111 protein-coding genes, 1 tRNA gene, 1 other RNA gene and 1 pseudogene (2 of these 114 cut by a window edge) are annotated in these 112548 nt (G+C 64.8%); 61 read left to right on the top strand and 53 right to left on the bottom strand.

The annotated features are described in order from the left end of the window. Both argS and FNJ84_RS11420 read right to left on the bottom strand, forming a co-directional pair. Positions 1 to 451, bottom strand: the start of a protein-coding gene (argS, locus tag FNJ84_RS11425) for an arginine--tRNA ligase (protein ID WP_143793502.1). Its footprint begins 1292 nt before the window's first position; 451 of the gene's 1743 nt are visible here — the first part of the coding sequence; it begins with the start codon at positions 449 to 451; its stop codon lies off the left edge, out of view. A 113-nt stretch (positions 452 to 564) separates the two neighbouring features. After that, positions 565 to 2553, bottom strand: a complete 1989-nt coding sequence (locus tag FNJ84_RS11420; protein WP_143793255.1) for a sodium:proton antiporter — start codon at positions 2551 to 2553, stop codon at positions 565 to 567. A 264-nt stretch (positions 2554 to 2817) separates the two neighbouring features. Between FNJ84_RS11420 and FNJ84_RS11415 the strand changes: the two are divergent. The 3 genes and pseudogenes from FNJ84_RS11415 to guaA form a co-directional block, all read left to right on the top strand. After that, positions 2818 to 4449 (top strand): annotated as a pseudogene (locus FNJ84_RS11415) (DEAD/DEAH box helicase); the annotation flags it as partial. Positions 4450 to 4920: 471 nt separating this feature from the next. Next, positions 4921 to 6447, top strand: a complete 1527-nt coding sequence (gene lnt, locus FNJ84_RS11410; protein WP_143793253.1) for an apolipoprotein N-acyltransferase — start codon at positions 4921 to 4923, stop codon at positions 6445 to 6447. Positions 6448 to 6497: 50 nt separating this feature from the next. Then, the gene (gene guaA / locus FNJ84_RS11405) at positions 6498 to 8054 is read left to right on the top strand and encodes a glutamine-hydrolyzing GMP synthase (protein ID WP_143793252.1); all 1557 of its coding nucleotides are present in this window, start codon (positions 6498 to 6500) and stop codon (positions 8052 to 8054) included. Between the two features lie 190 nt (positions 8055 to 8244). On the opposite strand, the gene FNJ84_RS11400 is transcribed toward guaA, so the two are convergent. Beyond that, complete coding sequence (locus tag FNJ84_RS11400) at positions 8245 to 9288, bottom strand: hypothetical protein (protein WP_143793251.1); 1044 nt, start codon at positions 9286 to 9288, stop codon at positions 8245 to 8247. Positions 9289 to 9547: 259 nt separating this feature from the next. On the opposite strand from FNJ84_RS11400, the gene FNJ84_RS11395 reads away from it, so the two are divergent. Both FNJ84_RS11395 and FNJ84_RS11390 read left to right on the top strand, forming a co-directional pair. Continuing rightward, positions 9548 to 10279 (top strand): DUF72 domain-containing protein, encoded by a 732-nt coding sequence (locus tag FNJ84_RS11395; RefSeq protein ID WP_143793250.1) that lies wholly within the window; start codon positions 9548 to 9550, stop codon positions 10277 to 10279. Further along, entirely contained in the window at positions 10276 to 11082 is an 807-nt protein-coding gene (locus FNJ84_RS11390; RefSeq protein ID WP_143793249.1) for a GNAT family N-acetyltransferase, read from the top strand. The genes FNJ84_RS11395 and FNJ84_RS11390 overlap by 4 nt, the downstream gene beginning before the upstream one ends. 51 nt (positions 11083 to 11133) lie before the next feature. Here the strand turns inward: FNJ84_RS11390 and FNJ84_RS11385 are convergent, their stop codons facing one another. From FNJ84_RS11385 to FNJ84_RS11355, 7 genes are all read right to left on the bottom strand, one after another. Beyond that, the gene (locus FNJ84_RS11385) at positions 11134 to 11991 is read right to left on the bottom strand and encodes a transporter associated domain-containing protein (protein ID WP_143793501.1); all 858 of its coding nucleotides are present in this window, start codon (positions 11989 to 11991) and stop codon (positions 11134 to 11136) included. 50 nt (positions 11992 to 12041) lie between these two features. Further along, positions 12042 to 12551, bottom strand: a complete 510-nt coding sequence (gene ybeY / locus FNJ84_RS11380) for an rRNA maturation RNase YbeY (RefSeq protein WP_143793248.1) — start codon at positions 12549 to 12551, stop codon at positions 12042 to 12044. Next, a complete protein-coding gene (locus FNJ84_RS11375) occupies positions 12544 to 13617 on the bottom strand; it encodes a PhoH family protein (RefSeq protein WP_143793247.1) in 1074 nt (357 codons plus the stop codon). Before FNJ84_RS11375 ends, ybeY begins: the two co-directional genes overlap by 8 nt. Positions 13618 to 13795: 178 nt before the next feature. Continuing rightward, complete coding sequence (locus FNJ84_RS11370; protein ID WP_143793246.1) at positions 13796 to 14509, bottom strand: ABC transporter ATP-binding protein; 714 nt, start codon at positions 14507 to 14509, stop codon at positions 13796 to 13798. Further along, entirely contained in the window at positions 14506 to 15270 is a 765-nt protein-coding gene (locus tag FNJ84_RS11365) for an ABC transporter permease (protein ID WP_143793245.1), read from the bottom strand. Before FNJ84_RS11365 ends, FNJ84_RS11370 begins: the two co-directional genes overlap by 4 nt. Further along, on the bottom strand, positions 15267 to 16283 hold the full coding sequence (gene alr, locus FNJ84_RS11360; protein ID WP_143793244.1) for an alanine racemase: 1017 nt from the start codon (positions 16281 to 16283) through the stop codon (positions 15267 to 15269). The genes FNJ84_RS11365 and alr overlap by 4 nt, the downstream gene beginning before the upstream one ends. Positions 16284 to 16360: 77 nt before the next feature. Beyond that, a complete protein-coding gene (locus FNJ84_RS11355; RefSeq protein ID WP_143793243.1) occupies positions 16361 to 16765 on the bottom strand; it encodes a hypothetical protein in 405 nt (134 codons plus the stop codon). A gap of 220 nt (positions 16766 to 16985) precedes the next feature. Here FNJ84_RS11355 and FNJ84_RS11350 point away from each other — a divergent pair, with 220 nt between their 5' ends. From FNJ84_RS11350 to FNJ84_RS11325, 7 genes are all read left to right on the top strand, one after another. After that, complete coding sequence (locus FNJ84_RS11350; protein WP_143793242.1) at positions 16986 to 18518, top strand: acyl-CoA carboxylase subunit beta; 1533 nt, start codon at positions 16986 to 16988, stop codon at positions 18516 to 18518. Positions 18519 to 18719: 201 nt separating this feature from the next. Continuing rightward, the gene (locus FNJ84_RS21980) at positions 18720 to 18863 is read left to right on the top strand and encodes a hypothetical protein (RefSeq protein ID WP_185968498.1); all 144 of its coding nucleotides are present in this window, start codon (positions 18720 to 18722) and stop codon (positions 18861 to 18863) included. 78 nt (positions 18864 to 18941) lie between these two features. Beyond that, complete coding sequence (locus FNJ84_RS11345; RefSeq protein ID WP_143793241.1) at positions 18942 to 19349, top strand: hypothetical protein; 408 nt, start codon at positions 18942 to 18944, stop codon at positions 19347 to 19349. A 127-nt stretch (positions 19350 to 19476) separates the two neighbouring features. Beyond that, positions 19477 to 19716, top strand: a complete 240-nt coding sequence (locus FNJ84_RS11340; protein WP_143793240.1) for a hypothetical protein — start codon at positions 19477 to 19479, stop codon at positions 19714 to 19716. 111 nt (positions 19717 to 19827) lie between these two features. Further along, on the top strand, positions 19828 to 20052 hold the full coding sequence (locus tag FNJ84_RS11335; protein ID WP_143793239.1) for a hypothetical protein: 225 nt from the start codon (positions 19828 to 19830) through the stop codon (positions 20050 to 20052). 108 nt (positions 20053 to 20160) lie between these two features. Then, positions 20161 to 22209, top strand: coding sequence for an acetyl/propionyl/methylcrotonyl-CoA carboxylase subunit alpha (locus tag FNJ84_RS11330; protein WP_143793238.1), 2049 nt, complete (start codon positions 20161 to 20163; stop codon positions 22207 to 22209). 5 nt (positions 22210 to 22214) lie between these two features. Continuing rightward, positions 22215 to 22853, top strand: coding sequence for a hypothetical protein (locus FNJ84_RS11325; protein ID WP_143793237.1), 639 nt, complete (start codon positions 22215 to 22217; stop codon positions 22851 to 22853). Here FNJ84_RS11325 and FNJ84_RS11320 read toward each other — a convergent pair. After that, positions 22819 to 23019 (bottom strand): hypothetical protein, encoded by a 201-nt coding sequence (locus FNJ84_RS11320; protein ID WP_143793236.1) that lies wholly within the window; start codon positions 23017 to 23019, stop codon positions 22819 to 22821. The genes FNJ84_RS11325 and FNJ84_RS11320 overlap by 35 nt on opposite strands. Positions 23020 to 23140: 121 nt before the next feature. Continuing rightward, the gene (locus FNJ84_RS11315) at positions 23141 to 23659 is read right to left on the bottom strand and encodes a DUF4174 domain-containing protein (RefSeq protein ID WP_143793235.1); all 519 of its coding nucleotides are present in this window, start codon (positions 23657 to 23659) and stop codon (positions 23141 to 23143) included. A gap of 62 nt (positions 23660 to 23721) precedes the next feature. Between FNJ84_RS11315 and scpA the strand changes: the two genes are divergently transcribed. The 5 genes from scpA to FNJ84_RS11290 all read left to right on the top strand — a co-directional run bounded on the left by scpA (position 23722) and on the right by FNJ84_RS11290 (position 28860). Further along, a complete protein-coding gene (scpA, locus tag FNJ84_RS11310) occupies positions 23722 to 25866 on the top strand; it encodes a methylmalonyl-CoA mutase (RefSeq protein ID WP_143793234.1) in 2145 nt (714 codons plus the stop codon). Between the two features lie 175 nt (positions 25867 to 26041). Then, positions 26042 to 26587 (top strand): hypothetical protein, encoded by a 546-nt coding sequence (locus FNJ84_RS11305; protein ID WP_143793233.1) that lies wholly within the window; start codon positions 26042 to 26044, stop codon positions 26585 to 26587. Further along, complete coding sequence (locus FNJ84_RS11300; protein WP_185968497.1) at positions 26584 to 27033, top strand: isoprenylcysteine carboxylmethyltransferase family protein; 450 nt, start codon at positions 26584 to 26586, stop codon at positions 27031 to 27033. Before FNJ84_RS11305 ends, FNJ84_RS11300 begins: the two co-directional genes overlap by 4 nt. Positions 27034 to 27105: 72 nt before the next feature. Then, positions 27106 to 28395, top strand: coding sequence for a homoserine dehydrogenase (locus FNJ84_RS11295; RefSeq protein WP_143793231.1), 1290 nt, complete (start codon positions 27106 to 27108; stop codon positions 28393 to 28395). 111 nt (positions 28396 to 28506) lie between these two features. Continuing rightward, positions 28507 to 28860, top strand: coding sequence for a DUF6665 family protein (locus FNJ84_RS11290; RefSeq protein ID WP_143793230.1), 354 nt, complete (start codon positions 28507 to 28509; stop codon positions 28858 to 28860). On the opposite strand, the gene FNJ84_RS11285 is transcribed toward FNJ84_RS11290, so the two are convergent. Both FNJ84_RS11285 and FNJ84_RS11280 read right to left on the bottom strand, forming a co-directional pair. Beyond that, positions 28857 to 29120: a YjhX family toxin gene (locus tag FNJ84_RS11285; protein ID WP_143793229.1), complete on the bottom strand. Its 264-nt coding sequence runs from the start codon at positions 29118 to 29120 to the stop codon at positions 28857 to 28859. The two genes, FNJ84_RS11290 and FNJ84_RS11285, sit on opposite strands and share 4 nt — an antisense overlap. Before the next feature lie 234 nt (positions 29121 to 29354). Beyond that, a complete protein-coding gene (locus FNJ84_RS11280) occupies positions 29355 to 29939 on the bottom strand; it encodes a lytic transglycosylase domain-containing protein (protein WP_370454599.1) in 585 nt (194 codons plus the stop codon). A 241-nt stretch (positions 29940 to 30180) separates the two neighbouring features. On the opposite strand from FNJ84_RS11280, the gene ssb reads away from it, so the two are divergent. Next, positions 30181 to 30702 (top strand): single-stranded DNA-binding protein, encoded by a 522-nt coding sequence (gene ssb, locus FNJ84_RS11275; protein ID WP_143793227.1) that lies wholly within the window; start codon positions 30181 to 30183, stop codon positions 30700 to 30702. Positions 30703 to 30996: 294 nt separating this feature from the next. Continuing rightward, positions 30997 to 32049 carry a Glu/Leu/Phe/Val dehydrogenase gene (locus FNJ84_RS11270; protein WP_143793226.1) on the top strand — a complete coding sequence of 351 codons (1053 nt, stop codon included), beginning with the start codon at positions 30997 to 30999 and terminating at the stop codon, positions 32047 to 32049. A 52-nt stretch (positions 32050 to 32101) separates the two neighbouring features. Here the strand turns inward: FNJ84_RS11270 and aroB are convergent, their stop codons facing one another. Together aroB and FNJ84_RS11260 are read right to left on the bottom strand one after the other, a co-directional pair. Continuing rightward, complete coding sequence (gene aroB / locus FNJ84_RS11265; protein WP_370454594.1) at positions 32102 to 33214, bottom strand: 3-dehydroquinate synthase; 1113 nt, start codon at positions 33212 to 33214, stop codon at positions 32102 to 32104. After that, entirely contained in the window at positions 33211 to 33747 is a 537-nt protein-coding gene (locus FNJ84_RS11260) for a shikimate kinase (protein ID WP_143793225.1), read from the bottom strand. Before FNJ84_RS11260 ends, aroB begins: the two co-directional genes overlap by 4 nt. A 118-nt stretch (positions 33748 to 33865) precedes the next feature. On the opposite strand from FNJ84_RS11260, the gene FNJ84_RS11255 reads away from it, so the two are divergent. From FNJ84_RS11255 to FNJ84_RS11220, 8 genes are all read left to right on the top strand, one after another. After that, a complete protein-coding gene (locus FNJ84_RS11255; protein ID WP_143793224.1) occupies positions 33866 to 34165 on the top strand; it encodes a hypothetical protein in 300 nt (99 codons plus the stop codon). Continuing rightward, entirely contained in the window at positions 34158 to 35648 is a 1491-nt protein-coding gene (locus FNJ84_RS11250) for a hypothetical protein (RefSeq protein ID WP_143793223.1), read from the top strand. Before FNJ84_RS11255 ends, FNJ84_RS11250 begins: the two co-directional genes overlap by 8 nt. Beyond that, entirely contained in the window at positions 35645 to 36604 is a 960-nt protein-coding gene (locus FNJ84_RS11245; protein WP_143793222.1) for a site-specific tyrosine recombinase XerD, read from the top strand. Before FNJ84_RS11250 ends, FNJ84_RS11245 begins: the two co-directional genes overlap by 4 nt. Positions 36605 to 36608: 4 nt before the next feature. Continuing rightward, positions 36609 to 37940, top strand: coding sequence for an HlyC/CorC family transporter (locus tag FNJ84_RS11240; RefSeq protein WP_143793221.1), 1332 nt, complete (start codon positions 36609 to 36611; stop codon positions 37938 to 37940). Positions 37941 to 38084: 144 nt separating this feature from the next. Next, the gene (gene tkt, locus FNJ84_RS11235) at positions 38085 to 40109 is read left to right on the top strand and encodes a transketolase (protein WP_143793220.1); all 2025 of its coding nucleotides are present in this window, start codon (positions 38085 to 38087) and stop codon (positions 40107 to 40109) included. A gap of 85 nt (positions 40110 to 40194) precedes the next feature. After that, positions 40195 to 41076 carry a DMT family transporter gene (locus tag FNJ84_RS11230; protein ID WP_143793219.1) on the top strand — a complete coding sequence of 294 codons (882 nt, stop codon included), beginning with the start codon at positions 40195 to 40197 and terminating at the stop codon, positions 41074 to 41076. Beyond that, complete coding sequence (locus tag FNJ84_RS11225) at positions 41073 to 41951, top strand: lysophospholipid acyltransferase family protein (protein ID WP_143793218.1); 879 nt, start codon at positions 41073 to 41075, stop codon at positions 41949 to 41951. Before FNJ84_RS11230 ends, FNJ84_RS11225 begins: the two co-directional genes overlap by 4 nt. A gap of 119 nt (positions 41952 to 42070) precedes the next feature. Further along, on the top strand, positions 42071 to 43090 hold the full coding sequence (locus FNJ84_RS11220; protein ID WP_143793217.1) for an LLM class flavin-dependent oxidoreductase: 1020 nt from the start codon (positions 42071 to 42073) through the stop codon (positions 43088 to 43090). Between the two features lie 171 nt (positions 43091 to 43261). Here FNJ84_RS11220 and FNJ84_RS11215 read toward each other — a convergent pair whose 3' ends face one another. The 5 genes from FNJ84_RS11215 to FNJ84_RS11195 form a co-directional block, all read right to left on the bottom strand. Next, positions 43262 to 46906 carry a vitamin B12-dependent ribonucleotide reductase gene (locus FNJ84_RS11215; protein WP_143793216.1) on the bottom strand — a complete coding sequence of 1215 codons (3645 nt, stop codon included), beginning with the start codon at positions 46904 to 46906 and terminating at the stop codon, positions 43262 to 43264. 507 nt (positions 46907 to 47413) lie between these two features. Further along, positions 47414 to 47956: a 5-formyltetrahydrofolate cyclo-ligase gene (locus FNJ84_RS11210; protein WP_221931969.1), complete on the bottom strand. Its 543-nt coding sequence runs from the start codon at positions 47954 to 47956 to the stop codon at positions 47414 to 47416. Then, positions 47953 to 49344 (bottom strand): magnesium transporter, encoded by a 1392-nt coding sequence (mgtE, locus tag FNJ84_RS11205; protein WP_143793215.1) that lies wholly within the window; start codon positions 49342 to 49344, stop codon positions 47953 to 47955. Before mgtE ends, FNJ84_RS11210 begins: the two co-directional genes overlap by 4 nt. 40 nt (positions 49345 to 49384) lie before the next feature. Continuing rightward, the gene (locus FNJ84_RS11200; RefSeq protein ID WP_143793214.1) at positions 49385 to 50173 is read right to left on the bottom strand and encodes an inositol monophosphatase family protein; all 789 of its coding nucleotides are present in this window, start codon (positions 50171 to 50173) and stop codon (positions 49385 to 49387) included. Between the two features lie 108 nt (positions 50174 to 50281). Then, positions 50282 to 50641, bottom strand: coding sequence for a helix-turn-helix domain-containing protein (locus FNJ84_RS11195; protein ID WP_143793213.1), 360 nt, complete (start codon positions 50639 to 50641; stop codon positions 50282 to 50284). 177 nt (positions 50642 to 50818) lie between these two features. On the opposite strand from FNJ84_RS11195, the gene FNJ84_RS11190 reads away from it, so the two are divergent. From FNJ84_RS11190 to FNJ84_RS11175, 3 genes are all read left to right on the top strand, one after another. After that, the gene (locus FNJ84_RS11190; RefSeq protein WP_255471173.1) at positions 50819 to 51787 is read left to right on the top strand and encodes an NADPH:quinone oxidoreductase family protein; all 969 of its coding nucleotides are present in this window, start codon (positions 50819 to 50821) and stop codon (positions 51785 to 51787) included. Between the two features lie 133 nt (positions 51788 to 51920). Further along, positions 51921 to 52670, top strand: a complete 750-nt coding sequence (locus FNJ84_RS11185) for a Bax inhibitor-1/YccA family protein (protein ID WP_143793211.1) — start codon at positions 51921 to 51923, stop codon at positions 52668 to 52670. Between the two features lie 411 nt (positions 52671 to 53081). Beyond that, positions 53082 to 54347, top strand: coding sequence for a Hint domain-containing protein (locus tag FNJ84_RS11175; protein ID WP_255471172.1), 1266 nt, complete (start codon positions 53082 to 53084; stop codon positions 54345 to 54347). 157 nt (positions 54348 to 54504) lie between these two features. Here the strand turns inward: FNJ84_RS11175 and rpmG are convergent, their stop codons facing one another. The 8 genes from rpmG to gatC all read right to left on the bottom strand — a co-directional run bounded on the left by rpmG (position 54505) and on the right by gatC (position 59569). Further along, entirely contained in the window at positions 54505 to 54672 is a 168-nt protein-coding gene (gene rpmG / locus FNJ84_RS11170; RefSeq protein ID WP_011750518.1) for a 50S ribosomal protein L33, read from the bottom strand. Positions 54673 to 54800: 128 nt separating this feature from the next. After that, positions 54801 to 55271 carry a PAS domain-containing protein gene (locus FNJ84_RS11165; protein ID WP_185968496.1) on the bottom strand — a complete coding sequence of 157 codons (471 nt, stop codon included), beginning with the start codon at positions 55269 to 55271 and terminating at the stop codon, positions 54801 to 54803. A gap of 102 nt (positions 55272 to 55373) precedes the next feature. Beyond that, positions 55374 to 55751: RNase P RNA component class A (gene rnpB, locus FNJ84_RS11160), an RNA gene on the bottom strand. Between the two features lie 313 nt (positions 55752 to 56064). Continuing rightward, positions 56065 to 56754 carry an N-acetylmuramoyl-L-alanine amidase gene (locus FNJ84_RS11155; protein WP_143793208.1) on the bottom strand — a complete coding sequence of 230 codons (690 nt, stop codon included), beginning with the start codon at positions 56752 to 56754 and terminating at the stop codon, positions 56065 to 56067. Beyond that, positions 56751 to 57197, bottom strand: a complete 447-nt coding sequence (locus FNJ84_RS11150) for a cupin domain-containing protein (protein ID WP_143793207.1) — start codon at positions 57195 to 57197, stop codon at positions 56751 to 56753. The genes FNJ84_RS11155 and FNJ84_RS11150 overlap by 4 nt, the downstream gene beginning before the upstream one ends. Further along, positions 57194 to 57754 (bottom strand): hypothetical protein, encoded by a 561-nt coding sequence (locus tag FNJ84_RS11145; RefSeq protein WP_143793206.1) that lies wholly within the window; start codon positions 57752 to 57754, stop codon positions 57194 to 57196. Before FNJ84_RS11145 ends, FNJ84_RS11150 begins: the two co-directional genes overlap by 4 nt. Before the next feature lie 46 nt (positions 57755 to 57800). Next, complete coding sequence (gene gatA, locus FNJ84_RS11140) at positions 57801 to 59285, bottom strand: Asp-tRNA(Asn)/Glu-tRNA(Gln) amidotransferase subunit GatA (protein ID WP_143793205.1); 1485 nt, start codon at positions 59283 to 59285, stop codon at positions 57801 to 57803. Beyond that, positions 59282 to 59569, bottom strand: a complete 288-nt coding sequence (gene gatC / locus FNJ84_RS11135; protein WP_143793204.1) for an Asp-tRNA(Asn)/Glu-tRNA(Gln) amidotransferase subunit GatC — start codon at positions 59567 to 59569, stop codon at positions 59282 to 59284. The genes gatA and gatC overlap by 4 nt, the downstream gene beginning before the upstream one ends. Positions 59570 to 59651: 82 nt before the next feature. Between gatC and FNJ84_RS11130 the strand changes: the two genes are divergently transcribed. Next, positions 59652 to 60599 (top strand): AEC family transporter, encoded by a 948-nt coding sequence (locus FNJ84_RS11130; protein ID WP_221931968.1) that lies wholly within the window; start codon positions 59652 to 59654, stop codon positions 60597 to 60599. 114 nt (positions 60600 to 60713) lie between these two features. Further along, positions 60714 to 60788 (top strand) — tRNA-Glu (locus FNJ84_RS11125). Between the two features lie 253 nt (positions 60789 to 61041). Here the strand turns inward: FNJ84_RS11125 and FNJ84_RS11120 are convergent. Further along, positions 61042 to 61443, bottom strand: coding sequence for a hypothetical protein (locus FNJ84_RS11120; protein ID WP_143793202.1), 402 nt, complete (start codon positions 61441 to 61443; stop codon positions 61042 to 61044). 332 nt (positions 61444 to 61775) lie between these two features. Further along, entirely contained in the window at positions 61776 to 64223 is a 2448-nt protein-coding gene (locus tag FNJ84_RS11115) for an FAD-dependent oxidoreductase (protein WP_143793201.1), read from the bottom strand. 117 nt (positions 64224 to 64340) lie between these two features. On the opposite strand from FNJ84_RS11115, the gene FNJ84_RS11110 reads away from it, so the two are divergent. The 6 genes from FNJ84_RS11110 to FNJ84_RS11085 all read left to right on the top strand — a co-directional run bounded on the left by FNJ84_RS11110 (position 64341) and on the right by FNJ84_RS11085 (position 69149). Further along, a complete protein-coding gene (locus FNJ84_RS11110; RefSeq protein WP_143793200.1) occupies positions 64341 to 64892 on the top strand; it encodes a helix-turn-helix domain-containing protein in 552 nt (183 codons plus the stop codon). Positions 64893 to 65258: 366 nt separating this feature from the next. Further along, positions 65259 to 65498 carry a hypothetical protein gene (locus tag FNJ84_RS11105; protein WP_143793199.1) on the top strand — a complete coding sequence of 80 codons (240 nt, stop codon included), beginning with the start codon at positions 65259 to 65261 and terminating at the stop codon, positions 65496 to 65498. Positions 65499 to 65718: 220 nt separating this feature from the next. Further along, complete coding sequence (locus tag FNJ84_RS11100; RefSeq protein WP_143793498.1) at positions 65719 to 66687, top strand: sulfate ABC transporter substrate-binding protein; 969 nt, start codon at positions 65719 to 65721, stop codon at positions 66685 to 66687. Between the two features lie 5 nt (positions 66688 to 66692). Then, on the top strand, positions 66693 to 67532 hold the full coding sequence (gene cysT, locus FNJ84_RS11095; protein WP_143793198.1) for a sulfate ABC transporter permease subunit CysT: 840 nt from the start codon (positions 66693 to 66695) through the stop codon (positions 67530 to 67532). Continuing rightward, complete coding sequence (gene cysW / locus FNJ84_RS11090) at positions 67525 to 68418, top strand: sulfate ABC transporter permease subunit CysW (protein ID WP_143793197.1); 894 nt, start codon at positions 67525 to 67527, stop codon at positions 68416 to 68418. Before cysT ends, cysW begins: the two co-directional genes overlap by 8 nt. 11 nt (positions 68419 to 68429) lie before the next feature. After that, complete coding sequence (locus tag FNJ84_RS11085) at positions 68430 to 69149, top strand: sulfate/molybdate ABC transporter ATP-binding protein (RefSeq protein WP_143793196.1); 720 nt, start codon at positions 68430 to 68432, stop codon at positions 69147 to 69149. A 77-nt stretch (positions 69150 to 69226) separates the two neighbouring features. Here the strand turns inward: FNJ84_RS11085 and FNJ84_RS11080 are convergent, their stop codons facing one another. Next, positions 69227 to 70066, bottom strand: a complete 840-nt coding sequence (locus tag FNJ84_RS11080) for a thioesterase family protein (RefSeq protein WP_143793195.1) — start codon at positions 70064 to 70066, stop codon at positions 69227 to 69229. Positions 70067 to 70152: 86 nt separating this feature from the next. Next, a complete protein-coding gene (locus tag FNJ84_RS11075; protein WP_143793194.1) occupies positions 70153 to 71091 on the bottom strand; it encodes a Dyp-type peroxidase in 939 nt (312 codons plus the stop codon). A gap of 187 nt (positions 71092 to 71278) precedes the next feature. Between FNJ84_RS11075 and FNJ84_RS11070 the strand changes: the two genes are divergently transcribed. Then, a complete protein-coding gene (locus FNJ84_RS11070) occupies positions 71279 to 73261 on the top strand; it encodes an OmpA family protein (protein WP_143793193.1) in 1983 nt (660 codons plus the stop codon). Between the two features lie 88 nt (positions 73262 to 73349). On the opposite strand, the gene FNJ84_RS11065 is transcribed toward FNJ84_RS11070, so the two are convergent. The 8 genes from FNJ84_RS11065 to FNJ84_RS11030 all read right to left on the bottom strand — a co-directional run bounded on the left by FNJ84_RS11065 (position 73350) and on the right by FNJ84_RS11030 (position 81466). Beyond that, positions 73350 to 73799 carry a hypothetical protein gene (locus FNJ84_RS11065; protein ID WP_143793192.1) on the bottom strand — a complete coding sequence of 150 codons (450 nt, stop codon included), beginning with the start codon at positions 73797 to 73799 and terminating at the stop codon, positions 73350 to 73352. After that, a complete protein-coding gene (locus tag FNJ84_RS11060; protein ID WP_143793191.1) occupies positions 73796 to 74821 on the bottom strand; it encodes an agmatine/peptidylarginine deiminase in 1026 nt (341 codons plus the stop codon). Before FNJ84_RS11060 ends, FNJ84_RS11065 begins: the two co-directional genes overlap by 4 nt. Before the next feature lie 115 nt (positions 74822 to 74936). Beyond that, positions 74937 to 75710, bottom strand: coding sequence for an SDR family oxidoreductase (locus FNJ84_RS11055; RefSeq protein WP_143793190.1), 774 nt, complete (start codon positions 75708 to 75710; stop codon positions 74937 to 74939). 37 nt (positions 75711 to 75747) lie between these two features. Then, complete coding sequence (locus FNJ84_RS11050) at positions 75748 to 77019, bottom strand: L-fuconate dehydratase (protein ID WP_143793189.1); 1272 nt, start codon at positions 77017 to 77019, stop codon at positions 75748 to 75750. A 140-nt stretch (positions 77020 to 77159) separates the two neighbouring features. Next, on the bottom strand, positions 77160 to 78104 hold the full coding sequence (locus tag FNJ84_RS11045) for an ABC transporter substrate-binding protein (RefSeq protein WP_143793188.1): 945 nt from the start codon (positions 78102 to 78104) through the stop codon (positions 77160 to 77162). 67 nt (positions 78105 to 78171) lie between these two features. Beyond that, on the bottom strand, positions 78172 to 79149 hold the full coding sequence (locus FNJ84_RS11040; RefSeq protein WP_143793187.1) for an ABC transporter permease: 978 nt from the start codon (positions 79147 to 79149) through the stop codon (positions 78172 to 78174). Beyond that, entirely contained in the window at positions 79146 to 80660 is a 1515-nt protein-coding gene (locus tag FNJ84_RS11035; protein ID WP_143793186.1) for a sugar ABC transporter ATP-binding protein, read from the bottom strand. Before FNJ84_RS11035 ends, FNJ84_RS11040 begins: the two co-directional genes overlap by 4 nt. Further along, complete coding sequence (locus tag FNJ84_RS11030; RefSeq protein WP_143793185.1) at positions 80657 to 81466, bottom strand: amidohydrolase; 810 nt, start codon at positions 81464 to 81466, stop codon at positions 80657 to 80659. Before FNJ84_RS11030 ends, FNJ84_RS11035 begins: the two co-directional genes overlap by 4 nt. A gap of 168 nt (positions 81467 to 81634) precedes the next feature. On the opposite strand from FNJ84_RS11030, the gene FNJ84_RS11025 reads away from it, so the two are divergent. Then, positions 81635 to 82426, top strand: a complete 792-nt coding sequence (locus FNJ84_RS11025; RefSeq protein WP_143793184.1) for an IclR family transcriptional regulator — start codon at positions 81635 to 81637, stop codon at positions 82424 to 82426. On the opposite strand, the gene FNJ84_RS11020 is transcribed toward FNJ84_RS11025, so the two are convergent. After that, positions 82413 to 82847 (bottom strand): RbsD/FucU family protein, encoded by a 435-nt coding sequence (locus FNJ84_RS11020; protein ID WP_143793183.1) that lies wholly within the window; start codon positions 82845 to 82847, stop codon positions 82413 to 82415. The genes FNJ84_RS11025 and FNJ84_RS11020 overlap by 14 nt on opposite strands. A 168-nt stretch (positions 82848 to 83015) precedes the next feature. Between FNJ84_RS11020 and chrA the strand changes: the two genes are divergently transcribed. Then, the gene (chrA, locus tag FNJ84_RS11015) at positions 83016 to 84407 is read left to right on the top strand and encodes a chromate efflux transporter (protein ID WP_143793182.1); all 1392 of its coding nucleotides are present in this window, start codon (positions 83016 to 83018) and stop codon (positions 84405 to 84407) included. 4 nt (positions 84408 to 84411) lie between these two features. Here the strand turns inward: chrA and FNJ84_RS11010 are convergent, their stop codons facing one another. The 5 genes from FNJ84_RS11010 to FNJ84_RS10990 form a co-directional block, all read right to left on the bottom strand. After that, positions 84412 to 85530: an ABC transporter permease gene (locus FNJ84_RS11010; RefSeq protein WP_143793181.1), complete on the bottom strand. Its 1119-nt coding sequence runs from the start codon at positions 85528 to 85530 to the stop codon at positions 84412 to 84414. Further along, positions 85527 to 86435: an ABC transporter ATP-binding protein gene (locus tag FNJ84_RS11005; protein WP_143793180.1), complete on the bottom strand. Its 909-nt coding sequence runs from the start codon at positions 86433 to 86435 to the stop codon at positions 85527 to 85529. Before FNJ84_RS11005 ends, FNJ84_RS11010 begins: the two co-directional genes overlap by 4 nt. After that, entirely contained in the window at positions 86432 to 87376 is a 945-nt protein-coding gene (locus tag FNJ84_RS11000) for an HlyD family secretion protein (protein WP_143793179.1), read from the bottom strand. Before FNJ84_RS11000 ends, FNJ84_RS11005 begins: the two co-directional genes overlap by 4 nt. After that, positions 87373 to 88017 (bottom strand): DUF1956 domain-containing protein, encoded by a 645-nt coding sequence (locus FNJ84_RS10995; protein WP_143793178.1) that lies wholly within the window; start codon positions 88015 to 88017, stop codon positions 87373 to 87375. The genes FNJ84_RS11000 and FNJ84_RS10995 overlap by 4 nt, the downstream gene beginning before the upstream one ends. 142 nt (positions 88018 to 88159) lie before the next feature. Then, the gene (locus FNJ84_RS10990) at positions 88160 to 89224 is read right to left on the bottom strand and encodes a LacI family DNA-binding transcriptional regulator (protein ID WP_143793177.1); all 1065 of its coding nucleotides are present in this window, start codon (positions 89222 to 89224) and stop codon (positions 88160 to 88162) included. Between the two features lie 330 nt (positions 89225 to 89554). Here FNJ84_RS10990 and FNJ84_RS10985 point away from each other — a divergent pair, with 330 nt between their 5' ends. From FNJ84_RS10985 to FNJ84_RS10890, 20 genes are all read left to right on the top strand, one after another. After that, a complete protein-coding gene (locus tag FNJ84_RS10985; RefSeq protein WP_143793176.1) occupies positions 89555 to 90841 on the top strand; it encodes an amino acid ABC transporter substrate-binding protein in 1287 nt (428 codons plus the stop codon). An 88-nt stretch (positions 90842 to 90929) separates the two neighbouring features. Next, positions 90930 to 91676: an ABC transporter ATP-binding protein gene (locus FNJ84_RS10980; protein ID WP_143793175.1), complete on the top strand. Its 747-nt coding sequence runs from the start codon at positions 90930 to 90932 to the stop codon at positions 91674 to 91676. Position 91677: 1 nt separating this feature from the next. Beyond that, a complete protein-coding gene (locus tag FNJ84_RS10975) occupies positions 91678 to 92406 on the top strand; it encodes an ABC transporter ATP-binding protein (RefSeq protein ID WP_143793174.1) in 729 nt (242 codons plus the stop codon). A gap of 11 nt (positions 92407 to 92417) precedes the next feature. Beyond that, positions 92418 to 93296 (top strand): branched-chain amino acid ABC transporter permease, encoded by an 879-nt coding sequence (locus tag FNJ84_RS10970; protein ID WP_143793173.1) that lies wholly within the window; start codon positions 92418 to 92420, stop codon positions 93294 to 93296. 11 nt (positions 93297 to 93307) lie between these two features. Continuing rightward, positions 93308 to 94339: a branched-chain amino acid ABC transporter permease gene (locus tag FNJ84_RS10965; RefSeq protein WP_143793172.1), complete on the top strand. Its 1032-nt coding sequence runs from the start codon at positions 93308 to 93310 to the stop codon at positions 94337 to 94339. 5 nt (positions 94340 to 94344) lie between these two features. Beyond that, a complete protein-coding gene (locus FNJ84_RS10960) occupies positions 94345 to 95202 on the top strand; it encodes a glutathione S-transferase family protein (RefSeq protein WP_255471170.1) in 858 nt (285 codons plus the stop codon). A 26-nt stretch (positions 95203 to 95228) separates the two neighbouring features. Then, a complete protein-coding gene (locus FNJ84_RS10955; protein WP_143793171.1) occupies positions 95229 to 96155 on the top strand; it encodes a dioxygenase in 927 nt (308 codons plus the stop codon). 9 nt (positions 96156 to 96164) lie between these two features. Continuing rightward, entirely contained in the window at positions 96165 to 96917 is a 753-nt protein-coding gene (locus tag FNJ84_RS10950) for an SDR family NAD(P)-dependent oxidoreductase (RefSeq protein WP_143793170.1), read from the top strand. Next, positions 96917 to 97795, top strand: coding sequence for a 3-keto-5-aminohexanoate cleavage protein (locus tag FNJ84_RS10945; RefSeq protein WP_143793169.1), 879 nt, complete (start codon positions 96917 to 96919; stop codon positions 97793 to 97795). Before FNJ84_RS10950 ends, FNJ84_RS10945 begins: the two co-directional genes overlap by 1 nt. Positions 97796 to 97824: 29 nt before the next feature. Beyond that, positions 97825 to 98829, top strand: coding sequence for a zinc-binding alcohol dehydrogenase family protein (locus tag FNJ84_RS10940; protein ID WP_143793168.1), 1005 nt, complete (start codon positions 97825 to 97827; stop codon positions 98827 to 98829). A gap of 13 nt (positions 98830 to 98842) precedes the next feature. Beyond that, positions 98843 to 99175, top strand: coding sequence for a cupin domain-containing protein (locus tag FNJ84_RS10935; protein ID WP_143793167.1), 333 nt, complete (start codon positions 98843 to 98845; stop codon positions 99173 to 99175). A gap of 35 nt (positions 99176 to 99210) precedes the next feature. Next, positions 99211 to 100269 (top strand): S9 family peptidase, encoded by a 1059-nt coding sequence (locus FNJ84_RS10930; protein WP_143793166.1) that lies wholly within the window; start codon positions 99211 to 99213, stop codon positions 100267 to 100269. Positions 100270 to 100596: 327 nt separating this feature from the next. Then, a complete protein-coding gene (locus tag FNJ84_RS10925; protein ID WP_143793165.1) occupies positions 100597 to 101841 on the top strand; it encodes an acyl-CoA dehydrogenase family protein in 1245 nt (414 codons plus the stop codon). Positions 101842 to 101894: 53 nt separating this feature from the next. Beyond that, positions 101895 to 102644 carry an electron transfer flavoprotein subunit beta/FixA family protein gene (locus FNJ84_RS10920; protein ID WP_143793164.1) on the top strand — a complete coding sequence of 250 codons (750 nt, stop codon included), beginning with the start codon at positions 101895 to 101897 and terminating at the stop codon, positions 102642 to 102644. After that, complete coding sequence (locus tag FNJ84_RS10915) at positions 102644 to 103591, top strand: electron transfer flavoprotein subunit alpha/FixB family protein (protein ID WP_143793163.1); 948 nt, start codon at positions 102644 to 102646, stop codon at positions 103589 to 103591. Before FNJ84_RS10920 ends, FNJ84_RS10915 begins: the two co-directional genes overlap by 1 nt. 63 nt (positions 103592 to 103654) lie before the next feature. Further along, complete coding sequence (locus FNJ84_RS10910; RefSeq protein WP_185968493.1) at positions 103655 to 104644, top strand: AraC family transcriptional regulator; 990 nt, start codon at positions 103655 to 103657, stop codon at positions 104642 to 104644. Continuing rightward, positions 104641 to 105120: a (2Fe-2S)-binding protein gene (locus tag FNJ84_RS10905; RefSeq protein WP_221931967.1), complete on the top strand. Its 480-nt coding sequence runs from the start codon at positions 104641 to 104643 to the stop codon at positions 105118 to 105120. The genes FNJ84_RS10910 and FNJ84_RS10905 overlap by 4 nt, the downstream gene beginning before the upstream one ends. Then, the gene (locus tag FNJ84_RS10900) at positions 105117 to 107222 is read left to right on the top strand and encodes a molybdopterin cofactor-binding domain-containing protein (RefSeq protein WP_143793161.1); all 2106 of its coding nucleotides are present in this window, start codon (positions 105117 to 105119) and stop codon (positions 107220 to 107222) included. Before FNJ84_RS10905 ends, FNJ84_RS10900 begins: the two co-directional genes overlap by 4 nt. A gap of 84 nt (positions 107223 to 107306) precedes the next feature. After that, the gene (locus FNJ84_RS10895; protein ID WP_143793160.1) at positions 107307 to 109145 is read left to right on the top strand and encodes a phosphoenolpyruvate carboxykinase (GTP); all 1839 of its coding nucleotides are present in this window, start codon (positions 107307 to 107309) and stop codon (positions 109143 to 109145) included. 130 nt (positions 109146 to 109275) lie between these two features. Continuing rightward, positions 109276 to 109677 (top strand): group III truncated hemoglobin, encoded by a 402-nt coding sequence (locus FNJ84_RS10890; protein WP_143793159.1) that lies wholly within the window; start codon positions 109276 to 109278, stop codon positions 109675 to 109677. Positions 109678 to 109683: 6 nt separating this feature from the next. Here the strand turns inward: FNJ84_RS10890 and FNJ84_RS10885 are convergent, their stop codons facing one another. The 6 genes from FNJ84_RS10885 to ispH all read right to left on the bottom strand — a co-directional run. Continuing rightward, the gene (locus FNJ84_RS10885) at positions 109684 to 110151 is read right to left on the bottom strand and encodes a GNAT family N-acetyltransferase (RefSeq protein ID WP_143793158.1); all 468 of its coding nucleotides are present in this window, start codon (positions 110149 to 110151) and stop codon (positions 109684 to 109686) included. 3 nt (positions 110152 to 110154) lie between these two features. After that, a complete protein-coding gene (locus FNJ84_RS10880; RefSeq protein ID WP_143793157.1) occupies positions 110155 to 110805 on the bottom strand; it encodes a trimeric intracellular cation channel family protein in 651 nt (216 codons plus the stop codon). Further along, positions 110802 to 111251 (bottom strand): ribonuclease HI, encoded by a 450-nt coding sequence (rnhA, locus tag FNJ84_RS10875; protein ID WP_143793156.1) that lies wholly within the window; start codon positions 111249 to 111251, stop codon positions 110802 to 110804. Before rnhA ends, FNJ84_RS10880 begins: the two co-directional genes overlap by 4 nt. Then, on the bottom strand, positions 111248 to 111850 hold the full coding sequence (locus FNJ84_RS10870; protein ID WP_143793155.1) for a LysE family translocator: 603 nt from the start codon (positions 111848 to 111850) through the stop codon (positions 111248 to 111250). Before FNJ84_RS10870 ends, rnhA begins: the two co-directional genes overlap by 4 nt. Then, positions 111847 to 112452 carry a glutathione S-transferase family protein gene (locus FNJ84_RS10865; RefSeq protein ID WP_143793154.1) on the bottom strand — a complete coding sequence of 202 codons (606 nt, stop codon included), beginning with the start codon at positions 112450 to 112452 and terminating at the stop codon, positions 111847 to 111849. The genes FNJ84_RS10870 and FNJ84_RS10865 overlap by 4 nt, the downstream gene beginning before the upstream one ends. A gap of 62 nt (positions 112453 to 112514) precedes the next feature. Continuing rightward, positions 112515 to 112548, bottom strand: partial view of a 4-hydroxy-3-methylbut-2-enyl diphosphate reductase gene (gene ispH / locus FNJ84_RS10860; protein WP_143793153.1) — the 3' portion only. It continues 923 nt past the right edge of the window; 34 of the gene's 957 nt are visible here — the last part of the coding sequence; its start codon lies beyond the right edge, outside the window; the stop codon is at positions 112515 to 112517.

The following is a 112548-nucleotide window of genomic DNA, read 5'->3' as shown; positions in this document are numbered from 1 at the left end:
CCAGCGCGTCGCCAAACACCGCGCCGCGCACATGGCCCACATGCATCGGGCCCGTCGGGTTGGCGCTGACAAACTCGACATTCACCTTCTCGCGCGCGCCCGCGTCCGAGCGCCCGAAATCCGCGCCCGATTGCAGGGCCGAGGCCACGACCTGATGCCAGACCGCCGGTGCCAGCCGCAGGTTCAGGAATCCCGGCCCCGCCACCTCGGCGCTGGTAATCCGATCATCGGTCAGCCGCGCGGCCAGTTTTTCGGCAATGTCGCGCGGCTTCATGCCAGCAGGCTTGGCCAGAACCATCGCGGCATTCGTGGCCATGTCGCCATGGGCCGCATCGCGCGGCGGCTCGACCGTGACATTGCCAAAATCAAGGCCCGAAGGCAGCTCGCCCGCCGCCACCATCTGCGTCAACCCATCAAGCACGCGGGCACGGATATCGGAGAAAAGGTTCATCATGCGCTTCCTGAAATCTGACTGCGGGTTAACGCCGCCCACCCCCAAAGGTCAACAGGGGCCGCAATTCGACCTGACCCGGTTATCCCGCCAAGGCGAACGCCAGCGGTTCGCTAGGCCTCGCCGGTGTTCCGCACCAGATCGGGATCGTCCCGCCCATCGCCCGGTGCGCCGCCGCCCTGGCCGCCGCCGGTCTCGGCCTCTTGTGCCTCGCGGGCCGCCTCGGCCTCTTCGCGGGCGATCTGGCGGGCCTTGTCCTTCATCTCGGTCTGGGCCTCGTTTTCCTGGCGGATTTTCTCGGCCACCTCGGGCGGCATCAGCGAGACGATGCGCATCCCGGCCTTTCCGTCCAGCTTTTCGGCATCATCGACAAAGCGCAACTGCCCGTCCTGCACCACCACCAGCGGGATCGCACCTTCACGCGCGGCACGCCAGTCCTGCAAGGTATATTCCTCGGTCAGGCGCGTGGTGCGGAAGATCCAGCCGCCCGCCAGCAGTTCCAGATATTGCGCCAGCGTGCGGTTGCCGGTGATTGGCTGGCCGCCCAACTGGCTGGGCAGGGCATAGCGGGCGCGGTCCTCTTTGTGGCGCGCGACCTGCCAGATGGAATCGCGGCCGAATTCCGGGCCAAGATCGGTCGCCACCAGCGTGTTATAGGCATCATTGTCCGAGGCGGCGAGGATGGCTGAAAAGGCGATGAACTCGACATTATGCTCGGCCGCCTCGCCGAGGATGTCGCCGTCAAAGACCGGCACCCCCGCAGCCCGCGCGGTGCGCAGCCGGTCGCGGTTGGCATCGGTGACCAGCACGTTCACATCGGCATTTTCCAGCGCCTTGGCCAGCCCGGTGGCAAACAGCGATCCGCCCACGATCAGCAGCCCCGGCTTCTCGCCCGAGGTCAGCCCAAGCCGCCGCGCCACCGGCGCCAGGGTGAAGCCGTGCAGCACCACCGTGGCCAGCACCAGCACGAAGGCCAGCGGCGCGATCAGCCCGCCATCCTCGATGCCGATGGCCACCAGCCGCTCGGCAAAGACGCCGGACACGGCGACCAGCACCACACCACGCGGGCCGGTCATGGCGATCAGCAGCTTTTCATTCCATGTCAGGTTGGTCCCGATCAGCGAGATCAGCACCGTCAGCGGACGCGCCACGCCGATGACCAGCACGACAAACAGCCCCGCGCGCCACCAGTTCAACTGGGCCAGGGTCTCGAACTTGACGCTGGCCGCCAGCAGGATGAACACGCCCGAGACCAGCAGGATCGTGGCATGTTCCTTGAAGCGGTGCAGCTCGTGATAGCTGGGCAGATCGGCATTGGCGATGAACAGGCCCATCACCGTCACGGCCAGCAAGCCGCTTTCATGCAGGATCGAATCCGACACGGCAAAGACGGCCAGCACGCTGACGAACAGCAGCGGCACCTTCATGTATTCGGGCACCCAGCCCCGGCGGAAGGCCGAGACGATCATCCAGCCACCCGCAAGCCCGCAGGCAAAGGCAAAGCCGATCCCCAGCCCGAAATGCCCAAGAGCCGAGGAAACCGGCAGATCGCTATAGGCGACCGTCACCAGCCCCACTGCCAGAACCGCCGCCAGCGCGCCGATCGGGTCGTTGACGATCGCCTCCCATTGCAGGATTTGCGCGGGCCTCGTGTGCAGCCTGGCCTGGCGCAGCAACGGCGCGATCACGGTCGGGCCTGTCACGATCATGATGCCGCCAAAGACGATCGAGGATTCCCAGCTGAGCCCGGCGCCATAGGCCAGCGCCAGCGTCGAGAACAGCCAGCCCAAGGGGGCGCCGACATAGACCAGCCGCCTGACTGCCGGGCGCGCATCGGCCAGTTTCTTGAAACTCAGCGTCAGCCCACCCTCGAACAGGATCACCGCAACCGCGAGCGAGATCATCGGCTGCACCAGACTGCCGATATCGCGCGATGGCACGAAAATTCCGGTGACCGGGCCCAGTATCAGCCCCGCCGCCAGCATCAGCACGATGGCGGGCAACCGAAACCGCCAGGCCAGCCATTGCGCGGCGACCCCGGCCACGCCGACCATCGCAAATGCCTCGACGGGGTTCAGCCCGCCCGTTGCCTCTGTCGCCATCTGCTTTCCTGTCCGCCCGTGCCTGTGGTTTCAACCAAACCGCCACGGCATCGGGCGGTTCCGCCGCTGTGACGTAATTTCCCCCTGAAATCCATGCAATATTGACGCATGGCTCAGTTTGGTCTAGGCCAGCGCTGCCCGCATCCGGCGGGCAACAGGCGGGGCGTGTGACATGCGTCCCAGTTTTGCCGACAAGATCCCATGGCGGGATCACGGCATGGAACGCATCGCGCCTAAGGGCGCCTTACATCAAGAAAGCCCCGAATGACCAAATTCTCTGATCTGAAGCTGGACCCCAAGGTCCTGAAAGCCATTGTCGAGGCGGGTTACGAAACCCCCACGCCCATTCAGGCCGGCGCCATCCCGCCCGCGCTGGAAGGCCGCGACGTGCTGGGCATCGCCCAGACCGGCACCGGCAAGACCGCCAGCTTCACCCTGCCGATGATCACCCTTCTGGGCCGTGGCCGCGCCCGCGCCCGGATGCCGCGCAGTCTGGTGTTGTGCCCGACGCGCGAACTTGCCGCCCAGGTGGCCGAGAATTTCGACATCTATGCCAAGCATACCAAGCTGACCAAGGCGCTGCTGATCGGCGGTGTGTCCTTTGCCGAACAGGACAAGCTGATCGACCGTGGCGTCGACGTGCTGATCGCCACGCCGGGCCGCCTGCTCGACCATTTCGAACGCGGCAAGCTTTTGCTGACCGGCGTGCAGATCATGGTCGTGGACGAGGCCGACCGGATGCTGGACATGGGCTTCATCCCCGATATCGAGCGTATTTTCCAGCTGACCCCCTTTACCCGGCAGACGCTGTTCTTCAGCGCCACCATGGCGCCTGAAATCGAGCGTATCACCAACACCTTCCTGCACAGCCCCGAACGCATCGAGGTCGCCCGTCAGGCCACCACCAGCGAGAACATCACGCAGCGGCTGATCGAGATCACGCCTTCGCGCCGGGACCAGACGGCCAAGCACAAGCGTGATCTGTTGCGCGCGCTAATCGACGCCGAAGGCGAAGACCTGAAAAACGCGATCATCTTCTGCAACCGCAAGACGGATGTGGATATCGTCGCCAAATCGCTGAAAAAGCACGGCTATGATGCCGCCCCCATCCATGGCGATCTTGATCAAAGCCAGCGGATGCGCACGCTGGACGATTTCCGCGAGGGCAAGCTGCGCTTTCTCGTGGCCTCGGACGTGGCGGCGCGCGGTCTGGACATCCCGGCCGTCAGCCATGTGATCAACTTTGACCTGCCCAGCCATGCCGAGGATTATGTCCACCGCATCGGCAGGACCGGCCGCGCCGGGCGCAAGGGCACCGCAATCAGCCTGGGGACCCCCTCGGACGAGAAATACCTGACCGCCATCGAACACCTGATCAAAAGCAGCCTGCCCCGTGGCGAGGTTCCTGCCGGCTTTACCCCCGGCGAGGCCCGCGAACCGCGCGAAAACGGCCGGGGTGGCCGTGGTGATCGCCGCGATGGACGCCGCGACCGGGGTGATCGCGGGGAACGGGGCGACCGAGGTGACCGGGGCGGGCGTGACCGCCGCCGCGATCAGCCGCGCGATGGCGGCCGTGACCAGGAAACCGCCGATCAGGTGCAGGAACAGCGCAACAGCGCGCCGGCCCCGGTTGCGGAAAGGCCGCAGCGCGAGGATCGCCGCGATGATGACCGGCGCAGTGATGGCCGCCGCGACCGGAATGATCGCGGTGACCGCAATGACCGCAATGACCGGGGCGGGCGTGATCGTCGCCGTGATGGCGACCGGGGCGAACAGGTGCTGGGCATGGGCAACCACATGCCCGAGTTCCTGACCCAAAGCTTCCGGCCCGAGGACCTGCCGCAGCCTCCGGCGCGGCCCGAGACCGAAACCGAAGCCGAAGCCGACCGTGACATCGAAGCCGATGCCACCGAGGTCGCCGTGGCCGAGGTCAGGACCCAATCCGCCGAAAAGCCCAAGCGCACCCGCAACCGCAAGAAGGCAGCGCCGAAGCCCACCGAGACCACCGATGATGCGCCCATCGTCGACGCCGTTGCCCAGAACGACGCCGCCCCCACGACCGAGCCGGCCCTGCCGCAATCGGAACCGGACGAGGCGCCCAAACCCAAACGGACGCGCAGCCGCAAAAAGGCCGAGCCCGCCACCGAATCGGCGTCGGAACCGGTTGCCGAGACGGCAGTGGCGGCCGAACCTGCCGAGAAACCCAAGCGCACCCGCCGCAAGAAGGCCGAGGCAGAGCCGGCAGCCGAGCCCGCCACAGAGGCCGCTGCCGCTGCCGAGGACAAGCCCAAGCCGCGCCGCACCCGCCGCAAGAAGGCTGACGAAGCGGCGCCGGAAAGCGCCTGATCCGCGCCCATGCGCGACAGCATGTCCCCCCCGATGGTGCAGCCTTCCCCTTCTCGTCGGTGGCCGCATCTGGCCGGCGCGTTGGTCCTTGGGGCCGTGGCGGCAACCGGGCTGGCGCCTCTTGGCCTATGGGGCCTGACGGTGCCGGCGCTGGCGGCGCTGATCTGGCTTCTTGCACGGGCCTCTGATCCGGCGCGGGCCTTCCGACTGACCCTTGCCGCAGGTCTGGGCTGGTTCGGCCTGTCATTAAGCTGGATCGTCGAACCGTTTCTGGTCCAGCCCGAGATTTATGGCTGGATGGCCCCCTTTGCACTGTTGCTGATGGCGCTTGGCGGGGCCTTGTTCTGGGCCGTGCCGGTCTGGCTGGCCTTTCGCATCGGCACCGGCTGGCATGGCCGCAGCATCGGCATCGTCGCCGCGCTGGTCCTGTCGGACTGGCTGCGGGGCTGGATCTTTACCGGCTTTCCCTGGGCGCTGATCGGCCATGTCTGGATCGACAGCCCGGTTGCGCAATTGGCGGCCTGGCTTGGCGCGCCGGGCCTGTCGGCGTTGACCCTGCTGGCGGCGGCGCTGCCGGCGCGGCTGTGGCGCCCAACCGAGGCGCGGGCGGCGGGCTTCGCGCCCGGCGCCCTGATCGCAGCCTTGCTGATCGGCGCCGCATGGGCCGGTGGGCTGGCGCGACTGGCCCAGCCCCTTCCGGCTGATCGCGACATCGCGCTGCGTCTGGTGCAGCCAAATGCCGAACAGCGGCTGAAATGGGATCCCGAATGGGCGCGCGTCTTTTACCAGCGCCTGCTGGACCTGTCCGCGACACCCGGCCCGCGTGATCTGGTGATCTGGCCGGAAACGGCGGTGAATTTCCTGCTGAACGATGCCGCCCCGGTCCTGCCCGACATGGCCCGTGCCGCGGATGCCCCGCTGATCCTCGGCATCCAGCGGGCCGAGGGCGGACGCTATTACAACAGCCTCGTTGCGCTTGACCAGGCCGGTCAGGTCACGGCGCTTTACGACAAGTTCCACCTTGTGCCCTTTGGCGAATATATCCCCTGGGGCAATCAGATGGCGCAGATCGGCATCTCGGCCTTTGCGGCGCAGCAGGGTAACGGCTATTCGCCCGGCCCCGGTCCGCAGGTGCTGACCCTGCCCGGCATTGCCCCTTTCCAGCCGCTGATCTGTTACGAGGCGATCTTTCCCCAGCACCTTCGCGGCCTGGACAGCCGCCCCGGCTGGCTTTTGCAGATCACCAATGACAGCTGGTTCGGCCAGGTCTCGGGCCCCTATCAGCATCTGGCACAGGCGCAACTGCGTGCCCTGCAATCTGGCCTGCCGCTGATCCGCGTGGCCAATACCGGCGTCTCGGCGGTCATCGACGCGCGGGGCCAGCTGCGCCAGACGCTGGGGCTGGGTGAAATGGGCATCATCGACAGCGCCCTGCCCGGCGCGATGCCTGAAACATTCTGGATGCGGTGGGGTGACTGGCCGGTTGTCCTGCTGATGGTGCTGCTGCTGGCGGGCACCGCCTTTGGTAGATGGCGCCCGGCGCAATAGCCCGCGCCCTGCCTCTTGCACCGCGCCCGGCGCCCGCTTAAAGCGCATTCATGACCCAGCATCAGCGCCTTCTTATCATCGACTTCGGCTCTCAGGTGACGCAACTGATCGCGCGCCGCCTGCGCGAGTTGAACGTCTATTGCGAAATCCACCCCTATCAGAACGTCACCGATGCGTTCCTGAAGGATTTCAACCCGCAAGCCATCATCTTCTCGGGCGGTCCCGACAGCGTGACCCGCCCCGGATCGCCGCGTCCCCCGGCCTTGGCCTTTGACATGGGCGTGCCGATCCTGGGCATCTGCTATGGTCAGCAGGTGATGATGCAGGAACTGGGCGGTCTGGTCGAATCCGGCCACGGCACAGCCGAATTCGGCCGCGCCTTCGTGACGCCTTCGGACGCGCAACTGTCCTTGCTGGACGGCTGGTTCGCCGAGGGCCGCGAGCAGGTCTGGATGAGCCACGGCGACCATGTGTCAAAAATCGCCCCCGGCTTTCATGTCTATGGCACCTCGCCCGGCGCGCCCTTCGCGATCACCGCCGATCCCGCGCGCCGCTTCTATGCCGTGCAGTTCCACCCCGAGGTGCACCACACCCCGCGCGGCGCCAAACTGTATGAAAACTTCGTCCGCGAGGCCGGCTTCACCGGCGACTGGACGATGGCCAGCTATCGCGAAGAAGCCATCCGCAAGATCCGCGAGCAGGTCGGCGACAAGAAGGTGATCTGCGGTCTTTCGGGCGGCGTCGACAGTTCCGTCGCGGCCGTGCTGATCCACGAGGCCATCGGCGACAACCTGACCTGCGTCTTCGTCGATCACGGCCTTCTGCGCCTGAACGAGGCCGAAGAGGTCGTCACCATGTTTCGGGACAATTACAACATCCCGCTGATCCATGCCGACGAATCCGACCTGTTCATCGGCGCGCTTGAGGGCGTCAGCGACCCCGAGGTCAAGCGCAAGACCATCGGCAAGCTGTTCATCGACGTCTTCCAGAAATACGCCAATCAGATCGAGGGCGCCGAGTTCCTGGCGCAAGGCACGCTCTATCCCGACGTGATCGAAAGCGTCAGCTTCTCGGGCGGACCATCGGTCACGATCAAGTCGCACCACAACGTGGGCGGCCTGCCCGAAAAGATGGGCCTGAAGCTGGTCGAGCCGCTGCGCGAGCTGTTCAAGGACGAGGTCCGCGCCCTTGGCCGCGAGCTTGGCCTGCCCGCGAAATTCATCGGCCGCCACCCCTTCCCCGGCCCTGGCCTCGCCATCCGCTGCCCCGGAGAGATCACCCGCGAAAAGCTGGAAATCCTGCGCCGCGCCGACGCTGTATTCATCGACCAGATCCGCAAGCACGGGCTTTACGACGAGATATGGCAAGCCTTCGTGGCGATCCTGCCGGTCCGCACGGTCGGCGTGATGGGCGACGGCCGCACCTATGACTTCGCCTGCGCCTTGCGGGCGGTGACGTCTGTTGATGGCATGACGGCAGATTACTATCCCTTCACGCATGAGTTCCTGGGTGAGACCGCCACGCGGATCATCAATGAGGTGAAGGGGATCAACCGGTGTACGTATGATATTACATCGAAGCCGCCGGGGACGATTGAGTGGGAATAAACGGGGCTGCCGGACCTATTTGCGCCGGGGCCAGAATAACGGGGCCAGAGTGTGGGGGTTGTCCCGCGATCCAAATGTGATCGCAGGAAACCTCTGGACGCTGTAATCGTATTTCGGACCAGATCCCGCACCGCTCACCGTGACTTTGGCAAAGCGGGCCCGCGATGGTGATCAGACCCTGCCGCTTGCTTCAGTTGTAGAACGCGCTCCAAGCCCGGAAATAGCCCGCTCCGCCGCCGGTCCAGACGCGGATCTTGCGCCGCCGTTTTTTGCTGCCGACATGCTTCCAGTATTTCACATCGCCATAGCCCAATGTCTGCATCCATGCCGCGGGTGGCAGCGGATATTTGATCGCGGTCCATTTCCACTTCCAATAGGTCCACGACCAATATCGGAATTGATGTTCGGCATAGGCTCCCGTTGGCGCACAGCAGGCAATTCGTGAATGCGAGACATAGCGCTTCTTGTTCCCGCTGCTGCGCGTCAAGTCGGCCCAGGCACCATTGTCGCAATACGCGATTTCCTTGTTTTCGCAGTAACTATCTGCAAAGGGAACCAGCCCGCCCACAAAGCAGGTATGCACATTTCCCGGCTCAACCGCTGTTTGGGGCGGCGCCGGCGTTTCCGTCAGCTGCCGGCCGAAATCGTCCAGCATGTCGACCAGTTCCCGCCCGGCCAGCAGGCGCTCGACCTCGGGATCGTCACTGCGATCATCGAATTCGCTCAACATCAGCGGCACCGGAACCGACTTGTCGGTCAGTTGCAGAAACCGAACCAGCGGAGAGGGCGTGGCCTCATCCGCTACCTCGGGCGAATTGGGCGTGCCGGATTGAAATTGGGTGATTTCGGAATAACCGACTTCGCCCAGTTCCGGTATCGCCTCGAACGACACGACACGGTTTTCGTCCAGTCGAAACTCACCCAAAGAGTAACGTCGCAGGTCCGGAAGATAACCCAGCTTTTCATATGCGCAGCGCGATTCCTCATCCAGCATTGCCAGTCTCGCTGCAGAGGATGCATCAATCGGGCTCCATGTATAGTTGGATTGGTCGGCGCAGCAAAACGCGGGAATTTCCGGCGGTGGATCGCGCAAAGGCGCAACGGCAAGATCAGCCGGTCGACATTCTGCATCAATACCCGCGACGCCCTCTTGCTGGCCGTCGCCACCCTGTTTCTCTTTGTTTCCAACCATTTCTAATTCTCCAAATTCAAAGGAATCGGCGCCAAGACGCATCGTGCATCTTTCCCGAAAATCTGGATCAAGAAAAAGAAATACAAATTCGCGTCAAAAGCGCCATGTGAATATTAATATCATTATTTATTTATAAAATCAATTAATGGCACTTGAATAAAGTTGATCTGACCTGTCATTCGGAAGCAGAAGACATGCCTCCGACCCAGCCAGCATAAGGTGCGTACGCGCACGCACCGCTCCCCATTGCACCCCCAGCCCCACCCGCCTACCCTCCCCCAAACCCACAGGAGGACCCCTCATGATCCGCATCGGCATCGGCGGCTGGAACTTCCCCGAATGGCGCGGCGGCGCCTTTTACCCCGAGGGCCTGCCGCAGAAACGCGAACTCGAATACGCCTCCCGCGCGCTCTCCAGCATCGAAATAAACGCCACCTATTACGGCAGCCAGAAGCCCGAGAGCTTCCAGAAATGGCATGACGAAACCCCCGAGGATTTCGCCTTCGCCGTCAAGGCCAGCCGCTTCGCCACCAACCGCCGCATCCTTGCCGAGGCCGGCGACAGCGTGAGCCGTTTCCTCAATTCCGGCATCACCCGCCTCGGCCCCAAGCTCGGGCCGATCAACTGGCAATTCGCCGAAACCAAGCAATTCGACCCGACCGATTTCGCCGCCTTCCTCGCCCTTCTGCCCGACGAACAGGACGGCCAGCCCCTGCGCCACGCGATCGAGGCCCGCCACGACAGTTTCGCTGATCCCGCCGCCGCCAGCCTCTGCCGCGACCGCAATATCGCGCTGATCCGCAGCGGCGACAGCAAATTCCCCGATATCGACGCTGAAACCGCCGATTTCGCCTATCTCCGGATCATGGGCACGCAGGATATCGTCGGCGGATACGCCCCCGCCGATCTGGACCGATGGGCGACCGAGGCCCGCCGAATGGCCGATGGCCGCGACCTCTATCTCTATGTTATCTCTGGCACCAAGCACCGGAATCCGGCCGCCGCCATGGCCCTGATCGAAAGACTGAGATGAGCTGCACCTGCGAACACCATCATGCCACCACCTGCGACAGCAGCGGCACCCCGATCACGCTTCAGCCCCCGATGGTGGCGCTGACCGGCCGCTTGATCTGCGCCGATGCGGCGCAGATGCTGACGGCCCTGTCGCTCTTGCCAGAACATACCCGCCTCAGCCGGGCCGAGCCGGGCAACCTGCGCTTTGATCCGACCCAAGACGAGAACCCGCTGATCTGGCATTTGTCAGAGCTTTTCACCGACGCCGAGGCTTTCGCCGCCCACCACACCCGCACCAAGGACAGCGAATGGGGCCGGTCATCGACCGCGATCACCCGCGACTTCCAGCGCATTGATGCCCATCCCCTGATCCGTCAGGAAATCCCCAGCGACGGCGACGCCATCGGCGCCCTGAACCGCAGGGCCTTCGGCGGCGATGACGAGGCGAAACTGGTCGATGCCCTGCGCCGCGACGGCGACCTGAACCTGTCACTGGTCGCGCATCACGATGGCACGATCCTTGGCCACATCGCCCTGTCCCCGCTCCTGGCGCCCTTCCCGGCCCTGGCGCTCGCCCCGGTCGCCGTCCACCCGGCGATGCAAAAGCGCGGCCTTGGCAAGGCGCTGATCCGCGCGGCCATCGAGGCCCGCCCCGATCACGCTATCATCCTGCTCGGCGACCCGGCCTATTACAGCCGCATGGGCTTTCAGCCGGTCGACCTGCAATCGCCCTATGCTGGCCCCTTTCTGCAAGGCACAGGCCCCGGCATCCAGCCCGGCGCGCAGATCACCCACGCCCCGGCATTTGCTGCCCTGGGCTAGCCGCCTTCTTCTTCACGAAAATATCCCCGCCGGAGGCACCCGGCGGCGCCATCACTCCGCCGGCACCTCGGGCGCGCGCAACCGCACCCGCTTGATCCGGCGCGGATCGGCATCGACCACCTCGAACTCGGCCCCGGACGGATGGCCGATCACCTCGCCGCGCAGCGGAATGCGGCCGGTCATCATGAAGATCAGCCCGCCAAGCGTGTCGATTTCCTCGTCCTGATCCTCGCTGCCAAGGCGCAGCCCGGTCTCGGCCTCGACCTCGGCCAGGGGCGCGCGGGCCTGGATCAGCCACTGACCCGGCTTTTCGGCCTGCCACAACCCGCCCTCGTCCTCGTCATGCTCGTCCTCGATCTCGCCAATGACCTGTTCGATCAGATCCTCGATCGTGACCAGCCCGTCCACCCCGCCATATTCGTCGATGACCAGCGCCATATGCATCCGCTTCTGCTGCATCTGCTGCAACAGCACCCCGATGGGCATGGATGGCGGCACGTAAAGCAAGGGTCGCAGCATCGGCCGCAAGGTAAAGCGCCCGCCCTTGCCAAACCCGTGTTTCAACGCCAGATCCTTCAGATGGATCAGCCCAAGCGGGCTGTCCAGCGTGCCGCGAAAGACCGGAATGCGGGAAAAACCGTGTTCGCGGAACATGTCGACCAGATCATCCAGCGACACATTGATCGGCGCGGCCACGATCTCGACCTTGGGGATGGCGACGTCATCGACGCGCATGCGCCGCAGATTGACCATGCCCGGCGCCGGATGAGCAGCGGGGCGGCTGTCGTCCTCGTCGTCCTTCAGGGCGGCGGAATCATCCTCGCTGCCGAAGATTTCGCCGAAGAAACGGCCCAGAAAACCGCGCTGGCTAGGCAGATCACGCCCATCCCCCCCTACGCCATCGGCCATTCCGGCCGGTTCATCGCCAAGGGGGGGGCTGCTAGGTCGGGGTTCGGAACTCATTTCACTTTCTCTACATAGGGGTCGGGTATGGCCAGGCCCGACAGGATCGAACGCTCGGCCGCTTCCATGGTTTCGGCATCGGCATCGTTTTCGTGATCATAGCCCGCCAGATGCAGGATCGCATGGACCAGCAGATGCGTCACATGGTCGGCAAAAGGCTTGCCCTGCGCCTCGGCCTCGGCCGTGCATGTCTCGAATGCGATGGCGATATCGCCCAGTTCATCCGTATCGGGCAATTGCGGGCGCGCACCTGGCGCATGGGGCAGGTGCTCGACCGCTGGCCAGCTTAGCACATTGGTGGCGCGGGGCTTGCCGCGAAAATCGGCGTTCAGCCCGGCGATCCGGGCGTCATCGCAGCCCATGACCACGATCTCGGCCGGGGCCATGCCAAGCCAGTTCAGCGTCGCAGCCGCCGCCCGGTCGGCCAGATCCTCAAGCCCGGCGGTTTCCCATCGCTCGTCCTCGATGACGGTGTCGGCGGATGCCGGCGCGGCTGGCTCAGGCATCGGTCCGCCCCCGGCGCGGGATATAGCCGCCGCGCGTGTCAACGGGTTCGCCACGGGCCAGTGCCGCCTCGGCCTCGGCGTCATAGGCCATGATGATGCGCGCCACCAGCGGGTGCCGCACGACATCATTGGCGGTGAAATAGCTGAAGCTGATCCCCTTGATATCCTTCAGGATATTTTCCGCATCGTTCAGACCAGACTGGACCCCGCGCGGCAGGTCGATCTGGGTGCGGTCGCCGGTGATCACCATGCGGCTGCCTTCGCCAAGACGGGTCAGGAACATCTTCATCTGCATACTGGTCGCGTTCTGCGCCTCGTCCAGCACGACAAAGGCGCTGGACAGGGTGCGCCCGCGCATGAAGGCCAGCGGCGCGATCTCGATGCGCTTTTCTTCCATCAGCTTCTGCAATTGCTTGCCGGGAAGGAAATCGTTCAGCGCGTCATAAAGCGGCTGCATATAGGGATCGACCTTTTCCTTCATGTCGCCGGGCAGAAAGCCCAGACGCTCGCCCGCCTCGACGGCCGGGCGCGACAGGATGATGCGGTCGACCTGGCCGCTGATCAGCATGGTGACGCCCACGGCCACCGCCAGATAGGTCTTGCCGGTGCCGGCCGGGCCGATGCCGAAGGCCAGTTCATTTTCGAACAGCGCCCGGACATAGGCTTTTTGCGCGTCGGTCCGGGGTTCAACCGACTTCTTGCGAGTGCGCAGTTCGTAATTGCCGGCGGCGAACATCTCCAGCTGCTCGGTCGGGGTCGTCTCGGGTCCGGTGTCGGCCCCCATGCGCAAGGCGGCCTCGACCTCGGCCATCTCGACGCTGCGGCCCTGCTCCAGCCGGGCATACAGCGCGCGCAAGACCTGTGCGGCCTCGGCCTGTGCCTCGGCCGGGCCGACGACGGCCAGAAGATTGCCACGGCGCAGGATATGGACGCCCAACGCCTCTTCGATCCGGGCAAGGTGGCGGTCATTCGCACCGCACAGGTCGATCAACAGGCGATTGTCGGGAAATTCCAGCAAGGTTTCGCTGGCGGCGGGTGCGACGGGGGGCGTGGGGTTCAGACCCAAAAGCGACTCCTGAAACGGGCTATGGGATCATGGTGACAATCCCGGCGCGATTTCGCAAGGGATCGCCGTGGATTTGAACCGAGATTGTGGCCCCCAGGACAGCACCCTGCGGGATTTTGCCGGGGCTGCCGGGCAAAGCGGCGGCAATGGACCGTCAGCCAGCCGTCCCGCACCCCGATCACGGCTGTTCGGTCAGGCCCAGAAACCCGCGCAGCGGTTCGGCCTCGGCCATGGCCGCGACGGGGCCATCCCAGGCAATGCGGCCATCCTGCAACAGCGCGACCCGGTCGCCGATGGCGCGAACGGACCCCATGTCATGCGTGATGGTGATGGCGGTCGCGCCGGTTTCGGTCACGATGCCCCGGATCAGCTGGTTGATGCGGCGGGCGCGGATCGGGTCCAGCCCGGTCGTCGGCTCGTCAAAGAAGATCACCGCCGGATCATCTGCGATGGCGCGGGCAAGACCGGCTCGCTTGGCCATGCCGCCCGACAGCTCGGCCGGCATCAGATCGGCGGTCTCGGGACCAAGACCGACGCGGGCCAGCTTGTCGATCGCGATGGCGCGGGCCTCGGCATCGGGCAGACGCTGGCGCAGGCGGAAAGCCACGTTCTGCCAGACCGACAGGCTGTCGAACAGCGCGGCGCTTTGGAACAGCATGCCAAAGCGGGCCATGAACGCGCGCCGGCGGGTGGGGGTCAGCGGCTGGTCCTGCCACAGCACCTGCCCGGCATCGGTGCCCACCAGACCAAGGATGCATTTCAGCAGCACCGACTTGCCGGTTCCCGACTGGCCGATGACGCAGAGGCTTTCGCCCTGCCCCACCCTCAGGCTGACGCCGTCCAGCACCCGCTTGGCACCAAAGCTTTTCTGCAAGCCGCGCGTCTCGATCATTGGAAGAACGCCCCGGTCAGAAGGAAATTCGCCGCCAGAATGCCGACCGCCGCCGCGACGACGGCGGATTTCGTGGCGCGCCCCACGCCCTCGGCCCCGCGCCCCGAGCGCATGCCAAACCAGCATCCGCTGACCGCGACGATCAGCCCGAAAGCGGCGCCCTTGATCAGGCCGGACAGCACGTCCCAGCTTTCCAGATAGGCCCAGCTGTTCGACAGATAGGCGGCCGAGGTAAAGCCCAGAGATTGCGTGCCGACCAGCCAGCCGCCCATGATACCGATGACATCGCCCACCCCGACCAGCAGCGGCACCGTCAGCAGCCCCGCCCACAGCCGCGGCGTCACCAGCCAGCGCATCGGATCGGTGGACAGCGTCACCAGCGCGTCGATCTGTTCGGTCACCTTCATCGTGCCGATCTCGGCCGCGATGGAACTGGCCACGCGCGCAGCGACCATCAGCCCGCCCAGCACCGGCCCAAGCTCGCGCACCATGCCGATGGCCACGATGGCCGGCACCACATCGCCGGCCTGAAACCGCGCCCCGCCCGAGTGGATCTGCAAGGCCAGCGCCGCGCCTGTGAACAGCGCCGTCAGCCCCACCACGGGCAGCGACAGCCAGCCGATCTGCAACAGCTGCGTCACGAAGGCGCGCAGATAAAAGGACCGCAGCCCGAACAAGCCCTGCGCCGTGAACAGCGTCACCGCCCCAATGCCCCGCGTCAGCCGCAGGGCCGCGCGCCCGGTCAGCCTGACTGGGTTCACAGATAGGTCCGTTCGTAGCGCCGGCCAAGCGAGGTCAGGATCTCATATCCGATGGTGCCGGCGCGGGCAGCCAGGTCGTCGATCTTCTGCGCCGGGCAGATGATGTCCAGCGCCGCAGGCACCTCGGCCAGGGCGGTCACATCGACGGTGATCAGGTCCATCGACACCCGGCCCACGATCGGGCAGGCCGTGCCTGCCGCATAGAGGCTGGCCCCGCGACCTGACATCGCCCGATGCAGCCCGTCGGCATAGCCCGCCGCGACCGTGGCGATGCGGCGCGGCGATTCCGCCACCCAGGCGGCGCCATAACCCACAAATTCGCCAGGCAGCACATCGCGGGTCTGGATCACAGGCAGCGACAGGCGCAACACCGGCTGCGCGTCGGCAAAGGGCAGCCCGCCATACAGGCCCACCCCCGGCCGGGTCAGGTCGAAATGATAATCCGGCCCCAGCAGGATGCCCCCCGTCGCCGCCAGCGAACGCGGCACGCCGCAGCCATCCGTCATCTGGTGGAAGGCGGTCAGCTGGGCGGCATTCGCCGGATGATCGGGTTCATCCGCGCAGGCCAGATGCGACATGATCAGCACCGGCCCCGCCGCCAGCGCCTCGTCGCGGATGGCGGCCCATTGGGCGGGCTCCATCCCCAGGCGGTTCATGCCGGTATCCAGCTGAATCGCAAAGGGGCGGCCGGGGCGGATCGCCCGGTCGCGGAAAAACTGCTGCGGGCTGTTCAGCACCGGCACCAGACCGGCCAGATCGGCGCCGTCCATATGGCCCGACAGCACGAAAACCTGCGCATCATCGGCCAGATGCGGGCGGATCGCCTGCCCCTCAGCTGCCAACGCGACAAAGAAATCGCGCGCGCCGGCGTCGTATAACGCGGGCGCAACCCGTTCGGCACCAAGGCCATAGGCATTGGCCTTGACCACCGCAGCCGCACGCGCCGCGCCCGAGCGATCCGCAAGCGCCCGCCAATTGGCCTGAATGGCCCCAAGATCAATCTGCAATCCCATGGCTATCGCTTTGCTGAATGATTGGCCCGCCGTCAAGACGCCGCCGATCCTTTGCCCGACCGGCGCCGATGGATCAGTCAGCCGAACATTTCGACATCCTCCAGTTCGCCGCTTAACGTGAATCTGACGAAAAAGCCGTGCCCGGCAAAAAGGCCATCATCATCAAAGGCCAGTGAGAAATGGCTGTGCAGCGATTGTGCATCGGGATAGCCGATACCTTCGAACACGAAACGGGCGGCAAATTCCCGCGCGGTCAGCAATGGCTCATAGTCGTATCGCCAGGCCTCTGCCCAGATCGCATATTTACGCTCGGCCAGTGCATCCCGCGCGGTTGCGACCAGCGCATCCAACTGCTGCAACACAGGCACAAGTCGCGGGACATCCTGTGTGTCAGGCGTCCCGGCCCATTTGTTATGCGAGATGGCCACGTCCTCGCGCCCCTCGCGCCGCCACAGCCAGGCCGAGTTTTCATTCACCAGCATTTCCCCAAAGCCCCTTCAGGAAACCCCGCCCCCACGATCTGCGGCAAGCTTCTGGAACCAGGCTATCGTGGCCGTCGACCGTCACGCAAGTCGGGATCATATTTGCAATTATGCAGTTTGCAGATTCTCTTCGCGATGGGATTTGCAAATATTCCGTATTTCGCTTTTCACGCGCGGCTTATGACCGTATTTTCCCGCAACTTCACCGGGAGGTTCAGCCATGAAAGACATCCTGTCAGAGCTTGAGCGCCGCCGCGATCAGGCCCGGCTTGGCGGCGGACAGCGCCGCATCGACGCCCAGCATGCCCGAGGCAAGCTGACGGCACGCGAACGTGTCGACCTGCTGCTTGACGAAGGCAGCTTTGAAGAATTCGACATGTTCGTCGCCCATCGCAGCACCGATTTCGGGATGCAGGACGACCGGCCCTATGGCGACGGGGTCGTCACCGGATGGGGCACGATCAACGGCCGGATGGTCTATGTCTTTTCGCAGGATTTCACCGTGTTTGGCGGCAGCCTGTCGGAAACCCATGCCCAGAAGATCTGCAAGATCATGGACATGGCGATGCAGAATGGCGCGCCCGTCATCGGCATCAACGATTCCGGCGGCGCGCGGATTCAGGAAGGCGTGGCCAGCCTGGCGGGCTATGCCGAGGTGTTCCAGCGCAACATCATGGCATCCGGCGTGGTGCCGCAGATTTCGCTGATCATGGGGCCTTGCGCGGGCGGCGCGGTCTACAGCCCGGCCATGACCGACTTCATCTTCATGGTGAAGGATACCAGCTATATGTTCGTGACCGGCCCGGATGTGGTCAAGACGGTGACGAACGAGGTGGTCACCGCCGAGCAGCTTGGCGGCGCCTCGACCCATACCAAGAAAAGCTCGGTTGCGGATGGGGCGTTCGAAAACGATGTCGAGGCGCTGTCGGAAATCCGCCGGCTGTTCGACTTCCTGCCGCTGAACAATCGCGAAAAGGCCCCGACCCGGCCCTTCTTTGACGATGTGGCGCGGGTTGAACACAGCCTGGACACGCTGATCCCCGACAATCCGAACACGCCCTATGACATGAAGGAACTGATCGCAAAGGTCGCCGACGAGGGCGATTTCTACGAGATCCAGAAGGATTATGCCGCCAATATCATCACCGGCTTCATCCGCATCGAGGGCCAGACCGTTGGGGTCGTCGCCAACCAGCCGATGGTGCTGGCGGGCTGCCTTGACATTGACAGCAGCCGCAAGGCCGCGCGGTTCGTGCGTTTCTGCGATGCCTTTGAAATCCCGATCCTGACGCTGGTGGATGTGCCGGGCTTCCTGCCGGGCACGGGGCAGGAATACGGCGGCGTCATCAAGCATGGCGCGAAACTGCTGTTCGCCTATGGCGAAGCGACGGTGCCGAAGGTCACGGTGATCACCCGCAAGGCCTATGGCGGGGCCTATGACGTTATGGCCTCGAAGCATCTGCGCGGCGATTTCAACTATGCCTGGCCCACGGCGGAAATCGCGGTGATGGGCGCCAAGGGCGCGGTCGAGATCCTGTATCGCAGCGAATTGGGCGATGCTGAAAAGATCGCAGCCCGGACCAAGGATTACGAGGACCGCTTTGCCAATCCTTTCGTCGCCGCCGAAAAGGGCTTTATCGACGAGGTGATCCAGCCGCATTCCACCCGCCGGCGGGTGGCGCGGGCCTTTGCCAGCCTTCGCGGCAAGAAGCTGGCAAACCCCTGGAAGAAGCACGACAACATTCCACTGTAAGGGGGCTATCATGCTGCTTTTGCACGACTTCGTGATTGATGCAGCGCCGCCACAGGGGGCCGCGCATCTGCCAGACCGCCCCTTGCACCGCTGTAACGGCGGATCGGGCGCGGCTATCATGGGGCGTCCGGTGCATGAAGACACCGGTTCAAACCCGAGCAGCCGGGCCGAAATCGGTCCGCTTTACAGGAGCTTGCAGATATGTCGAAAAAGATCGCCTTCGCGCTGGTGCTGGTTGGTGTCGTGGCCGCATGTGCCCAGCAGCAGCCCGATGTCATGGTTACCGATCCGGTCGTTCCGGTCACCCAGGAACCCGTCTACCAGGGCAAATACGGCGCCAACTAAGGTCGCCACGCGCGGGGGGCTGACCGGTCGCCCGCGCATCCTTCCGCCCCGCCCCGCCCGCCTGGCCGGGGGTGCGCCATGCTGAAACATCGCGGCTTTCCGGGTCGCCTGCCGGGCACCGATTTCCAGTTCACCATTCGCCGCGCCGTCAACAAGAAGGGCGCAACGCCGCTGGTCCGGCGCGAACGCTTTCGCGACCGCAGGGCCCCGGATCGCCGCGCGGACGAGGGTTTTCTGGCCGCGCTGATCGAACATTTCGGCGCCGAAGAGTTTCAACGCGGAAACCTGGATGCGGGTCGCCTGTCCTGGCTGATCGGGCGCGAGGTTGTTGCAGTCGGGCAACTGGACCCGACCGATTACGACCAGCTTCTGCGGGTCGATATGGCTGTGGCCGAGGCCTCTTTTCCGCAATTGTTCAAGCAGGGTGCGGATCAGGACGACTGGCAGGATGACGACTGGGATAACGATGACGAGAGCGATCGCTGATGCGCAAATTGCTGCCTATCCTCGATTCGTCACATGCTTGTCAGTTTGACGCCGCCTCTGCCCGTGCAATATTCAGCCAATATCTACAACCGACCCACAACCGGGTCTCAATTACAGGCAGAGACATATGCAGATTTCAACCTTCTTCCGCCTTTCGGGCGCCGTTCTTGTCGCGGCCACGCTGTCGGCTTGCGCCCAGGGCTACCAGACCGGCCTGTCGCCTGACGCGCAGCGCGCTGCCGGTGGCGCCGTTGCCGGTGCCGTCATCGCCAAGGCCCTGGACGAAGACATCGCTTCGGGCGCCGCACTGGGCGCTGCTGCCGGTGCGCTATGCGACGACGCACGCGTCTGCGCCTCGGGCTACTGATCCACAGAAGCGTGATCGCGGGCAGGCGGAACCGCTCGCCAGCCCGCGTGTTGCGATCCGGTCAAGGCGCGGCGTCCGCCCGTCTTTCGTGATAACTGAAGGATTTCTTCCATGCGTAAATCCGCGACATTTGCGGTCATTGCCGCTCTTGGTTTCGCCGTCGCCGGCTGCACCCAGGGCATCAACCCGACCGATACCGACCGCGCCATCATCGGTGCCGCAGTCGGCGCGACCGCTGCCCATGTCGGCGGCCGTGAGGAAAGCGATTACTACAAGGCCGCAGCCATCGGCGCTGCCGGCGGCGCGCTGTGCGACGACGTTCGCCTGTGCCAGTAACGCAAGCCTGATCCTGCGCGGCCAGCCGGCCATCGCAGCATCCATCTTTGACGCCGTTCCCGCATCTGGCGGGGGCGGCGTTTTTCTTTTCCACCCGCAGGGACAGCCATGTTCAAGAAAATCCTGATCGCCAACCGGGGCGAGATCGCCTGCCGCGTCATCAAGACCGCCCGCAAGATGGGCATCAAGACCGTGGCTGTCTATTCCGATGCCGACCGCAACGCGCTGCATGTGAAGATGGCAGACGAGGCCGTCCATATCGGCCCCTCGCCCGCCAACCAGTCCTATATCGTGATCGACAAGATCATGGAGGCGATCCGCCAGACCGGCGCCGAGGCTGTGCATCCCGGTTACGGCTTCCTGTCGGAAAACATGAAATTCGCCGAGGCGCTGGAGGCCGCAGGCGTCGCCTTCATCGGCCCGCCCTCGCCCGCGATCGAGGCGATGGGTGACAAGATCACCAGTAAGAAGATCGCGCAGGAAGCCGGGGTTTCGACCGTTCCCGGCTATATGGGCCTGATCGCCGATGCCGATGAGGCGGTGAAGATTTCCAATGAAATCGGCTATCCGGTGATGATCAAGGCCAGCGCCGGTGGCGGCGGCAAGGGCATGCGCATCGCCTGGAACGACCAAGAGGCGCGCGAAGGCTTTGAATCCTCGAAGAACGAGGCGGCGAACAGCTTTGGCGACGACCGCATCTTTATCGAGAAATTCGTGACGCAGCCGCGCCATATTGAAATTCAGGTGCTGGCCGACAAGCACGGCAATGCCGTCTATCTGCACGAACGCGAATGCTCGATCCAGCGTCGCAACCAGAAGGTCATCGAAGAGGCGCCCTCGCCCTTCCTGGATGAGGCGACGCGCAAGGCCATGGGCGAACAGGCCGTCGCCTTGGCCAAGGCCGTGGGCTATTCCAGCGCCGGCACGGTGGAATTCATCGTCGACGGGCAGCGGAATTTCTATTTCCTCGAAATGAACACCCGATTGCAGGTGGAACATCCGGTGACCGAACTGATCACCGGCGTCGATCTGGTGGAACAGATGATCCGCGTCGCCGATGGCGAGCGCCTGCCCTTCAAGCAATCCGATCTGAAGATCAACGGTTGGGCGATGGAAAGCCGCCTTTACGCCGAGGATCCCTATCGCAACTTCCTGCCCTCGATTGGCCGGTTGACCCGTTACCGCCCGCCTGCCGAGGTTGCCGCCGGGCCGCTGCTGACGGCCGGCAACTGGGTCAATGACAACGAAGGCGGCGACAGCGCCGTCGCCGTGCGCAACGATACCGGCGTCTATGAGGGCGGCGAGATCAGCATGTTCTATGACCCGATGATTGCGAAACTCTGCACCTGGGCGCCGACGCGCGCCGAGGCCATCGAGGCGATGCGCGTGGCACTGGACGGGTTCGAGGTCGAGGGAATCGGCCATAACCTGCCCTTCCTGTCAGCGGTGATGGATCACCCGCGTTTTGTCTCGGGCGACATCACCACGGCCTTCATCGCCGAGGAATACCCGGACGGATTTACCGGCGTGGAACCGGGCGATGAGGATATCCGCCGCATCGCGGCCGCCGCCGCTGCCATGCATCGCGTGGCCGAGATCCGCCGCACCCGCATCACCGGCACGCTTGGCAATCACGAACGCCGCGTGGGCAAGCATTGGGTGGTGTTTATCGGCGACCACGACCTGCCCGTCTCTATCGAGGCCGACCGCGACGGCTCGACCGTCACCATCGACGGCCATGCCTACCGCGTCGAAAGCGACTGGCGGCCGGGGCAATCGCTGGCGCGGCTGATGGTTGATGGCACGCCACTGGTGCTGAAGGTCGACCGCATCCCCGCCGGTTACCGGCTGCGCACGCGCGGCGCCGACCTCAAGGTCTATATCCGCCGCCCCCATGCCGCCGAAATGGCGCGGCTGATGCCGGTGAAAGAGGCGCCCGACACCTCGAAATTCCTGCTTTGTCCGATGCCGGGCCTGATCGTGAAGATCAACGTTGCCGCAGGCGACGAGGTGCAGGAGGGGCAGGCGCTGGCCACGGTCGAGGCGATGAAGATGGAAAACATCCTGCGCGCCGAAAGAAAGGGCGTTGTCAAGTCGGTCAGCGCCGAGCCGGGCCAAAGCCTGAAGGTCGATGATGTGATCATGGAGTTTGAATAGGTCCGATGGACTGGCAGCTTCTGCTTCTGAACGACCGGGTCATCGCGTCCCTTGTCACCGCGCTTGTCGGCGGTGGCGTGGTCGCGGCCGGGTGGTTCTGGACACATGCGCTGTCACGCCGCCGCGACAAGCTGTTGCGCGTCGAACGCATCAACGACATCCAGCGCGCCCTGCTGGCCGAGATCCGCGCCCATGTCGTCGCGCTGGAAGGCCAGCGCGATGCCGGCGGCTTGCAGACGTTGTCGCAGATCACAGACGATGATTACCTGCCGATCCTTCCCCATGACGCCAATGACCGCATCTTCCGCGCCATCGTGGAAGAGGTTCACATGCTGCCCGAATGGGCCATCGACCCCGTCGTGCGATATTATCGGCTGCTGGCTGTTCGCGCCGCACTGGCGCAGGACATCCGCAGCAATGCCAAGGATTACCCCCGCCGCGCGGCCGATATGTTCCGCGACTATCTGACGCTGAACGAGGAAACGCTGGAAACGGGCCTTGATGCGATGGAGGTGTTGACCGCCAGCCTGAAAGGCGGTGCCTCAGAGGTCGCGGCCATGCTGACGCGACGCCGGCGGGAGGTCGAGGGCGATCTGGTGGCGGATACGCCTAATAGGCGATCTTCGGACCCGAGAGACCTGTGATGGGCGTCAGACCGATGGCACTGGTGATATCATTGGCCCGGCGCCGGCGCACGGGTTTCAGCGGCTGGCGCGCGGCATCGGACATTTCGCGCGTCTCACGCGCGTCGCGCCCTGCACGGGCACGGGCATCCTGGGTGGCAAGCTTGTCATTGCTTGGATTTGCCATGGCCCGATCCTCTGTCACAACGGCGATCATGCCGCCCGTTACCCACAATATAAGCCGCGTCGCGCAATTCCACAACATTTCGCATCAGACACGACTGATCAACGCAACGCCTGCGCGCGGTCTAGGGCAGCACCCCTGCCCGGCCGATTTCCTGCCGGCGCAGCGGAAACTTGTCGATGGCCCGGTTGATTTCCCGCGCGCTCCACGGGATCGGCTTGCGCAGCTTGACCTGCCCGTCCTTGTCCAGCAGCACCAGCGAGAAACCACGCGGATGCAGGGTGCTGCGCCAGCTGCTGGGATTGGCCGGGTCGGTATCGGTGATCACCACCACGTCGCGCTGGATCAGTCCCGCCGGTTCGCGGGTCAGGGCATTCATCTGCTCGGTAAAGGCCGGATCCTGCGGGCTGTCAGCGAACACCACGACCGGCCGCTGCTGCCACATGAACTGCGCCGGATCGGCATCGCCGCCCGCCAGCACGACCAGTTGCGGCGGTTCAGGGGTGGCAGGCTCGGCCACGACCTCGGCTGGCGCGGGCTCGGGCACGGACTCGGGCACGGGCGCGACCTCGGGCGGCGCAGCGGTTTTCCCCGGCCCCATAGCGGCCAGAAGCATCACGAACAGAACGGGTTTCAGATACATCGGCACCTCTTTCCCCTTTGGAATATAGGGCAGACGCGCCGCGACGAAAGGACGGAACGCACATGACCGACACATCAAAGCCTACATTGGCCGACTGGCAGAAGCTGGCTGAAAAGGAATTGCGCGGCAAATCGCCCGACAGCCTGAACTGGGACACGCTGGAAGGCATCACCGTCAAGCCGTTGTATACGGCCGAAGATACCGACGAGCTGGACCATATGAACAGCCTGCCAGGGCTGGCGCCTTTCACCCGAGGCCCTCGCGCAACGATGTATGCCGGCCGCCCCTGGACCATCCGCCAATATGCGGGCTTTTCCACCGCCGAAGAATCCAACGCCTTCTATCGCCGCAACCTTGCTGCCGGGCAGCAGGGCGTTTCGGTGGCCTTCGATCTGGCCACCCATCGCGGCTATGACAGCGACCACCCGCGTGTCGAGGGCGATGTGGGCAAGGCGGGCGTGGCGATCGACAGCGTCGAGGACATGAAGATCCTGTTCGATGGCATCCCGCTGGACAAGGTCAGCGTCAGCATGACCATGAACGGCGCAGTCATCCCGATTCTGGCGAATTTCATCGTCGCGGGCGAGGAACAGGGGCATGATCGCTCGGTCCTGTCGGGCACCATCCAGAACGACATTCTGAAAGAGTTCATGGTGCGGAACACCTATGTCTATCCGCCCGAACCCTCGATGCGGATCATCGCGGATATCATTGAATATACCAGCAATGAGATGCCCAGGTTCAACTCGATCTCGATTTCCGGCTATCACATGCAGGAAGCGGGCGCGAACCTGGTGCAGGAACTGGCCTATACGCTGGCCGACGGGCGCGAATATGTGCGCGCGGCCATCGCGGCGGGCATGGATGTGGATGCCTTTGCCGGGCGGCTTTCGTTCTTCTTCGCCATCGGCATGAATTTCTTCATGGAAATCGCCAAGCTGCGCGCCGCCCGCCTGCTGTGGCACCGGATCATGTCGGAATTTGGCGCGAAAAAGCAAAGCTCGCTGATGCTGCGCACCCATTGCCAGACCTCGGGCGTCAGCTTGCAGGAACAGGACCCCTATAACAACGTCGTCCGCACGGCCTATGAGGCGATGTCGGCAGCCCTTGGCGGCACGCAATCGCTGCACACCAATGCGCTGGACGAGGCCATCGCCCTGCCCACCGATTTCTCGGCCCGGATAGCACGGAACACCCAGCTGATCCTGCAAGAGGAAACCGGCATCACCCATGTCGTCGATCCGCTGGCCGGCAGCTATTACATCGAAAGCCTGACCGCCGAACTGGCCGAAAAGGCCTGGGCCCTGATCGAAGAAGTCGAGGAACTGGGCGGCATGACCAAGGCCGTGGCCTCTGGCATGCCCAAGCTCAGGATCGAGGAAACCGCCGCCCGCCGTCAGGCCATGATCGACCGGGGCACCGAGGTCATCGTCGGCGTCAACAAATACCGCAAGGACCGCGAGGACCCGCTGGATATCCTCGATATCGACAATATGAAGGTCCGCGATTCCCAGATCGCCCGGCTGCAATCCATCCGCGCCAGCCGTGACGAGGCCGCCACCCAGGCGGCGCTGGACGAAGTCACCCGCCGCGCCAAGGACGGCGGCAACCTGCTGGAAGCGGCCGTCGAGGCCGCCCGCGCCCGCGCATCAGTCGGAGAAATCAGCATGGCTATGGAAAAAGTGTTCGGCCGCCACCGCGCCGAGGTCAAGATGCTGGCCGGGGTCTATGGCGCTGCCTACGAGGGCGACGAGGGCTTTGCCGCCATCCAGCGCGATGTCGACAAATTCGCCGAGGAGGAAGGCCGCCGCCCGCGCATGCTGGTGGTGAAGATGGGCCAGGACGGCCATGACCGGGGCGCCAAGGTCATCGCCACCGCATTCGCCGATATCGGGTTCGACGTCGATGTCGGCCCCCTGTTCCAGACCCCGGAAGAAGCCGCGCAGGACGCGGTGGACAATGACGTCCATGTGATCGGCATCAGCAGCCAGGCGGCCGGCCACAAGACCCTTGCGCCCAAGCTGATCGAGGCGCTGAAGGCACAGGGCGCGGGTCAGGTTCTGGTCATCTGCGGCGGCGTCATTCCCCAGCAGGATTACGACTTCCTGAAACAGGCAGGCGTCAAGGCGATCTTCGGCCCCGGCACCAACATCCCCGCCGCCGCCGCCGATATCCTGCGCCTGATTCGCGAAACCCGCGCCGCCTGATCCTGCGTCCCGCGATGGCTGGGGGTTTCACACCCCCAGACCCCCGTGGGATATTTCGGCACGAATGATGGCCTGAGACCTGATTTCACCCGTGCCGAAAATATCCTCGGGGGTGAATTGGCCGAATGGCCAAGAGGGGGCAGACAGCCCCCTTTTTCCCCGCTAGAACCGGACCATGACGATACCACGCGCACCCGACCGCCTGTCCGATGACATGGCCACCGCCATCGGCCATGCCGTATCGGGTTTCGGCTTTCTGGAAGAGGCGCTGAAACGCGCGATCTTTTCGCTGACCCGCAAGGGGCTGGGTCAGGATGTGTCGGAAAAGGCAATGCGGAAATGGCTGCGCCGGATGGAGGATATCGCCGATGACACGCTTGGCACGCTGATCGACAGCTTTGTTGCTGCGATGAAGCAGGCCGAAGTTGCCGACCGGCATATTCTAGCGGATGAGCTGTATCGTATCCGGCCACTGCGCAATCTGCTGTGCCACGCCTCGTGGCGCAAGGGACGCGAACCGGGGTATTGGCACCCGACCTTTATCAACACCAAAGGCGAGCATTACCCTGACGACATGAGCCCCGACGATGTATTGACGATCCATGCCGACACGCTCGGGACTGCGCGCAGGGTGGTCAGCGTCATGCGGGCCACGGGGATCGACGGCGAATGGGCCGGGTGGGACGATGCCAACCTGGACAATACCGAGGCACCAAGGTGAAGAACTGGCCGCTTACACCCGATTACCCGCAATCCTGGGCCTTGGGATTCGCGCTGGCGATCTGGATCACCGGCAGGGTGCTGCCCTTGGGCACGGCCTGGCTGGCGAGCGTCGGCTGGCTGATCGCTCTGGCCGCATTGGTCATCATGATCTGGGCGATGGTCCATTTCCACCGGTCCAAGACCTCGCCCAACCCGTTCGGCCAGCCATCGGCGCTGATTACCGATGGCCCTTTTCGCTGGTCCCGCAACCCGATCTATCTGGCCGATGCTGCGCTGCTGACGGGTCTTTGCCTGGCGTTTCGCGCCCTGCCGGCGCTGGTTCTGATCCCGGTCTTCGTGGCCATCATCAATCGCCGCTTCATCGCCCCCGAGGAAGCCCGGCTGGCAACCGCCTTTCCCGCAGGGTTTGCAGCCTATGCAAACCGGGTGCGGCGCTGGCTGTGACCTGGCCAAAGCGCGTTGCAACGCCGGCCCTGTCGCGCTAACACCCCTGCGTTACGCAACAAGAGGGACATCATGTCAGCGCCCCTTCGCCTTGGCATTGCCGGGCTCGGCACGGTCGGGACCGGCGTGGTCAAGATCGTGCAGAAACATGTCGATCTGCTGGCCGCACGCTCGGGCCGGCCCATTGCCATTACCGCGGTTTCGGCCCGTGACCGGATGAAGAACCGCGACGCGGATCTGTCGGGCTATGCCTGGGAAACCGACGCGATGGCGCTGGCCACGCGCGGGGACGTGGATGTCTATGTCGAGTTGATCGGCGGCGAAAGCGGCATCGCCCGCGACAGCATCGAGGCCGCACTGCGCGCCGGCAAGGACGTGGTCACCGCCAACAAGGCGCTGCTGGCCGTGCATGGGCAGGAACTGGCGGCGCTGGCCGAAAGCCTGGGCCGGGTTATCCGCTTTGAAGCCGCGGTGGCGGGCGGCATCCCGGTCATCAAGACGATGACGGAATCGCTGGCCGGCAATGGCATCAACCGCGTCATGGGCGTGATGAACGGCACCTGCAACTATATCCTGACGCGGATGGAAAGCGCCGGTCTGCCCTATGAAACCGTGTTCGAGGAAGCCCGCCAACTGGGCTATCTGGAGGCCGACCCGACCCTTGATGTGGGCGGTATCGACGCCAGCCACAAGCTTGCCATCCTGTCCTCGATCGCCTTCGGCACCAAGGTCGATTTCAACGGCGTCGAGATCGAGGGGATCGAGCGCGTCAGCATCGACGATATCCGCCGCGCGGCTGACATGGGCTACAAGATCAAGCTTCTGGGGGTGGCGCAGATGACGGCGCGTGGGCTGGAACAGCGCATGTCGCCCTGCCTCGTGCCGGCCGACAGCCCCTTGGGGCAATTGCAGGGCGGCACCAATATGGTCGTGGTCGAGGGCGACAGCGTCGGCCAGATCGTGCTGCGTGGCGCGGGGGCCGGCGAAGGCCCGACCGCCAGCGCCGTCATGTCCGACATCGTCGAGGTCGCCCGCGGCGTGCGCCTGCCGGTCTTTGGCCAGCCGGCGAGCACGCTGCGCGATGCCCAGCCCGCCCGCACTGCCGTTCCCGCCGCCTATTACATGCGGATGGAATTGCAGGACAAACCCGGCGCGCTGGCCAAGGTGGCGGCGGTTCTGGGCGACAGCGGCATCTCGATCGACCGGATGCGCCAATATGGCCATGCCGATGATGACCGCGTCCCGGTGCTGATCGTCACCCACAAGACCACCCCTGATGCCATCGACCATGCGATCGAGGCCCTGCCCCGCACCGGCGTTCTGACCGGCGAACCGGTCGAGCTGCGCATCGAAGAGGTCTAGGCTGGCAGGCTTCGGTCTGCCTCCGCCCTTCTCGGGCCACGCCGGCGGGTGCCGCTTGCCGTGGTGGGCTGGCGGGATATGATCGGGGCCACGCCCAAAGGATCGCCCGCAATGTCGACAATCCTGCCACGCATAGAATGGGCCACTGCCATGGCCCGTCACCGCGATAACCTGCTGGAAGACGAGTTTCAGGCCGAACGAGCCTCGGCCCTGGGTCACGGCGCGCGCCGGATGGAAGCCGCCTTGCAGAGCCTGGACCAGGCTGATCCGGCCGCCCGGCCGCTGGCGCTGGCAGAGGCCCGCCGCCGCGCGTGGGAGTTCATGGTCCAGCGCGAAGCCGCCGGGCTGCGCGACTGGCCTGCCGTCATCCGCCTGTATCGGATCCCGAACGAGGTGCTGCGCGGGATGGGAGCGATGCGCCCGGATCAGCCCGATCACAAGGCGCATCGCGATAGCACAGACTAGCGGTTATCGGCCTGGGCCCTGACCGCCAGCCGGCCCTTGCGCGTGATGCGATATGGCTCGCCGTTCAGCGATCCGATCAGCCTGCGCGAGCGCAACTGGCCGAACAGGTCCAGATCGCAATCGGCCAGCAAGGCGCCATCGCGGGTCATGCACAGGATGCCGGTAATCCTGCGGCTGCGGTCATCTTCACGCAGATGCCGGATACAGCCACCCTGCGCCAGCACGTGCAGCACGCGCTGTTCCCGTTTCGAGATATTCATCTGTCGGTCTTTCGTCTGAATGCAACGCGACCGGCGGCGCGGTTATAGTCGCGGCCGGGGTCGGGATTGCCCTGTCAGGTCACAGGGCCGGTGATTCAGACAAGCTCAGACACAAAGCCTCGGGGTTGGTCCGGCGCGGGCTGCGCCGAAGATGGCGGATGATGTCGCATGAAAAAAGGCGCCGGTCAATCGACGGCGCCTTTACGGTCGGATCATGACCGGCGAACGAAGGGATCAGCCGCCGGCGATGATGCGCACATAATTGCGGGTCTCGCGATAGGGGGGGATGCCGCGATATTTGGCCACCGCACCGGGGCCGGCATTATAAGCCGCCAGCGCCAGCCGCCAGTCGCCAAACTGATTATACATCATCCGCAGATAGCGCGCCCCGCCTTCCAGGTTCTGCACCGGATCACGCGGGTTGACTCCCAGCTTGGCTGCGGTTCCCGGCATCAGCTGCGCCAGCCCCATCGCGCCCTTGTGCGACCGGGCAGACGGGTTCCAGCCCGATTCCTGCTGAACCAGCCTCAGGAACAGGTTTTCAGGAATGCCGTATTTGCGCGCCGCCGCCTGCGCATGGGGCAGATAGGTGGTCCGTTTGCCGCGATAGGCGGGGATATTCGGCGACAGTTCGATCGTGACGACCGACTTGTTGTTCGCACCGGGCTGCAACCGCGCCGATTGCTGATACTGCCCGGCCAGCCGGGAATCCATCAGCCGGGTCTGGCGCGCGAATTGTTCTGCCCGCGATTTCGACGACGATCCGCTAAGCCGCAATCCCTCGGCCTGCGCGGGCCCTGCGACCGGCACGGCGACCATTGCGCCAAGCGCGACCACTGCCGCCGCATGCGCGAGTTTCTGGATTTTCATATGTCCACCGCCCTCAGCTTTTTCGGAAACTATACATGAAGCCCCCGGTTCGGGCCAGCCAGTCCAAAATCACCCCGCCGCCGGCCCCCACCATCGGCAAGAACCCGCCTATCTTTCTTCCTTGCCCGGCACTGCCGGCACGGGTTAGACCTGCGCGACATTCAAGGAATACGAGGCGAACGAGGCAAACATGGCAGGTAGCGTCAACAAGGTCATTCTGATCGGCAATCTGGGCCGTGACCCCGAAATCCGCACCTTCCAGAACGGCGGCAAGGTGGCCAATCTGCGCATTGCGACCTCGGAACAGTGGAAGGACCGCAACACCGGCGAGCGGCGCGAAAAGACCGAATGGCATTCGGTCGCGGTCATGTCCGAAGGGCTGGTCAACGTGGTCGAGCGGTTCCTGAAAAAGGGCAGCAAGGTCTATGTCGAGGGCCAGTTGGAAACCCGCAAATGGCAGGACCAGTCGGGTCAGGAACGCTATACGACCGAGGTTGTGTTGCGCGGCTTCAACGGCACCTTGCAGATGCTGGACGGTCGCGGCGAAGGCGGCGGTGGCATGGGTGGCGGTGGCGGTGGCGGCAGCCGCGGCGGCGGCAGCTATGGCGACCAGGGCGGCTATGGCGACGGCCCCTCGGGCGGTGGCAGCGGTGGCAGCAGCAGCAGTGGCGGCGGCGGCCGGTCGGATTACGACGACGAAATTCCGTTCTAAGGCGCTTATCGCAGCCCCTCAGACCGGCGCCGTGCCCCGGCCGGGGCGCGGCGTCTTTCATTTTGGTGGCCACGGCTGCGCGAATCACATCCGCCTGGTAACGGCCCGGCCACCAGCTGCGGCACGACCGGGTTGCCGAAAATTGCGCGCAACAATCTTTCGCGGCCCGGAAAATATCCGCCCGGACCCGCCAGCTTTCCAAAGGATGCTAGGCTTGCAATATTCGGGAAACGCCGCATTTCTGCCAGCTGAACCGCGCCTGCCCCACAGGCGCCGCGCAGGGAGGCGCGTGCCATGACCTTGAAACTGACCGAATTGCAGCAGCCCGGATATGAACGTCTGGTTCTGGCCGAGGATGCCGATGCAAGGCTGCGGGCGCTGATCTGCATCCATTCGACCGCGCTTGGCCCGGCGGCGGGCGGGTGCCGGATGTGGGCCTATGGCAGCGATGCCGAGGCGATCCGCGACGTCACCCGGCTGGCGCGCGGCATGACCTACAAGAACGCCATGGCCGATCTGGGTCTGGGTGGCGGCAAATCGGTGATCATCGGCGACGCCCGCCGCGACAAGACGCCCGCAATGATGCGCGCCTTTGGCCGTGCCGTGCAGGCGCTGGAGGGGCGCTATTACACTGCCGAGGATGTCGGCATCTCGCCCGAGGACATGGCCTATGCCGCCGAGGAAACGCGCTTTGCCGTGGGTCTGGCGGGCGGCGATCACGGCTCGGGCGATCCCTCTCCCTGGACGGCCGAGGGTGTATTCCGCTGCCTGAAGGTCGGTGCGGCACATGTCTGGGGCAGCGACGATCTGACCGGCAGGCGGGTTCTGGTGCAGGGTCTGGGCCATGTCGGCCTGTCACTGGCCGAAAAGCTGCATGATGCCGGGGCCAGCCTGATCGTCACCGACATCAATCAGGCCGCGCTGGAGGATGCCCGCACCCGCCTTGGCGCCCAGGTCATCGCGCCCGATCAGGTTTTCGCGCAGCAGATGGACATCTTCGCCCCCTGCGCGCTTGGTGCCGTGCTGAACGCCGAAACCGTGCCGCAACTGACAGCACGGCTGGTCTGCGGCGCGGCCAATAACCAGCTGGCCACGCCGGATATGGCACAAGCCTTGCAGGCGCGCGGCATCGCCTATCTGCCCGATTACGTCGTCAATGCCGGCGGCATCATCAGCGTCGCCAGCGAGATTCACCGCCGCGGCGAGGCCTATCGCCGTGGGCGGCTGGACGGTATCGCCGGCCGCGTGGCCGAGATGCTGCGCCGCGCCGATGCCGAAGGCCAAACCACCACCGGGATCGCCGATGCCATGGTCGAACGGATGCTGTCCGAGGCCAAGGCAGCCTGAAAACCGAATACGATCCTGGCACAATCGTGCCGGGGTCGTCACGCTGGCAGGATCAGCGTGCCTCGGCCAGAACCCGTCGCAGCATGTCGACCTGAACGTCGTCACTGACAAAGGCCTCGCCAATGCCGCGAGCCAGGATGAAGCGCAGCTTGCCGTCGACGACCTTCTTGTCCTGCCCCATCAGCGCGATCAACGCATCATCATCGGGCAGATCGCCGGGAATGTCGGACAGGCGCGCTGGCATGCCCATGGCGCGCAGATGCGCCAGGACGCGGCTTGGCGCCTCTTGGCTGCAAAGGCCCATGCGCGCGGACAGGTCAAAGGCCAGCGCGCAGCCGATGGCGACGCCCTCGCCATGCAGCAGCCGGTCGGAATAGCCGGTCGCGGCCTCAAGCGCATGGCCGAAGGTATGGCCAAGGTTCAGCAATGCACGCTCGCCCTGTTCGGTTTCGTCCCGGCTGACGATCCCGGCCTTCATCGCCACCGAATGCGCGACGGCCTGTTGCCGCAGCGCGGGGTCGGCGGCCAGGTCCGGGCCGTGCCGTTCAAGCCATTCAAAGAAACCGGCGTCACCCAGCAGCCCATATTTGGCCACCTCGCCATAGCCGGCGCGGAAATCGCGCGGCGTCAGCGTATCCAGCACGTCGATATCGGCCAGAACCAGCGAGGGCTGATGAAACGCGCCGATCAGGTTCTTGCCCTGCGCGCTGTTGATGCCGGTCTTGCCGCCCACGCTGCTGTCGACCTGCGCCAGCAACGTCGTGGGGATCTGCACGAAACGCACGCCGCGGCGCAGGATGGCCGCTGCGAAACCCGCCAGATCGCCGATCACGCCACCGCCAAGCGCCACCACGACATCGCGCCGCTCGACCCTCTGTTCCAGCAGCCATTCCACCGCCTGCGTCAGATGCGGCCAGCCCTTCGTCGCCTCGCCCGCCGGCAAAGCCAGTGCGGCGCTGTCGATGCCGCTGGCCTGCAAGGCCTTTTGCAGCGGCGCCAGATGCAGCCCCGCCACAGTCTCATCGGTCAGGATCGCCACGCGCGGGCGGTGCAGGACCGGGGCGATCAGCAAGCCCGCCTGCCCGATCAACCCCTGCCCGATCAGCACGTCATAGGCACGCTCGCCCAATGGAACATGCACGGTGGTCATGCGCGGATCGGTCATCTTGCCCCCAGCAGTTCGGGATGTTTTTCGCGGATCGCCTGGGTCAGCCGCGATGCCGTCTGCTCGACCGAATCGCCACCGCGCACGGGAAAGACCAGTTCGGCCGTGGAATAGTGCGGGCGGCGGCTGTCCAGCATGGTGGTCAGCGTGCCCTTGGGATCGGCGGTCTTCAACAGCGGCCGGGTCGAGCGCATCCGCACCCGGTTCCACAGCGTTTCCAGATCGACATCCAGCCAGACCGACAGGCCATTCTGCCGGATCAGGTCGCGATTCTCGGCCCGCAGCCAGGCGCCCCCCCCCGTCGAGATCACCGAAGGCGCGGCTGCCAGAAGCCGGCGCAACACCTCGGATTCGCGGGCGCGAAAGAAGTCCTCGCCATCGCGGGCGAATATCTCGGCGATGGTCATGGCGGCGGCGGATTCGATTTCGCTGTCCGAATCAATGAAACGCGCACCAAGACGGCGGGCAAGTTCCCCGCCAACGGCCGTCTTGCCCGCGCCCATCATGCCGATCAGAACGATATGCCGGTCCATCCCCGCCCCTTCATCGCATCTCCTGCGATCCGATGTCGTTCAATGGCGTGATCTTTCCCGAAAGGCCATATATATTCCACCCGAACCGGCTTGAGACCGGCAAGGAAAGGGCAGTTTAATGCGATTGATCAAGCTTCTCGTGATTCTGGTTCTGGCGGCGGTGATCGCGCTGGTGGGCTATGCCTATCTGGGCGACATGTCCCCCCAGCAGCGCGAGATCAGAAATTCGATCCCCGTCGAGGGGGGCGAGTTGGCCCCGGCGGCCGCCACGCCTGCCGATCAAGCCGAGGCACCCGATGCCGCCGCCTCGATGGAAACGCCCCCCGCATCCGAGGACGCCCCCGAGGACGCAGCCGAAACCGAGGCCACGCCGGCACCGATCACCGAGGAAGACACCAGCGAGGCACCGGGTGACTAGGCTGCGCCTGCCCCACGCGCTGCTGGCGCTTGGCCTTGTGACCGGCCCGCCCTTGCAGGCGGCGGCCCAACAGCCGTTGTCGGCAAGTGACTGGCTGTCCGGCTCGATCCAGTCGCCGCCGCGCGAAAGCTCGGGCTGGCGGCCGGGGGCCGGCGCACCGGCGGATGCCCAACGCCCGACGCCGGGTGCGCCGCCTGTCGCGGAAACCGGGGCGGTCGGCAAGGTTGCCGTCACCCGGCTGGATCGCGCCGATCCCGACCGTGCCGGCACCGTCTCGGCCCGCGCCGCCGGGCTGCCAGCCGATCTGTGGGCCGGCAGCGAGACCGCGCGCCTCGCCGCGCTGATCGGCCAGACGCCCTCGCGCTTGCCGGCGATGAACGCGCTGCTGCGCCGGGTGCTGACCGCGCAACTGACCCCGCCAAAGGGCGCCGAGGCTGGCCAGGGCACCTTGTTTCTGGCCCGCGTCGACCGGCTGCTGGACATGGGCGCCAATACCGAGGCCGCGCGGCTGCTGGCCAGTTCCGGGCAACGCTCGCCCGAAAGCTTTCGGCGGCTGTTCGATGTGGCGCTGCTGGCGGGCGAGGAAGGCCGCGCCTGCGCCGTCATGAACGACACCCCCGGCATCGCCCCCAGCTTTGGTGCGCGGATCTTCTGTCTGGCGCAATCGGGCGACTGGTCTGCCGCAGCCATCACCTTCCATGGCGCTGAAACGCTTGGCCTGATCCCTCAGGACCGGCTGGCGCTGCTGGCGCAGTTCCTTGACGACAGCTATGTCGATGCCGGTCAGGTGCTGGAACCGCCCCAGCCCGTCACTCCGCTGGATTTCCGCATGCACGAGGCCGTGGGCCAGCCCCTGCCAACCGCCGGGCTGCCGCTGGCCTTTGCCCATTCCGACCTGCGCAACAACAGCGGCTGGAAGGCCCAGCTTGAGGCAGCCGAGCGGTTGGCCGGTGCGGGCAACCTGCCAAGGGCGGACCTGATCGCAATCTATACCAGCCAGAAGCCCGCTGCCTCGGGCGGGGTCTGGGAACGGGTCGCGGCGGTCCAGACCTTGCAGGCCGCGCTGGCATCCGATGACACGGCCGCGCAGGCAGCGGCGCTGGAAGCCGCCTTTGACCAGTTCTCGGCCGCCGGCATGTGCAATGTGCTGGCCGTTCTGGTGGCCGCGGACCTGCCGGCCACCCTGCCGGACCGGGCGGGCGAAATCGCTGGCTGGCTGCGCGCCTGGCAAGGGCTGCCGGTCAGCATGCCGGTCACGGCCCCCGCCGATCTGTCCGGGGGCGAACCCGACCCGCTGGCGCAGGGGCCTGATCGGCACGGCGAGGCCTTGCTGATCGCGATGGCGCAGATCGACCGCGGGCTTGATGGCGACATGGCGCAGGCCGCGCGGGGGTTGGCCACCCTGCGCGCCCTGGGCCTGACAGCCGAGGCCGATCTGGCGCAGGCGCAACTGACGCTGACCCCGCTGATGGACGGCACATGACCGGGGACAGGCGCGCGATCTCGGCCTTTCTGGACGCGCAGGCGGCCGAGGCCGGGTCTGCGCAGAACACCTTGCTGGCTTACGGCCGCGACCTGTCGGATTTTGCCGATTGGCTGGCGGGGCACGGCACCGGGCTGGACCGGGTGACCCGCGAAGGAATCGAGGATTATCTGTCCTTCTGCGACGCGCAGGGCCTGTCGCGCGCCACCCGCGCCCGCCGCCTGTCGGCAATCCGCCAGTTTACCCGTTTCGCGCTGGACGAAGGCTGGCGCGAGGATGACCCCGCCATCCGCATCAGCGGCCCCGGCCGCGCCCAACGCCTGCCCAGAACGCTGAGCCAGGCCGAGGTCGGCGCGATTCTGGACGCCGCACCCGGTATCGGCCGCAGCCCGGCCGATCGCGCGCGCAACGCCTGCCTGATCGAGCTGCTTTACGCCACCGGAATGCGCGTCAGCGAACTGGTCGCCCTGCCGGCCGCAGCCTGCCGGGGCAATCCGCAGGTTCTGCTGATCAAGGGCAAGGGTGGGCGCGAACGCATGGTGCCGCTGACCGAAAAGGCACGCGCGGCGCTGGTCGGCTGGCTGGCGATCCGCGACCATGCCGACGCGAAAACCCCGCTTGGCAAGCTGGTCGCCGGCAAGGGCGGGCGCTGGCTGTTCCCGGCCCCCGGTGCTGCCGGGCACATGCCGCGCCAAAGCTTTGGCCGGCTGATCTCGGATATCGCGGCACATGCGGGGCTGGATCCCCGCCGCGTCAGCCCGCATGTGATCCGCCACGCCTTTGCCACGCATCTTCTGGAAGGCGGCGCCGATCTGCGCGCGATCCAGATGCTTCTGGGCCATGCCGATCTGGGCACGACCGAGATCTATACCCATGTGCTTGATCAGCGGATGCGCGATCTGGTGCTGAACCATCACCCGCTGGCCCATCCGGGCGGCGCCCCCAAGACGAGCTGAACAGATGGACGACGCCGCAACTTTCCTTGATGCCGGTTTCTGGATCACCGCCGCCGCGATCGTCGCGCTGCTGATGATGTCGGCCTTCTTTTCGGGCTCGGAAACGGCGCTGACGGCGTCCAGCCGGGCCAAGCTGCGCGCCCGCGCCGACAAGGGCGATGCCGGGGCCGAAGCCGCGCTGAACGTGACCGAGGACAGCGAGCGCCTGATCGGGGCCATCCTTCTGGGCAACAATGTCGTCAACATCCTGTCGGCCAGCCTTGCCACGGCGCTGTTCACGCGCCTTCTGGGCAGCAGCGGCGTCGCGCTGGCGACGCTGGTGATGACGGTTCTGGTGCTGATCTTTTCCGAGGTCCTGCCCAAAACCTATGCCATTTCGGCCCCCGAAAAGGTCGCCACCGCCGTCGCCCGGCCGATCAGCCTGGTCACAACATTGCTGTCTCCCATCGTGGCCGTCGTGCGGCTGATCGTGCGCGGCCTGTTGCGGCTGCTGGGCCTGCGCAGCGACGCCAATTCGCATATGTTCTCGATCCAGGAGGAAATCGCCGGGGCGCTGTCCATCGGCGCCGAATCCGGCACGGTGCAGAAAGAGGATCGCGACCGCCTGCTGGGGGCGCTGGATCTGGGCAACCGCACCAACGAGGAAATCATGCGCCACCGCTCCGAGATCGAAATGATCGACGCGGCCACCCCGCCCGCCGACATCCTGAACGCGGTGCTTGCCAGCCCCCATACCCGCCTGCCCGTCTACAAGGACGAACGCGAGAATGTCGTGGGCGTGGTCCACGCCAAGGAATTGCTGCGCGCGGTCAACCGGGCCGTGCGCGAAAGCGGCGACCCGGCGGCGGTACAGAATTTCGACGTGATGGCGGTGGCGATGAAGCCCTATTTCGTCCCCGAGACCAGCCCGCTGGACGAACAGATGCGCGAGTTTCTGAAACGCCGGACCCATTTTGCGCTGGTCGTGGACGAATATGGCAGCCTGCGTGGGCTGATCACGCTGGAAGACATCCTGGAAGAAATCGTTGGCGAGATATCGGACGAGCTGGATACCGAGGCCGACCCGACCCTGACCCCCAGCCCGGCCGGCGACTATACGGTCGAGGGCGGCATGACCATCCGCGACCTGAACCGCGCGCTGGACTGGACCCTGCCCGATGACGAGGCCAATACCGTCGCCGGCCTGGTCATCCACATGGCACAGTCGATTCCCGAACAGGGCCAGGTGTTTTCCTTCCACGGCTACCGGTTCGAGGTCGTCGCCCGGCGCGACAACCGTATCACCAAGCTGCGCATCCGGCCGCTGGCGGCAAATGCCGGGTCCGAAGCCGGCTGACACAGACAGCCCCCTGCGGCGCGGGCGGGCGCCGATTTCGGCCTGGCTGTGGATTTGCGGTGTTGGGTTCGCCTTGCAACCGCGCCCCGCCCTGCCTATCAGGTCAGCAAAGCGATCAGCCCCAATCAGCCGTGAAGGACCGCCATGGATATCGAAGCCCGCCGCAAGGCCGACCCCGCCCATTGGAACCTTGCCGCCGCCATCCGCGTGCTGGCCATGGATGCCGTTCAGGCCGCAAATTCCGGCCATCCCGGCGCGCCCATGGGTCTGGCGGACGTGGCCACGGTGCTGTTCCAGAAGCACCTGAAATTCGACGCCTCGGCACCCCATTGGTTCGACCGCGACCGTTTCATCCTGTCGGCCGGCCACGGCTCGATGCTGCTTTACGCGCTGCTGCATCTGACCGGCTATGAACAGATGACGATGGAGCAGGTGAAGAACTTCCGCCAGCTTCACGCCATCACCGCCGGCCACCCCGAATACGGCCATGCCGAGGGGATCGAGACGACCACCGGCCCGCTTGGCCAGGGCATCGCCACCTCGGTCGGCTTCGCCATCGCGGAAGAGGCGATGCGCGCAGAATTTGGCGCGGATCTCTGCGATCACCGCACCTGGGTCATCGCCGGCGATGGCTGCCTGATGGAGGGCATCAGCCAGGAAGCCATCGCCCTGGCCGGCAAGCAGGAACTGGGCCGGCTGATCGTCTTGTGGGACAATAACAACATCACCATCGACGGTCGGGTCTCGATTTCGGACAAGACCGACCAGATGGCGCGCTTTGCGGCCTCGGGCTGGCGGGTGCTGGCCTGCGACGGCCAGGATCCCGCCGATATCGACCGCGCCCTGACCGAGGCGAAAAACAGCGACGGTCGCCCCACCTTCGTCGCCTGCAAGACGATCATCGGCTTTGGCGCACCGAACAAGGCCGACAGCCACAAGGTCCACGGCTCGCCGCTTGGCGCCGAGGAAATCGAGGCCGCCCGCATCGCGATCGGCTGGACTGCGCCGCCCTTCGTCATTCCGGGTGACATCGCCGCCGAATGGCGTGCAATCGGTTCCCGCGGCACCGAGGCCCGCGCCGCCTGGAACGCCCGCGTGGACGCGCTGGCCGCCGATGCCCGCAACGAATTTGCCCGCCGCATCAGCGGCGAGGTGAACCCGCATCTGGCCCCCACCGTTGCCGCGCTGAAGGAACAGGCGGTCGCCGCCAAGCCCAAGATCGCCACCCGCAAGGCCAGCGAGAACACGCTGGAAGTGCTGAACCCGGTCATGCCGGAAAACTTTGGCGGCTCGGCCGACCTGACCGGGTCGAACAACACCTACACCAAGGATCTGGGGATCTTCTCGCCCGAGGATCGCAAGGGCCGTTACCTGAACTATGGCATCCGCGAACATGGGATGGCGGCGGCGATGAACGGGATCTGGCTGCATGGCGGCTTCCGCCCCTATGGCGGCACGTTCATGTGCTTTACCGATTACGCCCGTGGCGCGATGCGCCTGTCGGCGCTGATGGGGCTGCCGGTCATCTATGTCATGACCCATGACAGCATCGGTCTGGGCGAGGACGGCCCGACCCACCAGCCGGTCGAACACCTGGCCATCTGCCGCGCCACACCGAACACGCTGACCCTGCGCCCCTGCGATCAGGTCGAAACCGCCGAGGCCTGGGAACTTGCGCTTTCGCAATCGAACCGCCCCTCGATCCTGGCCCTGTCGCGCCAGAACCTGCCGGAACTGCGTCTGGAAAACAGCGCCGAGAACCTGTCGGCCAAGGGCGCCTATGTGCTGCGAGAGGCCAGCGGCGGCAAGCCTGCGGTGGTGCTGATGGCCACCGGGTCCGAGGTCGAGATCGCCGTAGCCGCGCGCGAGGCACTGGAAGCCGATGGCACGCCCACCAGCGTCGTCTCGGTCCCCTCGATGGAGCTGTTCCGCGAACAATCCGCCGCCTATCGCAAGCGCGTCCTGCCCGCCGGCACCGTCCGCATCGCCATCGAGGCAGCCGTCCGCCAGCCCTGGGACTGGCTTTTGCTGGGCGAGCGCGGGCGCGAGGGCAAGTCGGACTTTGTCGGCATGACCGGCTTCGGTGCCTCGGCCCCGGCGCCCGAACTCTACAAGGAATTCGGCATCACCGCTGATGCCGTGGTTGAAAAGGCCAAGGCGCTGCTTTGAGACGCCATTCCGCCTCCGGCGGGGGTATTTGGACGAGCGAGAACGGGCTTCTTTCTCGTCTAAATACCCGTGGGCATTTGCTTTGATGCAGGGCCTGCGCCGGCCGGGCGGCGACCAGTCGGCGGGAATATTGCTGCTGCTGGCGGCCGTTTTCAGCTTCACGCTGATGGATGCGACTGCAAAATACCTGACCCAGCATTATCACCCGTTTCAGGTGGTCTGGGCGCGCTTTGCCGGAAACATGGTGCTGCTTGCGGTGATCTTTCATGTTCGGCTGCCCTCGCTGATGCGGACACGCCAGCCCGGCGCGCAATTCCTGCGCTGTCTGACGCAGATCGGCTCGGTCGTGCTTTTCTTCAGTTCGCTGCAATATATCGGCTTGGCCGAGGCGACGGCGATCATGGACATCAATCCGGTGCTGATCACGCTTGGCGCGGCGCTGTTTCTGGGTGAAAGCATCGGCATCCGTCGGGCGCTTGGCATCGGGGCGGCGCTACTCGGGGCGCTGATCATCATCCGTCCGGGGGTCGGCGTGTTTCAGCCGGCCGCCATCCTGCCGCTGATCGGGGCTTTTACCTATGCTGCCGGCGCCGTGCTGACGCGGGTGGTGCGCGGGGACTCGACTGCCACCTCGTTGCTGTGGTCCACGGTTTTCGGCACGATCATCGCCAGCGCCGTGGTGCCGTTCTTCTGGCAACCGATCGCGATGCAGCATCTGTGGGCCTTCCTGCTGATCGGCCTGCTTGGTGCCGGCAGTCAGGCCATGCTGATCCGCGCCTTCGCCCTGGCCGAGGCCGGTGCGATTGCGCCATTTGGCTATACAGGGCTGATCTGGGCTGGTGTCTGGGGCTGGTTGTTCTTTGATCAGATTCCCGATGGCTGGACCATTCTTGGCGCCGCGATTATCGTTCTGGCCGGTATCTATGTCTGGTCGCGCGAGGCGGCCGCCGCCCGAAAAGCACCATGAGTGACGAAACCGAACCAAAGCCACCCCTGCGCGACCGCCTGGCCAATGCCGCCTTTCTTGCGGTGATGGGTGTGGCCCGGCTGATCCCCTATGAAAGTCGCATTCCGGCGGTGGGCTGGTTCTTCTCGCAGGTGCTTGCCCCCATTGCCGGCTGGCGCCGGCGCATCCGCGACAATCTGGCCCTTGCCCGCCCCGACCTGACCGCCGCCGAGGTCGAGGACCTGGTGCGCGCCGTTCCCGACAATGCCGGTCGCTCGCTGGCCGAGATCTATTCGGGCGAGGCCTTCACCAGCCGCATCCGCGAAAGCAACCCGATGGAGGGGCCCGGCGTCCCCTCGCTGGAAGCCGCCTTCAAATCGGGTCGCCCGGTGATTCTGGCCTGCGCGCATTTCGGCAATTACGACGCAATGCGGGCGGCGCTGGCGGCGCGCGGCTGGCCGGTGGGGGCTTTGTATCGGCCGATGAACAACCAGGCTTTCAACGCCCATTATATCCCCGCCATGCGTGCCATCGCCGAGCCGATCTTTCCCCGTGGCCGCGCCGGGCTGACGGCCATGCTGCGTTTCCTGCGCGGCGGCGGATGGATGGCGCTTGGATTCGACCAATACCAGGGCGACGCGCCCGAGTTGCGGTTCTTTGATCTGCCAACGCGGACCGTGCTGACCCCGGCTGAACTGGCGCTGCGCAATGATGCGCTGATCGTTCATATTGCCGGCATTCGCCAGCCGGACGGCCTGTCCTTCAAGGTCCATGTCGGCGCGCCGCTGGAACATGGCGAACCCGCCCAGATGATGCAGGCCCTGAACGACGATCTGGAACAGCTGGTGCGGCGCCACATGGATCAGTGGTTCTGGATCCACCGCCGCTGGAAATAGCGCACAACGCTTGCGCATTCTTGCGGGGCCAATGCCACTTGGGTCCGGCATGACGGGAACTTACATCTGCGTCAAAGGGTTGGCGGCCCTGATGCCGCCCTGAACCGGAGAATGACCAGATGAAGAAAATCGGATTCCTGTCCTTTGGGCATTGGTCGCCCGAGCGTGGCTCGCAGGTGCGGACGGCTTCGGATGTGCTGACCCAGTCGATCGAGCTTTCTGTTGCAGCCGAGGAACTGGGGCTGGATGGCGCCTATTTCCGCGTCCACCATTTCGCGCGGCAGCTCGCCTCGCCCTTCCCGCTGCTGGCGGCGGTAGGTGCGCGCACCAGCAAGATCGAGATCGGCACCGGCGTGATCGACATGCGCTATGAAAACCCGTTCTACATGGTCGAAGATGCCGGCGCCGCCGATCTGATCTCGGGCGGGCGGTTGCAACTGGGGATCAGCCGTGGCTCGCCCGAACAGGTGATCGACGGCTGGCGGCATTTCGGCTATGCGCCCGCCGAGGGCCAGGATCACGCCGATATGGCCCGCCAGCATGCCGAGATCTTCCTGAACCTGCTGGAGGGCAAGGGTTTCGCCGAACCCAGCCCGCGCCCGATGTTCCCCAACCCGCCCGGCCTGCTGCGGCTGGAGCCGCATTCCGAGGGCTTGCGCAAGCGCATCTGGTGGGGTGCCGCATCTGATGCGACGGCGGAATGGGCCGGGGCGATGGGGATGCATCTGCAAAGCTCGACCCTGAAAACGGATGAGACGGGCGAGCCGTTCCACGTCCAGCAGGCCAAGCAGATCCGCAAGTTCCGCGCAGCCTGGGATCTGGCCGAGCATGAAGGTACGCCGCGCGTCTCGGTAAGCCGCTCGATCTTTGCGCTGATGAACGATCAGGACCGGATGTATTTCGGCCGGGGCGGCAAGGATGACGATCAGATCGGTCTGATCGAGCAGACCCGCCATGTCTTTGGACGTGGCTATGCCGACGAACCCGACCGGCTGATCGCCCAGCTGAAAGAGGATGAGGCGATTGCCGAGGCCGATACGCTGTTGCTGACGGTGCCGAACATGCTGGGCGTGGACTACAACGCCCATGTGATCGAAAGCATCCTGACCCATGTTGCGCCGGAAATGGGCTGGCGCTGACCAACCCCTGAAAAGGGCGCCCCCCGCCACGCTGCCACGCGACGGGGGGCTTGGTGTCAGGCTGCGCCTCTTGCCGGGCGGCTGGCTGCTTCGATAGGGGCGCGGATCCTGGGGGAACCGCGTCCTTTCGCCTGACGGAAAGATGGGGGCCGGGCAGCCGGCCCCGTCAGATCAGCTGCACCCCGAGGTGCCGCCGCAGGTGTTGCACTTCATGCAGGTCCCATTCCGAACCAGCGTGTAATTGCCGCAATCGCCGCAGGGATCGCCTTCATAGCCCTGCATCTTGGCCTTGGCGCGGGCATCCATGCTGGTCACAGTCGCGACCTCGCCGACCGTATAGCTGGCGGCGCTTTCGGCCATGCCGGTGGCAACGGCGGCGCTGGATACCCCGCCTTGCAGCACCATCAGTTCCTGAGGCAGCCGCTTGCGCAGATAACCCGCCGAACTGATCTGTTTCAGCATGGTCAGCGATTTCAGCTCTGCCCCGTCCGTGACGGGCGCGACATTCGGACGACCTTCGCCCTCGCCCTCGCCCAACTCGTCGAAAGACGCGCCCTGCGGCTTCACATGGGCCAGATCGGTGCGGTCGAGATAGCTGACGGCCAGTTCGCGGAACACATAGTCAAGGATCGAGGTCGCGTTCTTGATGCTGTCATTGCCTTGCACCATGCCCGCCGGTTCGAACCGGGTGAAGGTGAAGGCGTCCACGAACTCCTCCAGCGGCACGCCGTATTGCAGGCCCACGGAAACCGCGATGGCGAAGTTGTTCATCATCGCCCGGAAGCCAGCACCTTCCTTGTGCATGTCGATGAAGATCTCGCCCAGGGCGCCATCGTCATATTCGCCAGTCCGCAGATAGACCTTGTGCCCGCCGACGATCGCCTTCTGGGTATAGCCCTTGCGGCGCTGCGGCAGTTTCTCGCGGTGGCTGCGGACCATTTCCTTGACGATGATCTTTTCGACCACCTTCTCGGCGATGACCACGGCCTTTTCCTGGATGCTGCCGGTGGCGAGGACTTCTTCGGCCTCTTCGTCATCCTCGACCAGGGCTGCGGCCAGCGGCTGCGACAGTTTGGACCCGTCGCGATAAAGCGCATTGGCCTTGATCCCCAGGGACCAGGACAGTTCATAGGCCGCCAGCGCATCGGCGATGCTGGCGCTGTTGGGCATGTTGATGGTCTTGGAAATCGCGCCCGAGATGAACGCCTGCGCCGCCGCCATCATGTGAATATGGCTGTCGACCGACAGGTAACGCTTGCCGGTCTTGCCGCAGGGGTTGGCGCAGTCAAAGACCACGTAATGTTCAGGCTTCAGGAAGGGCGCGCCTTCCAGCGTCATCGTGCCGCAGACATGGTCATTGGCGGCGTCGATCTGGGCGCGGGTAAAGCCAAGGTGACGCAGCAGGTCAAAGCCGGGATCATTCAGCTTGGCGGCCGGAATGCCCAAGGTTTCCTTGCAGAACGCCTCGCCCAGGGTCCACTGGTTGAAGACAAAGCGGATGTCGAATGCCGTGGCCAGCGCGGCCTCGACCTTTTCCAGCTCGCGCGGGCCGAAGCCGTGGCCGGTCAGTGCGGTGTGGTTGATGCCGGGCGCGTTGCCAAGGCTGCCATGGCCGACGGCATAGGCCACGATTTCCTCGATCTGCGCACTGCCATAGCCAAGCGTTTCCAGCGCCGCCGGAACCGACTGGTTGATGATCTTGAAGTAACCGCCACCGGCCAGCTTCTTGAACTTGACCAGCGCGAAATCGGGCTCGATCCCGGTGGTGTCGCAATCCATGACCAGACCGATGGTGCCGGTGGGGGCGATGACGGTAGCCTGCGCATTGCGATAGCCGTGCTTTTCGCCCAGTGCCAGCGCCTCGTCCCAGGCCTCGCGGGCCATGGCGACCAGCCGCTTGTCGGCGCAATTCTTGGCATCCAGCGCGACCGGATCGACGTTCACGCCCTCATACCCGCCTTTGCCATGGGCCGCCGCGCGGTGGTTGCGGATGACGCGCAGCATATGGGCGGCGTTGCGGTCGTAACCGGGGAAGGCGCCCAATTCGCCCGCCATCTCGGCGCTGGTGGCATAGGCCACGCCGGTCATGATCGCGGTCAGCGCGCCGCACAGCGCCCGGCCCTGATCACTGTCATAGCCAAGGCCCATATTCATCAGAAGCCCGCCGATATTGGCATAGCCCAGACCAAGCGTGCGATAGTCATAGCTGCGCTGCGCGATTTCCTTCGAAGGGAACTGCGCCATCAGCACGCTGATTTCCAGCGTCACCGTCCACAGCCGCGTGGCATGGACATAGGCATCAGCGTCGAACTGGCCATCGTGATAGAAGGTCAGCAGGTTCATCGAGGCCAGGTTGCAGGCCGTATCATCGAGGAACATGTATTCGCTGCACGGATTGCTGCCGCGAATGGCGCCATCCTCGGGGCAGGTATGCCAGGCGTTGACCGTATCGTGGAACTGGATGCCGGGATCGGCGCAGGCCCATGCGGCATGGCCGATCTGGTCCCACAACTCGCGGGCCGAGACGGTTTTCGCCACCTTGCCGTCGATGCGGCGCAAAAGCTCCCACGGCTTGTCGCCACGAACGGCGTCAAGGAAGGCATCCGTCACCCGGACCGAGTTGTTCGAGTTCTGGCCCGAGACGGTGATATAGGCTTCGCTGTCCCAATCGGTATCATAGGTCGGAAACTCAATCGAATCAAAGCCCTGCCGCGCATATTGCAGAACCCGGTTGATATAGGTTTCCGGGATCATCGCCTTCTTGCCCGCACGGATCGCGCCCTTCAGCGCATCGTTCTTGGCCGGGTCGGTGGCATCCTCGATGCTGCCATCCCATTCGCGGATCGCGGCGAAGATGTCGTTCAGCTTCTGCTCGTGCGCCTTGGAACCGGCGACGAGGCTGGCAACCTTCTGTTCCTCGATGACCTTCCAGTTGATGAAGGCCTCGATATCGGGGTGATCCATGTCGCAGATCACCATCTTGGCGGCGCGGCGCGTGGTGCCGCCCGACTTGATCGCACCCGCAGCGCGGTCGCCGATCTTCAGAAAGCCCATCAGCCCGCTGGATTTGCCGCCACCCGACAGGCTTTCACCCTCGGCCCGCAGGCTGGAGAAGTTGGTGCCGGTGCCCGAACCGTATTTGAACAGCCGCGCCTCGCGGACCCACAGGTCCATGATGCCGCCTTCATTCACCAGATCGTCGCTGACGGACTGGATGAAGCAGGCATGGGGCTGGGGATGTTCATAGGCGCTGTCGGATTTCACCAGCTTGCCGGTCTTGTAATCGACATAGAAATGCCCCTGGCTCGGGCCGTCGATGCCATAGGCCCAATGCAGGCCGGTGTTGAACCATTGCGGGCTGTTCGGCGCAGCCATCTGGCGGGCCAGCATGTGCCGCATTTCGTCGTAATAGGCGCGGGCATCGGATTCGGCGGTGAAATAGCCGCCCTTCCAGCCCCAATAGGCCCAGGCACCGGCCAGACGGTCGAACACCTGCCGCGCGCTGGTTTCGCCACTGTAGCGCTGGCCTTCGGGCAGTTTGGCCAAGGCGTCCTCATCGGGGACCGAACGCCACAAGAAATCCGGCACGCCCTTTTCGCGCACCGGCTTAAGCGCGGCGGGCACGCCGGCCTTGCGGAAATATTTCTGGGCGATCACATCGGATGCGACCTGGCTCCAGCCTTTCGGCACTTCGACATTCTCGTTCTGGAAAACCAGCTTGCCATCGGGGTTGCGAATCTCGCTGACGGTGGTGCGAAACTCGATGTCACCATAGGCGCCGCTGTCTTCCGTGGTGAAACGACGTTCGATCTTCATGCCTGCCCTCTTCTGTCCCTGTGCCCCCCGTTCCGGGGATGCGTGTCACACACTGCGAGTCCAGCCACCGCCCCCGCGAATGCAGGGTCGCTCAGGCACCGATAGCCTGATCCGGTCTCTGATACTGAAGCCGCCGTGCCGCGCCCTTGGTGATCTTGGATCGCCACCAGATATTGTGTGCGCCTTGGCTGCAACACACAAACTGACGTGTCTTGACGCCGCTTTCAACAGATTTTTTACATCTCGTGAGCGGTCTTTTCTGTTGACAAGCCGATGGCCAAGCATCGCCCCCGAATGCTGCACCGCCGCGACTCGAAAGCTTAATGAAGAATTAACAAAGCCTAAAATTTCAATGAATTGGCAGGTTTCGCGCCGGGGATTCACCTTCTTTCCACAGGGTTATCCACCGATTTGCCCCCCCGAAACGGCCCGATAATCCGTGAAGGCAATGTGACAGCCAGACCACGGCGACCCGGCAAAAATTATTCGCCGGCATCGAAGCGACCGCTAGATCTTGATATATTCCCGTTCGGTCACGACCAGATCCAGTGGCTGATCGAAAGGTTCGGCCGGGATGGCCGGCAGTTCCTGCGCCGCAAAGGCCAGACCGATCGCAGTCACCGGCCCCAAGGCGCGCAGCTGCTGCAAGGTCCGGTCGTAATAGCCGCCGCCATATCCGATGCGGTTGCCCGACCGGTCAAACGCGGCCAGCGGCACGATCAGCACCTGCGGGGTCAGCAGCGCCGCATCCTCGGGCGGATGCGAGGTGCCGAAGGGGCCGCCAACCAGCGCCCCGCCATCCCAGGCACGAAAGATCAGTGGAACGGCCTTGCCCGTCACTACCGGCAGGCAGACCGGCCCAGGATGCGCTGCCATCGCGGCGCGGGGATCGGCCTCGGCCCGCATGGGCCAATAGCCTGACAACACCTGCCCGGCGAAAGGCGCAAGCGCGGCGGACAGCTGTGCGTCTATCCCGGCCGGGTCGCCGCCCTGCCCGCGCGCGGCCAGCGCCTGCGCGCGCAAGGCGGCCTTAAGCGCGGCCTGGGTCACAGCAACACCGCCGAGGCCAGCCCCAGAAAGGCGAAAAAGCCGACCACATCGGTCACCGTGGTCACGAATGTCCCCGAGGCCAGCGCCGGGTCGGCCCCCGCCTTTTCCAGCGCCAGCGGCACCAGAATGCCGGCCAGTGCGGCGATGGCCAGGTTCACGATCATGGCGATGCCGATGACCGCCGCCAAAGCAGCGCCGCCGAACCAGAGCCAGGCGACGATTCCCATGACCACGGCGAATGCCAGCCCGTTCAGAAGGCCCACGATCGCCTCGCGCCAGACGACGCGCATGACATTGCCGCCCGACAGGCTTTTCGTGGCCAGCGCGCGCACCGCCACGGTCAGCGTCTGGGTGCCGGCATTGCCGCCCATCGAGGCGACGATGGGCATCAGCACCGCAAGCGCGACAATGGCGCTGATCGTATCCTCGAAGATGGCAATGACCAGCGAGGCAGCAATGGCCGTCGCAAGGTTCACTGCCAGCCAGGGCAGGCGCTGCCGCAGCGTTTCCAACACGCTGTCGGTGATCGCCGATTCCTCGCCCACGCCGGCCAGACGCAGAATGTCCTCTTCATGTTCCTCGTCCAGAACCGACATGGCGTCGTCGATGGTGATCACGCCGACCAGCCGGTCGTCACCGTCCACCACCGGCGCTGAAATCAGGTGATACTGGTTGAAGGCATAGGCCACGTCGCCTTCGTCGGCCGTGGCGTCGATGGTGCGGAAACTGTCCTCGGTGATGTCGGTCAGCCTGACCCTGCGGCCCGATGACAGCAGCCGGCCAAGCGCGACATAGCCGATCGGATGGCGGCGCGGATCGACCAGAACGATGTGATAGAACTGTTCGGGCAGCCATTCCTCGGCCCGCAGAAAGTCGATGGTCTCGCCCACGGTCCAATGCGGTGGTGCGGTCACCACCTCGGATTGCATCAGGCGGCCAGCAGAATATTCGGGATAGGTCAGCGACTGTTCGACCGCGATCCGGTCGGCCTCGTCCAGCGCGGACAGGATCTCTTCGCGCTCGCCCTCGTCCATGTCCTCGACAAGGTCGACGACATCGTCGCTGTCCATCTCTCGGACGGCCTCTGCCAGCACCTCTTTGGGCAGCGCCTCGATCACCTCGTCGCGGATCGCCTCGTCGATCTCGGTCAGGATCTCGCCGTCCATCTCGATCGAGTAAAGCCGCAGGAAGGTGCGCCGCTCGGCCGGGGTCAGGCGTTCGATGATATCGGCGATATCGGCCGCATGCATCGGTTCAAGCAGCTGTTCCAGCCGGGTGCCATCCTCGGCATCCAGCGCCTCGTCGATCTGGCGCAGCAATTCGCGGCGAGGGGTGAAATCCTCGTCCTCGTCATCCTGGGGGGCCGGTTCGGTAATCTGATCGGACATGCGCGCCTCCCTTTGCCTGCGATGACTAGGCGGATTTACGTCAGCCGCGCAACAAATCCAATGCGGCGGCATGAATTTCCGGCGATGCGGCAGCAATGACACGACCGCCAGCCTCGGCCGATCCGCCCTGCCAGTCGGTGACGATGCCCCCCGCCGCCTGCACCACCGCCAGAGGGCCGGCGATGTCATAGGGCTGCAAGCCGGCCTCGATCACCAGGTCGATCTGGCCAAGCGCCAGCAAGGCATAGGCATAGCAGTCCAGACCATAGCGCGTCAGCCGCACCTGCGCCGCCACCCGGCGAAAGGCCGCGCCTTCGTCCGCCGTGCCGACCTCGGGGAAGGTGGTCATCAGCGTCGCCTGGTCCAGCGCCACGCCGCGCCGGACGCGCAAGGCCTGTTCGCCGCGCGGGCCCGTCAGTCGCGACACGCCCAGACCGCCCTCGAACCGTTCGCCGATATAGGGCTGGTCGATGATCCCGTAGATCAGACCAGATGCATCGGCCAGGCCAATCAGGACACCCCAGCTTGTCGCGCCGCTGATGAACGCGCGCGTGCCGTCGATGGGGTCGAGGATCCAGGACAGGCCGCTGCTGCCGGCGCTGTCGCCATATTCTTCGCCGATGATGGCATCGCCGGGCCGCCGCTGCGCCAGAACGGCGCGCATGGCGCGTTCCGCGGCGCGGTCGGCCTCGGTCACCGGGTCGAACCCGATCTGTCGCTTGTTGTCTGACTGCAAGTCACCGGCGCGGAAATAAGGCAGGATCGCGGCGCGGGCCGCATCCGCCATCAGATGCGCGGTGACAATGATGTCGTCGTTGCTGTCTGCCATGCCCCGCTCCGTTCTGGATACGTGGCTGGCTTAATTCATGCGACAGCATCTTGGAAGATGAAGGGCGCTGTTGCCTGCGCCCTAATCATCAGATGTGCCGCGGCGCTTTCAGGCGGCGTCCGACAGGACCCGCGCCAGTTCGAAGATCTGGCGGCGCTGTGCGACCGGCATGGCGTAATACGCACGCACCAGTTGCAGCGCTTCCTTGTCGCCCAGGATATCGCCTTCGATCTCGGCCGTGCCCACGTCTTCGTGCAGCCCGTCAAAGAAGAAGCTGACCGGCACCTCAAGCGCCAGCCCGATATCCCACAGACGCGAAGCCGAAACCCGGTTCATCCCGGTCTCATACTTCTGAATCTGCTGGAATTTGATTCCCACAGCCTCGGCCAGCTGCTGTTGTGTCATACCTATCATCCACCGACGATGACGGATACGCTTGCCGACATGAACATCTACACCGTGCTTCATAAGTCACCTCACTCAATCTATGAGGGCAGTAGCCCAGCCCGGCTCGTTTTTCGACAACGATGATGGCCCTCCCTGCCGTTCCTGACCAAAAAGACAGGTCAGAAGCTGCGCAAACTGCAACTGTTCGCGCGCGGACATCCGCGCACTTGTCCAAATGGACAATATTGGAAAGCGATGATGGAAGACATTCGAATTGCTCAGGTTCCCGAAACCGAATCACTGCCACAGGTGCTGCATGTGCCCGCGCCGGTCGCCACCGAGGGTCAGGTTCTGGTGCGGATGCGGGCAGCGGCGCTGAATTTCGCCGACATCCTGAAAAGCCGGGGCCAGTATCAAGAGGCCGAACCCTTTCCTTTCATACCCGGCCTGGAAGGCGCGGGCGAGGTCATCGCCGCGCCGCCGGGCAGCGGGCTGGCGGCGGGTGACCGCGTCGCCGTGGGGGCGCGGGGCACGATGGCCCAGGTGATCGCCGTGCCGCCGGAGGCCTGCCTGCGTATCCCCGATGTCATGACCTTCGAGGACGCGGCGGGGTTCCAGGTGGCCTATGGCACCAGCCATCTGGCGCTGGTGGGCCGCGGCGGGCTGCGGGCGGGCGAAACGCTGGTCGTCCTGGGCGCCGCGGGCGGGGTCGGCCTGACAGCGGTGCAGATTGGCCGTGCCCTTGGCGCGCGCGTCATCGGCGTGGCCCGTGGGGCCGACCGGCTGCGCGTCGTGGCAGAGGCCGGCGCGGATGAGATGATCGACAGCGATGCCACGCCCGACCTGAAACAGGCGCTGCGCGATCTGGGCGGGGTCGATCTGGTCTATGACCCGGTCGGGGCCGAGCCGGGCCTGGCCGCCTTTGGCGCGCTGAAACGTGGCGGGCGGTTCCTGGTCATCGGCTTTGCGGGTGGCAAGCCGCCGCGCCTGCCGCTGAATCACGCGCTGGTCAAGAACATCGCGATCCACGGCTTTTACTGGGGCGGCTATCGCCTGCTGGATCCGAAGGCCCTGCGCGACAGCCTGACCCAGCTGTTCGACATGTATGCCGCCGGGCAGTTGCGCCCCCATGCCGGAGAGGTTCTGGGTCTGGATCAGATCGCCGAGGGCTATCGCCTGCTGGAAAGCCGCAAGACCACCGGAAAGGTGATCATACGGATCGAATGACGCGAATTTTAGCGGTCAGAGCGGCGTTTCAGGCGGTTGCAGCATTGAAATGTCGACCAACTCTGCCAATATTCCGACATGACTGATTGGGATATGGCCATGCCATGTCCCGCCTTCGCTGAGGGAGATTTCGATGGCAGATTTCAACACGATCCGAACCGGAACGGGCAGTGCGACCCGCTCGGCGGCGATCGACGAAGGCCTGCGGGCCTATATGAGCAAGGTCTACAGCCTGATGGCTATCGGCATGGCGGTGACAGCCGCTTTTGCCTGGGGCGTCAGCTCGTTGGCCGTCGGCCCCGACGGCACCGCAACCCAGCTGGGCTATGCGATTTATGGCTCGCCGCTGAAATGGGTGATCATGTTTGCCCCGCTGCTGGTGGTCTTTGGTTTTGGCGCCGCGCTGAACCGGCTGTCCACCGGGGCCGCGACCATGGTGTTTTACGCCTTCGCCGCGCTGATGGGCCTGTCGATCAGCTCGATTTTCCTGGTCTATACGCCTTATTCGATCGTGCAGACCTTCCTGATCACCGCGATCTCGTTCGCGGGGCTGTCGCTTTACGGTTATACGACCAAGCGCGACCTGTCGGGAATGCGCACCTTCCTGATGATGGGCCTGATCGGCCTGATCGTGGCGATGGTGGTGAACATCTTCCTGCAATCATCGGCGATGCAATTCGCGATCTCGGCGATCGGCGTGCTGCTGTTCGCCGCGCTGACCGCCTATGACACGCAGAACATCAAGAACACCTATCTGGCTCTGGCCAGCTCGAACAGTGATTTCCTGGGCAAGTCGGCCATCATGGGCGCCTTGCAGCTGTATCTGGATTTCCTGAATCTGTTCATGTTCCTGCTGCAATTCATGGGCCAGTCGCGCGAGTGATCGCAGGACCAACTGAACCGAATCGACAAGGCCGGGCCATCAGCCCGGCCTTGTTCATTTGCACCTTTCAGTTCGGCGCAACCTTGCTCAACCATCAGGTAAGGTTAACACATTTTTGCCTATCTTAGATTGTATTTTATTATAACCAATTGATTTTTAATATTTTAAACTTCGCAGTTTGGAAATCGCCGTTGCGGCCCCGTTAACTTTGTCGTTGTTCTGCCCCTAAGGCAGCCGATCGCCGCTCTTTGGTTTCCAGGGACCAGAGGGGCTGTCACCCGGCTTCTCCCGACTGGTTCAGGTGGGTGCCAAATTCAGGGGCACCGGATCGCCAGGCCGATGGGTGGATGACGGGTCCGGTTCATTGGAACGGGGTCATCCCCAATTGGCATTAACGAGTGTATTTTTATCATGAGCAACAATCACGGTTCGAATGAAGGTGACGCCACGCGCTTTGGCGGAGGCGGCCATGGCGGTGGCAACCATGGCGGCGGCGGGCATGGTGGCGGCGGGCACGATGACTGCTGCTGCGGCCCCGATGGGCCGGGCTGCGAGAACATGATCTATATCGGCAAGCTGCCCGAGATGGACGTGAACGAGCGCAGTTGGGAGGCCGAGCGGGCCGTCGGCACGATTGGCGGCCAGACCTATGGCAATGCCGATGATCCGCTGTATCGCGATCTGGAGCAGGTGACGATGAACGACCGCAATGGCGACGGCGTCATCAACCACGACAATACGCGTTATTCCGAAACCATTACCCATTCCGCCTCTGGCGACAGTCAGGATTACAAGGTCGATACCAGCTTTCTGGTGCGCGGAACCGAGGTGACGGTGCTGAATGACGACGGCACCACCTCGACCATTGTGACGACCGTTCGCGTCATGCAGGACGATCAGGGCAACACGTTCATCATGCCCCCGCCCGAGGGCGCCTCGCGCAGCGAGATCGAGGCGATGACCAGCAAGCCCATCATATCGGTCGAATTCCCCGAGAATCCAAAATGCTATGAGCTCTGCGTCAAAAGCGTCTTTACCGACCGCACCTGCTTTCCCTGCTTTGGCCGGGGCACCATGATCGAGACCGAGTTCGGCCCGATGCCCGTCGAGGACCTGCGCGCTGGCATGCGGATCTGGACCCGCGACAACGGGTTGAAGCCACTGTTGTGGATCGGATCGCGCCATCTGGGCGCGCTGCATCTGAAATCCTATCCGAACCTGCACCCGATCCGCATCAGCGCGGGCGCGCTTGGCCAGCACACGCCGGGCCGCGATCTTGTCGTCTCGCCCCAACACCGGATCCTGGTCCGCTCGAAGATCGCGCAACGCATGTTTGGCACCTTCGAGGTTCTCGTCGCGGCCAAGCAATTGCTGCAATTGGACGGCATCGACATCGCGACCGACCTGGAACAGGTCGACTATTTCCACATGCTGTTCGACCGCCACGAGATCGTCGTTTCTGACGGTGCCGAGACCGAATCGCTTTATACCGGCCCCGAGGCGCTGAAAACCGTCGGGCCGGCCGCGCGGGAAGAGATCTTTGCCCTGTTTCCCGATCTGCGCGACCGCAACCCGGTGACTGAACTGCCCCCCGCAGCCCGTCCGTTGCCCTCGGGTCGGATGGCGCGCAAGCTGGCGGTGCGACACAAGCAGCATGGCAAGCAGTTGGCCGGCTAGGTCAAGCCAGACAATCTGGATTACGAAATACAGGGCTGGCCGCGATGCGGCCGGCTTTTCCATTTCAGCCAAGGCGCTGCATTGCCCCTCCGACGGCCAAAACGAAAAACCGCGCCGGAAGGGCGCGGTTCAAGTTCGTCAACGGAAGGGCGCGATCTTACTTGATCTTGCCTTCCTTGTATTCGACATGCTTGCGGACGACCGGATCGTATTTGTTCACGGTCATCTTTTCGGTCATGGTGCGGGCGTTCTTCTTGGTCACATAGAAATGCCCGGTGCCCGCCGTCGAGTTCAGGCGGATCTTGATCGTCGTCGGCTTCGCCATATCATCTGCTCCTGCTGCGGCAGCGCGCGCATGGCGGCCCCGTGGAATTCGATTGAAGCCCGCCTTTTACAGTCAAGACCGGCAGAGTCAACAGCAAAACCCGGCAAAAAACGCAGAACGGGCGGTGCTTAGCCGGCGCGCGCCAGAACCAGGATCTTGGCCAGTCGACCGGCCGAATCCTCGACCGGGCAAAGCGACACGACGCAGGTCACGGCAGGGGCCTGATCACGCGGGCAGGCAATCGCCGGCAGCGATACGGTCTCGCCCTCGGCGGCCTCGGAGACAGCCTGACGCAGCGCCTCGGCCGCCGCATCGGGCCACAAATCCCACAGATAGCGACCGACCAGCCGGTCGGCCGGCGCGCGACGCCCCAGATGCCGCAGCCCGGCAGCGTTGATAAAGGTCACACGACCATCGCGATCCATCAGATAGGCGGCATCGGCAATCTCGCGAAGCAGCGCAAGAGCCAGCGACGCACCAACCAGACGCCCGTGATCGTCATCACCCGCCCGAGACATCCGATGCGCCGGTCCGGCCGCCATCGGTTCGGGCACTAGCGCCATATGGACGTCATCTTTCGCAGCAGCAGTCAGGGTCATCATCGCCTCCCCCAGCCGGGCCGATCAGGCAGCGCCGGACCAAGGCACCATAGCAGGCTTGAAGACGGAAGAACATGAAACTCTTGTTAATCTTGCAGATCAGCGCGCGGATGGCCTGTAAGCCGGATTTTGTCCAGGGGCACGCCCCTTGGATGACCATTCCTCTGGTCCCGCCATTGCTGACGGGATCAAGCTGCCAACCCGGACCTTTCAGGCAAGGCCGCCCTGCCCCGTCGCCGGGGCGCAAGGTCCCTATTCGGCATTGCTCCCGGTGGGGCTTGCCATGCGGGTGCTGTTGCCAGCCCCCCGGTGGGCTCTTACCCCACCGTTTCACCCTTACCCGCGCGAACGCGGGCGGTCTGTTCTCTGTGGCGCTTTCCCTGGGGTTTCCCCCGCCGGGCGTTACCCGGCACCGCTGCCTTGTGGAGTCCGGACTTTCCTCGCAGGCCAAGCGGCCCACGCGGTCATCCGGCCATCCGCGCAACTGGCATATGGCGGGCTTGGGCGGCGCGGTCAATGGGGGCCTTGCCCCCGTCGCGTGCCGCGACTCCCCCAGGATATTTGCATGAAGAAGAAGGCCGCAATCAGGCTTTGGGGCGTTAGGTCAATGTTCCGGCCATACCGCCGCCGTCTTTCGGGTGCCGGATCCCCTCCATCACCGGCAGTTCGGGGACCTCGAAGGGACTATGCCCATCCAGACAGGCGACGTTGATTCCAAGCTGATCTGGACCTGAAACCGCACCGCGCCGCAATGACAGCCGCCCTCGATCACATCCATATCCATCATCCGTGTCTAAATATCCGCGGGGGAGTTCTCGCCCATGGCGAGGACGGGGGCGGCAGCCCCCAGCGCAGCCAGCGACGCCGCCGCATGACGGTCTGCCTCGTCCTCGGGGCCACGCGCCCAGGGACGAAAACGCAGCCGAAACGCGGCAAGTCGCGTCTCGGGCTCAACCTGCGGATAGCCTATGGCGTCGAGGCTGCCGCCGAGAGGCCCCGCCTTGTCGTCCCCCATGTCGTCCGGCCACAGCGCCAGCCCTTCCAGCGCCAGCCGGCGCCAGTCAAAGCGTGGGCCGGGGTCGGATTTGCGGTCAGGCGCCATGTCGGAATGGCCGATGACCGCCTGGGGGCCAAGCCCGTGGCGCAGGGCGATGTCGCGGACGAGCGCCACCACCGCATCCATCTGCTTCATGGGAAAGGGCCGGTCGCCGGGATTGACGATCTCGATCCCGATGCTGCGGGAGTTCACGTCGTCGCGCCCCTGCCACGACCCCCCCCCGGCATGCCAGGCACGGCGATCCTCGGGGACCAGCGGGTCAAGCCGGCCATCCTCGTGGATCAGCCAATGGGCCGAAACCTCGGCCTCGGGATCGCACAACCGCGCGCGGGCCGAGGGGCCGTCGGCCATGCCTGTATAGTGCAACACGATCAGTTCGACGCTCTGGCCACGGCGATCACCATGATTCGGCGAGGGGTTGGTCATTCCGTGCCGCTGCGACGAACCTGGCCATCATCGCCAAGCACATGCCAGTTAGGCCTGATCCAGTGCAGCGTCTCGCCATCGTCGGGATAGCGCACGGTTTCCGCATCGGGATTGGTCCCCGCGCAAAGATAGCGCAGCGGCGCGTCCGAGCGATTCACGATATGATGCGCGTTCGCGGTCGCGGCGGGCCAGATCGCCATGTCGCCGGGCCCGATCTCGGCCGGGCCGTCATCGTCGATGACGGTTGCCACACCGTCAAGCACCATGACGAATTCGTCGCTGCCCGAATGCCAGTGCCGTTTTGCCGACATCTGGCCCGGTTCCAGCGTAACGATATTGATCCCCAGAATCCGCGTCCCGGCCGCATCGCCAAAGCGCTCTTCGACCCGCGGCGCCGAGCCCGCGACCTGCTGCCCCGCGACGCTGCCCTTGCGCAGGATCACAGCTGATTGACGCGATAAGGCGCCGGATCCCAGCCACAGACGAAGCCATCGCCATCGGGATCGACGCCGGCGGGATCCGTGTCGGGGCCACCTGCGGCCAGAAAGGCCGTCTGCGCCCGCGCCGAATCGGGATAGCTGGCGCAGAATCTGGCGGCGGCTTCCGGCGATCCGCCCTGCGGGCGCGGCCAGACCGCCTGGCCGACCGGATGGCGCGAGGCAAAGGCATAGCGAACCAGCACCGGGGTCGAGCCCGGATAAGGACCAGAGCGCACGACCGGCAGCGGCTTTCCATCCTCGGCCGCCGTGTCACGGCGATAATCGGCGGCAACGGTCTGCATCTGGGCCTTGCCCTTGATCTGCTCGGCCGTCGGTGCCTTGGCGGGCAGGGCAATCGGGATGGTCGCGGGCGCGGGCGAGTTGGTCGTCAGCGCCACTTCACGGTCACGCTGATACTGGCCATACGGCGTCTGGCCCATCTGGTAGTTGGGATTCCAGCCCTGATGCTCGTTACAGCCGGCAAGCGCCAGCAACCCAATCACCATCACCTTGCGTATCATTTCGTTCCCGTTCCTGTCCCGTTTGCCCGTGCTGTTTGATCGCAGCCTACCACCAGCGTTCCGGCTTGGCCACAAAACCGGCGGCGCTCTCGACGACCGAGGCGATGTTCAGAAGATCGCCCTCTTCAAAGGGTCGCCCGATCAGTTGCAGCCCCAAAGGCAACCCCTGCCCGTCCTGCCCCACCGGCACCGAAATCCCCGGCAGACCGGCAAGGTTGACCGTCACGGTAAAGACGTCGTTCAGATACATCTCGACCGGGTCGGCATCGGCCATGGACCCAAGCGGGAAGGCCGCCGAAGGCGTGGCCGGCGTCAGGATCGCATCGACGCCAGCGGCATAGGCCTGGTCGAAGTCGCGCTTGATCAGCGCCCGGACCTTGCGCGCACGGTTGTAATAGGCGTCGTAGAAACCCGCCGACAGCACATAGGTGCCGATCATCACCCGGCGCTGCACCTCGGGGCCAAAGCCCTCGGCTCGGGTTTTCTCATACATGTCGGTGATGCCGTCGCCCTGCCCCAACCTGGCCCGCAGCCCGTAACGCACGCCGTCGTATCGGGCGAGGTTCGAGGACGCCTCGGCAGGCGCAATGACATAATACGCAGGCAGCGCGTATTTCGTATGCGGCAGGCTGATATCGACGATCTCGGCGCCCGCATCACGCAGCATCGCGGCACCCTGTTTCCACAGCGCGTCAATCTCGGCCGGCATACCGTCCATGCGGTATTCGCGCGGAATGCCGATCTGCTTGCCGCGAATATCGCCGGTCAGCGCCGCCTCGAAATCGGGCACGGGAATGTCGGCGCTGGTCGAATCCTTGTCATCGACGCTGGCCATGGCCCCCAGCATGATGGCCGCGTCGCGCACGGTCTTGGTCATCGGCCCGGCCTGATCCAGCGAACTGGCAAAGGCGATGGTGCCCCAACGGCTGACCCGGCCATAGGTCGGCTTCAGCCCGACAATGCCGGTGAATGCCGCCGGCTGACGGATCGAACCGCCGGTATCGGTGCCGGTCGCAGCAAGGCACAGATCGGCGGCCACGGCCGAGGACGACCCGCCCGAGGATCCGCCCGGCGTCAGCGCCGCGCCATTCGCGGCCTTCCACGGGTTCACGGCATTGCCATAGGTGCTGGTCTCGTTCGACGAGCCCATGGCGAATTCGTCCATGTTCAGCTTGCCCAGCATGACCGCGCCCGCATCCCACAGGTTCTGTGTCACGGTCGATTCATATTCGGGGCGGAACCCCGACAGGATATTGCTGGCCGCCTGCGAGGCGACGCCCTTGGTGCAGAACAGATCCTTGATCCCCAGTGGAATGCCGGTCATTGCCGCGGCGTCGCCGGCCTTGATCCGCTGGTCTGCGGCACGGGCCATGTCACGCGCGATCTCGGGCGTCTTGTGGACAAAGGCGTTCAGCGCGCCCGCGGCCTCGATCGCGGTCAGACAGGCATCGGTCAGCTCGACCGAGGTGGTTTCGCCCTTGGTCAGCGCATCACGCGCCCCGGCGATGGTCAGTTTGTTCAGATCGCTCATTCCACCACCTTCGGCACGGCGAAAAAGCCCTCGCGGGCGTCAGGGGCATTGGCCAGAATCTTGTCGGCCATCTCGCCCGTCGTCACCACATCCTCGCGGCGCTTCAGGCGCATGGGGGTCACGCCAGTCATCGGCTCGACACCATCGACATCGACCTCGTTCAGCTGCTCCATGAAGTGCAGGATGCCGTTCAGTTCGCGGGCCAGCGCCGGCAGGGCTGCGTCCTCGACCCGGATGCGCGCCAGATGCGCGACCTTGCGGGCCTCATCTTCGGTGATCGACATGGGTTTTCCTTTCGTTGCCCGGCGGTTTACAAGCCCAAGGGCGAGGCTGCAAGAAGCGGCGGCCACCGAACCGGAGATGCCGATGCAAGCCGCCCTGTCGATCCTGCCCGTCATCGCGCTGGTGGCGCTTGGTTACGGCGCGCGGCGCTGGCGGATCATCGCCCCCGCGAACTGGCCGGGGGTTGAACAACTGGGCTTTCGCCTGATGTTCCCGGCGATCCTGTTGACCTCGATCTATCGCTCGGACCTGTCGCTTGGGGGTGTGGGGCCCTATGTTCTGGCCACCTCGCTGGCCTTTTTCGCCATCGGTGCCAGCAGCTTCCTGCTGCGTCGTCCGCTGCGGCTCAGCAATCCGCGACTGACCTCGTTCTTCCAGTCCTCGATGCGGTTCAATTCGCTTCTGGTTCTGGCGGTTGCGTCGCAGGGGCTGGGGCCGGGCGCAGTCAGCGATCTGGCGGTCGCCATGGCGTTCCTGATTCCCACCTTCAACATCAGCGCGATCATCGCCCTGACCGCCTTTCCGCCGGAAAACGCCGATGCGGTGAAACCCACGCGCGCCCAGGCGCTGCGCCGCATCAGCGCCGAGATCATGCGAAACCCGCTGGTCCTAGGCTGCGCTGCCGGGCTGATCCTGAACCTGTCGGGGGTGAGCCTGCCTGCGGCTGTTCTGGCGCCGCTGGACTGGCTGGGCCAGGGGGCGCTGGCGGTCGGCCTGCTGACCGTCGGCGCCGGCATCGAGGTCCGCCGCCTGTGGAAAAGCGACCCAGCCATGTGGACGGCCGTGGCGATGCGCCTGATCGCCTGCCCGGTCCTGTTCCTTCTGCTGGCGCTGGCGATGCAGCTGTCCGCCGGGCAGATCGCCTCGGGGCTGCTGCTGACGGCGGCACCGGGCGCATCGGTCGGCTATATCCTGGCGCGGCAGATGGGCGGCGACGCGGAATTCTATGCAGACAGCTTCACCTGGCAGACGGTGCTGTCGGCGCTGACCCTGCCCTTGTGGCTGATGCTGGCAACCAGTCTGGCCGGCTGAAGGTCAGGAAAGAATTTTTCTGCGCAAGGGGCCGATTTTCCCCCTTGCGCCCCCCGGCGCCCTCGCCTAAACACCGCTCCACGCAGCCGGGCCATGCCCGACAGCGCCAAGGCTGGCCCGTTCGTCTATCGGTTAGGACGTCAGGTTTTCAACCTGAAAAGAGGGGTTCGACTCCCCTACGGGCTGCCACCTTAATCCTAAATCGTTGATTTATCGGCCGAAATTTCGGCAGGCGCTTCGCTGGCTTCTGGCCTTGGGACAGATTGGCCATTTTGCGCCCCTTTCAGGCGCAGGTCAGGTTAGCGAAGCCTGCGGCGCATCGGCTGGCGCTGTCACACCATATCGGTGCGCCGGCTTGGCTTACGTCGCGCGACGCTTTGATGTCGGGCGTCACAGGAAGAGGGCAATCCTGCCCCAGGCCGTTGTCGCCAAGGGATACGCCTCACCCGTTCAGGACCTCGCCCGGAAGCAGAAAAGGTGAGCGTTGCAGCGACTCGACAAGGGTGTCGCCGTGAACGTTCGGCCGTGACGGAGCAACCGACAGCATGACGCAAATCATCACCTTGTCGGTTTCGTTGCTGGCAATGGTCTGCTCGGACACCATAAGTCGTGAACTCAGCAGATCCGGGTTCATTTTTCCCGCGGCATAATGAAAGGCCGGCACAGGCTTTATCGCTGCGGTGCAGGTGCGCCATGCAGCCCAGACCTGTTCGGGTTGGGCGCCAGCGCACCAGGAAGACACCGCCGCGCCAAGCCACGTCCAGCCCGCTGCGGCACACAGGCCCAGCCATCGACCGACCGGAACCGATTCAAGCTGCTGTCGAGGGGCGACCCAGGCGGCCAAGGCGTTCGGTCTGCTGAAAGGGGGCGTTCAAAAGGGCCTCCACGGGAACGGATCAATCGGTGCTACAAATACACCTGAAACTATGGCCGCAACGGGCGTGACGCGGAAAGGCAAATTGATCAATTGAACCGATCGACACCGAATGACGCAGGCCACACCCTGGCCAGTAAACTGATTTTGTTCAGTTTTTTTCGCATATCTGACAGCAATACCAGTTGGCACCACATCCGTTGCGCGCCACCCTGCCCGCCCGGCTTCCGGCGCCGGGTTTTCGCCAGGCGCTTCTCTATTCGGGCGGGGCGTTCCGCAGACGGCCTGCCGCCCAGGCCCCTTTATGCCGTCATTCTTTGTGACGTCGGATCATAGATTGGCCGCAAACTGGCCTGAGCGGCGACCAGTTCGCCGGCGACCTCGATCTGATAGGTCGAGCCCAGCATCTGATCGCCGCTTTCGCCCGGCGCGCAGGGCACATAGCCCAGACCAATCGCGCCACCCAGGCTGTGCCCATAGGCGCCCGAGGTGATCTGGCCGACGATCCTGCCATCGCGCAGGATCGGTTCGTTGTGAAACAACACCGGTTGGGGATCGGTCAGGCGGAATTGCAGCAGGCGGCGCGACAGCCCCGCCTCGTGCTTGCGCAGAACCGCCTCGCGGCCGATGAAATCGCCCTTGCCGGTCTTGACCGCGAAGCCAAGCCCGGCCTCAAGCACATGATCCTCGTCGGTGATGTCATGGCCGAAATGGCGATAGGCCTTTTCGATGCGGCAACTGTCCATCGCATGCAGGCCGCACAGGCGCAGACCCAGATCGGCACCAGCCTCCAGCAGGGTTTCCAGAACATGCGCGGCCTGTTCGGTGCTGACATAAAGCTCCCACCCCAATTCGCCAACATAGGAGATGCGATGCGCGCGGGCGAGGCCGAGGCCGATCTCGATCTCTTGCGCCAGGCCAAAGGGATGGGCGGCATTCGACAGATCATTGGGCGAGACGCGCGCCAGCAGATCGCGCGACAAGGGGCCCATGACCGGGATCACCGCCTCGGCCGCCGAAACGTCGGTGATGGTGGCAAAGGCATCACCCAGATGGCGGCGCAGCCAGGCCAGATCGCGTTGCAGGGTCGCGCCCGGCACGACCAGCAGGAAGGCGGTTTCGGACAGGCGCGTCACCGTCAGGTCAGATTCGATGCCGCCGTCCTCGTTCAGCATCTGGGTATAGGTGATCCGCCCGGCGGCTACGTCCAGATCATTGCCGCAAAGCCCTTGCAAAAAGGCCAGCGCGTCGCGCCCCTCGACCCGGATCTTGCCGAAACTGGTCATGTCCAGCAAACCCACGCCCTCGCGCAGGGCGCGATGCTCGGTCGCGCTGTTGTCGAACCAGTTCTGCCGGCCCCAGCTGTAGCCATAGGCGCGCGTCTGCCCCGCATCGGCGAACCAGTTCGCGCGTTCCCAACCGGCCACCTCGCCAAAGACCGCGCCGCGCGCCTTCAGATGTTCGTGCAGGGGCGAGCGGCGCAGCCCCCGCGCCGTGGCCATCTGGCGATAGGGGAAATGATCCGCGTAAAGCAGCCCAAGCGTTTCGGTCACCCGTTCCCGCAGATAGCGGCGGTTGCGCTGGAAGGGTTGGGCGCGGCGGATATCGACCTCCCACAGGTCAAAGGGCGGGCGGCCCCGGTCCATCCATTGCGCCAGCGCCATGCCCGCCCCGCCGGACGAGACGATGCCGATGGAATTATAGCCCGCCGCGACCCAGTAACCCGCGACCTCGGGCGCCTCGCCCAGGTAATAGCGGTCATCGGGGGTAAAGCTTTCGGGGCCGTTGAAAAAGGTGTGAATGCCGGTTTCGGCCAGCATCGGCATGCGGGCGATGGCCTTTTCAAGGATCGGTTCGAAATGGTCGATATCCTCGGGCAATTGGTCAAAGCAGAAATCCTCGCGGATGCCGTTCATGCCCCAGGGCTTTGCCACCGGCTCGAAGGCACCCAGCAGGATCTTGCCTGCATCTTCCTTGTAATAGGCGCATTCGTCCGGCACCCGCAGCACCGGCAGTTGCGTCAGGCCGGGGATGGACTCGGTCACGATATAGAAATGCTCGCAGGCATGCAGCGGCAGGGTCACACCATTGGCGGCGGCCAGATCCCGGCCCCACATGCCGCCACAATTGACGACCATCGCGGCGACGATATGGCCGCGTTCATCGCCCGCCTGCCAGTCAACGCCGGTCACGCGGCCCCGGTCGGTGGTCACGCGCGTGACCTTGACCCCCTCGACGATCCGCGCCCCGCGCATCCGCGCGCCCTTGGCCAAGGCCAGCGCGATATTGGCTGGGTCGGCCTGCCCGTCCCCCGGCAGATGCACCCCCGACACCACATCCGAGGTTTCCAGATGCTGATACATGGCCTTGATTTCAGCCGGGGCCAGTTCGTTCACCTCGATCCCAAAGGCCCGCGCCATCGAGGCCTGACGCCGCAACTCCTCGTGCCGCGCCGCAGTCAAAGCCACCGTTATTGACCCGCGCTGCGAAAATCCGGTGGCAAGGCCTGTCTCGGCCTCTAGCCGGCGGTAAAGATCGGCGGAATATTTCGCCAGCCGCGTCATGTTCTGGCTGGCGCGCAACTGCCCGATCAGCCCGGCGGCGTGCCAGGTCGTGCCACAGGTCAGCTGACGCCGTTCCAGAAGCACGATGTCGGTCCAGCCCAGTTCGGCAAGGTGATAGGCGACGGAACAGCCGGAAATACCGCCGCCAATGATGACGACGCGGGCGGATTTGGGCAGGTCGGGCATGGGACGGCCTCCTTGAAGCGCAATCCCAGCATCTCAGATCAAAATGAAATATCAATATGCAAATTTCATTTTCATGAAATTCTGGCCATGGGTCGCGTTTTCGGCTAGGTGGGATGCATGGACAGGATCGGTCAGGACATAAGGGCGCTGCGCAAGGCGCGGGGCATGACCATCGCGGATTGCGCGGCGGCGCTGGATCGCTCGATCGGCTGGCTCAGCCAGGTCGAGCGCGGGCTGACTACACCTTCGGTGCATGATCTGGGCCAGATCGCGCGGCTGTTCGATCTGGGCATCAGCTTCTTTTTTCGCTCGGCCAACCGAGATCCGCGCGAACAGGGGCTGATCGTCCGCGCCGCCGACCGCAGCGCCATCGGCTCGGCCGAGACCGGGCTGGCCGAGGAATTGCTGTCCCCCGGCCTGACCGGCAGCTTTGAAATGATCCGGTCCGTCTTTGCCGCCCACGCCCGCAGCCAGGGGCAGCGCGACGCGGTGGGCGTTGAACATGGTGGTATGCTGATCGCCGGCCGACTGATCCTGACCATCGGCACGCGATCCTTCGACCTTGAACCGGGCGACAGCTTTCAGTTCGGCGGCCAGCCCTATGGTTGGGAAAACCCCGGCAGCATCCCGGCCGAGGTTGTCTGGATCATCTCGCCGCCCGTCTACTGAGACAGCCCCGGACGCCGCACCGCCCCCAAGCCACAACCCGACACGATTCGGAAGGTTGCAGGAAAGCCAGATTTCGGCGGCTGGATCCAGATCGGCGCCCGCCGGAACGCGCCGCAGATCAGCCCTTTGGCCACCGCCCAACATCCCAGAAGCCAAGTTCCGCCATCGCCATGAATGGCCATAATTTACATTAAATATAACTTATATCTTTCTGTTTATGAATAATTATTTTTATTCATCATGCGACCTTCAGGCTTCATGACTGCCCGGATTTTAATCACGACCTCATAGACCGTCTTTTTTCCTTGATAAAGACGATCATCTCTGTCGTTATTTAAAGGGTGATCAACAGGAAGGAGACGAAAGATGACTAGCTCAACCACGGCAGCCACAACCGCCACCTTCGAGAATCGGGGGGTGGCCCTGCGATCCCGCCGCGACGCCCTGATGGCGGACCGGTCGCAGGGGCACCCCCCTTTTCGCGGCCGAATGCAGGCCATGCCCGGCACATATTGTGACGAGGATCCAGTGACGATGCTGAACGACGGCCATTCCCGCGCCTGGCGCACCCAGCTTGAACCCCGGCAGGACGTCGCCTTCCGCTAGGCGCGGCGTCACCCGACAAACACATCCAAGCCTTCTGGAGAGATACATGCAAAAGACCATCAATTTGGGCCGCACCGCCCCCGCGCGGGGCAAGCTGCGACACCAATCCCAACAACGCCGCGACGCATTGGCGCCGGCGCGGACAGCCGGGTTTGCCCCCGCGACCGGGCCTGCGTCATGGCTTTCGGGCACAGCCCTGCCGGCGCTGGCCCTGGCACTGATGGCGCTGGCCGGCACGCACGCCCCGGTGCAGGCCCAAGAGCTGCTGAATGTCAGCTATGACCCCACGCGCGAACTGTATCGAGAGGTGAATGCGGCCTTTGCCCAGAAATGGATCGCCGATGGCCATGAGGAACCGCAGATCGAGACCAGCCATGGCGGTTCCGGTTCGCAGGCGCGCTCGGTCATCGACGGGCTGAATGCCCAGGTGGTGACGCTGGCACTGGCCTCGGATATCGACAAGATCGCGGAAAGCGGCAAACTGCCCGAGGATTGGCAGTCGAAACTGCCGCATAATTCCAGCCCCTATACCTCGACCATCGTTTTCCTGGTGCGCGAGGGCAACCCGAAGGGGCTGACCGATTGGGGCGACCTGCTAAATGACGGGGTCGAGGTGATCACGCCCAACCCCAAGACCTCGGGCGGGGCGCGCTGGAACTATCTGGCGGCATGGGCCTGGGCGGAAAAGAACGGGCAGGATCCCAGGCAGTTCGTGGGCGATCTGTATCGCCATGTGCCGGTGCTTGATACCGGCGCGCGCGGCGCCACCACCACCTTTGCCCAACGCGGCATCGGTGACGTGCTGCTGGCCTGGGAGAACGAGGCCTATCTGGCGCTGGAGGAAATCGGCGAGGATCAGTTCGACATCGTCGTGCCCTCGGTCAGCGTGCTGGCCGAACCACCCGTCGCACTGGTCGAGGCCAATATCGCCAATGACGACCAGCGGGCGCTTGCCACGGCCTATCTGGATTTCCTCTACAGCCCCGAGGGACAGGCGCTGGCCTACAAGCACTTCTACCGTGCCTGGGATGACAGCGCCGCCGACCCCGAGGATGTGGCCCGCTTTCCGCAGCTGGATCTGGTCGGCATCGACCATTTCGGCGGCTGGAAGAAGGCCCAGCCCGAACATTTCGGCGATGGTGGCATCTTCGACCAGATCTATACCAACAAAGACACTGCATCAAACTGACGCCGATGCTGTCGAAACCCCTCATCCAGCGCACGGCGATGCCCGGTCTCGGCCTTTCGGCCGGGATCACCCTGACGATGCTGTCCATCGTCGTGCTGCTGCCGATCGGCGCCCTGCTGTTGCAGGGCGCCCAGTTCGGCCTTGCGAATATCTGGGACACGGTCCATCGCGAAAGAGTCTGGGCGGCGCTGTTCCTGTCCTTCCGGCTGGCCTTTCTCGCCGCCCTTTTCAACCTTGTCTTTGGCGTGCTGCTGGCCTGGGTTCTGGTCCGCTATCGCTTTCCCGGCCGGCGCATTCTGGACGCCGCGGTCGACGTGCCCTTTGCCCTGCCCACGGCCGTTGCCGGCATCGCGCTGACCGCGCTTTATGCGCCCAATGGCGCGCTTGGCAGCCTTGCCGCACAGATCGGGTGGAAGATCGCCTATACCCAATGGGGCATCTTCCTGGCACTGGTTTTCGTGGGCCTGCCATTCGTTACCCGCACCGTCCAGCCCGTCATCGAGGAAATCGAGACCGAGGTGGAAGAAGCCAGCGCCACGCTTGGCGCCACGCGGTTTCACACCATCCGGCATGTCATCCTGCCAATGCTGACACCTGCGGCGCTGACCGGCTTTGCGCTGTCGTTGGCGCGGGCGGTGGGGGAATATGGCTCGGTCATCTTCATCGCCGGCAATATCCCGCTGCGAACCGAGATCGCGCCGCTGCTGATCGTCATCCAGCTGGAAGAGTTCAACTATGACGCCGCCGGCGCCATCGGCATCGCCATGCTGGTGATTTCCTTCTCGATGCTGCTGGCGATCAACCTGATCCAGATCTTCACCCGCCGGAGGATCGGCCATGTCTGACGCGACATCCGCGACCATCGCCCGCGCCCCGCAGCCGCGCGCCCGTTTCCGCAATGCGACCGAGGAAACCCCGCTGGCCCGCGCCGTCCTGATCGCGCTGGCCGTGGGCGGGCTGTTGCTGCTGATCTTTGCCCCGCTGGCCGTGGTCTTTGCCGAGGCCCTGGCCGAGGGCTGGGGCGCCGCCGTGGCCAGCCTTGGCAATCGCGATGCGCGCTCGGCCATCCAGCTGACGCTGCTGATCACCGCGCTGGCGGTGCCGCTGAATGCCGCCTTTGGCATCGCCGCCGCCTGGCTGATCACCAAGTTCGACTTTCGCGGCAAGGCCTTTCTGATCACCCTGATCGACCTGCCTTTCAGCGTCAGCCCGGTTGTCGCCGGCCTGTGCATCATCCTGCTGTTCGGGGCCAATTCGCTGATCGGCGGCTGGCTGGTGGCCCATGGCCTGCCCATCGTCTTTGCCATTCCGGGCATCGTGCTGGCCACGGTCTTTGTCACCTTCCCCTTTGTCGCGCGCGAGCTGATCCCGGTGATGATCGAACAGGGTCGGGCCGAGGAAGAGGCCGCGCTGACCCTGGGGGCTTCGGGCTGGCGCATTTTCCTGACCGTCACGCTGCCCAATATCCGGTGGGCGCTGCTTTACGGCACGCTGCTTTGCACGGCCCGCGCCATGGGCGAGTTCGGCGCCGTCGCCGTCGTCTCGGGCAAGATCCGGGGGCAGACCGCGACCATGCCGATCACCATCGAGATGCTGTATAACGAATATCTGTCGGTTGCGGCCTTTTCCATGGCCGCATTGCTGACCGCCTTTGCCCTTCTGACCCTGCTGCTGAAAACCATGCTGGAAATCCGGCATGCCGATCAGCTTGCCGCAACGCGCCGCCATTGAAAGGGACGCCCATGCATATCGACATCGACGAGATAGCCAAGGATTTCGCCACCAGCACCGCGTTGCATCCGGTCTCTCTGGCCATTCCATCGGGGGCACTGGTGGCCTTGCTGGGGCCGTCAGGGTCGGGCAAGACGACGCTGCTGCGCATTCTGGCCGGGCTGGAATTTCCTTCATCCGGGCGGGTGCTGCTGAACGGTCAGGACGCGACGGGCCTGTCGGTTCAGGACCGGCGCGCGGGCTTTGTGTTTCAAAGCTATGCCCTGTTCCGGCATATGACGGTCTTTGACAACATCGCCTATGGGCTGCGCGCCCGCCCACGCGCCAGCCGCCCCCCCAAGGCCGAGATCGACCGCCGCGTCACCCGCCTGCTGGATCTGATCCAGCTGCCACAGATCGCCGCCCGCTATCCCAGCCAGCTGTCAGGCGGACAGCGTCAGCGCGTGGCGCTGGCCCGCGCCCTTGCGATCGAGCCGCGGATGCTGCTGCTGGATGAGCCCTTTGGCGCGCTGGACGCCAAGGTGCGCAAGGAATTGCGTCAGGGTCTGCGCGACATTCACGACGAAACCGGCCTGACCACCGTGTTCGTCACCCATGATCAGGACGAGGCGATGGAACTGGCCGATCTGGTCGTGGTCATGTCGATGGGCCGGGTCGAGCAGATCGGCAGGCCCACCGACATTCGCAGCCGACCCGCCACCGACTTCGTGCGCGATTTCGTCAACAGCTAGGCCGGCGGGGCATCAAGGCAGGGCTTGTCGGGCTGCCCGGCCCAGCTAGCCCAGCCCCGGCCCAGCCCAGCCCCCGGTCAGCCCCGAAAACCCGCAAGCAGAAATTCGGGCAGCTCGACCGCGCGGCGGGTGTTCAGGTCGACCGTCACCATGCTGTATTCGGCATAGGCGACCGGCTGGCCCTGTGGGCTTTCCACCATCAGCGCAATGATGAACGATTTGACGGCGACGCCGATCAGCCGGGCCTTCACCTGCAAGGGCGCGCCCGCCGGGCAGGTGCCAAGCCGCGTGATCCGGGCTTCGACCGCCATCCGGCTGATCCCGGCTTCCGTCAACAGCGCCTGATTCAGCCCAAGCGCGCTGACATGGGCATGCGTGGCAAAGGCCAGGCGGCGGACCACCTCTTCGAACAGCAAGTCACCGCGATGATCGGTTTCAGCCGGGCGGATCGGCCCGGTCTGGCACAGGCTGGTGCCAGGACCATCCGTCCAGACGGCATCTGTGCGCCCGGCCAGCCCGCGCGGCTGCGCCAGTCTCAGGGTCTCGGCCGGTGTGACCGGCAGGCCATGGATCGCCGCGCCGCCGGTATCCAGCGCCGTCGCCGCCAGCCGCCCCTCGCTGATCAGCAGATGCGCCACCGCCCCGGCATAGCTGCCACCACCGATCAGGGTCGAGCGAAGCGCGACCGCCGAGCCGGCAAACAGCTCTCGGTGAAAGCGCAGATAGCGGGTCGGCGGCAGCCGGCCTGGCCTGCCGGACGACAGACCGGGCAGGAAGGGCAAGGTCTCGGCCGCCTGCTGGAAGGCGCGGGCATAGAAGCGGGCGTTCCAGTGGCCGTTGAAATCGCATTCCCAGCTTTCGACCCGGCTGTGCAGGCTGGGGATACCGATGCCGGTTGGGTCAAGCTTCTCGGTCATCGGCGTTCCTTGTCTGAACCGCAGGCATCGCGGATGTCCGCCGGCACCGGCATCGGTGCGATCTGCAAAATCCGTGTGGCCGGCATTCAGCCGGCGTCAGCCGCATTGTCCAGCATTGCGGCCGGCGGGACGAAGAACAGCGTGCCGGTGACAGCCGTGCTGACATCCAGAAGCCGGTCGTAATTCCCTGGCGGATCGCCGGCGAACATGTTGCGCAGCATCCGTTCCGTCACCGAGGGCGTTTTCGCATAGCCGATGAAATAGGTGCCGTATTCCCCCGATCCGGGCCGGCCAAAGGGCATGTTGTCGCGCAGGATTTCCAGCTGCTCGCCGTTCTCGTCCGTGATGACCGTCAGCACGTTATGCGCATAGGGCGCCTTTTCCTCGTCCGCCAGTTCAATATCGTTCAGCTTGCGGCGGCCGATGATGCGTTCCTGCTGTTCCACCGGGATGCCGTTCCATTTCGCCAGATCATGCAGGTATTTCTGCACGATGACATAGCTGCCGCCGGCAAAGGCGGGATCCTCGTCGCCGATGACCGTGGCATCATGGCGGTCCTGCCCGGTCGGGTTCTCGGTCCCGTCCACAAAGCCGATCAGGTCGCGATCGTCGAAATACTTGAAGCCGTGAACCTCGTCCTCGACCGTCACCACCGTGCCGATGCGCGACATGATATGCGTGGCCAGTTCAAAGCACAGATCGGCCCGCATGGCGCGGATGTGAAACAGCAGGTCGCCGGGCGTCGAGACCGCCCGATGCACCCCCTCGATCTGTTGAAAGACGTGCAGATCGCGCGGGCGAGGACCGGGAAACAGCCGATCCCAAGCCTGCGATCCGATGCCGGTGATGCAGGACAGCTGCCCATCGGGAATGCGGAACCCGACGCCGCGCACCAGCGCGCCCATATCCGCCAGCAGCGCCTGGACCTGCGCCACGCTGTCAGCCGCGGGCTTCAGGCTGACCACCAGAAAGATGGCGCTGCGCGTCAACCCGCTTTCGATGGCCTGGCTGTCCGATGATGGCATGGCATATCCCCTTCGCAATGATACCGGCTACCGGATCAGTCTGGAACGGAACCGCCGGCGTCTCAACGATAAATCCCGCAGGGCTCGGCACGATAGCGCCTAAGTTATCGGTTGCGGTGGAACCAGCGGGCGCGGCCACCTGTTTCCCTGCCAGTCAAATCGCCGGAATGGCAACGAAGGAGCAGATATGCGCCGGATCATCAATAACAGCACGGCCATCGTGGCCTGCCTGTCGCTGCTTGCACCGCATGCGGCAATGGCCCAGACCGCCGAGGCCGAGGCACAAACCGAAATGCAGGCCCAGACCGACCCCGTCGGCGAGGCCGCCGAGGCCGCCGCACAGGCCGCCGAATCTGCCGAGGCCGCCGCCGAGGCCGCCGTAGACGCGCTTTGCACGGACGGCGCGGCCCCGCCCTGCCCGCCAGCCGCCGAGGCGGAAGCTGCGCCGGCCGAGGCCGAGGCCGAGGCCGCGCCAGCCGAAGCCGAGGCCCAGCCCCAGGCTGAGCCTGAAGTTGAGGCCGAGGCTGAGGTCAGCGAATCCTCCCCCGCACAACCGGAAGCCGCAGCCGAGGCAGATGCCGAGGCCGCTGCCGAGATGGAAACCACCGCCGAACCTGCGGTCGAAGCCACCCCAGAGCCGGTGATCGAGGAACAGCCCGTCGTCGAGGAACCGCCTGCCCCCGCCGAAGCCGCAGCACCTGCCGAACCGGCAGAGACCGCGGCGACGCCCGAACCGGCAGCGGATGCCTCAGCCGAGGACCAGGCCGATGCCCTGGCCGAAGCTCTGGCTGACGAGGCCGAGGAACAGGCCCCCGAAACGGCCACGACCGAGGCACCGGCTGAAACCCAGCCTGCTGCGGCCGAGACGACCGATGCCGATGCCCTGGCCGAAGCCTTGGCCGCCGAGGAAGCCGCAGCCGGCGAAGCCGAGGCAGAGGCAGAGGCCGCACCGGCAGCCCAGCCCGAAGCCCCCGCCGAGGCTCAGGCGGTTTCCGAAACGCCGGTGACCGACGAGGCGGCGACCGACGCGGCGGCGGCCGGGACTGCCCCCGAACAGGGCGCCGTGGAAACCGAAGCCGCCGCCGAAGCCGCAGCCGCAACCGAGGCATCGGCAGCCGCGTTGAATGATGATGCCGCCGAAACCGCCGATGCCGAGGTGATCGAAGAGGCTGTGACCGAAGAAAACAGCCGCTCCTCCGCCGAGGATTTCGCCACCAGCCTGCAAGAGGCGCTGAACGCCACCAATGGCGACCAGCAGGCCGCAGCGGCCGAGGATGATGACGACGACAAAAGCGATCTGACCAAGGCCGTGTTGCTGGGTCTGGGCGGTTTGGCCGTCGGTGCGATGCTGGCCAATAATCGTCAGGTCGCTCTGTCCAGCCCCGACCGTGTGGTGGTGACCCGCTCGGATGGCAGCCAGCAGGTGATCAAGGACGAGGTCGCGCTTCTGCGTCAGCCCGGCAGCACCGTGTCGACCCAGAATTTCGACGACGGCTCGTCGCGCACCATCGTGACCCGTGCCGATGGCAGCAAGGTCGTGACCATCCGCGACGCTGACCTGCGGGTGCTGCGCCGGACGCTGATTTCGGCCGATGGCACCAGCGTGCAGCTGATCGACGACACCACCGCCCAGCCCGTCGACATCGCCTCGCTGCCAGCCCCGGCTGCTGTCGCGACCAGCGGCGCCGGCCAGTTGAGCGAGGATCAGCTGCGCACCGCACTGCTGACGGAATCGGCCAGCGATCGTCGCTTTACCCTGGCGCAGATCCGCGACATTCCGCAGGTCCGTTCGCTGGTGGCGCCGGTGGATATCAACGCGATCACCTTCGATACCGGCTCGGCCGCGATCAAGCCTGATCAGGCAAAGGATCTGTCGGCCCTTGGCAATGTGATCCGCGATGCCGTCGCCCGGAACCCGCGCGAGATCTTCATGATCGAAGGGCACACCGACACGGTCGGCGACGGGGCGATGAACTTGGCGCTGTCGGATCGCCGCGCGGAATCGGTGGCTCTGGCGCTGACCGAGTATTTCCAGGTTCCGCCGGAAAACATGGTCGTCCAGGGCTATGGCGAGCAGTTTCTGAAGGTCCGCCAGGAAGGCGACATTCGGGAAAACCGCCGCGCCTCGGTCCGCCGGATCACCGAATTGCTGCAACAGGCACAGAACTAGGCTCGGCAAAATACAGGCAGGAACGGGAAAGGGCGGCCATGTGCCGCCCTTTTCCATGGCCGCAAGGGCGCAAGGTGATGTGCGCGGCCTAGCCGCAGATCGGATCAGTCGGACAGGCGGTGTTCCTGAATTGCGACAGCAGCGCGTGCATTTCCTCGGTCTCGCCCGCAGGGCCTTCGGCCATGCACAGATAGTCGCGATGAACCGCCAGTTCGTCCAAGAACGACCTCTGCCAACCTTCGCTGATGGCCAGCATCTGTTCGGCCGAATAAAGCAGGTGATCGACAAAGGCGACATAGGCACCGCCCTGCCCCGAGACCAGCAGCCGGCAGGCATCCTGGGGCTGGGCGAAATCGGGCATGGATGCCGCCAGAGACAGATGCGCGCGGTAAGCCTCGCGCGCGGATTGTTCCCTTTGCACGCGATCCGCTTGATCAAGCTGGACCTTCACGCCGATCAGGGCGGCAAGGGCCACGATGGCCGTCAGGATGGCCGATCCCGCCTGAATCGACTGCGCATGGCGTGCCAGCCAGGTCATGTCGCGGGCATCTGCTGCGTGGCGCAGTGGATGCCGCCACCCATTTCGCCCAGGGGATCGACATTCAGCATCACGATCTGCCGGCCCGGATAGTGCCGCGCCAGCGCATCCCTTGCGATCTGGTCGGTGTCGCGGTCGCCGAACTGTGCCGCGATGACCGCCCCGTTGCAGACATAGTAATTCGCATATGAGGCGACAAAGTCGATATCCTTGACGCGGCGGCGATGCGGTTCGGGGATGACATCCACGCTGAGCCCCGCCGCAACCAGCGCGTCATGGGTATCAAGGGCGGCGACGTGGAAGGAATCCTCCATATCGGGATCGTCGGGCAGATTGATCAGCACGCGCCCCGGCCCGGTGAACCGGGCAAGGCTGTCGATGTGGTAATCGGTGATATCCTCGTCCCAGACACCTTCGGACCAGATCATGCGCTCGGCGCCATAGGCGCGCAGCAGCCGCTGTTCGATCTGGTCGCGCGACATGCCGGGATTGCGGTTGTCGTTTACCCAGCTGCTTTCATGGGCCATCAGCAGGCCGTGGCCGTCCTGCTCGACGCCGCCCGCCTCGCCGCGCACTCCGCTTGGCATCAGCGGCAGGCCAAGGCTTTCGGCCAGCAGCCCCGCGATCCGCGAATCGCGCTGGTTGATCTGCTTTTCGCCCCAGCCGTTGAACTGGATGTGGCTGATCGCCAGCCTGCCCGCATCGTCGATCACGAACAAGGGGCCGGAATCGCGGCACCACAGATCCTCGGTCGGGATGTCCCACAGCTCGACATTACCGGACAGTTTTGCCCGCGCACCGGCATGGTCGGCCTGCGCGGCCAGCATCGTCACCGGCTCGAACGCGACGATGGCGTTGGCGACATCGGCGATGGTCTGCTGGACCATGTCCAGAAAGACCGGGTCGGTATGCACGCGGCGATTGACCGGCCATTGCATGAAGGTCCGCTGATGCGGGGCCTCTTCCGGTGGCACGAGAAAGCCCGCGCCCGTATCTGCGAAGCTTCGTCCCGGCAAGCTCATGGCACCCAAAGCTCCTGCGCCCAACTACATGTTCCGTCTGTTCATAGCGCGGCTCCCTTGGGTTGACGACTGCGATGCAAGCTTACCGAGAGGCCGGGCTGATGGGAACGCCCCCTTATCCCTGATCGCGGCCGATCGCCCGGTCCAGATGGGTATAGCCGCCATCGGCGAACAGCCATTGTCCCGTCGTGTGGCTGGCACGATCCGACAGCAGGAAGGCGCAGGTATCGGCGATCTCCTGCGCGGTGGTCATGCGCTGGCCCAACGGGATGCGCGCCGTGATCGCAGATAGCGCCGCCGCCGGATCGGGCAGCGTCGCCAGCCAGCGTTCGTAAAGCGGCGTCATCACCTCGGCCACGACGATGGCGTTGACGCGGATGCCATCGGGCAGGAACTCGACCGCCCATTCGCGGGTCAGACCCAGCTGCGCCGCCTTGGCCGCGACATAGGCCGAGGTGCCCCCCTGCCCGGTCAGCGCAGTCTTGGACGAGATATTGACGATGGCGCCGCGCGTCGCGCGCAGATCGTCGCGCAGCAGGTGGACCATGGTGTAATAATGCACGAGGTTCTGGTTCAGGCTGGCACGAAAGGCCTCTGGCCCACGGTCCAGCCCCACGCCGTCATTGGCCCCGGCATTGTTGACCAGCCCGTGAATGGCGCCGTGGCGGTCGCGCACGGCCTGCACCGCATCACGACAGGCGGCATCATCGGACAGTTCCACCCTGACGAACCATGCGCCCGTCTGCTCCAGCCAGTCGGAATCGGGCGCCGTGCGGCCAAGGATCACCGGGCGCGCGCCCTCGGCGGCCAGAACCTCGGTGATCGCAGCCCCGATGCCCGAGCCGCCGCCGGTGACGATCACTGTCTTGTCGTTCAGATGCAGGTCCATCGCGGCCCTCGCTTGTTGCTGTCAGTGTCGGGCCAGCTCATCCGCGAAAGCGGAAATCGTCCAGCGTCTGCGGCCGCATCTCGATGGAAAAGCCGGGCATCGAGGGCGGCATATAGGCGGCATTGCGGATCACGCAGGGGTCAAGGAAATGTTCGTGCAGATGGTCGACATATTCGATCACCCGCCGCTCGCGCGTGCCCGCGATGCACAGATAGTCGATCATCGACATATGCTGGACATATTCGCACAGCCCCACCCCCCCGGCATGAGGGCAGACCTTCAGCCCGTATTTCGCCGCCATCAGCATCACCGCCAGCACCTCGTTCAGCCCGCCCATACGGCAGCTGTCGATCTGCACCACGTCGATGGCGCCCTGGGTGATGAACTGCTTGAACATGATGCGGTTCTGGCACATCTCGCCGGTGGCCACCTGCATCGGCGCAATGGCCTGACGGATGGCGCGATGGCCCTGGATGTCGTCGGGACTGGTCGGTTCCTCGATGAACCAGGGCTTTGCAAAGGCCAGATGACCCAGCCAGTCGACCGCCTGACCCACCTCCCACATCTGGTTGGCGTCGATCATCAGGGTGATGTCGGGGCCGACCTCGTCGCGGGCGATGGTCAGGCGGCGGATGTCGTCATCCAGGTCGCGCCCGACCTTCATCTTGATATGGCGAAAGCCCGCATCCACCGCCTCGCGGCACAGCCGACGCAGCTTGGCATCGTCATAGCCCAGCCAGCCCGCGCTGGTCGTATAGCAGGGATAGCCCTCGGCCTTCAGCGTGGCGATCCGCCCGGCCTTGCCGGCGGCCTGCGCAGTCAGGAAATCCAGCGCCCATTCAGGGGTGATGCAATCGGTGAGATTGCGGAAGTCGATGCAGCGCACCAAGTCGTGGGGTGTCATGTCGGCCACCAGCTGCCAGACCGGCTTGCCCGCCGATTTGGCCCACAGATCCCAGGCCGCATTGACCACCGCGCCGGTGGCCAGATGGATCGCGCCCTTGTCCGGCCCGATCCAGCGCAGCTGGCTGTCGCTGGTGACATGCCGCCAGAAGCGTCCCATATCGGCGGCGATCCAGTCCAGATCCAGCCCGACGACCAGATGCCGCAGGGCCTGAATGGCGGCGACGCAGATCTCGTTTCCGCGCCCGATGGTGAAGGTCAGGCCGTGACCCTGATGCGGTCCGTCGGTTTCAAGGATGACATAGGCGGCCGAATAATCGGGATCGGGGTTCATCGCGTCCGAGCCGTCAAGGCTGTCGCTGGTCGGGAAACGCAGGTCAACCGTCCGCAGGTTGGTGATCTTCATGGCTGGGCGACCCTTCGCAATTGCTGGCCGTTGGTGAGGAAGCCGGCGCGCGGGACAGCCCGCGCCGGCCCTTGACTGGCCGGGGGAACGCAAATGCCGCGCCCCCCCGGTCCCGGCTTTCGCCTAGTCGTAGCTTTCGCCTATTCGTAAAGGACAGCAGAGATTTCGGGGCTGTCGATATTGGTGGCGTCATACCAGTAAAAGCCGGTGTCGATATTCGGCTCGACCGTTTCGCCCTTGGATGCGGCGACAGCGGCCTTGACCGTCTCATAACCGATGCCGACCGGGTTCTGGGTGATGGCGCCGGCCATCTGGCCCGCGCGGATCGCGTCGGTCTGGGCCTTGCCGGAATCATAGCCCACGACCACCACCTCGGCCCCGGCCTCGCGCACCCCGTTCAAGACGCCGATGGCGCTGCCTTCATTGGTGCCGAAAATACCCTTGATGTCGGGATTGGCGGTCAGAATGGCCTTGGTGATCTCGGTCGATTTCAGGTGATCGCCGCCGCCATATTCAACCGTCACCACCTCGATATCGGGATGCTGTTCCTTCATCCGGTTCAGAAAGCCGTCGCGCCGGTCAACGCCCGTGCGCGAGGTCTGGTCGTGGGCCACGACCGCGACCTTGCCCGCACCACCGATCAGTTCGGCCAGCTTGTCGGCGGCCAGCGCAGCAGCGGCAAGATTGTCGGTCGCCGCCGTGGCCAGCGGGATATCGCTGTCCACGCCCGAGTCGAACGCGATCACCGGAATCCCCGCATCCTTGGCCTGTTGCAGCAGCGGGATGGCAGCCTGACTGTCCAGCGCGGCAAAGCCGATGGCGGCCGGGTTCTTGGCCAGCGCGGCGGCCAGCATGTCGATCTGCTTGTCGACCTGGCTTTCGTTGTCTGGGCCTTCAAAGGTGACCTCGACGCCCAGTTCCCCGGCCGCCTTGTCGGCGCCCGCCTTTACCGCCTGCCAGAACTGGTGCTGGAAGCCCTTAGAGATCAGCGGCACATAAAGCTTGTCCTGCGCGAAGGCGCCGGTCGTCTGCGCCAGAAGCGAGATCGCGGCAGCCGCGCCAAGCAGGGTTCGTCTGGTGAACATGGTTTCCTCCCTGAGGTTCACTGGAATGGTCGGGTTGGGGTTCGGGGGTGTTGGCCGCCCCTTCTGCTTAGGATGATTTGCGGTGCCGCAACTGGTCGGCATAGACTGCGATGATGATGATGGCCCCGGTCACAACCGTCTGCCATTCGGGCGCGACCGACAGCACCCGCAGACCATTGGTCAGCACCGCCATGATCAGCGCGCCGATCAGCGTGCCCAGAATGGTGCCGCGCCCGCCGGCCAGCGATGTGCCGCCGATGACCACGGCGGCGATCGCCTCCAACTCGTAACCAAGGCCAAGCGCGGGTTGGGCGCTGTTCAGGCGGCTGGCGATCAGCAGCCCGCCGATGCCGACAATGCCGCCCGCCAGCGCATAGATGGCCATCTTCCAGCCATCGGTATTGACGCCTGACAGGCGCACCGCCTCTTCGTTCGAGCCAAGCGCGAAGGTATAGCGCCCCAGCACCGTCCGCGACAGCACCCATGCCGTTGCCCCCGCGACCAGAAACAGGATCAGCACCCCGTTCGGCACCGGAAAGGCCGGAATCAGCGCCCCGATCACCGATCCCTGCGCGATCAGCGTGAAGCCCGGCGTGTCGTTGAAATAGATCGGCTTGGTGCCGGTGACGATCAGTGACAGGCCTTTCAGGATCAGCATCATCCCCAAAGTGGCGATGAAGGGCGGGATTTTCAGCCGCGCCACGAAAAAACCCGAGACCAGCCCGCACAGTGCCCCGGTCGCGATTGCCGCCACGACGCCCAGGATCAGCGGCATCCCGGCCCAGGTCAGGACCACGCCGGTCATCACCGCGCAAAAGGTCATCAGCGTGCCGATGGACAGGTCGATGCCGCCGGTGATGATGATCAGCGTCACCCCCACGGCCAGCACCCCGTTGACCGAGGCCGCCTGCAAGATCGCCATGATGTTCGAGGTCTGGAAGAAATTCGGGCTGGCCAGCGAAAAACCCAGGACCAGAACGATCAGGCTGGCAAATGCCAGCAGCTTCTGCTGCGCGCCGCCGCGTATTGCTGTGGTCTCGCTCATGCCACGTTCTCCCTGGTCATGCTGTTCCTCTGCGTCGCCAGTTCCATGATCTGTTCCTGCGAGGCGCCGCCGGGCAGGATGCCGGTCAGCCGCCCCTCGCACATGACCGCGATGCGATGCGACAGGCGCAGCACCTCGGGCAGTTCGCTGGAAATCACGATGATCGCCTTGCCGCCCGCCGCCAGTTCGGTCAGCAGGCGATAGATCTCGGCCTTGGCGCCGACGTCGATGCCGCGCGTCGGCTCGTCGAAGATCAGGATGTCGCAATCGCGCAGCAGCCATTTGGCGATGACCACCTTCTGCTGATTGCCGCCCGATAGCAGCCGCACCTCTTTCCGGTCGCCCGGCGTGCGGATCTTCAGCGTCGCGATATAGTCGCGCGCGATCTGGCCAAGGCGAGTCTCGTCAAGGCGGCCAAGCCGATCGGCAAAGCGCGGCAAGCTGGCCATGGCGATATTGGCCCGCACATCCATCGGCAGGGCCAGGCCGAAATGCTTGCGATCCTCGGACAGATAGCCGATGCCGGCCGCGACCGCGTCGCGTGGGCTGGCGATGGCTGTCGGCCTGCCATGGACGATCACCTCGCCCGCGTCGCGCGGATCGGCGCCAAAGATCGCGCGGGCCAGTTCCGTCCGCCCCGCCCCCATCAGCCCGGCAAAGCCCAGGATCTCGCCCTGCTTGACCGAAAAGCTGATGTCCTTCAGATCCGGCGCGCGGGCGATGCCGCGCACCTCAAGCGCGGTTTCGGCGGCGGAAAGATCGGGGATCGAGACCGCCTCGTCGCTGAGTTCGCGGCCCACCATCATCGCGATGATGCGGCTGATCGGCGTCTTGGCGGCCTCGACCGTGCCGACATATTCGCCATCGCGCATCACCGTCACCCGATCAGAGATGCGTTTGATCTCGTCCATCTTGTGACTGATATAGATGATGCCCACGCCTTCGGACTTCAGCCGGCGGATGATGGCGAACAGTTCCGCGATCTCGGCATCGTTCAGCGCCGCCGTGGGTTCGTCCATGATCAGCACGCGCGAGCGGTGTGACAGCGCCTTGCCGATTTCTACCATCTGCTGGCGGGCAATGGTCAGATCGCCCACCCGCGCGATCGGGTTCATCGGAATGTTCATGCCGCCAAAGATCGCCGCCGTCAGCGCGTTCAGTTTCGCCTCGTCCAGCCGACCAAGGCTTTTGCGCGGCTCGCGCCCGATCCAGATGTTCTGCGCCACGGTCAGATCGGGCATCAGCGCCAGTTCCTGATGGATCATGCCGATGCCCAGATCCTGCGCCGCCTTCGGCCCCGGCAGCGAGACCTGTGCGCCATTCACAAGGATATGCCCGCCATCTGGCTGATAGACCCCGGACAGGCATTTCATCAGCGTCGACTTGCCGGCGCCATTCTCGCCCATCAGGGCATGCACCTCGCCGGCGCGCAGGTCGAAATCGACGGATTTCAACGCATGGACGCCGGGGAAATGCTTGTCGATCGCCTGCATCCTTATCAGTTCGCTCATGCCGTCACCCCATAGAAGCGCGCCGCATTGCCGCCCATGATTGCCGCACGCTCGGCCCCGGTCAGCCCGGACAGCGCCTGATCGGTCAGCGCCATCCACTCGTCCCAGGAGGCAGCCAGCGTCAGCACGGGCCAGTCGCTGCCCCAGATCAGCCGCTCGGGTCCGAACAGATCCAGCAGATCCGCGATCACGGCGCGCAGCTGGTCGCGATCGGGCAATTCGGTCACCAGCCCTGACAGCTTGCAATGAATGCGACGGTCACTGGCCAGCCGCGCCATCCCCTCGCGCCAGGTGGCAAGGTTGCCGGGCTGCGGCTTGGCGGCATGGTCGATGACGATCGGCAGATCCGGGTTCATGCGCGCAAATCGGATCAGCACCGGCAAATGGCGCGGCGTGATCAGCGCGTCAAAGCGCAGACCCAGATGCGGCAGCAGCGCCAGGACCTCGGGCCGCGGCGCCTCTAGCAGCCAGTCGGTCCGCGCGATGTCCTGCAACATCGGCCGGATACCCTTGAACAGCGGGTCTGATGCGAGCCGCCGCAGGTCATCGGCCGCCGTTTCCGCCGCCAGATCGACCCAGCCAACCACCCCGGCTATCCGCGACGTCTGCCGCCCGAGCGATAGCAGATAATCCGTTTCGGCCAGGCTGGGCGCCGCCTGCACCGCAATCACCGGGCCATCGCCGGGATGCTGGGCGGGGCCGAAATCACGCCGGATCGGCGCCAGCGGGCCGCCCTGCCCGTCCAGCCAGCCGTAATCACCGCGATCAAGCCGCCAGAAATGACAATGTGCGTCGACCAGCCCCATGGTCAGGCCGCCATGCCACGACCGCGCCGGCAGTTTTCGCCTGAAAGCCGCATCAGACCCTCCCCGTCCGTCACGCGCATTCTTATATGAATGAAGTATTCACATATGAACTATTGACGCAACAGATTTCTTCGGCTGCATTGCGCAAAGACAGGGAGGACCACGAGGATGGCCACGGAAAACCCGGTGGATGACGAGGTTCAGGCGGACCGCTATCGCGCGCCGGCGCTGGACAAGGGGCTTGATATTCTTGAGATCCTGGCCCGGCAGGCCCATGGCCTGACCCGCAGCGAGATCGTGCGCGAAATGGGGCGCAGCCCGTCCGAGATCTATCGCATGCTGGAACGGCTGGTGGCACGGGGCTATGTCACCCGGCTGGATGGCGGCGACCGCTATGCGCTGACGATGAAGCTGTTCCTGCTGGCCCATCACTATCCGCCCCTGCGCCGGATGGCGGCCGAGGCGCAGCCGCTGATGCACGCCTTTGCGCTGGAAACGCGGCAATCCTGCCACCTTGTCATGCCCGAGACCGGGACCGGCATCGTGATCGCACAGGCCGGGCCGCAGGCGCATTGGGAATTTCGCGTTCGGATCGGGGCCCAGCTTGACCTGTTCACCACCGGATCGGGCCAGACGCTGCTGGCCTTTCAGCATCCCGACCGCCGCGATGACACCTTGGCGCAATGGGGGATCTCTGGTGCCGACAAGCGGCTGGCCGAAATTTCCGGGCATTTGCAAGCCGTCCGCGATGCCGGCTATCGCGAAGCGCCGTCAGGCCAGCTTGTCGGCGTGGTCGACCTCAGCGTGCCTGTTCTGGGCCCGGATGGCGACGCGTTCGCCGTGCTGACCTGCGCCTATATCCGCCATCTTGACGAGGACGGGCCGGGCCAGCGGGCCGAGGCGCTGGCGAAATTGCTGACGCTTGGGGCGCGGCTTTCCTTTGCGCCTATTGCAGGATGATCCCCTTGCGGATGATGAAATTGCCGTAGGACCGTGGCTCGGCCGTCAGCACCACGGCAAAGGCCCGGCGGGCCTGTTCGTAAAAGGCGAAACGCTCAAGCGAGCCCATGGCTGCCCCCTGGGCCGCGAACAGCGGTGCCGCCTCGGCCACGACGGGCGGCACCGCCTGCGCGTCGCCCACCACCTGCATGGTCAGCACCGGCTGATCCCCAAAGGTATCGACGGGCAGCAACGACAGCACCGCCCGGATCGCCTGCAAGGCGTCGCAATCCATCCGCAGCGCCCGGCCATGCACGGTGTCCCGCGCCACCGAGACCGCCGGGAAATTCGCATCAACCAGCGCGATCTCGTCGCCATGGCCCATCGAAGCGAGAACCATCAGCAGGTCCGGGCTGATGAGCGGGTCAATACCGTGCAGCATGAATTCTCCTTCACGCGGGTTCACGCGGGCCAGCCCCGCATACCCCAAGAATAGGCGAAAATTCGGCCCGTGCCAGCGGCCGACAGCCCCGCCCAGCAGATCGTTGACAGCCCGGCCGCTCTGCCTCATCCATGCCGGTGAAACAGCGGCCGAAAAGGGCAACCGCGGATGCCGGCACCTGATGAGCCACAGCCAGACAAGGCAAGCTTGCCCTATCCCACCCTGGCCGAGTCGGCGCGGGTCTGGGCGCGGGTCGCTGCGCTGTCCTTTGGCGGGCCGGCGGGTCAGATCGCGGTGATGCATCGCATCCTGGTCGAGGAAAAACGCTGGCTGGGCGACGGCCGCTTTCTGCATGCGCTGAATTTCTGCATGCTGCTGCCCGGACCCGAGGCGCAGCAGCTGGCCACCTATATCGGCTGGCTGATGCATGGCGTTCGGGGCGCGGTCATCGCGGGCGGGTTGTTCATCCTGCCAGGCGTGGTCTCGATCATGGCGCTCAGCTGGATCTATGTGATCTGGGGCGATGTGGGCATCGTCGAGGGGCTGTTCTTCGGGCTGAAGGCGGCGGTGCTGGCCATCGTCTTGCAGGCGCTGGTGCGCATCGGCAAGCGGGCCTTGCGGAACCGGGCGATGCAGGCCATTGCGGCGCTGTCTTTCCTGGCCATCTTTGCCTTTGCCGCGCCCTTTCCGTTGATCGTGGCGATGGCGGCGCTGATCGGCTTTCTGGGCGCAAAAGCCGGGTTTACCGCCTTTGCTCCGGGTGGCGGACATGGCGCGATGGGCGACGCGCAGGTCGACGACCGCGATACCCTGCTGGGCGAAGAGATGCGGGACATGCCCGCCACGGCGCGACGCGGGGCGCTTTGGGCCGGGATCGCGGCATTGGCGCTATGGCTGGTGCCGGTCGCGGTTCTGGTGCTGTCGCTTGGGCCGGGCAATGTCTTTGCCGATATTGCCGCCTTCTTTTCCAAGATGGCGGTGGTCACCTTTGGCGGCGCCTATGCGGTGCTGGCCTATGTCGCGCAGGAAGCCGTCGGCACTTATGGCTGGCTGGAACCGGGCGAGATGCTGGACGGGCTGGGCATGGCCGAGACGACACCCGGCCCGCTGATCATGGTCCTGCAATTCGTGGGTTTCATGGGCGCGTGGCGCGAAACCGGCAGCCTTTGGGCCGGCACCGCCGGCGGGCTGCTGGCCACCTGGGTGACCTTTGCGCCCTGCTTTGCCTGGATCTTCCTCGGCGCGCCCTGGATGGAGCGGCTGCGCGCCAACAAGGCGCTGTCATCGGCGCTGACGGCGGTGACGGCGGCGGTTGTTGGCGTGATCCTGAACCTGGCGATGTGGTTTGCCATCCACGTCATCTGGCGCGAGGTCATCCGCTGGCAGGCCGGGCCGCTGTCGTTGGAGCTGCCCGTTCCCGGATCGGTCAACTGGGCGGCGGCGGCGCTGTCGGCACTGGCGATTTTCGCGGTGTTCCGGCTGAAACTGGGCATGATCCCGGTCCTGGCGGGCGCAGGCGCGGCCGGGATCGCGCTGTATCTGCTGGGCCTGACCGGCTGACGGTTCAGTCCAGCGTCCGGCGGAACCGCATCAGCGCCAGCCCGCCAAGGACCAGCGTGAACAGACACAGCGCCATCAGCGGCCCCGCGACATCGGCCAGTGTCGCGCCCTTCAGCATCACCCCCCGGATCAGCCGCAGGAAATGCGTCAGCGGAAAGACCTCGCCCAGGGTCTGCGCCCAACCGGGCATGCCGCGAAACGGGAACATGAAGCCCGACAGCAAAAGCGAGGGCAGGAAGAAAAAGAACGTCAGCTGCATCGCCTGCATCTGCGTCCGCGCCAGGGTCGAGATCAGATAGCCAAGGATCACCATCGACAGCACAAAGACGAAAACCCCCAGGCCCAGCAGCCCGAAACTGCCGATGAAGGGCACCCCGAACAGCAGTTTGGCCGCCGCCAGCACGACGACAACCTGCACCGCACCCACGCACATATAGGGGATGGTCTTGCCCAGCATGATCTCGATGGGCGTGGCGGGCATGGCCAGCAGGTTTTCCATGGTGCCGCGCTCGATTTCCCGTGTCAGCGCCATCGAGGTCATCATCACCAGGATCATCTGAAGGATCACCCCCATCAGGCCGGGGACGATGTTGAACTGGGTGATGCCTTCCGGGTTATAGCGGCGATGGACGATGATCTGCGCCGGCGGCGTCGCGGCATCCTGCCCGGTTTCGCGCGCCAGCGCATCGGCGGCCACCGTCCCAAGCGTCGAAATCGCGCCCGAGGCGACGGCGGGATCGGTTCCGTCGGCCTCGATCAGGATCTGGGCATTGTCGCCGCGTTCGACCCGGCGCCCGAAATCCGAGGGCACCGTGACGACGAAAGACACATCGCCCCGCGCCATCATCCGTTCCGCCTGCCCGGCCGAGGCGGCAGGTTCGACAAATTCGTAATAGCCCGTCAGTTCCAGCGCCGAGACCATGGCGCGGGTGAACCGGTCCTGCGTCGGCGCGACAAGCGCGGCGGGCAGATGCTTGGGGTCGTTGTTGATGGCAAAGCCGAACAGCAGAAGCTGCATCAGCGGCACCCCCAGCATCATGGCAAAGGTGACGCGGTCGCGGCGCATCTGGATCAGTTCCTTGATCAACAGCGCGCGCAGACGGATGGACGAAAACCACGTCATCCCATGTTGTCCTGGCTTTGGTCCATCAGGCGGATGAACACATCCTCCAGGCTGGTTTCGGTGGGATCATAGGTCACGCCATTGGCCCGCAGCGTCGCTTGCAGCGCATCGGCATCGGTGCCGGTGACATGCAGCGTGGTCCCAAAGGGGGCGACCTGTTCGACACCGGGTGCCCCGGCCAGCCGGCGCGCCACCGCACCGGGGCGGTCGGTGGTCACGACATAGGTGACCAGCCCGGCATCGGCGATCACCTGTTCCACCGTTCCACGCGCCACCAGACGGCCATAGGCGATATAGTTGATGCGATGGCAGCGCTCGGCCTCGTCCATGTAATGCGTGCTGACCAGCACGGTCAGGCCGCTGGCCGACAATTCGTGGATCTCGTCCCAGAAATCGCGCCGCGCCTTGGGGTCCACACCCGCCGTCGGTTCATCCAGCATCAGAAGGCGCGGCTTGTGCATGATGCAGGCCGCCAGCGCCAGCCGCTGTTTCCAGCCGCCCGACAACCCGCCCGCCAGTTGCGACCGGCGCGAGGTCAGGCCCAGATCCTCCAGCGTGTCGCGCACGGCCCCGCGTGGCAAACCGTAAAGCCCGGCGACAAAGTTCAGATTTTCCTCGATCGACAGATCCTCGTAGAAGGAAAACCGCTGTGTCATATAGCCGACCTGCAACTTGATTGCGCCCTGCTGGGTCAGAATGTCCTGCCCCAGCACCCGGCCCGTGCCGGCATCAGGCGTCAGCAGCCCGCACATCATGCGGATGCAGGTGGTCTTGCCCGATCCGTTCGGCCCCAGAAAACCGGCGATCTCGCCCGCCTCGACCGACAGCGAGACATCATCGACGACCTTGCGATCACCAAAGGATTTGGTCAGGCCATGGACCTGGATCGCGGTTTCTGTGTTCATGGCGCCAGCGCCACATCAACGATCTGGCCCGGCTTCAGCGCGGTGCCGCCCGGCGCAGGCACGGCCTCGATCAGATAGACCAGCTTTTGCCGGTTTTGCAGCGAATAGATCACCGGAGGCGTAAATTCCGGCGCGTCCGAGACATAGGTAACCCGCGCAGTTGCATCGGCGCAGCCATCGCAATTGACCCGCAGTTCGGTTCCCGGCGCGATGCCTGCAATATCGGCCTCGGGCACGTAAAGCCGCAGCTTGACGGCGCCATCGGGCAGGTAGGACAGGATCGGTGACGTGGGACCGGCCAACTCGCCGGGATGGCGGATCAGGTCATAGATCACGCCCGGGGCCGGCGCGCTCAGCCGGCGCTGTTCCAGCTGCCAGGCAGCATCATCGCGCACGGCGACGGCCTGGGAAACGGCGGCGCTGGCGGCCTCGATCTCGGCCGGGCGGGCGGGAAGGCGGGCGACGGCAAGCTGGGCCTCGGCCTCGGCGACGCGGGCCTGGGCGATCTGGGCGCTGGTCTGGACCTGATCCAGTTGCGCCTGCGCGGTCACGTTGCGGCTGCGCAGGCTTTGCTGGCGGGCGACCTCTTTTTCGGCCTCGTCCGATTGGGCGCGGGCAGAATCCAGCGCGGCTTCCAGCACGTTGATCTCTTCGGGGCGACGGCCCTCTTGCAGGTTGGCCAGCTGATTGCGGGCCTGCGCCAGCGCGGCCTCGGCACGGGCCAGCGCGATTCGGGCATCGCTGGTTTCCATGACGGCCAGTGTCGCGCCCGCTGCCACGCGATCGCCGCGCGCCACCGGCAGAGCCTCGATCCGGGCCGAGACCAGCGGCGCGATCCGCAGATATTCGCCCTCGACATAGCCGGTGGCCAAAGGTGGCGGCGCATCGCAGCCCGCGATCAGCGATGCCAGCAAGGGAACAACGCAAAGAAAGCCTGTCATGGGGCAGCCTCCAGCACGGCGTGAAGATTGGCGACCAGCCGGTCCGCTATGGCGCGCGCCTCGTCCGGGCCATAGCTTTGCCAGCCCATGCGGCGGCAGATCAGCGACTGGCCGATGCGGAAATAGACCGCCTGCCCCAACATCGAGAACACCAGCAGGCGGGTATCCTGGCTGTCCGCATCGCGACCCGTGGCAATCGCAACCAACTGGCACAGCTCTCGGTGCTTGGGCAGAAAGAAATGGCCATAGATCTGGTCGAGAACCGGCCCGTCCTCGGCGAATTCACGCATGATGAAGCCGACGATATCGGCCGCCTCGGGCACCTGTGTCAGAAACTGGACCATCGCGCGCAGCATGGCTTCCAGCCGCTGCCGCGCCTGTTCCGGCGGCATGCCGGGATCGACCGCGTCCGGGCCGGGCAGGCCCGCGACCTTGCCGACGCGGCGCTGCACCTCGGCGCCGCAAGCCAGCCGCAGCCCATCCTTGCCGCCGAAATGATAGGCGATCGAGGCCACATTCGTCCCCGCACGCCCCGCAAGCGCGCGTGTCGAGGTGGCGGCGAAGCCGTCGCGACCAAACAGGTGCAGCCCCGCTGCGATCAGATCGGCCTTGGTGCCGGTTGGTGCAGAATCATCACTCATGTCAGAATTTAATCAAACGATTGATTAAAATTCAAGCCAAAACTGCAACCATAAGCGCGCACAGGCGAGTGCGCCCTGCGGATGACGGCCGGATCGACCGCGAAAACGGAATGGAAAGGCTGCGCCTGCCGATCGCCCTGCCCTAGATGCGGGCCAGCCCGCCGCGCCGGCGGCGGTGATCAAGCTCGGGGCATCGGGCGGTGCTTTCGCGGATGACGATCTCGACCGGCAGGACCGTTTCCAAGGGCACATCACCACCGCCGGATGCCATCAGCTTCAACAAAAGCTGGGCTGCGGTGCGGCCGGCATCATATTTCTGGATTCGAACGGTCGTCAGCCTGGGCCGGATCAGGTCAAGAAAGCACATGTCATTGAACCCGGTGACCGACACGTCCTCGGGGCAGGAAATACCATGCGCCCGCAGCCCCTCGATCGCGCCAAGCGCCAGACGGTCATTCGCCCCCAGGATCGCGGTGAACGGCCGGCCGCCGCGCAGCAGCTGCTGGGCGCAATGGCTGCCCTCGGCCTCGTCGAAACGGCGCGCCTCGGCGATCTGCAACTCGTCCCGGTCCAGACCCAGTTCCGCCGCGACCTTGTGAAACGCCGCCAGACGCAACTGGCCGGTCGACAATTCCTGCGGGCCAGCCAGATGCGCGATCTGGCGATGCCCCAGGTCCATCAGATGTTGCAGCATGCCCCGAATACCGGCCTCTTCGTCGTTGATGATATAGGGAATACGCGAATTCTCGATCCGCCGGTTCAGGGTGATGACCGGCAGACCATCCTCGGCCACATGCGCGATGCAGGGATCGCTGAGCAGCACGGCGGCATGCACGATCCCGTCGACCCCCCTGTCGCGCAACACGTTCAGCAGCCGGTTTTCGCGCTCTGCCTCGCTGTCGGTATTGACGATGATCGTGGCATAGCCCAGCGGCTCCAGCACGCCTTCGATGCCGCGCAGGATCGGAGGGAAGATCACGTTGGTGATGTCGGGGATCATCACGCCCACGGTCATCGTGCGGTTCGTCCGCAACCCCGCCGCAATGCGATTCGGCCGATAGCCCAACTGTTCGGCCGTGGCGCGGATCCTGCTTACCACTTCCGGCGTGATCGTGCTGCTGAGCACCGGATCCAGCGCGCGCGAAACCGTCGATACATGAACACCGACTTCGGCCGCTATGTCCTTCAGAGTCACACGTCTTTTCATACCAGCACCCGAATCCGAAACAATGTCTTTACTATAGCCCGGACGGCCCCATACGCAATCGTTTGCGAAAAGTCATTGACCCAGATCAAACCCCATGTTACCGATTTACGCAATCGTTTGCGGAATGCAGTGTGAAGGTAAGAGGGCGCAATGCATGAAGCGACGAGAAAGGCGCACAATGCCTGGGGAGGACATTCTAGGCTGAACGGTTTCGTCCACTGAATAGTGCTGAAAAAACCGAAGCCTAAGGGCAGGAACCCTGCCCGGAACAGGCTGCCGCTGCGGCAGCCTGACCTGGAGCTGCGTGCTTATTGTAACGGGGAGACTACAATGAGACTTGCGAATTTGCTTGCGACGACCGCGGTGACGGCATCGGTGATGGTCGGAACAGGCGCGGCCTCGGCCCAGACCATCAAGATCGGGGCATCGCTGCCGATTACAGGGGGCCTGTCGGTCAGCGGCGAAAAGCACCGCCGCGGATATGACCTGTGCACCAAGCTGATCAACGAGGCCGGCGGCATCATGGGCCGTCAGGTCGAACTGCTGATTTCCGACAACCGCTCGGATCCGGCCACCGCGATCAACCAATACGAACGCTTCATCAACGTGGACAAGGTCGATGCGGTCTATGGCACCTTTTCCAGCCGGCTGACCTTTCCGGTCGCCAGCATCCTGTCGAAATACAACATGGTCCATCCGATCCCATCGGGCGGTGCGCTGCGCATCTATGAACAGGGCTACAAGAACATCTTCTACTTCCAGGTCAACGCTGCCGAATATGTCGGCAAGGACGTGATCGGGGTGATGAAGGAATCGGTGCCTGCCGATCAGCTGCCCAAGACCGCCGCGATCGTCCATGCCGAAGATTTCTTTGCCAATGCCATCGCCGCCGGCCTGACCGGCGCCAAGGTAATCGACCCGGCCAGCAACAAGGAAATCGCCGATCTGGCGCCCGGCTATCTCAACGAGGCCGGCATCGAGGTGGTGATGACCGAAATCTGGCCCGAGGAAGGCTTCAACGACTGGCTGAACCTGGCCAATTCGGTCAAGCGCTCGGGTGCCGAAATGATCATCGGCCTGACCGCCTCGGCCGAAGAGGCGGTGCAGCTGACCCGCGCCTTCAAGACCGTCGGCGCGACGCCCAAGATGGTCTATCTCAGCCAGGGGGCGCAGAACGAATATATCGACGGCGTCGGCAATGATGCGGCCGAAGGCGTGCTGATCCACACCACCTGGGATGCCGGCGTGAACTTCCAGGGCATGCTGTCGGGCAAGCCCTATAGCAACGCCGATTTCATCGAGGCCTTTACCGCCGAATATGGCGTCGAACCCGATGAGGACAGCGCCATTCCCTTTGCCGTCTGCCAAGGGATCGAACAGGCCATCACCGGCGCCGGCAGCACCGACAATGCCGCGATGGGCGAATGGCTGAAGGCCCGCACCACCGATGACCCGGTCCGCACCGTGCTGGGCGATTTTTCCTGGGACGAAGTCGGCCTGCCCCAGGAAAAGAAACACGTGATGACCCAATGGCAGGGCGGCGAGCTGAAATTCGTCTACCCGACCGACCAGTTCGAGGGCGTCGTTCCGTTCCAGTATCCCAAGAACGGCTTCTGACCGCCCTCGCCATGAAGGCCCGTGCAACGCGGGCCTTCATCCCAAGGGGAACGCTACCGACCCGTATTCATGAATGGAGATCAGGCATATGCTTGACGTCAGGAATCTGTCCAAACACTTTGGCGGTATCAAGGCCGTCGACGGGGCGACGTTCACGGTCGAGAAGGGGTCGATCACGGCCTTGATCGGTCCGAACGGCGCCGGAAAAACCACCGCTTTCAACTGCATCAGCCGCACCGCCGTGCCGACCTCGGGCGAGGTCTGGCTGGACGGGCAGCGCATCGACCAGCTGCGCCCGCACAAGATCACCTGCCGCGGCCTCAGCCGCACCTTCCAGATCTCGCGCAATCTGGGCGACATGACGGTGCTGGAAAACGTCATCGTCCAGTCCCGCGTCGAGGGCCTGCGCGGCCTGTTCCGCCCCGCCTTCACCAGCGAGGAAAAGGACAAGGCCATGGGGATCCTGGATTTCCTGGGCATCACCCGGATCGCGCATGAAGATGGCCACAACCTGTCCTATGGCCAGAAAAAGCTGATGGATCTGGCCGCGCTGCTGATGTCGGATCCCAAGATCATCCTGCTGGACGAACCGGCCGGCGGCGTGAACCCCTCGCTTCTGGAAGAGATCATCGACCATATCCGGGCGCTGAACGAAAAGGGCCTGACGGTCCTGATCGTGGAACACAACATGGACCTGATCATGCGCCTGTCCCACAAGGTCGTGGTCATGGCCCAGGGCAAGGTCATTTGCAGCGGCACCCCCGAAGTGGTGCGCGAGGATCCGCAGGTGCTGGATGCCTATCTGGGCGGCGTTCTGGATCAGGAGGCCGCGTAACATGACCGACCTTCTGCAAGTCACCAACATCACCGCCGGCTATGGCGACGGCCCGGCCATTCTGGATGGCGCCCATCTGACGGTCGAGCCGGGCAAGGTCCATTGCATCATCGGCCCGAACGGCGCCGGCAAGTCCACCCTGCTCAAGGCGATCTGCGGCATGCTGACGATCCGTCAGGGCGATGTCATCTTCAAGGGCGAGCGGCTGAACGGGCTGCGCCCTGATCAGATCCTGCGCAAGGGCATCTGCTTTGTTCCGCAGGAACGCGCGCTATTTCCCAAGATGACCGTCCGCGAAAATCTGCGCATGGGCGGCTTTACCCTGGACGATTCACACGAGCTGGATCGCCGCGTCGGCGAGATCATGGAACGGTTCCCGATCCTGAAGGAACGCGCCGACCAGTTCGCCGGCACCATGTCGGGCGGTCAGCAACAGACCCTGGCCATGGCCCGCACGCTGATCATCAAGCCCGACATCATCATGCTGGACGAGCCCTCACTGGGTCTCGCACCGAAGATTGTGCAAGAGATGTTCGACATCATGAAGATGATCTCGGACGAGGGCGTGACCGTGCTTTTGGTCGAACAGAACGCCCTGATGGGACTGCGAAATTCCGATTTCGGTGTGGTGCTTGATCTTGGCCGCACCCTGTTCGAGGGCCCGGCCCCGGAAGTGCTGGCCGATCCCCGTATCCAGGAACTCTATCTCGGCGGCAAAAAGGCCGCCTGAAGGGAAAACCAATGGCTGAGATTATCCAAATTCTGATCCTCGGGCTGGCGCTTGGCGGCGTCATCGCCCTGATGGGCTCGGGCCTGTCGCTGGTCTTCGGTGTGATGCACATCGTCAACCTCGCCCATCCCGCGCTGATCATCGGCGGCGCCTATATCGCCTTCTGGGGCTTTCGCCTGCTGGGGATCGACCCGATCCTGATGATGATCCCCTCGGCCATGATCATGGCGCTGGTTGGGGTCGTGATCTACAAGCTGATGTTCGAGAAAGAGGCGCGCAGCGCCAAATACTCGGAAATGACGGTGCTGCTGACCTTTGCCCTGGCGATGATCGTCGAGGGCCTGCTGGGCAGCCTGTTCACCAACACCCACCGCGTCACCTCGCCCGATTATGCGACCGAGGCCTTCTTCATCGGCAATGTCTTCATCCCCAAGGGCCAGCTTTACGCAGGTGTTCTGTCGCTGACGCTGATCGCGGGCGTGGCGCTGTTCCTGAAATACTCGCGCCTTGGCTATGCCATCCGCGCCACGACCCAGAACCGCGAAGCCGCCGAGTTGCTGGGCGTCAACGTCAACCGCATCAGCATCATTTCCTTCGCGCTTGGCCTTGGCCTTGCGGGTGCGGCGGGTGCGCTGGTCAGTTTCGTCTTTTCCTTCTTCCCCGCGAAGCACTGGGAATGGATCCCGATGCTGATGTCGGTCGTCGTCCTGGGCGGCATGGGCAGCATTCTGGGCACCGTGATCGGCGCACTGGCGTTGTCGGTGATCGCCGCCTTTGTCGGCACCTGGATCGGCGCGACCTGGTCCACCATGACCTTCTTCCTCGCCCTGTTCGTCATCCTGCTGGTCCGGCCTCAGGGCCTGTTCGGCGATAAACCGGAGATGTCCTGATGGCCACCAACATGAACCAAGCCAGCGTCAGCGCTGTCGTCGAGGCGCGCCGCGCCCATAACCTGAAACTGGCCCGCAAGGCCGACCAGACCCGCGTGTTGTGGTTCCCCGTGGCGATCATGGCCGTGCTGCTGGCCCTGCCGCTGCTGCAATATGCGGGCAATTACAACTATCTGCTGCATCTGGTGCTGTTCACCGCCTCTTATGTGGCGATGGCGTCCAGCTGGAACATCCTGGGTGGCTTTACCGGCTATGTCTCGCTTGGCCACAGCGTGTTCTTTGGCATCGGCGGCTATGTCGCCGGGATGATCCTGACCCGCTATGGCATCAGCACGCTGATCACCGCGCCGCTTGCCGGTCTGATCGCGGCCATCATCGGCTATGGCGTGGGCATGATCACACTGAAGGTGCGCGGCCCCAGCTTCATCATCTCGTCCATCGCGCTGTTGATGATCGCGCGGATCCTGTTCGACAACTGGCAGTTCATCGGCGGCGCCAATGGCCTGACCCTGCCCTCGAACGACCTGTCCGTGCAATGGAGCAAGCTGCCCTATTACTATGCGATGCTGGCCATTGCCGCCATCACCGTCTGGTCCAGCTACAAGATCAAGCACTCGAAATTCGGGCTGGGCCTGCGCGCCATCGCCAAGGACGAGATCAAGGCCGAAAGCGCCGGGATCAACACCCGCTTCTACAAGGTGCTGGCTTTCGCGCTGTCGGCCTTTTTCGTCGGCATGGCGGGCGCGATCTGGGGCGAATACCTGACCTATCTGCGGCCCAATATCTTCCTGCTGATCGGGGTTTCGGCCAACCTGGTGCTGATGTGCATCCTGGGCGGCAAGGGCACGATCGCCGGGCCGATCATCGGCGCCATCCTGATCGTCGCCCTGAACGAGATCTTCGTGGCGCTGTTGGGTGCCTCCGAGGTCAATATCCTGGGCACCGGCGTGGTGATGGTGCTGGCGCTGATGTTCTTCCCGCTTGGGATCATCGGCACGCTGGCCCGCAAGGGCAAGCTGCCCCGCCTGCTGAACTGGGACTGAACGCCATGTCCGCTTTCAGCAAAACGCAAGGCGAGACTGCAAATCTGGGTGCCGGCCAGTCCGGCACCCAGACCCCGCCGCCCGCGATGGATCTGGCGCTGTATAACGCGCCGCAATCCACATGCAGCCAGCGCGTCCGCTTTGTGCTGCATGCCAAGGGGCTTGGCTTTCAGGAACACCGGCTGGACCTGTTCAAGGGCGACCAGCTGCGGCCCGAATACCTGGCGATCAACCCCAATGGCGTGGTGCCAAGCCTTGTCCATGACGGTGCCCCGGTGATCGATTCCGCCGTGATCATGGAATATGTCGAGGACATTCTGCCCTCGCCCTCGCCCCTGCGGCCGACCGATCCGCGCCAGATCGCCCGGATGCGCGCCATGATACGCTTTATCGACGAGGTGCCCACCCCGGCAATCCGCGTGCCATCCTATAATCTGGCCTTCCTGCCGCATTTCCAGTCAATGAGCGACGAAGAATTTCAGGCGCTGTGCGACAGCAAGCCCCTGCGGCGCGAGTTCCTGATGAAAATGGGCCGCACCGGCTTTCCCAAGGAGGAAATGGACGAGGCCCTGTCGCGCCTGCAACGCGGCGTCGACCGCATGGCGGGTTGGCTGGCCGAAAGCGGCGGCCCATGGCTGATGGGTGACCAACTTGGCCTGGCCGACATCGCCATAATGCCGGTGATCGTGCGGATGCAGGATATCGGCCTGTCGCATATGTGGCGCGACGCCCCGCAGATCGCCGACTGGCTAAGCGCGATCCAGGCGAACCCCGCCTATGCCCTGACTTATTACCACGGCTCGCTGCTGACCGAGAAATACCCGCATCTTCAAGCCCGCCTGCGGGCCGGGACTGCGGCCTGAAACCCGGAACACCGGAGGCAATGAACATGAAACACCAAGCCCTGACCCAATCGCTGATCTCGACCGAGGAAGAGGTCACCCCCGTCGTGCTGGCCGCGATGGAACGGACCACCGATCCGCGTCTCAAGGTGCTGATGGCATCCGCCGTGCGCCACCTGCACGGCTTTATCCGCGAGACCCGCCCGACCGAAGAGGAATTCGAGGCCGCGATGCGCTGGATTGCAGCCCTTGGCCACCACACCGACACCTCCAATAACGAGGTGGTTCTGGCCGCCGATGTGCTGGGTGCCTCGACCCTGATCGACCTGATCAACAATAACGGGATGCAGGGCGAAACCCTGTCGGCCCTGCTTGGCCCCTTCTATCGCGGCCAGGCGCCGGCCTGCGCCAATGGCGATTGCATCGCCCGCTCGGACACGCCCGGCTCGACCCTGTATTTCCGCGGCAAGGTCACCGAAACCGATGGCACGCCCATCGCCGGCGCCAAGCTGGATGTATGGCAGGCCTCGCCCGTCGGGCTGTATGAGAACCAGGATACCGGGCAGGAAGATTTCAACCTGCGCGGCGTCCTGCACACCGATGCGGATGGCAGGTTCAACTTCACCTCGGTCAAGCCGGCCGGCTATCCGGTGCCGACCGACGGCCCGGTGGGTGATCTGCTGCGCGCGCAGCTGCGCAACCCGATGCGCCCGGCCCATATCCATTTCATCGTCTCGGCACCGGGTCACAAGACGCTGATCACGCAGATCTTTTCCGACAGCCAAGAGGCCTTGCTGGGCGATGTCGTCTTTGGTGCCAAGCGCCAGATCGTCGGCGATTTCGTCCAGCACGACCAGCCCGACGCCGCCTATCCCGACGCGACCCTGCCCTTCTTCACCTGCGAATACGATTTCAAGCTGGTGCCGGGCGTGTCGACCTATCCGATCCCGCCGATCACCGGCAAGACCAGCTGAGAACACAACATGAGCAATTCCGACATTCTGAAGAACAAGGTCGCGGTGGTCGCGGGCGGCTCGGGCGGGATCGGCCGGGCAACCTGCCAGCTGCTTGCCGAAAACGGGGCAACCGTGGTGGTCGGCTATCGCTCGGGCAAGGACCGGGCCGAGCAGTTGGTCGCCACATTGCCAGGCCAGGGCCATCTGGCGCTGCCGGTCTCGATCGAGGATAGCGCAAGCATCGCGGCCTTTCGTGATGCGGCACTGGCTGCGCTTGGGCGGGTGGATATTCTGGTCAACACCGCCGGAACCACCCAGCCCGTGCCCCATGACGATCTTGAGGCACTGACCGACGACCTGATCGACCGCGTCTTTATCAACAACTGGCGCGGCGTCTTTGCCACGATCCGCGCCTTCGCGCCTTCGCTGAAGGCCAGCGGCGACGGGCTGATCGTCAATGTCTCGTCCATAGCGGGCTTTACGGGCGTCGGCTCGAACGTGGCCTATTGCGGGGCCAAGGCGGGACTGGACATCATGGCCAATTCGCTTGGCCGGGCGCTGGCACCGGAAATTCGGGTGATGAACGTCTCGCCCGGTGTGGTGGATACCGAATTTGTCCCCGGCCGCGGGCAGGAGTTCAAGGACAAGGTCGCCAAATCCACCCCGCTGCGTCGGGTAACCTCGCCGCTGGACGTGGCTCGCGCGATCCTGTCCTGCGCGACGGCGCTGCAATTCTCGACCGGCACCCGGATCGTCGTCGATGGCGGAAGGCACCTGTGATGCAGCCCAAAATCATCATCACCTGCGCCGTGACCGGCAACCAGGCCTCGCGCCAGAACCACCCTGCCCTGCCGGTCACGCCCGAGGAAATCGCCACCGCCTGCCTTGAGGCCGCCGATGCCGGCGCCGCCATTGCCCATATCCATGTGCGCGACCCCGAAACGGGCGAGCCGTCGATGGAACTGGACCTGTATCGCCAGGTGGTCGACCGGATCCGCGCGCGTAATACCGCGCTGATCCTGAACATTACCACCGGCCCCGGCGGGCGCTATCACCCAAGTGACCACGACCCTGCCGTGCCCGGCCCGCGCACCAATCTGCTGCTGCCGGAAAAGCGGGCGGAACATATCGTGGCGCTGCGTCCCGACATCGCGACGCTGGACCTGAACACCATGACCTTTGGCCGCGAGGTGGTGATCAACACCCCCCGCAACGCCCGTATCATGGCCGAGATCATCAACGGCGCCGGCGTAAAGCCGGAAATCGAGGTGTTCGACAGCGGCGATATCAGCCTGGCCCATGACCTGCTGGCCGAGGGCGTGCTGAAATCGCCGCCGATGTTCTCGATCGTCACCGGGATCAAATACGGCTTTCCCGCCACGCCCGACGTGATGGCCACGGCGGCGCGCCTGTTGCCGCGCGATGCCGCCTGGACCGGCTTTGGCGTGGGCCGCATGTCCTTTCCGATGGCGGTGCAATCCTTCCTGCTGGGCGGGCATGTCCGCGTCGGCATGGAGGACAACTCCTACATCTCCAAAGGCGTCCTGACCAAGGGCAATGCCGAACTGGTCGAACGCGGGCGGGATTTGATCGAAAAGCTTGGCGGCCAGATCGCCGGGCCGGAAGAGGCAAGAACCATGTTGGGGCTTGCCGCCTGACGGGGCGGCAGCTGAAGGGAGGGAAACCCATGAATATCAGTTTCGAAGCTAAGACGGCCCCGGCGCTGCGGGTGTCCGAGAAATCGCCCGATCTCGACAATGTCCTGATCGACATCGTCGAGGTCGACCGCCCTCGTCCAGGCCCCGGTCAGGTGCTCGTCGAGATAAAGGCCGCCGGCGTGAACCCCAGTGACGTCAAGGCCTCGCTTGGTCATATGCCGCATGCGGTCTGGCCGCGCATTCCGGGCCGCGATTTCGCCGGGATCGTCCGCGAAGGCCCCGACAGCATGATCGGCATGGAAATCTGGGGCGGTGGCGGCGAGCTGGGCATCACCCAGAACGGCAGCCATGCGCGCTGGATGGTGCTGGATCAGAAGGCCGTGCGCCCCAAGCCCGTCAATCTGACGATGGAAGAGGCCGGCTCGATCGGTGTGCCGTTCATCACCGCTTTCGAGGGCCTGAAAGAGGCCGGCGGCGTCCAGCCCACCGATGTGGTTCTGGTCTGTGGCGGCAATGGCAAGGTCGGTCAGGCGGTGATCCAGCTGGCAACCATGGCCGGGGCCACGGTCTTTGCCGTCGAATACCAGCCACAGCCGCTGATGTGCCATACCAACGGCCCGGTCGAGATGTTCGACAGCAGCAGCCAGGATGTCGCCGCGCTGGTGCGCGAGCGGACCGGCGGGCATGGCGCCGATATCGTCTTCAACACCGTCGGCAGCCCCTATTTCGAGATGGCGAACAAGGCGATGGCAAAGCAGGCCCGGCAGATTTTCATCTCGACCTTCGACCGCGCGGTGCCCTTTGACATCTTCACCTTCTTCCGCGGCCGGCATCGTTATATCGGCGTGGACACGCTGGCATTGTCCTCGGTCGAGGGGGCAAAGATCTTTGACAAGCTGAAGCCGAAATTCGAATCCGGCCTGTTGAAGCCCTTCCCGATCAATCCCGACACCTGCTACGGGTTTCAGGATGCGGCGCAGGCCTATGCGTCGGTCCTGCGCGGCACGCCCGACCGGGTGCTGTTGCAGCCGTGATGCGGGGAACGACATGCAAGTGACCCGATATGCCGAGGCGCAGCCCTATGCTGCGCCCGAGCATTACGACATGCATTGCCTGCGGCTTCAGGGAAAAGAGGCAAGCCAGACGGACAGCATCTGGATCGGCCTCTCTCACCTTTTGCCGGGGGGGCGCACCTCGCTGAAGGATGCGGCGGTGGAAAAGATCTATATCGTCGTGGCCGGCGAGGTGACCGTTGAAACCCCGACCGGAACCGTGACGCTTGGCGTGCTGGACAGCTGCCGCCTTGCGCCCGGCGAGGCGCGCGCGCTGTCCAATCGCACCAATGCGCCGGCCTCGATCCTGCTGGCCATGCCGACCTGATCGCCGGCCGGGACAAACAACAGAAAGTGACGAAGATGAGTGAACAGGAAAACCGGCTGCTCAGCGTGGTGGAACATTGGCTGCCCCGGATCGAGGTCGCGGGCATTCCCTCGGCCACGGCCCGCGCGGTGATCGACCGCGCCGGAACCTGGGACAACTGGCTGTCGGCATGGGCGGCCGAGGGTGAGCACCACGCCCGGATCGCACAGCAGGCACTGGCCGCCGGCCATCGCGTCACGGCGGGCGAGGCTTTCGCCCGCGCAGCACTGTTTCATCATTTCGGTCAGTTCATGGCCTTTGACGATCTGGGCGCCAAGGCCGCAATCGCCGCGCGCAAGGTGGCGCTGTTCCGACAGGCGGCGCCCCTGATGGACCCGCCGGGCGAATTGATCCAGGCGCCGTTCGAATCCGGTGTCCTGCACGCGGTTCTGCGGCTGCCCCTTGGCCCCGGCCCGCATCCGCTGGCCATCATCATCCCCGGCTCTGATTCCACGAAGGAAGAGTTTCCTGCCTTCGAGCGGCATTTCCTTGCCCGCGGCATCGCCACCCTGTCGATGGATGGCCCCGGCCAGGGCGAAGGCCGCGAACATGGCGATCTGCGGCCCGATTTCACCCCTGCCTGTCAGGCGATCATCGCCGCCATCGCGAACCGGCCCGAACTGAACGGCCAGCATGGTCTGGTGGGCATGGCCTTCGGCGGCAATCTGGCGCTGCGGGTGGCCCCCGCAATCGAGGGGCTGGCGGGCGTGATCTCGATCAACGGGTTTTATGACCTGGGCAGTTTCTGGGACGCGCTGCCGCAGGTCTATCGCGACAATATGCGGTTTTCGCTTGGGGCGGATGATACGGCGGGCCGGGCACGCGGGTTCACGCTGGCCGGATCGGCCCCCGTCACCGCGCCGGCGCTGATCCTGCATGGCGGCAAGGACAAGATCTTTCCGCCAGTCGAGGCGCAGAAAAGCGCCGATCACTGTCAGGGCCCTGTCGAGCTGCATGTCTTCCCCGATGGCAACCATGTCTGCAACAACATCCCCTGGCTTTATCGGCCGATGCTGGCCGACTGGCTGGCGGATCGCTTCGCCGGGCAGGTCTGACAATTTCGGAAACGAATCTCCACCGGCCGAAGGTGTTTGGGGGCATCTGCATCCAGGATTCCCCAGCCCACCCATCGGCTGATCCGCAATTGCCCCCTGACAGCAAATATCAATTCAAGGCACTGTTATTGCAGAATTTATCACGACACCGGACGAGAAAAGTCGCATGATTCTGCACCCCGACCGATACGATATGTCCACCGTTAACTGCACGATAATCCACCACAACCAGACAACGCCGCCTGATCCGATGATCCACCCGATGCTACCTCTGATCTTGCAAATGCAACACAGCCGCACCGATGCGGCGGCGAGGAGGAACTGAAGATGATTCACGCAGATGATGGGTCTTTGTCGGAAGAGCAGCGCCTGATGCGCGACAGCTGCCGGTCATATATCGACGACGTGGTGACGCCGTTCATCCGCGCGAACTGGCAGCGTGAATGGGACATGACGCCGGGTGAACGCCTGTCGCCCGAAATCCTGCAAGGTGCCGAACAGATCGGCGTGCGCACCCTTGGCGTGCCCGAGGAGTTTGGCGGCATCGACCTGGACCGCGAAAGCGAGGTCCGCACCTTTGCCCTGATCTCGGAAGAAATCGCGCGGGGTGATTCCGGTCTCAGCGACAAGCTGGTGCAGAACTGGAAGGTCTCGATCCTGCTGCGCGAATTTGCACCCAAGCACTTGCAGGCCAAGTGGTTCCCGCGCCTGCTGGAAGACCCGCAATTCCTGCTGGCCCATTGCCTGACCGAGCCGCGCGGCGCCTCGGATCGCTGGCTGCCCTATAACGTGCCGGAAGCCTCGATGAACACGCGGGCGGTGCTGGACGGCGATCATTGGGTGATCAACGGGCGCAAGCAGTTCATCTCGAACGGCTATGATGCCAGCCTGTATGTCGTCTATGCCAATACCAACCCCAAGGTCGGCATGCTGCAAGGCACGTCCAGCTTCCTGGTGCCGCGCGACACGCCGGGCTTTACCGTCACCAAATGCAACGAGACCATGGGCTGCCGGTTCATGAACAACGGCGAGCTGGTCTTTGAAGATTGCCGCATTCCCGCCGATCACCTGCTGGTCAAGGATCAGGCGATGGGCAGCGCGGGCCAGTATTTCCGCGCCGGCAAGATCATCCAGGCGGCCAAGAACCTGGGCGTCGGCGTGGCCTGCTTTGAACGCACCGCCGATTATGTGCAAAACTACGTCCAGGGCGGGCGGATCCTGATCAAGCATCAGGCCGTCGCGATCCGTCTGGCCGACATGGCCACCCGGATCGAGGCCGTGCGCGCGCTGGTCGAACGCGCCTCGAAGGCGGTGGATGAAAACCATCCCGATGCCGACATCCTGTGCAACATGGCCAAGGTCTATGCCTCGGAAGAGATCATGAAGGTCGCGACGCATGCGCTGGAACTGCATGGCGGCAATGGCGCGATGCTGGAATTCGGCATCGAAAAGCTGTTCCGCGATGCCGCGATCTTCCTGCACATGGATGCGACCGTCGATGTCAGCAACATGAAGATCATCAAGAACATGTTCCCGAAAACCGCCGGCAAATACGCCGGCCCCGAAGAGTAAGCGCATCAGCCGCCGGGCGTGCCCGTCACGCCCGGCCGGATGGGAGGAAAAGGATGAAGATACTCGTAGCCGTGAAGATGGTGACCGATCCCAACGTCAAGGTTCGTGCCCTGACCGATGGAACCGGCCCCGACCTCGCCTCGGTCAAGATGGCGATGAACCCCTTTGACGAAATCGCCGTCGAGGAAGCCGTGCGCCTGAAAGAGGCCGGGCTTGCCACCGAAATTGTCGCCGTATCCATCGGCCCGGCCAAGGCCAGCGACACGCTGCGCACCGCGCTGGCCATGGGTGCCGATCGCGGCATCCTGATCCGCGCCGATCAGGCGGTCGAGCCGCTGGCCGTGGCCAAGCTGCTGCGCGCCGTGGCCGATGAAGAGGCACCCGATCTCGTGCTGACCGGCAAGCAGGCCATCGACGATGACAGCAACCAGACCGGGCAGATGCTGGCCGCGCTGCTGGGCTGGGGCCAGGCGACATTCGCCTCGCGCGTCAAGCTGGGCGATGGCACGCTGGAGGTCACCCGCGAAGTCGATGGCGGCCTGCAAACGATCGGGCTGTCCCTGCCTGCCGTGGTGACGGCCGATCTGCGCCTGAACGAGCCGCGCTATGCCAGCCTGCCCAATATCATGAAGGCCAAGAAAAAGCCGATCGCCGAGAAATCGCCCGCCGATTACGGCGTCAGCCTGGAACCGCGCCTGCGGGTGATCCGGGTCGAGGAACCGCCGACCCGTCAGGCCGGCATCAAGGTCGGCAGCGCCGCGGAACTGGTCCAGCGGCTGCATAACGAAGCAGGAGTATTGTGATGACCACGCTGATTCTTGCGGAACATCAGGACAACCATCTAGACGAAGCGACGGCCAAGGCCGTGACCGCTGCGCGCCGGATCGGCGGCGATGTCCACCTGCTGATCGCGGGCAAGGATTGCCGCCCCGCAGCCGAAGCCGCCGCCCGGATCGAGGGCGTGGCCAAGGTTCTGCTGGCCGATGACGATGGCCTTGCCAACCGGCTGGCCGAACCCGTAGCCGCGCTGATCCTGTCGCTGGCGGGCGGCTATGACGTCTTGGCGGCCCCGGCCACCAGCACGGCCAAGAACATCATGCCGCGCGTTGCCGCGCTGCTGGACGTGATGCAGATCTCGGATGTCATCGCGGTTGGCGAGGACGGGCAGTATCAGCGCCCGATCTATGCCGGCAACATCATCCAGACGGTCGCCTCGGATGATCCCAAGCAGGTGCTGACGATCCGCGCCTCGGCCTTTCCGGCGGCCGGCCAGGGCGGCAGCGCCCCGATCGAGACGGTCGCCCTGCCCGACAGCCCCCGGCTGTCCAGCTTTGTCGGCAACGAGCTGTCCGAATCTGCCCGGCCCGAACTGGGCGGCGCGCGGATCATCGTCTCGGGCGGGCGTGCGCTTGGCTCAGCCGAGAATTTCGACAACGTGCTTGCGCCTTTGGCCGACAGCCTTGGCGCGGCCATCGGGGCCAGCCGGGCGGCGGTCGATGCGGGCTATGTCTCGAACGATCTTCAGGTCGGCCAGACCGGCAAGATCGTCGCGCCCGACCTGTATATCGCCTGCGGCATCTCGGGCGCCATTCAGCACTTGGCGGGGATGAAGGATTCAAAGATCATCGTCGCCATCAACAAGGACCCCGAGGCGCCGATCTTCCAGATCGCCGACTATGGCCTTGTGGCCGATCTGTTCGAGGCGATCCCGGAACTGAAATCCGAGATAGAGGCCAAGGAAAGCGCCTAGATGATCAGGCGGGCGGGCCGGTTTCGCGGCCCACCACCACCTTACCTGCGGGAGGCAAGCGATATGGCAAGACCGGTCACCGAAAAGCGGGCGCAGCCGCAGCGCGGCGGGCTGGGCAGGCAGGATGCGCGCGACACGCCGTTCCGGTCCTATGCGCTGGACCGGGCCGACAGCCCGCGCTTTCACATCCGCCTGGTCCAGAACACGCAGCGGCTTTATCCCGCCCATAAGCATGACTATTTCCAGATCATGTATTTCCTGACCGACGCGCCTGCCCTGCGCATCGGCCTGACCTCGCATCAACCCACGCCCGGCTCGATCTTCTTCATCGCGCCGATGGTGCCCCATCAGATCCGTTTCGATCAGGACACCCGCTGCATGGTGATCTATTTCGACCTGGACCTGTTGCGCCCCAGCCTGACCCGGTCCTATCCCATCGCCGAACTGGTCCGTCTGGCACCAGAGCTGACGCCCTTCGCATGGCAGAACCATGTCGATTTCAGGCTGGATGCCGATTGCGTGGCCCAGATCGACGGCGCGGTCAGCGCGATGATGCAGCAATTCGATTCTCCCCGTATTTGCGCGGCCGAGATCATCCGCGCCGAGCTGCTGCTGATGCTGGGCCGACTGTCCCAGAGGTTCGAGAACGAATTCGCCGAGCTTTCCGCCCAATTGCCGGTGATCGGCCGCGACAGCCTGCATATGCGCCGCATCTCGGAATTCATCGGCGATAATTACACGCGCGGCCCCAGCCTGAACGAGGCCGCCGACGCCGTGCATCTGTCCAAAAGCCGGCTTTGCGCGCTGATCCGGCAATATACCGGCACCACCTTCAACGCCCTGATCCGCGAAATGCGGATGGAGGAAGCCCGCGAAAGGTTGGTGCTGACCAATGAATCCATCGGCCAGATCGCCTATTCCGTCGGCTATCAGGACGAGAAATATTTCCTGAGGGCCTTCAAGACCTCGTCCGGGATGACACCCACCGCCTATCGCAAGAAGCGCGCGGATGAAAAATCCGATGCGGCGCGACAAGGGGCACGACCGGCATGAGCGGCATGGTCAGCTTCACCGTCAACGGCACCCCCGTCACCGCCCCGACCGAGGGCGACGAGGCCCTGCTGTTCCACCTGCGCAACCGCCTTGGGCTGACGGCGGCGCGGTTCGGCTGTGGGCAGGAACAATGCGGCGCCTGCATCGTCCAGATCGACGGCCAGCCCCGCTATGCCTGCGGCACCTCGGTCGCCGCGCTGGAAGGTTGCGCCGTCACCACCCCCGAGGCCCTGTCAGGCGATCCCGTCGGGCAGGCGCTGATCCAGGCTTTCGCCGCCGAAACCGCCGGCCAATGCGGCTATTGCCTGGCTGGCATCCTGATCAGTGCGCATGCGCTGCTGTCGGCCAGCCCGCAGCCGTCACAGGACCAGATCATCGCGGCGCTTGACCGGCACCTGTGCCGCTGTGGCGCAAATGGCGCGATCCTGCGCGCGATCAGGCGGGCCGCCGACACCCTTGCAGAGGCCACAGCATGAACGCAGCCCCCGCCCCCGCCTTGCCCAAAAGCCTGCAAGACAATCCCGCGCTTGGGCAATGGCTGTCGCTGGCCACGCCCGGCCGCGTCGCCATCACGCCCGGCAAGGTCGAGCTGGGTCAGGGCATCGCCACCGCATTGGCCCAGATCGCCGCCGAGGAACTGGACCTGCCGCTGTCGCGGATCGACGCGCAGCCGGTCGACACCGATCTTTCCGCCAATGAGGGCCTGACCGCCGGCAGCCAGTCGGTCGAGATTTCGGGCGCCTCGCTGCGGCTGGCGGCCGCGCAGGCACGCGCTGCTTTGCTGGATGCGGCTGCCGCGCGGCTTGGGGCCGACACGGCCTCGTTGACCTGCGATGACGGCACCATCCTGCGCGAGGGCGCGGCGACGGGGCTGGATTTCTGGGCGCTGGCAGCCGATCTGGACTGGCAGCAACCTGTCACCGGGCAGATCGAACCCAAACCCGTCGCGGCCCTTCGGCTTGTCGGCACCAGCGCCCCGCGCGCCGATCTGATGCCCAAGGCCACGCAGGGCGGCTTTATCCACGACCTGACCCTGCCGGACATGCTGCATGCCCGCGTGATCCGTCAGCCCGTTCGGCTGGCTCGGCTGGCCGAGGTCGATCAGGCATGGCTGGCCCGGCGCCATCCCGGCCTGTCGGTCATCCGCAAGGGCGACTTCCTCGCCTTGACCGGCGATGACGAATACCAGTTGCACAGCGCCCATCTGGAGGCGGAATTCTTCACCCGTTGGGACGATCCGGCCCAGCCCTGGCACCCTACCGCAACCCCGCCTGAAACCGCGATCATGGCCGCCGAACCGCCCGTCAACGCGGCCAATCGCCGCCTGACCGCGCGCTATTCCCGCCAATCCATCGCCCATGGCTCGATCGGGCCATCCTGCGCGCTGGCACAGTGGCTGGATGGGCGGTTGACGGTCTGGACCCATTCTCAGGGGATCTTTCCGCTGCGCGCGGTGATCGCACGAACGCTTGGGCTGGCACCCGCCGATGTGCGGGTCATCCATGCAGATGGCTCGGGCTGCTATGGCCATAACGGGGCCGATGACGCGGCGCTGGACGCGGCCATCGTGGCGATGGAACGGCCCGGCCGTCCGATCCGCCTGCAATGGTCGCGCGAGGACGAGCTGAGCCGCGGCCCGGTCGGCGCCGCCATGTCCGCCACCATCGAGGCCGCGCTGGACGGCGATGATCGCGTGGCCAGCTGGCGCATGTCCGTCACCAGCGCCCCCCATGCGCAGCGGCCGGGCTTTGGCGGCTTTGCCAACCTGACCTCGGCCGAGGCGCTGGACCCAAGCAGCCGCCCCTTGCAGGTCGAGGATCTGCCGCAAGCGGCGGGTGGCGGGGCCTCGCGCAATGCGGTGGCGATCTATGACCTGCCCGGTCAGGATGTGCGGGTGCGGCTGGATGCGGAAAGCCCTGTGCGCACCTCGTCACTCAGGGCGCTTGGGGCGCATCTGAACGTCTATGCCATCGAATCCGCCATGGACGAGTTGGCCGCGCTGGCGGGGGCCGACCCGCTTCGGTTCCGGCTGCGCCACCTGTCCGACCCGCGTTGCCGCGCGGTTCTGGAACAGGCCGCGCAGATGGCCGGCTGGCCCGGCCCGGACGGCGAAGGCGAGGGCCGGTCGATGGGCCTTGGCGTCGCGCGATACAAGAACAAGAGCGCCTGGCTGGCCGCCGTGGCCCAGGTCTCGGTGGATGAGTCGATCCGGGTTGAACGGCTGTGGCTGGCGGTCGATGCCGGGCGGCTGATCAACCCCGAGGGCGCGCGCAGCCAGATCGAGGGCGGCGCCCTGCAATCGCTGAGCTGGACGACCAAGGAAGGCATCGCGCTGGTTGATGGCCGCATCCCGCCGCTGGACTGGGACAGCTATCCGATCCTGCGCTTTTCCGAGTTGCCCCAGATCGAGACCCGCTTCATCATCGACCCTGCCCATCCGCCGCTTGGCGCGGGCGAGGCCGCGCAGGGCCCGGTTGCGGCGGCCATCGGCAATGCCGTCGCACGGGCACTTGGCGCGCGGCTGCGCGACCTGCCGCTGACGCGCGAGCGGATGATGCAGACCCTGCTGGAGGAATGACGCGATGCCCCGCGCCCCCTTCTGGCAAGACGCGGCTGACCGGGCCGCAACAGAAATGATCCAAGGACTTCAAGGACGGAAACAATGCAGATGATCATCGACAACACCCAGCTTTCAGCCTGGATCGGAGAGATGCGGGCACTTTGCACGCCCGAGGCCGTTCACATCTGCGATGGCAGCGACGCCGAGTTCGACCGGATCAGCACGCAAATGGTCGATGCCGGCGCGATGACCCGGCTGAACCCGGAAAAGCGCCCCAATTCCTTCCTCTGCTGGTCCGACCCGGCCGATGTCGCCCGGCTGGAACATCGCACCTTCGTCTGCACAACCGATCGCGACGAGGCCGGCCCGACGAATAACTGGGCCGATCCCACCGAAATGCGTGCCCGCCTGAACGGCCTGTTTCAGGGCTGCATGCGCGGGCGGACGATGTATGTCATCCCCTTCTGCATGGGGCCGATCGGTTCCGAACATGCGATGATCGGGGTGCAGATCACCGACTCGCCCTATGTCGTCATCTCGATGAAGCTGATGGCCTATGTCGGCGGGCGGGTGCTGGAACAGCTGGGCAATGGCGATTTCGTGCGCTGCATGCATTCGGTCGGTGCGCCGCTGGAACCGGGTCAGGCAGATGTGGCCTGGCCCTGCAATGCCGAACACAAATACATCGTCAGCTTCCAGGACGACGGCTCGATCGCGTCTTTCGGCTCGGGCTATGGCGGCAATGCGCTGCTGGGCAAGAAATGCCTGTCGCTGCGCACCGCATCCTATCGCGCCCGCGACGAGGGCTGGCTGGCCGAACATATGCTGATCGTCGGCGTCGAAAGCCCCGAGGGCGACACGACCTATGTTGCCGGCGCCTTCCCCTCGGCCTGCGGCAAGACCAATTTCGCGATGATGCGCACCCCCGAGGGGATGGAGGGCTGGACCGTCAAGACCATCGGCGACGACATCGCCTGGATCCGGCCTGGCCGCGACGGCCGGCTATGGGCGGTGAACCCCGAAGCCGGCTTTTTCGGCGTCGCGCCGGGCACCAATGCCAAGACCAATCCCAATATCATGGCCGCGCTGGAACGTGACGTGATCTTCACCAATTGCGCGCTGACCGAGGATGGCGATGTCTGGTGGGAAGGCCTGACCGATCAGCCGCCAGCGCGCCTGACCGACTGGCAGGGCCGCGACTGGACACCCGATTGCGGCCGCCCCGCCGCGCATCCCAACGCGCGCTTCACCGTCTCGCAGGATCGCGCGCCCAGCATGGACCCGGCACGGACCGAGCTGGACGGCGTGCCGATCTCGGCCTTCATCTTTGGCGGGCGGCTGTCCCATACCTATCCGCTGGTCTTTCAGGCCCGCGACTGGACCGAAGGCGTCTATTGGGCCGCGACCCTGGGATCCGAGGCAACCGCCGCCGCCGAGGGCCAGACCGGCACGCGCCGCGATCCCTTCGCCATGCTGCCCTTCTGCGGCTATCACATGGCAGATTACTGGGGACATTGGCTGGGCTTTGGCGACCGGCTTGCCAACCCGCCGGCGATGTTCCGGGTGAACTGGTTCCGCCGCGACGCTGATGGCCGCTTCATGTGGCCGGGCTTCGGCCAGAACATGCGGGCGCTGAAATGGATCGTGCAGCGGGTCAAGGGGCAGGCCGGCGCGAGGGAAAGCGCCATCGGCCATGTCCCCGGCTTCGAGGATCTGGACTGGACCGGGTTGACCTATGACCAACCGCAATTCCAGGCGCTGATGGAACTGGGCCATGACGGGATGACCCGCGAACTGGCCGAACACCGCGCGTTGTTCGACAGCATGGGTCAGCGGCTGCCGGCGGCCCTGGACCGGGTGTATGGCAGCATGACCCGCAGCATCGACGATGATGCCAATGCCAATGCCGGCGCCGCGCCACGCCAGCCCGCGATGAGCTGAGCCTGCGACAGCCGGGGCAGCACCATTTGCCCCGGCCTTCGCGGCGCGCGCGCGCCCCGATAAAGGGCGCGGGCGGCCTGCGTCACCCTGCCGCCTTGCCGGGCCTGCGCGAAAGGCGCAGATTGCGGTTATGTCGCTTGCCCGCTTTGATATCACCGCCGAACAGATCGACCGCGTGGTCCAGGTGTTCTACGCCGCCATTCGGCGGCATGAAGTGCTGGGCCCGGTCTTTGGCCGCCACGTGACCGACTGGCCCAGCCACGAGGCAAAGATCGCGGGTTTCTGGAAAAAAGCGATCCTGTATCAGCCTGGTTATGACGGCAACCCGATGCAGGTCCATATGGCAACGCCCGATGTGCGGCCCGAACATTTCACCATCTGGCTGGCACTGTTTGATGAAACCCTGCGCCGCACCCTGCCCGTCGACAGCGCGGTCACCTGGTCGGCCCTTGCCCATCGCATCGGGCGCGGGCTGCGCATGGGGGTCGAGGATTTGCGGCTGAAGCCCGCGGGCCCGCCCGTCCTGCGTTAGGCCGGATTACAACCGCAGCATCATCCGCGGCAACATCCGCCCCGGCCAGCTGCCCGATGGAACCATCCCCACCCGAACGGCCCCCGCCCGCAGATAGAATCCCTCGGCATGGGGATCGGCATCACATTCCAGTCGTTCGGCACCCGCTTCACGCGCGCGATCAGCCGCCCATCCCAGCACGTCGCGGCCCGCACCGCAGCCAATGGCCTCGGGCGCCACAAACAGCTTTTCCAGCTCGGCGGCGGGACCATGACCAAGGGTCAGTTGAACCACCGCCAGCAGCCGCCCGCCTTGCGCCAACAGGGCAACACGGCTGCGCGCCAGATCATCGGGTTTCAGGGTCAGTTCATCGCGGCAGGCAGCCATGAAATCGGCATCATAACCCCAATGCGCCTTGGATCTCAGGCACAGATCGCCAAGCTCATCCAGATCGGCCAACACGGCATCACGGATCAGACGCGGCGGCGCCACCATGCGCTAGCCCCGGTTCTGCGGTGGGCGTGCGCGATAGACGGGCAGCTTCCAGCCGCATGACAGGCTTCCGGCCCGCATCACAAAGGTCGCCACGCCACAGGCCAGCAGCGCCGCGCCCCGGCCCAGCCCCAGCCAGACCAGCACCACTGCCACCAGCGCCCCACCGAACGCCGCCGTCAGATAAAGCTCGCCCTGTTTCAGGCCAAGCGGCAGCTCATTGCCGACCACATCGCGCATCAGCCCGCCAAACGTGCCGGTGATGACCCCCATGATGACCACGATGATCGGGTTCACCCCCGCCGCCAGCGCCACGCCAACCCCCGCCGGCACCGCAATGGCCAGCGCAAAGGCATCCAACCACAGCAGCACCCGATAGCGGCTTTCCAGCAGATGCGCCGTCCAGAAAACCACAAAGGCGGCAACCGCAGCCAGCACGATCATCGAGGGGCGCGTGACCCAGAAAACCTCGTCCCGGTTCAGGATCAGATCGCGCAGCGTGCCGCCGCCCACCGCCGTCATCGCCGCCATGAAGATGAAACCCACCAGGTCCAGCTGCTGCCGGCTGGCCACCAGCGCCCCCGTCAGCGCGAATACCAGCACGGATGCATAATCCAGCGCCCAGACCAAAGCCGACAGATTGGCGGCAAGGGTCATTTGAACGGCTCCATCCCAGCCCGCGCCAATTCATCGGCGCGTTCGTTCTCGGCGTGGCCGGCATGGCCCTTGATCCATTCCCACCGCACGTCATGGCGCGCCTGAGCCTCGTCCAGCCGACGCCACAAATCTTCGTTCTTCACCGGCTTTTTCGACGCCGTGCGCCAGCCGTTGCGCTTCCACCCGTGAATCCAGCCGGTCACGCCATTTTTCACATAGGCGCTGTCGGTCGTGATGGTGATGGCGGTCGGCCGGGTCAGCGCCTCCAACGCGGAAATCGCGGCCATCAGCTCCATCCGGTTGTTGGTGGTGTCCGGCTCGCCGCCCTTCAGCTCGCGTTCCTTGACGATGCGCTCGCCATCCTGCGCGCGCATCAGCACGCCCCAGCCACCGGGGCCGGGATTGCCGCTGCAAGCCCCGTCAGTCCAAGCATAAAGATCGGTCACGCCCGCGCCACCGCCAGTTTCAGTCCCAGCAAGGCGAACGAGGCCGCAAAGGCGCGCCGGATCCAGCCCATCGCCCGTTCGGATGCAAGGATCGCGTTGCGCCCGCTGGCCGCCAAAACCGCATAAAGCAGGAAGACGGCAAAGGTCATCAGCGTAAAGGCCAGTCCCAGTTCGACCAGCGCGGCGGTTCCGGCACCTTGCGGCAGGAATTGCGGCAGAAAGGCCATGAAGAACATCGGCAGCTTGGGGTTCAACAGGTTCAGCATGATCCCCCGGCCCACCAACCGCGATGCGGGGGCCGGCACGCCGGGCCGCACATCCAGCCCGCCGGTGCCATGCAGAACGCCCCAGGCCATCCACAGCAGATAGGCCACGCCGGCGAACTTGATCACCTGGAACAGCACCGCACTGGTATGCAGCACAGCGGCCAGGCCGGCCATGGCGACCAGCATATGCAGCACCGTGGCAATGGTGCACCCGACCGACGCCCAAAAGCCCGCGCTTATCCCGCCGCCAAGCGTCGATGACAGGGTATAGACCACACCGACCCCCGGCGCGGCACAAACGATGAAAACCGTCAGCAGATAATCCCAGCTCATTCCAGCAACCCCTTATATCCCGGCAGCGCGGCAACCCGCGCCAGCCATCGCCCAATCGCCGGAAAGCGCGCCATGTCGAAGCCGCCGCGCGTCCCCGCGCTATGGGTATAGCCGTAAAGACAGATATCGGCGAGGCTGATGCCGCTGCCCGCCAGCCAGTCATGGCCGGCCAGCCGCCGCTCCATCACCTCCAACACATTGTGGCCTCGTTCCAGCAGATCGGCCAGCCGCTCGGGCGTGGCGCCGTCTGCCCGGTCGGGATAGTTCAGCAAGGCCTGCCGCACGGCGATCACCGGTTCATGGTTATACTGTTCCCAGAACATCCAGCCCAGCATCTGCGCCCGAACCACGGGTGCGTCGGGGATATAATCTGACCCCTCGCCCAGATACCACAGAATCGCATTCGATTCGACCAGCACATCGCCATCATTCAACGCCAGCGCCGGCACCTTGCCATAGGCCAGCACACCATCGGCCTTGGCCTGCGCCAAAGCGGGCGAGCCATATTCGCAATCGACAACCTCGGCCCGGCGACCAGTCAGCGCCAGAAGCAGCCTGATCTTGTAACTGTTCCCCGAGGAAGGCATCGAATAAAGCCGCATGATCACTCCATCAGCCGTGTGAAAATATCCCGGGGGTCCGGGGGCTGGCCCCCGGTCTTGCCTCAGGCGGGCTCGCGCAACACGCGCGGCACCTTG

This window comes from Paracoccus sp. M683 (assembly GCF_007096355.1).
Taxonomy (GTDB): domain Bacteria; phylum Pseudomonadota; class Alphaproteobacteria; order Rhodobacterales; family Rhodobacteraceae; genus Paracoccus.
This window is presented reverse-complemented; position numbering and strand designations above follow the sequence as displayed.

Bases quoted from the DNA above. Each gene is read 5' to 3' on its own strand.
- FNJ84_RS11370 (WP_143793246.1), bottom strand. From the start codon at position 14,509: ATGATCGAGACGCGCGGCTTGCAGAAAAGCTTTGGTGCCAAGCGGGTG.
- alr (WP_143793244.1), bottom strand. From the start codon at position 16,283: ATGGGATTGCAGATTGATCTTGGGGCCATTCAGGCCAATTGGCGGGCG.
- FNJ84_RS10990 (WP_143793177.1), bottom strand. From the start codon at position 89,224: ATGAAAAGACGTGTGACTCTGAAGGACATAGCGGCCGAAGTCGGTGTT.
- FNJ84_RS11240 (WP_143793221.1), top strand. From the start codon at position 36,609: ATGGACGACGCCGCAACTTTCCTTGATGCCGGTTTCTGGATCACCGCC.
- FNJ84_RS11035 (WP_143793186.1), bottom strand. From the start codon at position 80,660: ATGAGCGAACTGATAAGGATGCAGGCGATCGACAAGCATTTCCCCGGC.
- FNJ84_RS11060 (WP_143793191.1), bottom strand. From the start codon at position 74,821: ATGAGCTTGCCGGGACGAAGCTTCGCAGATACGGGCGCGGGCTTTCTC.
- FNJ84_RS11350 (WP_143793242.1), top strand. From the start codon at position 16,986: ATGAAAGACATCCTGTCAGAGCTTGAGCGCCGCCGCGATCAGGCCCGG.
- FNJ84_RS11190 (WP_255471173.1), top strand. From the start codon at position 50,819: ATGGAAGACATTCGAATTGCTCAGGTTCCCGAAACCGAATCACTGCCA.
- FNJ84_RS10950 (WP_143793170.1), top strand. From the start codon at position 96,165: ATGAGCAATTCCGACATTCTGAAGAACAAGGTCGCGGTGGTCGCGGGC.
- FNJ84_RS10880 (WP_143793157.1), bottom strand. From the start codon at position 110,805: ATGACCCTTGCCGCCAATCTGTCGGCTTTGGTCTGGGCGCTGGATTAT.
- FNJ84_RS21980 (WP_185968498.1), top strand. From the start codon at position 18,720: ATGTCGAAAAAGATCGCCTTCGCGCTGGTGCTGGTTGGTGTCGTGGCC.
- FNJ84_RS11030 (WP_143793185.1), bottom strand. From the start codon at position 81,466: ATGGGGCTGGTCGACGCACATTGTCATTTCTGGCGGCTTGATCGCGGT.
- gatC (WP_143793204.1), bottom strand. From the start codon at position 59,569: ATGTCGATCACCGAAGATGAGGCCCGCAAGGTCGCGCATCTGGCGCGC.
- FNJ84_RS11145 (WP_143793206.1), bottom strand. From the start codon at position 57,754: ATGATACGCAAGGTGATGGTGATTGGGTTGCTGGCGCTTGCCGGCTGT.
- FNJ84_RS11110 (WP_143793200.1), top strand. From the start codon at position 64,341: ATGGACAGGATCGGTCAGGACATAAGGGCGCTGCGCAAGGCGCGGGGC.
- FNJ84_RS11195 (WP_143793213.1), bottom strand. From the start codon at position 50,641: ATGAAGCACGGTGTAGATGTTCATGTCGGCAAGCGTATCCGTCATCGT.
- FNJ84_RS11085 (WP_143793196.1), top strand. From the start codon at position 68,430: ATGCATATCGACATCGACGAGATAGCCAAGGATTTCGCCACCAGCACC.
- FNJ84_RS10900 (WP_143793161.1), top strand. From the start codon at position 105,117: ATGAACGCAGCCCCCGCCCCCGCCTTGCCCAAAAGCCTGCAAGACAAT.
- FNJ84_RS11130 (WP_221931968.1), top strand. From the start codon at position 59,652: ATGCAAGCCGCCCTGTCGATCCTGCCCGTCATCGCGCTGGTGGCGCTT.
- FNJ84_RS10930 (WP_143793166.1), top strand. From the start codon at position 99,211: ATGAGTGAACAGGAAAACCGGCTGCTCAGCGTGGTGGAACATTGGCTG.
- FNJ84_RS10905 (WP_221931967.1), top strand. From the start codon at position 104,641: ATGAGCGGCATGGTCAGCTTCACCGTCAACGGCACCCCCGTCACCGCC.
- FNJ84_RS11215 (WP_143793216.1), bottom strand. From the start codon at position 46,906: ATGAAGATCGAACGTCGTTTCACCACGGAAGACAGCGGCGCCTATGGT.
- FNJ84_RS11115 (WP_143793201.1), bottom strand. From the start codon at position 64,223: ATGCCCGACCTGCCCAAATCCGCCCGCGTCGTCATCATTGGCGGCGGT.
- FNJ84_RS11420 (WP_143793255.1), bottom strand. From the start codon at position 2,553: ATGGCGACAGAGGCAACGGGCGGGCTGAACCCCGTCGAGGCATTTGCG.
- FNJ84_RS11010 (WP_143793181.1), bottom strand. From the start codon at position 85,530: ATGACGTGGTTTTCGTCCATCCGTCTGCGCGCGCTGTTGATCAAGGAA.
- aroB (WP_370454594.1), bottom strand. From the start codon at position 33,214: ATGACCGATCCGCGCATGACCACCGTGCATGTTCCATTGGGCGAGCGT.
- FNJ84_RS11255 (WP_143793224.1), top strand. From the start codon at position 33,866: ATGCGATTGATCAAGCTTCTCGTGATTCTGGTTCTGGCGGCGGTGATC.
- cysT (WP_143793198.1), top strand. From the start codon at position 66,693: ATGCTGTCGAAACCCCTCATCCAGCGCACGGCGATGCCCGGTCTCGGC.
- lnt (WP_143793253.1), top strand. From the start codon at position 4,921: ATGTCCCCCCCGATGGTGCAGCCTTCCCCTTCTCGTCGGTGGCCGCAT.
- FNJ84_RS11315 (WP_143793235.1), bottom strand. From the start codon at position 23,659: ATGTATCTGAAACCCGTTCTGTTCGTGATGCTTCTGGCCGCTATGGGG.
- FNJ84_RS11070 (WP_143793193.1), top strand. From the start codon at position 71,279: ATGCGCCGGATCATCAATAACAGCACGGCCATCGTGGCCTGCCTGTCG.
- FNJ84_RS10975 (WP_143793174.1), top strand. From the start codon at position 91,678: ATGACCGACCTTCTGCAAGTCACCAACATCACCGCCGGCTATGGCGAC.
- scpA (WP_143793234.1), top strand. From the start codon at position 23,722: ATGACCGACACATCAAAGCCTACATTGGCCGACTGGCAGAAGCTGGCT.
- FNJ84_RS11345 (WP_143793241.1), top strand. From the start codon at position 18,942: ATGCTGAAACATCGCGGCTTTCCGGGTCGCCTGCCGGGCACCGATTTC.
- FNJ84_RS11385 (WP_143793501.1), bottom strand. From the start codon at position 11,991: ATGGCCGATGGCGTAGGGGGGGATGGGCGTGATCTGCCTAGCCAGCGC.
- FNJ84_RS11390 (WP_143793249.1), top strand. From the start codon at position 10,276: ATGAGCTGCACCTGCGAACACCATCATGCCACCACCTGCGACAGCAGC.
- FNJ84_RS11075 (WP_143793194.1), bottom strand. From the start codon at position 71,091: ATGCCATCATCGGACAGCCAGGCCATCGAAAGCGGGTTGACGCGCAGC.
- FNJ84_RS11025 (WP_143793184.1), top strand. From the start codon at position 81,635: ATGGCCACGGAAAACCCGGTGGATGACGAGGTTCAGGCGGACCGCTAT.
- FNJ84_RS11000 (WP_143793179.1), bottom strand. From the start codon at position 87,376: ATGACAGGCTTTCTTTGCGTTGTTCCCTTGCTGGCATCGCTGATCGCG.
- tkt (WP_143793220.1), top strand. From the start codon at position 38,085: ATGGATATCGAAGCCCGCCGCAAGGCCGACCCCGCCCATTGGAACCTT.
- FNJ84_RS11005 (WP_143793180.1), bottom strand. From the start codon at position 86,435: ATGAACACAGAAACCGCGATCCAGGTCCATGGCCTGACCAAATCCTTT.
- ssb (WP_143793227.1), top strand. From the start codon at position 30,181: ATGGCAGGTAGCGTCAACAAGGTCATTCTGATCGGCAATCTGGGCCGT.
- FNJ84_RS11065 (WP_143793192.1), bottom strand. From the start codon at position 73,799: ATGACCTGGCTGGCACGCCATGCGCAGTCGATTCAGGCGGGATCGGCC.
- FNJ84_RS10920 (WP_143793164.1), top strand. From the start codon at position 101,895: ATGAAGATACTCGTAGCCGTGAAGATGGTGACCGATCCCAACGTCAAG.
- FNJ84_RS11185 (WP_143793211.1), top strand. From the start codon at position 51,921: ATGGCAGATTTCAACACGATCCGAACCGGAACGGGCAGTGCGACCCGC.
- FNJ84_RS11285 (WP_143793229.1), bottom strand. From the start codon at position 29,120: ATGAATATCTCGAAACGGGAACAGCGCGTGCTGCACGTGCTGGCGCAG.
- FNJ84_RS10945 (WP_143793169.1), top strand. From the start codon at position 96,917: ATGCAGCCCAAAATCATCATCACCTGCGCCGTGACCGGCAACCAGGCC.
- FNJ84_RS11230 (WP_143793219.1), top strand. From the start codon at position 40,195: ATGCAGGGCCTGCGCCGGCCGGGCGGCGACCAGTCGGCGGGAATATTG.
- FNJ84_RS11330 (WP_143793238.1), top strand. From the start codon at position 20,161: ATGTTCAAGAAAATCCTGATCGCCAACCGGGGCGAGATCGCCTGCCGC.
- FNJ84_RS11175 (WP_255471172.1), top strand. From the start codon at position 53,082: ATGAGCAACAATCACGGTTCGAATGAAGGTGACGCCACGCGCTTTGGC.
- FNJ84_RS11165 (WP_185968496.1), bottom strand. From the start codon at position 55,271: ATGACCCTGACTGCTGCTGCGAAAGATGACGTCCATATGGCGCTAGTG.
- FNJ84_RS11355 (WP_143793243.1), bottom strand. From the start codon at position 16,765: ATGCTGGTGAATGAAAACTCGGCCTGGCTGTGGCGGCGCGAGGGGCGC.
- FNJ84_RS11260 (WP_143793225.1), bottom strand. From the start codon at position 33,747: ATGGACCGGCATATCGTTCTGATCGGCATGATGGGCGCGGGCAAGACG.
- FNJ84_RS11325 (WP_143793237.1), top strand. From the start codon at position 22,215: ATGGACTGGCAGCTTCTGCTTCTGAACGACCGGGTCATCGCGTCCCTT.
- FNJ84_RS10890 (WP_143793159.1), top strand. From the start codon at position 109,276: ATGTCGCTTGCCCGCTTTGATATCACCGCCGAACAGATCGACCGCGTG.
- FNJ84_RS11050 (WP_143793189.1), bottom strand. From the start codon at position 77,019: ATGAAGATCACCAACCTGCGGACGGTTGACCTGCGTTTCCCGACCAGC.
- gatA (WP_143793205.1), bottom strand. From the start codon at position 59,285: ATGAGCGATCTGAACAAACTGACCATCGCCGGGGCGCGTGATGCGCTG.
- chrA (WP_143793182.1), top strand. From the start codon at position 83,016: ATGCCGGCACCTGATGAGCCACAGCCAGACAAGGCAAGCTTGCCCTAT.
- FNJ84_RS10925 (WP_143793165.1), top strand. From the start codon at position 100,597: ATGATTCACGCAGATGATGGGTCTTTGTCGGAAGAGCAGCGCCTGATG.
- FNJ84_RS11305 (WP_143793233.1), top strand. From the start codon at position 26,042: ATGACGATACCACGCGCACCCGACCGCCTGTCCGATGACATGGCCACC.
- guaA (WP_143793252.1), top strand. From the start codon at position 6,498: ATGACCCAGCATCAGCGCCTTCTTATCATCGACTTCGGCTCTCAGGTG.
- FNJ84_RS11040 (WP_143793187.1), bottom strand. From the start codon at position 79,149: ATGAGCGAGACCACAGCAATACGCGGCGGCGCGCAGCAGAAGCTGCTG.
- FNJ84_RS11270 (WP_143793226.1), top strand. From the start codon at position 30,997: ATGACCTTGAAACTGACCGAATTGCAGCAGCCCGGATATGAACGTCTG.
- FNJ84_RS10980 (WP_143793175.1), top strand. From the start codon at position 90,930: ATGCTTGACGTCAGGAATCTGTCCAAACACTTTGGCGGTATCAAGGCC.
- FNJ84_RS10885 (WP_143793158.1), bottom strand. From the start codon at position 110,151: ATGGTGGCGCCGCCGCGTCTGATCCGTGATGCCGTGTTGGCCGATCTG.
- FNJ84_RS11045 (WP_143793188.1), bottom strand. From the start codon at position 78,104: ATGTTCACCAGACGAACCCTGCTTGGCGCGGCTGCCGCGATCTCGCTT.
- FNJ84_RS11105 (WP_143793199.1), top strand. From the start codon at position 65,259: ATGACTAGCTCAACCACGGCAGCCACAACCGCCACCTTCGAGAATCGG.
- cysW (WP_143793197.1), top strand. From the start codon at position 67,525: ATGTCTGACGCGACATCCGCGACCATCGCCCGCGCCCCGCAGCCGCGC.
- FNJ84_RS10865 (WP_143793154.1), bottom strand. From the start codon at position 112,452: ATGCGGCTTTATTCGATGCCTTCCTCGGGGAACAGTTACAAGATCAGG.
- FNJ84_RS10955 (WP_143793171.1), top strand. From the start codon at position 95,229: ATGAAACACCAAGCCCTGACCCAATCGCTGATCTCGACCGAGGAAGAG.
- FNJ84_RS10895 (WP_143793160.1), top strand. From the start codon at position 107,307: ATGCAGATGATCATCGACAACACCCAGCTTTCAGCCTGGATCGGAGAG.
- FNJ84_RS10915 (WP_143793163.1), top strand. From the start codon at position 102,644: ATGACCACGCTGATTCTTGCGGAACATCAGGACAACCATCTAGACGAA.
- FNJ84_RS11280 (WP_370454599.1), bottom strand. From the start codon at position 29,939: ATGGTCGCCGTGCCGGTCGCAGGGCCCGCGCAGGCCGAGGGATTGCGG.
- FNJ84_RS10965 (WP_143793172.1), top strand. From the start codon at position 93,308: ATGAACCAAGCCAGCGTCAGCGCTGTCGTCGAGGCGCGCCGCGCCCAT.
- FNJ84_RS10870 (WP_143793155.1), bottom strand. From the start codon at position 111,850: ATGAGCTGGGATTATCTGCTGACGGTTTTCATCGTTTGTGCCGCGCCG.
- FNJ84_RS11295 (WP_143793231.1), top strand. From the start codon at position 27,106: ATGTCAGCGCCCCTTCGCCTTGGCATTGCCGGGCTCGGCACGGTCGGG.
- FNJ84_RS11225 (WP_143793218.1), top strand. From the start codon at position 41,073: ATGAGTGACGAAACCGAACCAAAGCCACCCCTGCGCGACCGCCTGGCC.
- FNJ84_RS11395 (WP_143793250.1), top strand. From the start codon at position 9,548: ATGATCCGCATCGGCATCGGCGGCTGGAACTTCCCCGAATGGCGCGGC.
- FNJ84_RS11320 (WP_143793236.1), bottom strand. From the start codon at position 23,019: ATGGCAAATCCAAGCAATGACAAGCTTGCCACCCAGGATGCCCGTGCC.
- FNJ84_RS11220 (WP_143793217.1), top strand. From the start codon at position 42,071: ATGAAGAAAATCGGATTCCTGTCCTTTGGGCATTGGTCGCCCGAGCGT.
- FNJ84_RS11155 (WP_143793208.1), bottom strand. From the start codon at position 56,754: ATGACCAACCCCTCGCCGAATCATGGTGATCGCCGTGGCCAGAGCGTC.
- FNJ84_RS11245 (WP_143793222.1), top strand. From the start codon at position 35,645: ATGACCGGGGACAGGCGCGCGATCTCGGCCTTTCTGGACGCGCAGGCG.
- FNJ84_RS11055 (WP_143793190.1), bottom strand. From the start codon at position 75,710: ATGGACCTGCATCTGAACGACAAGACAGTGATCGTCACCGGCGGCGGC.
- FNJ84_RS10985 (WP_143793176.1), top strand. From the start codon at position 89,555: ATGAGACTTGCGAATTTGCTTGCGACGACCGCGGTGACGGCATCGGTG.
- FNJ84_RS11340 (WP_143793240.1), top strand. From the start codon at position 19,477: ATGCAGATTTCAACCTTCTTCCGCCTTTCGGGCGCCGTTCTTGTCGCG.
- FNJ84_RS10970 (WP_143793173.1), top strand. From the start codon at position 92,418: ATGGCTGAGATTATCCAAATTCTGATCCTCGGGCTGGCGCTTGGCGGC.
- FNJ84_RS10960 (WP_255471170.1), top strand. From the start codon at position 94,345: ATGTCCGCTTTCAGCAAAACGCAAGGCGAGACTGCAAATCTGGGTGCC.
- FNJ84_RS11100 (WP_143793498.1), top strand. From the start codon at position 65,719: ATGGCGCTGGCCGGCACGCACGCCCCGGTGCAGGCCCAAGAGCTGCTG.
- FNJ84_RS10995 (WP_143793178.1), bottom strand. From the start codon at position 88,017: ATGAGTGATGATTCTGCACCAACCGGCACCAAGGCCGATCTGATCGCA.
- FNJ84_RS11290 (WP_143793230.1), top strand. From the start codon at position 28,507: ATGTCGACAATCCTGCCACGCATAGAATGGGCCACTGCCATGGCCCGT.
- FNJ84_RS11400 (WP_143793251.1), bottom strand. From the start codon at position 9,288: ATGCGTCTTGGCGCCGATTCCTTTGAATTTGGAGAATTAGAAATGGTT.
- FNJ84_RS10910 (WP_185968493.1), top strand. From the start codon at position 103,655: ATGGCAAGACCGGTCACCGAAAAGCGGGCGCAGCCGCAGCGCGGCGGG.
- FNJ84_RS11080 (WP_143793195.1), bottom strand. From the start codon at position 70,066: ATGACCGAGAAGCTTGACCCAACCGGCATCGGTATCCCCAGCCTGCAC.
- FNJ84_RS11020 (WP_143793183.1), bottom strand. From the start codon at position 82,847: ATGCTGCACGGTATTGACCCGCTCATCAGCCCGGACCTGCTGATGGTT.
- FNJ84_RS10935 (WP_143793167.1), top strand. From the start codon at position 98,843: ATGCAAGTGACCCGATATGCCGAGGCGCAGCCCTATGCTGCGCCCGAG.
- rpmG (WP_011750518.1), bottom strand. From the start codon at position 54,672: ATGGCGAAGCCGACGACGATCAAGATCCGCCTGAACTCGACGGCGGGC.
- FNJ84_RS10940 (WP_143793168.1), top strand. From the start codon at position 97,825: ATGAATATCAGTTTCGAAGCTAAGACGGCCCCGGCGCTGCGGGTGTCC.
- ybeY (WP_143793248.1), bottom strand. From the start codon at position 12,551: ATGCCTGAGCCAGCCGCGCCGGCATCCGCCGACACCGTCATCGAGGAC.
- mgtE (WP_143793215.1), bottom strand. From the start codon at position 49,344: ATGTCCGATCAGATTACCGAACCGGCCCCCCAGGATGACGAGGACGAG.
- FNJ84_RS11335 (WP_143793239.1), top strand. From the start codon at position 19,828: ATGCGTAAATCCGCGACATTTGCGGTCATTGCCGCTCTTGGTTTCGCC.
- FNJ84_RS11200 (WP_143793214.1), bottom strand. From the start codon at position 50,173: ATGGCAGACAGCAACGACGACATCATTGTCACCGCGCATCTGATGGCG.